General features: G+C 63.6%; 113 protein-coding genes and 1 tRNA gene (1 of these 114 only partly in view). 44 read left to right on the forward strand and 70 right to left on the reverse strand.

Features of this window, described 5'->3' with window-relative positions; all coding sequences use genetic code 11:
• Nucleotides 1-341: 341 nt before the first annotated feature.
• Both DPM33_RS15790 and DPM33_RS15795 read right to left on the reverse strand, forming a co-directional pair.
• Nucleotides 342-620, reverse strand: a complete 279-nt coding sequence (locus DPM33_RS15790) for a DUF4031 domain-containing protein (protein WP_112098382.1) — start codon at nt 618-620, stop codon at nt 342-344.
• Nucleotides 621-702: 82 nt separating this feature from the next.
• Complete coding sequence (locus DPM33_RS15795; protein WP_112098383.1) at nt 703-1,533, reverse strand: cell envelope integrity EipB family protein; 831 nt, start codon at nt 1,531-1,533, stop codon at nt 703-705.
• Nucleotides 1,534-1,670: 137 nt separating this feature from the next.
• Here DPM33_RS15795 and DPM33_RS15800 point away from each other — a divergent pair, with 137 nt between their 5' ends.
• The 4 genes from DPM33_RS15800 (at nt 1,671) to DPM33_RS15815 (ending at nt 4,685) form a co-directional block, all read left to right on the forward strand.
• Nucleotides 1,671-2,135 carry a RidA family protein gene (locus DPM33_RS15800; protein WP_112098384.1) on the forward strand — a complete coding sequence of 155 codons (465 nt, stop codon included), beginning with the start codon at nt 1,671-1,673 and terminating at the stop codon, nt 2,133-2,135.
• Nucleotides 2,136-2,143: 8 nt separating this feature from the next.
• On the forward strand, nt 2,144-2,872 hold the full coding sequence (locus DPM33_RS15805; protein WP_112098652.1) for a glycerophosphodiester phosphodiesterase: 729 nt from the start codon (nt 2,144-2,146) through the stop codon (nt 2,870-2,872).
• A gap of 55 nt (nt 2,873-2,927) precedes the next feature.
• Nucleotides 2,928-4,142: a GNAT family N-acetyltransferase gene (locus DPM33_RS15810; RefSeq protein ID WP_112098385.1), complete on the forward strand. Its 1,215-nt coding sequence runs from the start codon at nt 2,928-2,930 to the stop codon at nt 4,140-4,142.
• 114 nt (nt 4,143-4,256) lie between these two features.
• Nucleotides 4,257-4,685, forward strand: a complete 429-nt coding sequence (locus DPM33_RS15815; RefSeq protein ID WP_112098386.1) for an HIT family protein — start codon at nt 4,257-4,259, stop codon at nt 4,683-4,685.
• A 16-nt stretch (nt 4,686-4,701) separates the two neighbouring features.
• On the opposite strand, the gene DPM33_RS15820 is transcribed toward DPM33_RS15815, so the two are convergent.
• The 4 genes from DPM33_RS15820 to DPM33_RS15835 all read right to left on the reverse strand — a co-directional run bounded on the left by DPM33_RS15820 (nt 4,702) and on the right by DPM33_RS15835 (nt 8,798).
• Entirely contained in the window at nt 4,702-5,328 is a 627-nt protein-coding gene (locus DPM33_RS15820; protein ID WP_112098387.1) for a chloramphenicol phosphotransferase CPT family protein, read from the reverse strand.
• Nucleotides 5,329-5,392: 64 nt separating this feature from the next.
• Nucleotides 5,393-7,858 carry an ATP-dependent Clp protease ATP-binding subunit ClpA gene (gene clpA, locus DPM33_RS15825; RefSeq protein WP_112098388.1) on the reverse strand — a complete coding sequence of 822 codons (2,466 nt, stop codon included), beginning with the start codon at nt 7,856-7,858 and terminating at the stop codon, nt 5,393-5,395.
• 6 nt (nt 7,859-7,864) lie between these two features.
• Nucleotides 7,865-8,191, reverse strand: coding sequence for an ATP-dependent Clp protease adapter ClpS (gene clpS, locus DPM33_RS15830; protein ID WP_036258315.1), 327 nt, complete (start codon nt 8,189-8,191; stop codon nt 7,865-7,867).
• Nucleotides 8,192-8,468: 277 nt separating this feature from the next.
• Nucleotides 8,469-8,798, reverse strand: a complete 330-nt coding sequence (locus DPM33_RS15835; protein ID WP_095818678.1) for a phasin family protein — start codon at nt 8,796-8,798, stop codon at nt 8,469-8,471.
• 288 nt (nt 8,799-9,086) lie between these two features.
• Here DPM33_RS15835 and DPM33_RS15840 point away from each other — a divergent pair, with 288 nt between their 5' ends.
• Complete coding sequence (locus tag DPM33_RS15840; protein ID WP_112098389.1) at nt 9,087-10,508, forward strand: D-alanyl-D-alanine carboxypeptidase; 1,422 nt, start codon at nt 9,087-9,089, stop codon at nt 10,506-10,508.
• Nucleotides 10,509-10,549: 41 nt separating this feature from the next.
• Here DPM33_RS15840 and DPM33_RS15845 read toward each other — a convergent pair whose 3' ends face one another.
• The 3 genes from DPM33_RS15845 to DPM33_RS15855 form a co-directional block, all read right to left on the reverse strand.
• Complete coding sequence (locus DPM33_RS15845) at nt 10,550-11,248, reverse strand: J domain-containing protein (protein ID WP_112098390.1); 699 nt, start codon at nt 11,246-11,248, stop codon at nt 10,550-10,552.
• 120 nt (nt 11,249-11,368) lie between these two features.
• Nucleotides 11,369-11,806, reverse strand: a complete 438-nt coding sequence (locus DPM33_RS15850; protein ID WP_112098391.1) for a DUF1489 family protein — start codon at nt 11,804-11,806, stop codon at nt 11,369-11,371.
• Nucleotides 11,807-11,890: 84 nt separating this feature from the next.
• Nucleotides 11,891-13,294, reverse strand: coding sequence for an L-serine ammonia-lyase (locus DPM33_RS15855; protein ID WP_112098392.1), 1,404 nt, complete (start codon nt 13,292-13,294; stop codon nt 11,891-11,893).
• Nucleotides 13,295-13,478: 184 nt separating this feature from the next.
• Here DPM33_RS15855 and DPM33_RS15860 point away from each other — a divergent pair, with 184 nt between their 5' ends.
• Both DPM33_RS15860 and DPM33_RS15865 read left to right on the forward strand, forming a co-directional pair.
• On the forward strand, nt 13,479-14,174 hold the full coding sequence (locus DPM33_RS15860) for a cysteine hydrolase family protein (RefSeq protein WP_112098393.1): 696 nt from the start codon (nt 13,479-13,481) through the stop codon (nt 14,172-14,174).
• A 42-nt stretch (nt 14,175-14,216) separates the two neighbouring features.
• Nucleotides 14,217-14,936, forward strand: a complete 720-nt coding sequence (locus tag DPM33_RS15865; RefSeq protein ID WP_112098394.1) for a DUF599 domain-containing protein — start codon at nt 14,217-14,219, stop codon at nt 14,934-14,936.
• Here DPM33_RS15865 and DPM33_RS15870 read toward each other — a convergent pair.
• From DPM33_RS15870 to DPM33_RS15890, 5 genes are all read right to left on the reverse strand, one after another.
• The gene (locus tag DPM33_RS15870) at nt 14,909-15,706 is read right to left on the reverse strand and encodes a YdcF family protein (RefSeq protein WP_112098395.1); all 798 of its coding nucleotides are present in this window, start codon (nt 15,704-15,706) and stop codon (nt 14,909-14,911) included. The two genes, DPM33_RS15865 and DPM33_RS15870, sit on opposite strands and share 28 nt — an antisense overlap.
• A gap of 27 nt (nt 15,707-15,733) precedes the next feature.
• Nucleotides 15,734-17,299 carry an amidase gene (locus DPM33_RS15875; RefSeq protein ID WP_112098396.1) on the reverse strand — a complete coding sequence of 522 codons (1,566 nt, stop codon included), beginning with the start codon at nt 17,297-17,299 and terminating at the stop codon, nt 15,734-15,736.
• On the reverse strand, nt 17,299-17,757 hold the full coding sequence (locus DPM33_RS15880; protein ID WP_112098397.1) for a GNAT family N-acetyltransferase: 459 nt from the start codon (nt 17,755-17,757) through the stop codon (nt 17,299-17,301). Before DPM33_RS15880 ends, DPM33_RS15875 begins: the two co-directional genes overlap by 1 nt.
• 3 nt (nt 17,758-17,760) lie before the next feature.
• Complete coding sequence (gatC, locus tag DPM33_RS15885; RefSeq protein WP_112098398.1) at nt 17,761-18,048, reverse strand: Asp-tRNA(Asn)/Glu-tRNA(Gln) amidotransferase subunit GatC; 288 nt, start codon at nt 18,046-18,048, stop codon at nt 17,761-17,763.
• A gap of 250 nt (nt 18,049-18,298) precedes the next feature.
• Complete coding sequence (locus tag DPM33_RS15890; protein WP_112098399.1) at nt 18,299-19,006, reverse strand: metal-dependent hydrolase; 708 nt, start codon at nt 19,004-19,006, stop codon at nt 18,299-18,301.
• Between the two features lie 117 nt (nt 19,007-19,123).
• Between DPM33_RS15890 and ruvX the strand changes: the two genes are divergently transcribed.
• Nucleotides 19,124-19,591: a Holliday junction resolvase RuvX gene (gene ruvX, locus DPM33_RS15895; RefSeq protein ID WP_112098400.1), complete on the forward strand. Its 468-nt coding sequence runs from the start codon at nt 19,124-19,126 to the stop codon at nt 19,589-19,591.
• On the opposite strand, the gene DPM33_RS15900 is transcribed toward ruvX, so the two are convergent.
• The 3 genes from DPM33_RS15900 to DPM33_RS15910 form a co-directional block, all read right to left on the reverse strand.
• A complete protein-coding gene (locus DPM33_RS15900) occupies nt 19,548-19,889 on the reverse strand; it encodes a DUF6105 family protein (RefSeq protein ID WP_112098401.1) in 342 nt (113 codons plus the stop codon). The genes ruvX and DPM33_RS15900 overlap by 44 nt on opposite strands.
• Nucleotides 19,889-20,446, reverse strand: a complete 558-nt coding sequence (locus tag DPM33_RS15905) for a hypothetical protein (protein WP_112098653.1) — start codon at nt 20,444-20,446, stop codon at nt 19,889-19,891. The genes DPM33_RS15900 and DPM33_RS15905 overlap by 1 nt, the downstream gene beginning before the upstream one ends.
• Nucleotides 20,447-20,602: 156 nt before the next feature.
• Complete coding sequence (locus DPM33_RS15910) at nt 20,603-22,231, reverse strand: DNA alkylation response protein (protein WP_112098654.1); 1,629 nt, start codon at nt 22,229-22,231, stop codon at nt 20,603-20,605.
• A gap of 201 nt (nt 22,232-22,432) precedes the next feature.
• Here DPM33_RS15910 and DPM33_RS15915 point away from each other — a divergent pair, with 201 nt between their 5' ends.
• From DPM33_RS15915 to dprA, 5 genes are all read left to right on the forward strand, one after another.
• Nucleotides 22,433-23,398: an aspartate carbamoyltransferase catalytic subunit gene (locus tag DPM33_RS15915; protein ID WP_112098402.1), complete on the forward strand. Its 966-nt coding sequence runs from the start codon at nt 22,433-22,435 to the stop codon at nt 23,396-23,398.
• Entirely contained in the window at nt 23,395-24,681 is a 1,287-nt protein-coding gene (locus DPM33_RS15920; RefSeq protein WP_112098403.1) for a dihydroorotase, read from the forward strand. Before DPM33_RS15915 ends, DPM33_RS15920 begins: the two co-directional genes overlap by 4 nt.
• A gap of 196 nt (nt 24,682-24,877) precedes the next feature.
• Nucleotides 24,878-25,486 (forward strand): class I SAM-dependent methyltransferase, encoded by a 609-nt coding sequence (locus tag DPM33_RS15925; RefSeq protein ID WP_167449092.1) that lies wholly within the window; start codon nt 24,878-24,880, stop codon nt 25,484-25,486.
• Between the two features lie 244 nt (nt 25,487-25,730).
• Nucleotides 25,731-26,312: a glycerol-3-phosphate 1-O-acyltransferase PlsY gene (gene plsY / locus DPM33_RS15930; RefSeq protein WP_112098405.1), complete on the forward strand. Its 582-nt coding sequence runs from the start codon at nt 25,731-25,733 to the stop codon at nt 26,310-26,312.
• Entirely contained in the window at nt 26,309-27,436 is a 1,128-nt protein-coding gene (dprA, locus tag DPM33_RS15935) for a DNA-processing protein DprA (protein ID WP_112098406.1), read from the forward strand. Before plsY ends, dprA begins: the two co-directional genes overlap by 4 nt.
• A 31-nt stretch (nt 27,437-27,467) precedes the next feature.
• Here the strand turns inward: dprA and DPM33_RS15940 are convergent, their stop codons facing one another.
• The 3 genes from DPM33_RS15940 to DPM33_RS15955 form a co-directional block, all read right to left on the reverse strand.
• Nucleotides 27,468-28,613, reverse strand: a complete 1,146-nt coding sequence (locus DPM33_RS15940) for a hypothetical protein (protein WP_112098407.1) — start codon at nt 28,611-28,613, stop codon at nt 27,468-27,470.
• A 392-nt stretch (nt 28,614-29,005) separates the two neighbouring features.
• A complete protein-coding gene (locus DPM33_RS15950) occupies nt 29,006-29,959 on the reverse strand; it encodes a DUF535 family protein (RefSeq protein WP_112098409.1) in 954 nt (317 codons plus the stop codon).
• Between the two features lie 291 nt (nt 29,960-30,250).
• Nucleotides 30,251-30,547, reverse strand: coding sequence for an adenylate cyclase (locus DPM33_RS15955; RefSeq protein WP_112098410.1), 297 nt, complete (start codon nt 30,545-30,547; stop codon nt 30,251-30,253).
• A gap of 1,100 nt (nt 30,548-31,647) precedes the next feature.
• Between DPM33_RS15955 and DPM33_RS35850 the strand changes: the two genes are divergently transcribed.
• Nucleotides 31,648-31,950: a hypothetical protein gene (locus DPM33_RS35850; protein WP_146770267.1), complete on the forward strand. Its 303-nt coding sequence runs from the start codon at nt 31,648-31,650 to the stop codon at nt 31,948-31,950.
• Between the two features lie 940 nt (nt 31,951-32,890).
• On the opposite strand, the gene DPM33_RS15970 is transcribed toward DPM33_RS35850, so the two are convergent.
• A tRNA-Lys gene (locus tag DPM33_RS15970) sits at nt 32,891-32,966 on the reverse strand.
• Between the two features lie 295 nt (nt 32,967-33,261).
• On the opposite strand from DPM33_RS15970, the gene DPM33_RS15975 reads away from it, so the two are divergent.
• Nucleotides 33,262-33,723, forward strand: coding sequence for a BA14K family protein (locus DPM33_RS15975; protein ID WP_112098413.1), 462 nt, complete (start codon nt 33,262-33,264; stop codon nt 33,721-33,723).
• Nucleotides 33,724-33,812: 89 nt separating this feature from the next.
• Here DPM33_RS15975 and glpK read toward each other — a convergent pair whose 3' ends face one another.
• The 16 genes from glpK to DPM33_RS16055 all read right to left on the reverse strand — a co-directional run bounded on the left by glpK (nt 33,813) and on the right by DPM33_RS16055 (nt 50,399).
• The gene (glpK, locus tag DPM33_RS15980; protein WP_112098414.1) at nt 33,813-35,306 is read right to left on the reverse strand and encodes a glycerol kinase GlpK; all 1,494 of its coding nucleotides are present in this window, start codon (nt 35,304-35,306) and stop codon (nt 33,813-33,815) included.
• A gap of 90 nt (nt 35,307-35,396) precedes the next feature.
• The gene (locus DPM33_RS15985; protein ID WP_112098415.1) at nt 35,397-37,121 is read right to left on the reverse strand and encodes an ABC transporter substrate-binding protein; all 1,725 of its coding nucleotides are present in this window, start codon (nt 37,119-37,121) and stop codon (nt 35,397-35,399) included.
• A gap of 76 nt (nt 37,122-37,197) precedes the next feature.
• Nucleotides 37,198-37,485 (reverse strand): DUF2160 domain-containing protein, encoded by a 288-nt coding sequence (locus DPM33_RS15990; RefSeq protein ID WP_112098416.1) that lies wholly within the window; start codon nt 37,483-37,485, stop codon nt 37,198-37,200.
• Nucleotides 37,486-37,488: 3 nt separating this feature from the next.
• Nucleotides 37,489-38,397, reverse strand: coding sequence for a carbohydrate ABC transporter permease (locus DPM33_RS15995; RefSeq protein ID WP_112098417.1), 909 nt, complete (start codon nt 38,395-38,397; stop codon nt 37,489-37,491).
• Nucleotides 38,398-38,400: 3 nt separating this feature from the next.
• Nucleotides 38,401-39,267 carry a carbohydrate ABC transporter permease gene (locus tag DPM33_RS16000; RefSeq protein ID WP_112098418.1) on the reverse strand — a complete coding sequence of 289 codons (867 nt, stop codon included), beginning with the start codon at nt 39,265-39,267 and terminating at the stop codon, nt 38,401-38,403.
• Nucleotides 39,268-40,335, reverse strand: a complete 1,068-nt coding sequence (locus DPM33_RS16005) for an ABC transporter ATP-binding protein (protein WP_112098419.1) — start codon at nt 40,333-40,335, stop codon at nt 39,268-39,270.
• A 10-nt stretch (nt 40,336-40,345) separates the two neighbouring features.
• On the reverse strand, nt 40,346-41,425 hold the full coding sequence (locus DPM33_RS16010; RefSeq protein ID WP_112098420.1) for an ABC transporter ATP-binding protein: 1,080 nt from the start codon (nt 41,423-41,425) through the stop codon (nt 40,346-40,348).
• Between the two features lie 38 nt (nt 41,426-41,463).
• Nucleotides 41,464-42,990, reverse strand: coding sequence for a glycerol-3-phosphate dehydrogenase (gene glpD / locus DPM33_RS16015; RefSeq protein ID WP_112098421.1), 1,527 nt, complete (start codon nt 42,988-42,990; stop codon nt 41,464-41,466).
• Between the two features lie 125 nt (nt 42,991-43,115).
• Nucleotides 43,116-43,883: a DeoR/GlpR family DNA-binding transcription regulator gene (locus DPM33_RS16020; protein WP_112098422.1), complete on the reverse strand. Its 768-nt coding sequence runs from the start codon at nt 43,881-43,883 to the stop codon at nt 43,116-43,118.
• Nucleotides 43,884-43,986: 103 nt separating this feature from the next.
• Entirely contained in the window at nt 43,987-44,388 is a 402-nt protein-coding gene (locus DPM33_RS16025) for a hypothetical protein (protein WP_112098423.1), read from the reverse strand.
• Between the two features lie 32 nt (nt 44,389-44,420).
• Nucleotides 44,421-45,836 carry a pyridoxal phosphate-dependent decarboxylase family protein gene (locus DPM33_RS16030; protein ID WP_112098424.1) on the reverse strand — a complete coding sequence of 472 codons (1,416 nt, stop codon included), beginning with the start codon at nt 45,834-45,836 and terminating at the stop codon, nt 44,421-44,423.
• Nucleotides 45,837-45,938: 102 nt separating this feature from the next.
• Entirely contained in the window at nt 45,939-46,670 is a 732-nt protein-coding gene (locus tag DPM33_RS16035) for a proteasome-type protease (protein WP_112098425.1), read from the reverse strand.
• Nucleotides 46,671-46,704: 34 nt separating this feature from the next.
• A complete protein-coding gene (locus DPM33_RS16040) occupies nt 46,705-47,499 on the reverse strand; it encodes a transglutaminase family protein (RefSeq protein ID WP_112098426.1) in 795 nt (264 codons plus the stop codon).
• A gap of 21 nt (nt 47,500-47,520) precedes the next feature.
• Complete coding sequence (locus tag DPM33_RS16045) at nt 47,521-48,462, reverse strand: alpha-E domain-containing protein (RefSeq protein WP_112098427.1); 942 nt, start codon at nt 48,460-48,462, stop codon at nt 47,521-47,523.
• 119 nt (nt 48,463-48,581) lie between these two features.
• Complete coding sequence (locus DPM33_RS16050) at nt 48,582-49,994, reverse strand: circularly permuted type 2 ATP-grasp protein (protein WP_167449093.1); 1,413 nt, start codon at nt 49,992-49,994, stop codon at nt 48,582-48,584.
• A 168-nt stretch (nt 49,995-50,162) separates the two neighbouring features.
• On the reverse strand, nt 50,163-50,399 hold the full coding sequence (locus DPM33_RS16055) for an Lrp/AsnC ligand binding domain-containing protein (protein ID WP_112098429.1): 237 nt from the start codon (nt 50,397-50,399) through the stop codon (nt 50,163-50,165).
• Nucleotides 50,400-50,610: 211 nt separating this feature from the next.
• Between DPM33_RS16055 and DPM33_RS16060 the strand changes: the two genes are divergently transcribed.
• Nucleotides 50,611-51,030 carry a DUF4864 domain-containing protein gene (locus tag DPM33_RS16060; protein ID WP_112098430.1) on the forward strand — a complete coding sequence of 140 codons (420 nt, stop codon included), beginning with the start codon at nt 50,611-50,613 and terminating at the stop codon, nt 51,028-51,030.
• Between the two features lie 28 nt (nt 51,031-51,058).
• On the opposite strand, the gene DPM33_RS16065 is transcribed toward DPM33_RS16060, so the two are convergent.
• The 8 genes from DPM33_RS16065 to coaD all read right to left on the reverse strand — a co-directional run bounded on the left by DPM33_RS16065 (nt 51,059) and on the right by coaD (nt 57,198).
• The gene (locus DPM33_RS16065) at nt 51,059-52,411 is read right to left on the reverse strand and encodes a hypothetical protein (protein ID WP_112098431.1); all 1,353 of its coding nucleotides are present in this window, start codon (nt 52,409-52,411) and stop codon (nt 51,059-51,061) included.
• Between the two features lie 204 nt (nt 52,412-52,615).
• Nucleotides 52,616-53,746 carry a tRNA guanosine(34) transglycosylase Tgt gene (gene tgt / locus DPM33_RS16070; protein ID WP_112098432.1) on the reverse strand — a complete coding sequence of 377 codons (1,131 nt, stop codon included), beginning with the start codon at nt 53,744-53,746 and terminating at the stop codon, nt 52,616-52,618.
• The gene (locus DPM33_RS16075) at nt 53,739-54,008 is read right to left on the reverse strand and encodes a hypothetical protein (RefSeq protein WP_112098433.1); all 270 of its coding nucleotides are present in this window, start codon (nt 54,006-54,008) and stop codon (nt 53,739-53,741) included. The genes tgt and DPM33_RS16075 overlap by 8 nt, the downstream gene beginning before the upstream one ends.
• Nucleotides 53,998-55,086: a tRNA preQ1(34) S-adenosylmethionine ribosyltransferase-isomerase QueA gene (gene queA / locus DPM33_RS16080; protein WP_112098434.1), complete on the reverse strand. Its 1,089-nt coding sequence runs from the start codon at nt 55,084-55,086 to the stop codon at nt 53,998-54,000. The genes DPM33_RS16075 and queA overlap by 11 nt, the downstream gene beginning before the upstream one ends.
• The gene (locus tag DPM33_RS16085) at nt 55,086-55,535 is read right to left on the reverse strand and encodes a DMT family transporter (protein WP_112098435.1); all 450 of its coding nucleotides are present in this window, start codon (nt 55,533-55,535) and stop codon (nt 55,086-55,088) included. Before DPM33_RS16085 ends, queA begins: the two co-directional genes overlap by 1 nt.
• 9 nt (nt 55,536-55,544) lie before the next feature.
• Entirely contained in the window at nt 55,545-56,057 is a 513-nt protein-coding gene (locus DPM33_RS16090) for a peptidylprolyl isomerase (protein ID WP_112098436.1), read from the reverse strand.
• 31 nt (nt 56,058-56,088) lie between these two features.
• Nucleotides 56,089-56,679 (reverse strand): peptidylprolyl isomerase, encoded by a 591-nt coding sequence (locus DPM33_RS16095; RefSeq protein WP_112098437.1) that lies wholly within the window; start codon nt 56,677-56,679, stop codon nt 56,089-56,091.
• Between the two features lie 18 nt (nt 56,680-56,697).
• Entirely contained in the window at nt 56,698-57,198 is a 501-nt protein-coding gene (gene coaD, locus DPM33_RS16100) for a pantetheine-phosphate adenylyltransferase (RefSeq protein ID WP_112098438.1), read from the reverse strand.
• A gap of 207 nt (nt 57,199-57,405) precedes the next feature.
• Here coaD and DPM33_RS36270 point away from each other — a divergent pair, with 207 nt between their 5' ends.
• A complete protein-coding gene (locus tag DPM33_RS36270) occupies nt 57,406-57,558 on the forward strand; it encodes a hypothetical protein (RefSeq protein ID WP_167449094.1) in 153 nt (50 codons plus the stop codon).
• A gap of 50 nt (nt 57,559-57,608) precedes the next feature.
• On the opposite strand, the gene gyrA is transcribed toward DPM33_RS36270, so the two are convergent.
• Nucleotides 57,609-60,401 carry a DNA gyrase subunit A gene (gene gyrA / locus DPM33_RS16105; protein ID WP_112098439.1) on the reverse strand — a complete coding sequence of 931 codons (2,793 nt, stop codon included), beginning with the start codon at nt 60,399-60,401 and terminating at the stop codon, nt 57,609-57,611.
• 173 nt (nt 60,402-60,574) lie between these two features.
• On the opposite strand from gyrA, the gene DPM33_RS16110 reads away from it, so the two are divergent.
• Together DPM33_RS16110 and DPM33_RS16115 are read left to right on the forward strand one after the other, a co-directional pair.
• A complete protein-coding gene (locus tag DPM33_RS16110) occupies nt 60,575-62,305 on the forward strand; it encodes a SulP family inorganic anion transporter (protein ID WP_112098440.1) in 1,731 nt (576 codons plus the stop codon).
• Complete coding sequence (locus DPM33_RS16115) at nt 62,302-62,925, forward strand: ParB-like protein (protein ID WP_112098441.1); 624 nt, start codon at nt 62,302-62,304, stop codon at nt 62,923-62,925. The genes DPM33_RS16110 and DPM33_RS16115 overlap by 4 nt, the downstream gene beginning before the upstream one ends.
• 31 nt (nt 62,926-62,956) lie before the next feature.
• Here DPM33_RS16115 and DPM33_RS16120 read toward each other — a convergent pair whose 3' ends face one another.
• On the reverse strand, nt 62,957-63,775 hold the full coding sequence (locus DPM33_RS16120) for an AraC family transcriptional regulator (RefSeq protein ID WP_112098442.1): 819 nt from the start codon (nt 63,773-63,775) through the stop codon (nt 62,957-62,959).
• A gap of 86 nt (nt 63,776-63,861) precedes the next feature.
• On the opposite strand from DPM33_RS16120, the gene DPM33_RS16125 reads away from it, so the two are divergent.
• The 3 genes from DPM33_RS16125 (at nt 63,862) to DPM33_RS16135 (ending at nt 65,525) form a co-directional block, all read left to right on the forward strand.
• A complete protein-coding gene (locus DPM33_RS16125; protein ID WP_112098443.1) occupies nt 63,862-64,392 on the forward strand; it encodes a hypothetical protein in 531 nt (176 codons plus the stop codon).
• Between the two features lie 32 nt (nt 64,393-64,424).
• Complete coding sequence (locus DPM33_RS16130; RefSeq protein ID WP_112098444.1) at nt 64,425-64,802, forward strand: VOC family protein; 378 nt, start codon at nt 64,425-64,427, stop codon at nt 64,800-64,802.
• 93 nt (nt 64,803-64,895) lie between these two features.
• Nucleotides 64,896-65,525 carry a MarC family protein gene (locus DPM33_RS16135; protein WP_112098445.1) on the forward strand — a complete coding sequence of 210 codons (630 nt, stop codon included), beginning with the start codon at nt 64,896-64,898 and terminating at the stop codon, nt 65,523-65,525.
• 112 nt (nt 65,526-65,637) lie between these two features.
• Here DPM33_RS16135 and DPM33_RS16140 read toward each other — a convergent pair whose 3' ends face one another.
• From DPM33_RS16140 to DPM33_RS16155, 4 genes are all read right to left on the reverse strand, one after another.
• The gene (locus DPM33_RS16140) at nt 65,638-66,153 is read right to left on the reverse strand and encodes a hypothetical protein (protein ID WP_112098446.1); all 516 of its coding nucleotides are present in this window, start codon (nt 66,151-66,153) and stop codon (nt 65,638-65,640) included.
• 132 nt (nt 66,154-66,285) lie between these two features.
• A complete protein-coding gene (locus DPM33_RS16145; protein ID WP_112098447.1) occupies nt 66,286-66,711 on the reverse strand; it encodes an OsmC family protein in 426 nt (141 codons plus the stop codon).
• Nucleotides 66,712-66,951: 240 nt separating this feature from the next.
• Nucleotides 66,952-67,350, reverse strand: a complete 399-nt coding sequence (locus tag DPM33_RS16150; RefSeq protein WP_112098448.1) for a DUF2306 domain-containing protein — start codon at nt 67,348-67,350, stop codon at nt 66,952-66,954.
• Nucleotides 67,351-67,375: 25 nt separating this feature from the next.
• Entirely contained in the window at nt 67,376-67,900 is a 525-nt protein-coding gene (locus DPM33_RS16155; protein ID WP_112098449.1) for a single-stranded DNA-binding protein, read from the reverse strand.
• Between the two features lie 236 nt (nt 67,901-68,136).
• Between DPM33_RS16155 and DPM33_RS16160 the strand changes: the two genes are divergently transcribed.
• From DPM33_RS16160 to DPM33_RS16205, 10 genes are all read left to right on the forward strand, one after another.
• Nucleotides 68,137-68,451 carry an ArsR/SmtB family transcription factor gene (locus DPM33_RS16160; RefSeq protein ID WP_112098450.1) on the forward strand — a complete coding sequence of 105 codons (315 nt, stop codon included), beginning with the start codon at nt 68,137-68,139 and terminating at the stop codon, nt 68,449-68,451.
• Nucleotides 68,448-68,921, forward strand: a complete 474-nt coding sequence (locus tag DPM33_RS16165; RefSeq protein WP_112098451.1) for an SRPBCC family protein — start codon at nt 68,448-68,450, stop codon at nt 68,919-68,921. The genes DPM33_RS16160 and DPM33_RS16165 overlap by 4 nt, the downstream gene beginning before the upstream one ends.
• A gap of 24 nt (nt 68,922-68,945) precedes the next feature.
• Nucleotides 68,946-69,548 carry an ATP-dependent Clp protease proteolytic subunit gene (locus DPM33_RS16170; protein ID WP_112098452.1) on the forward strand — a complete coding sequence of 201 codons (603 nt, stop codon included), beginning with the start codon at nt 68,946-68,948 and terminating at the stop codon, nt 69,546-69,548.
• Nucleotides 69,549-69,624: 76 nt separating this feature from the next.
• Nucleotides 69,625-69,906: a hypothetical protein gene (locus tag DPM33_RS16175; RefSeq protein WP_112098453.1), complete on the forward strand. Its 282-nt coding sequence runs from the start codon at nt 69,625-69,627 to the stop codon at nt 69,904-69,906.
• Nucleotides 69,907-70,716: 810 nt separating this feature from the next.
• A complete protein-coding gene (uvrA, locus tag DPM33_RS16180; protein WP_112098454.1) occupies nt 70,717-73,638 on the forward strand; it encodes an excinuclease ABC subunit UvrA in 2,922 nt (973 codons plus the stop codon).
• A 20-nt stretch (nt 73,639-73,658) separates the two neighbouring features.
• A complete protein-coding gene (locus DPM33_RS16185) occupies nt 73,659-74,075 on the forward strand; it encodes an Imm50 family immunity protein (protein WP_167449095.1) in 417 nt (138 codons plus the stop codon).
• The gene (locus tag DPM33_RS16190) at nt 74,072-74,485 is read left to right on the forward strand and encodes a DUF302 domain-containing protein (protein ID WP_112098456.1); all 414 of its coding nucleotides are present in this window, start codon (nt 74,072-74,074) and stop codon (nt 74,483-74,485) included. The genes DPM33_RS16185 and DPM33_RS16190 overlap by 4 nt, the downstream gene beginning before the upstream one ends.
• Nucleotides 74,482-74,940 (forward strand): GNAT family N-acetyltransferase, encoded by a 459-nt coding sequence (locus tag DPM33_RS16195; protein ID WP_112098457.1) that lies wholly within the window; start codon nt 74,482-74,484, stop codon nt 74,938-74,940. Before DPM33_RS16190 ends, DPM33_RS16195 begins: the two co-directional genes overlap by 4 nt.
• 30 nt (nt 74,941-74,970) lie before the next feature.
• Nucleotides 74,971-75,771 carry a DUF72 domain-containing protein gene (locus DPM33_RS16200; RefSeq protein ID WP_112098458.1) on the forward strand — a complete coding sequence of 267 codons (801 nt, stop codon included), beginning with the start codon at nt 74,971-74,973 and terminating at the stop codon, nt 75,769-75,771.
• Nucleotides 75,772-75,990: 219 nt separating this feature from the next.
• Nucleotides 75,991-77,136 carry a GGDEF domain-containing protein gene (locus DPM33_RS16205; protein ID WP_112098459.1) on the forward strand — a complete coding sequence of 382 codons (1,146 nt, stop codon included), beginning with the start codon at nt 75,991-75,993 and terminating at the stop codon, nt 77,134-77,136.
• A gap of 23 nt (nt 77,137-77,159) precedes the next feature.
• Here DPM33_RS16205 and DPM33_RS16210 read toward each other — a convergent pair whose 3' ends face one another.
• The 6 genes from DPM33_RS16210 to urtA all read right to left on the reverse strand — a co-directional run bounded on the left by DPM33_RS16210 (nt 77,160) and on the right by urtA (nt 83,438).
• On the reverse strand, nt 77,160-77,336 hold the full coding sequence (locus DPM33_RS16210; RefSeq protein WP_112098460.1) for a hypothetical protein: 177 nt from the start codon (nt 77,334-77,336) through the stop codon (nt 77,160-77,162).
• 264 nt (nt 77,337-77,600) lie between these two features.
• Nucleotides 77,601-78,296 (reverse strand): urea ABC transporter ATP-binding subunit UrtE, encoded by a 696-nt coding sequence (urtE, locus tag DPM33_RS16215; protein WP_112098461.1) that lies wholly within the window; start codon nt 78,294-78,296, stop codon nt 77,601-77,603.
• A gap of 70 nt (nt 78,297-78,366) precedes the next feature.
• Entirely contained in the window at nt 78,367-79,113 is a 747-nt protein-coding gene (gene urtD / locus DPM33_RS16220) for an urea ABC transporter ATP-binding protein UrtD (RefSeq protein WP_112098462.1), read from the reverse strand.
• Between the two features lie 4 nt (nt 79,114-79,117).
• The gene (urtC, locus tag DPM33_RS16225; protein ID WP_112098463.1) at nt 79,118-80,341 is read right to left on the reverse strand and encodes an urea ABC transporter permease subunit UrtC; all 1,224 of its coding nucleotides are present in this window, start codon (nt 80,339-80,341) and stop codon (nt 79,118-79,120) included.
• A complete protein-coding gene (urtB, locus tag DPM33_RS16230; protein WP_112098655.1) occupies nt 80,338-81,954 on the reverse strand; it encodes an urea ABC transporter permease subunit UrtB in 1,617 nt (538 codons plus the stop codon). Before urtB ends, urtC begins: the two co-directional genes overlap by 4 nt.
• 173 nt (nt 81,955-82,127) lie before the next feature.
• Complete coding sequence (gene urtA, locus DPM33_RS16235) at nt 82,128-83,438, reverse strand: urea ABC transporter substrate-binding protein (protein ID WP_112098464.1); 1,311 nt, start codon at nt 83,436-83,438, stop codon at nt 82,128-82,130.
• Nucleotides 83,439-83,745: 307 nt separating this feature from the next.
• Here urtA and DPM33_RS16240 point away from each other — a divergent pair, with 307 nt between their 5' ends.
• Complete coding sequence (locus DPM33_RS16240) at nt 83,746-84,135, forward strand: hypothetical protein (RefSeq protein ID WP_112098465.1); 390 nt, start codon at nt 83,746-83,748, stop codon at nt 84,133-84,135.
• Nucleotides 84,136-84,191: 56 nt separating this feature from the next.
• Here the strand turns inward: DPM33_RS16240 and DPM33_RS16245 are convergent, their stop codons facing one another.
• The 3 genes from DPM33_RS16245 to DPM33_RS16255 form a co-directional block, all read right to left on the reverse strand.
• A complete protein-coding gene (locus DPM33_RS16245; protein WP_112098466.1) occupies nt 84,192-85,763 on the reverse strand; it encodes a GMC family oxidoreductase in 1,572 nt (523 codons plus the stop codon).
• 48 nt (nt 85,764-85,811) lie between these two features.
• Entirely contained in the window at nt 85,812-86,360 is a 549-nt protein-coding gene (locus DPM33_RS16250; protein WP_112098467.1) for a gluconate 2-dehydrogenase subunit 3 family protein, read from the reverse strand.
• 76 nt (nt 86,361-86,436) lie between these two features.
• Nucleotides 86,437-86,832, reverse strand: coding sequence for a VOC family protein (locus DPM33_RS16255; protein ID WP_112098468.1), 396 nt, complete (start codon nt 86,830-86,832; stop codon nt 86,437-86,439).
• 338 nt (nt 86,833-87,170) lie between these two features.
• Between DPM33_RS16255 and DPM33_RS16260 the strand changes: the two genes are divergently transcribed.
• Entirely contained in the window at nt 87,171-87,476 is a 306-nt protein-coding gene (locus DPM33_RS16260) for a ribbon-helix-helix domain-containing protein (RefSeq protein WP_112098469.1), read from the forward strand.
• Here DPM33_RS16260 and DPM33_RS16265 read toward each other — a convergent pair.
• Together DPM33_RS16265 and cckA are read right to left on the reverse strand one after the other, a co-directional pair.
• Nucleotides 87,473-88,180: a purine-nucleoside phosphorylase gene (locus DPM33_RS16265; protein ID WP_112098470.1), complete on the reverse strand. Its 708-nt coding sequence runs from the start codon at nt 88,178-88,180 to the stop codon at nt 87,473-87,475. The genes DPM33_RS16260 and DPM33_RS16265 overlap by 4 nt on opposite strands.
• Before the next feature lie 116 nt (nt 88,181-88,296).
• A complete protein-coding gene (gene cckA, locus DPM33_RS16270; RefSeq protein WP_112098471.1) occupies nt 88,297-90,882 on the reverse strand; it encodes a cell cycle histidine kinase CckA in 2,586 nt (861 codons plus the stop codon).
• A 210-nt stretch (nt 90,883-91,092) separates the two neighbouring features.
• Here cckA and DPM33_RS16275 point away from each other — a divergent pair, with 210 nt between their 5' ends.
• The gene (locus tag DPM33_RS16275) at nt 91,093-91,818 is read left to right on the forward strand and encodes a flagellar biosynthetic protein FliO (RefSeq protein WP_112098472.1); all 726 of its coding nucleotides are present in this window, start codon (nt 91,093-91,095) and stop codon (nt 91,816-91,818) included.
• 109 nt (nt 91,819-91,927) lie between these two features.
• On the opposite strand, the gene dksA is transcribed toward DPM33_RS16275, so the two are convergent.
• Complete coding sequence (gene dksA / locus DPM33_RS16280) at nt 91,928-92,344, reverse strand: RNA polymerase-binding protein DksA (RefSeq protein WP_040972254.1); 417 nt, start codon at nt 92,342-92,344, stop codon at nt 91,928-91,930.
• 248 nt (nt 92,345-92,592) lie between these two features.
• Here dksA and DPM33_RS16285 point away from each other — a divergent pair, with 248 nt between their 5' ends.
• The 4 genes from DPM33_RS16285 to DPM33_RS16300 all read left to right on the forward strand — a co-directional run bounded on the left by DPM33_RS16285 (nt 92,593) and on the right by DPM33_RS16300 (nt 96,365).
• Nucleotides 92,593-93,096, forward strand: a complete 504-nt coding sequence (locus DPM33_RS16285; protein ID WP_112098473.1) for a SixA phosphatase family protein — start codon at nt 92,593-92,595, stop codon at nt 93,094-93,096.
• Between the two features lie 63 nt (nt 93,097-93,159).
• On the forward strand, nt 93,160-94,632 hold the full coding sequence (locus tag DPM33_RS16290; protein WP_112098474.1) for a YcjX family GTP-binding protein: 1,473 nt from the start codon (nt 93,160-93,162) through the stop codon (nt 94,630-94,632).
• Complete coding sequence (locus tag DPM33_RS16295; RefSeq protein ID WP_112098475.1) at nt 94,629-95,711, forward strand: YcjF family protein; 1,083 nt, start codon at nt 94,629-94,631, stop codon at nt 95,709-95,711. The genes DPM33_RS16290 and DPM33_RS16295 overlap by 4 nt, the downstream gene beginning before the upstream one ends.
• A 99-nt stretch (nt 95,712-95,810) precedes the next feature.
• Complete coding sequence (locus tag DPM33_RS16300) at nt 95,811-96,365, forward strand: hypothetical protein (RefSeq protein WP_112098476.1); 555 nt, start codon at nt 95,811-95,813, stop codon at nt 96,363-96,365.
• A gap of 72 nt (nt 96,366-96,437) precedes the next feature.
• Here the strand turns inward: DPM33_RS16300 and DPM33_RS16305 are convergent, their stop codons facing one another.
• Nucleotides 96,438-96,704: a hypothetical protein gene (locus tag DPM33_RS16305; RefSeq protein WP_112098656.1), complete on the reverse strand. Its 267-nt coding sequence runs from the start codon at nt 96,702-96,704 to the stop codon at nt 96,438-96,440.
• A gap of 262 nt (nt 96,705-96,966) precedes the next feature.
• On the opposite strand from DPM33_RS16305, the gene DPM33_RS16310 reads away from it, so the two are divergent.
• Nucleotides 96,967-98,802, forward strand: coding sequence for a monovalent cation:proton antiporter-2 (CPA2) family protein (locus tag DPM33_RS16310; RefSeq protein WP_112098477.1), 1,836 nt, complete (start codon nt 96,967-96,969; stop codon nt 98,800-98,802).
• Between the two features lie 10 nt (nt 98,803-98,812).
• Nucleotides 98,813-99,361: a DUF924 family protein gene (locus tag DPM33_RS16315; protein WP_112098478.1), complete on the forward strand. Its 549-nt coding sequence runs from the start codon at nt 98,813-98,815 to the stop codon at nt 99,359-99,361.
• 11 nt (nt 99,362-99,372) lie between these two features.
• On the opposite strand, the gene folK is transcribed toward DPM33_RS16315, so the two are convergent.
• Genes folK through folP form a run of 3 tightly spaced genes read right to left on the reverse strand, consistent with a single transcriptional unit; the run spans nt 99,373 to nt 101,085 of the window.
• On the reverse strand, nt 99,373-99,885 hold the full coding sequence (gene folK, locus DPM33_RS16320) for a 2-amino-4-hydroxy-6-hydroxymethyldihydropteridine diphosphokinase (protein ID WP_112098479.1): 513 nt from the start codon (nt 99,883-99,885) through the stop codon (nt 99,373-99,375).
• Entirely contained in the window at nt 99,869-100,228 is a 360-nt protein-coding gene (gene folB, locus DPM33_RS16325) for a dihydroneopterin aldolase (protein WP_112098480.1), read from the reverse strand. Before folB ends, folK begins: the two co-directional genes overlap by 17 nt.
• The gene (gene folP / locus DPM33_RS16330; RefSeq protein WP_112098481.1) at nt 100,228-101,085 is read right to left on the reverse strand and encodes a dihydropteroate synthase; all 858 of its coding nucleotides are present in this window, start codon (nt 101,083-101,085) and stop codon (nt 100,228-100,230) included. Before folP ends, folB begins: the two co-directional genes overlap by 1 nt.
• Nucleotides 101,086-101,169: 84 nt before the next feature.
• Between folP and DPM33_RS16335 the strand changes: the two genes are divergently transcribed.
• Nucleotides 101,170-101,790, forward strand: coding sequence for a DUF922 domain-containing Zn-dependent protease (locus DPM33_RS16335; RefSeq protein WP_112098482.1), 621 nt, complete (start codon nt 101,170-101,172; stop codon nt 101,788-101,790).
• Nucleotides 101,791-101,997: 207 nt separating this feature from the next.
• Nucleotides 101,998-103,473, forward strand: coding sequence for an MDR family MFS transporter (locus DPM33_RS16340; protein WP_112098483.1), 1,476 nt, complete (start codon nt 101,998-102,000; stop codon nt 103,471-103,473).
• Nucleotides 103,474-103,677: 204 nt separating this feature from the next.
• Here DPM33_RS16340 and DPM33_RS16345 read toward each other — a convergent pair whose 3' ends face one another.
• The 3 genes from DPM33_RS16345 to DPM33_RS16355 all read right to left on the reverse strand — a co-directional run bounded on the left by DPM33_RS16345 (nt 103,678) and on the right by DPM33_RS16355 (nt 105,749).
• Complete coding sequence (locus tag DPM33_RS16345) at nt 103,678-104,709, reverse strand: NAD(P)/FAD-dependent oxidoreductase (RefSeq protein ID WP_112098484.1); 1,032 nt, start codon at nt 104,707-104,709, stop codon at nt 103,678-103,680.
• 230 nt (nt 104,710-104,939) lie between these two features.
• A complete protein-coding gene (locus DPM33_RS16350) occupies nt 104,940-105,260 on the reverse strand; it encodes a 2Fe-2S iron-sulfur cluster-binding protein (protein ID WP_042647743.1) in 321 nt (106 codons plus the stop codon).
• 120 nt (nt 105,261-105,380) lie between these two features.
• Nucleotides 105,381-105,749, reverse strand: coding sequence for an Hpt domain-containing protein (locus tag DPM33_RS16355; RefSeq protein WP_112098485.1), 369 nt, complete (start codon nt 105,747-105,749; stop codon nt 105,381-105,383).
• Between the two features lie 301 nt (nt 105,750-106,050).
• Here DPM33_RS16355 and DPM33_RS16360 point away from each other — a divergent pair, with 301 nt between their 5' ends.
• A protein-coding gene (locus tag DPM33_RS16360; protein ID WP_112098486.1) for a kinesin crosses the window boundary here: on the forward strand, nt 106,051-111,243 show its 5' portion. Its footprint extends 1,215 nt past the window's final position; 5,193 of the gene's 6,408 nt are visible here — the first part of the coding sequence; its start codon is at nt 106,051-106,053; the stop codon falls past the right edge of the window.

Consider the following 111,243-nt stretch of genomic DNA (forward strand, 5'->3'; position numbering starts at 1 on the left):
AGAAGAGCGTGTCGTTGCCCGCGACAATACCGTCGCCTTCGCGCGGCTCAGATTGCAACTGCCGCAAAGCCCGATCCGACACCACTTCGTCAAAGCCACCGTCAAGGTCAGGCAATACACTGACGGAACACTCGCAATCTTCCACGGACCGCGCCGCATTGCCACATACACCTCAGATGGCGCACCAATCCTGGACGGATGCTCAATCGGCAGAGCTGCGTGAACCGCTTCGACGCAAAACTGAAGCGGACAAATGACGTGCTACCAAACCGGACAACTTGATTAGCTACCGACAGCCGGGCGCCGGAAAACACGCTTGCCTGCGGCGATCCGCGCAAATCTCAGCGTCTTACCTTCCCATTCGGCACCCGCACACGGCGGAAGATAGCCACGATTTGCTCCCGGCTGCATTCGATCGCGCCAAGCCGAACCGCCCGGTCGCGCTCGAAGCCGGTGATATCGTAGTGCGGCGCCGATGTCGTGGGCGGTCCCTGGTAGGACGAGAGCTTGATGCCGAGTTCGGCGGCGAAGCGATGCAATTCATCGACGTCGTCGGCGAGCAGATGGCACCAGCGATGGCCCGCCCATTTCCAGATCGCCGCATCGACATAGATCGCCATCAGGCCCGCCACACTTGGTGATCCCGATAGATGGCGTCCGCGGGCCAGGGCTGCAAGCCGGGTCTGCGGTCGGCGAAAATTGCTATTTCGACGCCGGACAAGGCTTGGTCTGGTCGAACAGCGACAGGTTCACCAGCTTGCCGGTCATCGAGAAGTCGCCATAGTCCATGACGAGATCGCGGGTGATGCCGTTCTCGTGCAGCTTGAAGCTGATCCGGTACTCCGGCACCTCCTCGCCGCCTTTGTCGGTATCGTCGAAATAGGCGATGTCGACCGGCCAATATTTGTCCGAGGCGAGCTTGGCCAGCGCCGGCGCTTCCGGATCCGTCTTGTCGGCATCCGTCTTCTTGCCGACGACGACGGTCGTAGCCATCACCTTGTTGGCGTCCTCGGAGCCGTCGAACAGATTGGTCTGATAGAAATTCTCGCCTTTTTCGGCCTTGCCGATCAGCTCGACCAGGTGCTGGGTCGGAAACTGCGTGGCAGCGAGTTCGAGGCTGCTCTTTTCCGGTTTGTCGATATCGACCTTGAGGCCCTTTGCTTCCCTGGTCGCCATGCCTTTGACCTCCTTGTCGAGGTTCTGGTCGACGAAGGATTTGGTCACGAAGGAAAAGGTCTTGCCTTCGGCGTCCTCGAAAGTCGTCGTCTGCTGGTCGGTCACCCTGGTGTTGTCGTTGGTGACGATCTGGGTGACGAAGCGGAACTTGACCGTATAACCTTCGCAGGCCGAGCCGTTGAATTCATAGACCATGCGGCCGGTGATGCCGGTGATGCCCGAACGGTCGGAGGCCTTGTTGAGCGTCAGATCGTAGACGGCGCGGTGCGCCTGCAACGCTGGCACCGCCAAGGCCGGCGCCATCGGGTACGCCGCCGAGATACAGGCGGCGGCGAGGAAAAGGCGCGTTGCGCGCATGCATTGCTCCGATCGTCGCGGCCGGGGCAGGCCGCAGGTAAAGATGGTCCAGCTTAAAAAAAGTCGTGGCGGAAGCGAGGCAAAAATAGCAATTTCGGCCCGGCCGACGCAGCGCCTTCCAGCAATAGGGAAAACCAATGAGCGAAACAATCGAAAAGCGGCTAAGCGATCTTGGCGTCACCATTCCGGTCGCCGCCGCGCCCGCCGCCAACTACGTGCCCTATTGCCGCACCGGCAACATGCTGTTCACCGCCGGCCAGTTGCCGCTGAAGGACGGCAAGCTGCAGGCAACCGGGCTGCTCGGCCGCGACATCGACACGGCAGCCGGCAAGGAAGGCGCGAAATGCTGCGCCATCAACATCCTGGCGCAGGCCAAGGCGGCCCTCGGCGATCTGGAAAAGATCCGCCGCCTGGTTAAGATCACCGTTTTCGTCGCCTCCGCGCCTGACTTCGTCGAACAGCATCTGGTCGCCAACGGCGCTTCCGACTTCCTGGTCGCGGCCCTCGGCGAGCGCGGCAAACACGCCCGCTCCGCCGTCGGCACCGCCTCGCTGCCGCTCAACGCTGCGGTCGAGATCGAAGCGATCTTCGAAGTCGAGTGAGGCTCAAGATGACCGACCTGTCCTGGCTGATTGCACGGCCTGTCGCGCATCGCGGCTTCCACGACATGAACAAGATGCGCTGGGAAAACACGCTGTCGGCATTCGCCGCGGCGGCCGAGCGCGGCTATGCCATCGAGTGCGACGTGCATATCTCGTCCGATGGCGTCCCTGTCATCATCCATGACGGCGACCTGAAGCGCTTGACCGGCCATGACGGATTCGTCTGGCAACGCACCGCGGCCGAGTTGGCGACGCTCAAGATCGGCGGCACCAGGGACCATGTGCCGACGCTGCAGGAAGCACTTGACCTGATCGACGGCCGCGTGCCGCTAGTGGTCGAGCTGAAAGGCGCTCCCGGCCACGACGCGGGCCTTGTGGCAAGCGTCGGCCGGCTGCTCAAGCGCTATAGGGGCAAGGTCGCGATCATGTCGTTCGATCACTGGCTGATCCGCGATTTCGCCAAGGACGCGCCGGGCATCCCCGGCGGGCTGACGGCTTACGGCAAGGACAACCAGCTCATCGAAGCGCATTTCGCCATGCTCGCGCATGACCTCGCCTTTACCTCCTATGCCGCCGGCGATCTGCCGAACCCCTTCGTCAGCTTCGTGCGCGGGAAGCTCAAGATGCCGGTCATCACCTGGACGGTGCATGACCAGCCGGCGGTCGACCTAACCTTCAAATATGCCGACCAGATGACCTTCGAGGGCTTTGAGCCCGATCTGGTCAAGGTTGCTTGAATGCGGTGCCTGGAACGTGACTTGTAGCGGCCCGGGCGAAGCTTAAATAAGCCCCATGGATCAGGGTGACGACGACGATGGACAGGCAGCGAACGCGGATTATGCGATCCGCGTCGCGGCGGGCATCGGCGCGTTCACCTGCGACGAGTGGAACGGCTTTGCCGGAACCACGCGCGACGACAAAGAAAACGGCTACAACCCACTGGTTTCATTTGCTTTTCTAAGCGCGTTGGAGGACTCCGGCTGCGCAGTGCGGCGTACCGGGTGGCAGGGTCATCATCTGAGACTCGAAACCGCGCGGGGCAGGCTTCTCGGCGCCGTTCCTTGCTATCTCAAATCGCATAGCCAGGGCGAATATGTCTTCGACCATGGCTGGTCGGACGCCTTCGAGCGCGCCGGCGGCCGTTATTATCCCAAGCTACAATGCTCGGTGCCGTTCACACCGGTCACCGGCCCTCGCCTGCTGGTCAGCAAGGGCGAGAATGAAGGCGCGGTGCGCGCCGGCCTGGCGGAGGGCCTGAAGCTCGTGACCGACCAGCTCGGCGTCTCGTCCGCGCATGTCACTTTCGCCAACGAGCCCGATGTCGCGACACTGGAAGCGGCCGGCTTCCTGCATCGCACCGATCAGCAGTTCCATTTCTTCAACGAAGGCTTTTCGACCTATGACGACTTCCTCGCCACGCTTGCCTCGCGCAAGCGCAAGGCGATGAAGAAGGAGCGCCGCGAAGCGCTGGCCGACGGCATCTCGATCGACTGGCTGACCGGCAAGGACATCACCGAACGCGCCTGGGACGATTTCTACGCCTTCTACATGGATACCGGCGGCCGCAAATGGGGTCGGCCCTACCTCAACCGCCAGTTCTTCTCGCTGATCGGCGAGCGCATGGCCGACGACATCCTGCTGGTGATGGCAAAGCGCAGCGGACGCTATATCGCCGGCGCCATCAACTTCATCGGTTCGGACGCGCTCTACGGCCGCAACTGGGGTTGCATCGAGGACCATCCCTTTCTGCATTTCGAGGTCTGTTACCATCAGGCGATCGACTTCGCCATTGAGCGCAAGCTGAAGGTGGTGGAGGCCGGCGCGCAGGGCGAGCACAAGCTGGCGCGCGGCTACAGGCCGGTAACCATGCACTCGGCGCACTACATTTCGCATCCCGGTCTGCGCAATGCCGTCGCCGACTATCTCAGGCGCGAGCGCCGCGAGGTCGAGCGCATGGGCGAATATCTCGAAGAGCACACGCCCTTCCGCAAGGATCTTCCCGAATAATCGTCGGCAGCGGAAAGGCTGCCGGCGCATTGTCGGCAGATCGCGCCAATCGCCTTGCCGCTGGGATGCGGCTTCGCTACACCGGACGGCGAATACAATTGGGAGCGTCCCGCCATGGCCCAAGCCTATGATCCCGGCAACATCTTCGCAAAAATCCTGCGCGGCGAGATCCCCTCGCATCGCGTCTATGAGGACGACGCGGTCGTCGCCTTCATGGACGTGATGCCGCAGGGCGCGGGCCACACGCTGGTGGTGCCCAAGGCGCCGTCGCGCAACATGCTCGACGCCGACCCGGCAACGTTCGGTCCGTTGTTCGCGGTCGTCCAGAAGGTGGCCGTTGCGGTGAAAAAGGCCTTCAACGCCGACGGCGTCACTCTCATGCAGTTCAACGAACCGGCATCCGGGCAGACTGTCTACCATCTCCACGTCCACGTCCTGCCGCGTTTCGAGGGCGTGCCGCTGAAGCCGCATTCCGGCCAGATGGAGAAGCCGGAAGTGCTGGCCGAGAACGCCGGAAAAATCCGGGTGGCGTTGGGAAGCTGAGCACCGGCTGTTGGGCTCAGCCGGCCCGCAGGCGCGCCAATGCCTGGAAGGCTGTCGGTTCCGGCCCGGCGACAAGCCGCTGCCGGATCGTCGCGGCGCAAGCTTCCGGGCTCAGCGCCGACGTATCGACCTCCAGGTCGTAGATACCCGGCCTGTGTACCTCTTCCTGCCAGCGGCGGACTGGCAACGGTACGGGATCGTCGTCCGTTCCGACCACATAGGTTGTGTCGGCCCCGCCCGCGGCGCGCCTTCGCAGGATCTCCTCGATCGGGCAGCGGACACCGACGAACAGGACGGGCAAGCCGGCCAGGCGGCGGGCACATTCGAGGAGGATGTTCAGCGGTCTCGAATACGCGTCATGGTGGCCGACGTCGGCAACGACGTTCAGTCCCAGCCGGCTGTGAGCAGCTACTGCGTCGTAAAGTCCCGCATAGAGCAGCGGCACGAAGGCCTCGAGGTCAGGCCTTTCACCGCCGGGACGCAGGCCAATCCCCGGGCGCAGCCGCGGCGGCGTGACATGCGCGTAGGCGTCGACACCGAGATTCATCCAGACGCCCTCGAGCGTCTCCTGGATCGCTACGGCAATACTCGACTTTCCCGAGCGCGGCGCGCCATTGAGGATGATGATTTGTCCAGGGCTCATGGGTGCTCCCTTCAACGAAAAAGGCCCCGTTGCCGGGGCCTTTTGTGTTTCAAGCGAGCTCCCTTCAGCTCTTGCGCGGCAGTTGCGGCACAAGGCTGCGCTTGTTGCCGTCTTTGCCCTTCGGCTCCGGCTTCTGCGCCACCGCCTTCTTGGCGGCCGGCTTCTTGGCGACCGCCTTTTTCGGCTTCGGCGCGTCTTCCGGCTCTTCCTTCTTCGGCTGCACGGGCGACTCGTCGGCGAGCGATTCGAGCTTCAGGCCGGACTCGCCGGTTTCCTTCTTCTCGACGGTGACGCGCACCGTGCCGCCCTTCTTGAGCTTACCGAACAGCACTTCGTCCGCCAGCGGCTTCTTGATGTGCTCCTGGATGACGCGGCCGAGCGGCCGCGCGCCCATGCGCTCGTCATACCCCTTGTCGGCCAGCCAGGCGATCGCCTCCTGCGACAGGTCGAAGGTGACGCCACGCTCCGAGAGCTGCGCCTCGAGCTGCATGACGAACTTCTGCACCACCTGATGGATCACCGGCACCGGCAGCGAGCCGAACGGGATGATCGCGTCAAGACGGTTGCGGAACTCAGGCGTGAACAGCCGGTTGATCGCCTCGACATCGTCGCCCTCGCGCTTGGTCGAACCGAAGCCGATCGCCGCGCGCTGCGCATCCGACGCACCCGCATTGGTCGTCATGATCAGGATCACGTTGCGGAAGTCGATCTGCTTGCCGTTATGGTCAGTCAGCTTGCCGTGGTCCATCACCTGCAACAGGATGTTGAACAGGTCGGGATGCGCCTTCTCGACTTCGTCGAGCAGCAGCACGCAATGCGGATGCTGGTCGACGCCGTCGGTCAGGAGACCGCCCTGGTCGAAGCCGACATAGCCGGGAGGCGCGCCGATCAGCCGCGAGACGGTGTGGCGTTCCATATATTCCGACATGTCGAAGCGGATCAGTTCGACGCCGAGCGAGGCGGCAAGCTGCTTGGCCACTTCCGTCTTGCCGACACCGGTCGGGCCTGAGAACAGGTAGGAGCCGATCGGCTTCTCCGGTTCGCGCAGGCCGGCGCGCGCCAGCTTGATCGCCGAAGTAAGCGCGGTGATCGCGGTATCCTGGCCGTAGACGACGCGCTTCAGCTCGATATCGAGCCCCTGCAGCACCTTCTCGTCATCCGCCGAGACCGTCTTCGGCGGGATGCGCGCCATGGTGGCGATCGTCGCCTCGATCTCCTTGATGCCGATCGTCTTCTTGCGCTTGGCCTCCGGCACCAGCATCTGCGAGGCACCGGTCTCGTCGATCACGTCGATCGCCTTGTCCGGCAGCTTGCGGTCGTTGATGTAGCGCGCCGACAGCTCGACCGAGGCCTTGATGGCTTCGCTCGTGTAACGGACCTTGTGGAATTCCTCGAAATAGGGCTTCAGGCCCTTCATGATCTCGATGGCGTCCTCGATGGTCGGCTCGTTGACGTCGATCTTCTGGAAGCGCCGCACCAGCGCGCGGTCCTTCTCGAAGAACTGCCGGAACTCCTTGTAGGTGGTCGAGCCGATGCAGCGGATTGCACCGGACGACAGCGCCGGCTTCAGGAGGTTCGATGCATCCATGGCGCCGCCGGACGTGGCGCCCGCACCGATCACGGTGTGGATCTCGTCGATGAACAGCACCGCGCCCGGATAGTCCTCGAGCTCCTTGACGACCTGCTTCAGCCGCTCCTCGAAGTCGCCGCGATAGCGAGTGCCGGCCAGCAGCGTGCCCATGTCGAGCGCGAAGATGGTGGCGTCCTGCAGCACTTCCGGCACATCGCCTTCGACGATGCGCTTGGCGAGGCCTTCGGCGATCGCCGTTTTGCCGACGCCAGGGTCACCGACATAGAGCGGATTGTTCTTGGAGCGGCGGCACAGCACCTGGATGGTGCGGTTGATCTCGCTGTCGCGGCCGATCAGCGGGTCGATCTTGCCGGCCCGCGCCTTGTTGTTGAGGTTGACGCAGTAGGCCGTCAGCGCGTCCTGCTGCTTCTTCTTGCCGTTTTCCTCCTGCGGCTCGGCGCCGTTCTGGCCGCCCTGCTCGTCCTCGGCGCCGCGCGGCGTGCGCGACTCCGAGGCGCCAGGACGCTTGGCGATGCCATGCGAGATGTAGTTGACCGCGTCGTAGCGGGTCATCTGCTGTTCCTGCAGGAAATAGGCGGCGTGGCTCTCGCGCTCGGCGAAGATGGCGACGAGCACGTTGGCGCCGGACACTTCCTCGCGGCCGGACGACTGCACATGAATCACGGCGCGCTGGATGACGCGCTGGAAGCCGGCGGTCGGCTTGGAATCCTCGTCGTAACCGGTGACGAGGTTGTCGAGCTCGGTGTCGATATAGGTGAGAACGGTATGCTTGAGCTCGTCGAGATCGACGTTGCAGGCGCGCATGACGGCAGCCGCCTCGGTGTCGTCGATCAACGCAAGCAGCAGGTGTTCGAGCGTCGCATACTCATGATGCCGCTCGTTGGCGAATGTCAGCGCCTGATGTAGCGCCTTTTCCAGGCCTTGGGAGAAAGCCGGCATGTTACCTCACTTCTTCTCCATCACGCATTGCAGCGGATGCTGATTCTGTCGGGCGAAATCCATGACCTGGGACACTTTGGTCTCGGCCACCTCGAATGTGTAGATACCGCACTCGCCCACTCCATGATTGTGAACATGAAGCATGATGCGTGTGGCAGCCTCGCGGTCCTTTTGGAAAAAACGTTCCAGGACGTGAACGACGAACTCCATCGGCGTGTAGTCGTCGTTCAGAATGAGGACCCGGTAGAGACTGGGCTTCTTGGTCTTGGTTTTGGTGCGCGTGATGACAGCCGTGCCGCGACCGGGATCGTTGCGGTCGCCGTCACTTTGCATTCGCACCACGCCTGCCGTGGCAGTCAAACCGATCGTCACGTAGTCCAGCCTTTTCGAATCCTCATGCGAGTTCAACATGTAGGTTCTCGATGAACGATTTTAAGCCCTTCTGTTTAGCTGACAATATGGCTAGGTGGGCAAACCTCAGCGAATTTCTCAATCGTGAATGCGGTAACGTGCGTAGGGTTGCGATCTTGTACGAAAAAACCCGGCCGCGTTTCCGCGACCGGGTCCTTTCCGCAGGCCGGTTGGCCGTATCGGGTGTGATCGGGCGAAATTACTTCGCCTTGGCGACCACCGATTCGAAGGGCTTGTAAGCTTCCTTGGCGAGCTCGGCATAGAGGTTGCCGATCTTGCTGGCCTCGGCCACGAAGCTCTCGTAGCTCTGCTTGGCATAGTCGGTCTGGATCTCGATGGCCTTCTCGATCGACTTGGCCGCGAACAGCTTCTCGACGGCGGCGCTGCCGGCCTCGAAGCTCTTCTTGGTATATTCACCGGCTTCGGTGGCGATCGCCTGCGCGCCCTTGGTGAGCGAGGCAAAGCTCTTCAGGCCGGTGTCGGCAAATTCCTTGCCGTATTTCGAGAAGTCCTCATAGGTCTGGGTCATTTCATTCTTCCCTTTGGTTGAAACGCCCTTTTGGCCCCGGGCGCCCTTGTGCAATGCACCTCAATATATTGTGCGATGCACAAAAGTCAAGAATCCCTTAGCTTGCAGGGGCTCCAGCGCCGCCCGCCGGTAAAATTCGATTAAAGTGAAGCTCGATTTGCCGAAAAATGGTGAACGCGGCGGTTACCATAAACGGATTGGTAACGCAGCCCGCGATAGCTTGGCCGGAAGCGAGGCAGGCACTCCCATAGCCGCCTCCGGGGCAACGAAAATTTCAGGGTAGTAGCGGTGCGTCAGGCGTTGTCGGGGCTGGTCTCCAAATCTTTCTCCCTCAAGGCAATCATTATCGCCGCGCTCGCGGTGACGGTTGTCGTCGCCGATGTGGCGTCGGCTATGGCTGCGAGGTCGTCCGCCATCGTCGTCGACGCCAAGACTGGCAAGGTGCTCTATTCGGCCGACGCCAATGGCCGGCGCTATCCGGCCTCGCTCACCAAGATGATGACGCTCTACCTCACCTTCGAGGCGCTGGCGAAGGGCAGGATCAGCAAGAACACGCCGGTTCCGTTCTCAGCGCATGCCTCGGCCGAGGCGCCGACCAAGCTCGGCGTGCGCGCCGGCGGCTCGGTTCCGGTCGAGACCGCGATCCTGTCGATCGTGACGAAATCCGCCAACGACTCGGCGACGGCGCTTGGCGAAATGCTTGGCGGCAGCGAAGATAATTTCGCCCGCATGATGACGGCCAAGGCGCGCCAGCTCGGCATGAACGGCACGGTCTTCCGCAACGCCAACGGCCTGCCCGATCCTGGTCAGTTCACCACGGCTCACGACATGGCGATGCTGGGCATCGCGCTGCGCGAGCACTACCCGCAATATTACGGCTATTTCTCGCAGCGCTCGTTCCTGTATGGCCGCCAGCGCATCAACGGCCACAACCGCCTGCTTGGCCGCATCAAGGGCGTCGACGGCATCAAGACCGGCTATACCCGCGCCTCGGGCTACAACCTCGTCTCCTCCGTTGCCGACGGCGACCGTCGCCTTGTCGCGGTGGTAATGGGCGGCGCCTCCGGCCGCAGCCGCGACAACCAGATGGCCGCGCTGATCAACACCTACATGCCGCGCACCTCGACGCGCGGCGGTGGCGATCTCATCGCCAAGGGCAACGACAATCCGATCAAGACGTTGGCCAAGGTCTTCCTGCCCAGGCAGGACGCGCCGACACCGGATGCCAAGCCGGCAGCGGATGACGCCGTCGTTGCTTCGGCCGATGACGTTGAGGACGACACCCAGCAGGTCGCCGAAGAGACGAAGCCCGTGATCAAGGCCAGGAAGGTGAAGACGGTTGCCGTGGCCGCCATGGCGCCGGCTCCCAAGTCCGAGGAAGTCTCGCCCCAGGTCGTCACCGCCTATGCCGAACCCGCGCCCGCAGCGCCGGCGATCGATCCGGTCAAGACGGCGTCGGTGCCGTCCGGTTGGGTGGTTCAGGTTGCCTCGTCGCCGACGAAATCGGGTGCCCAGAGCCTGCTCGACCAGACTGCCAAGCAGGCGCCGAAGGTGTTGGCGGACGCCTCTGGCTTCACCGTCGCCTTCGACAAGGGCGGCACCACCTACTACCGCGCCCGCTTTGGCGGTTTCGGTTCGAAGGACGCGGCCTGGAAGGCCTGCGATGCGCTCAAGCGCAAGAAAATCTCGTGCTACGCCGTCCAGCAGTAGTCGGTGTTCGAAGCTCCCGGAAAGTTCAGCGTCGAAGGAGACTAGTCGTGATTGGAGAGCAGGACGTCCTTGGCTTCATTGATCCGCGCCGCCAGGACAGACGTACCGCCGACATCGGCGTTCAGGCGCTGCATCAGGCGGCGGTGCGCCTTGCGGATATCCGCCGCGGCAGCCCCCGCTTCAAGACCAAGGACCTTGTAGGCCTCCTCCTTAGTCATGGCGCCCGCACCTGGCGCAACACCCAGCCCTTCGCCACCGTGCGGCTGCGCGTCCTTGCGCCAGACGGGAAAACGGCCGTCAAGATACGTCTCTAGAAGCTGGCGGCTCTCCGGATCCGGATTGAGTTCGCCATAAAGCTGGCGCAGGTCCGTCAGTCCCATCGCGCCCAGCATCTTGCCTTCATAACGCCCGGCCAGGACAAGCCCCTCGAGCTTGCCGCTATCGTGGTCGAGGTCCATTTCGAGAGCCGCAGTGCGCACCGTCGAATGTTTGGACGCGGCCGCGCGTGCAGGAGGCCGCCTCGTGCGTATCCAGCCGACCCAGGCCAGCGCCGCGAGCAGAAGCAGCCCGCCGATAAAGCTGCGGCCCAAGATCAGCATCGGCGCGCCGATAAGGCCCAGCAAGGCCGGCCCAAGCGATCTCAGGTTATCCGCCATCCTTGTCGGATCCGCGCGCACAAAGAGCACCGCGGCGCCGAAAAGCACCACAAGCACCGCCGCCAAAGGCAGAATGACGCTCATCGGTTGGCGCCATACGGATGACTGAGCATAGGAAATAGGATGGGACCAAGGTCCGGCGCTTGCAAGCCCCACACCGGGCGATCCGACGGGCCAGCGTCGCGGCCGAGACGCGGAGCCGCGCTACAGGAGGCCGAGTTCGGCGAGTTCCAACCTGAGCTTCGGCGGCATTTCCGCCAGTGCTGCCCTGCCCTTGCCGAGATCGGCCGGAGCATCGGCGGGCTTCAGATAGCGCCAGCCCTGGAAGGCGCGGCGCGGCTGCCAGTCGGTGCGCACGACCTCGGGATCGAGCACCAGGTGGCAGCGGCCGATGCCTTCGCCATCGGTGAAGGGCCGGATCTCGGTGATCAGTTGGCGGCACTGGACGCTGCCCTTGATCACCCAATAGAGCGAGCCGCCATCGGTGATCTCGCCTCGGCGCGTCGGCACCATGCGGGTGGTATGCCAGTGCTCGGCCGGCTCACCGGCGCGGCGCCGCTCGTCGAGGCGGAAGGCGATCCACTCTTCGAGGTCCTCGACGCTGTCGCAGCCGACGCAGAGTTTTAGGAGATTGAGTGACATGCCCCAAGATTTAGCCGCAAGGGTCGACGCGTCAACGCCTTGAGCGACTTCTCCACAGGGCCAGCCGGAGTCTTCGGTGAGACCTCAACACTCGACGACGTTGACCGCCAGACCGCCGAGACTGGTTTCCTTGTACTTCTCGTTCATGTCGAGACCGGTCTGGCGCATGGTCTCGATCGCGGCGTCGAGCGGCACGAAATGCGTGCCGTCGCCCTTGATGGCCAAAGAGGCGGCGGTGACTGCCTTGACCGCGCCGAGCGCATTGCGCTCGATGCAGGGCACCTGCACCAGGCCGCCGACGGGATCGCAAGTCATGCCCAGATGATGCTCGAGCGCGATCTCGGCGGCGTTCTCGACCTGCTCGGGCGTGCCGCCCATGACGGCGCACAGGCCGGCGGCGGCCATTGCCGATGCCGAACCCACCTCGCCCTGGCAGCCGACCTCGGCGCCTGAGATCGAGGCGTTCGATTTGATGATGCCGCCGACCCCGGCGGCCGTCAGCAGGAAATCACGGATGCTTGGCTGGTCGGCTTCGGGATGGAAATGCAGCCAGTAGCGCAACACCGCCGGCAGCGTGCCGGCAGCGCCATTGGTCGGTGCCGTGACCACGCGACCGCCGGCGGCGTTCTCCTCGTTGACCGCCATGGCGTAGATCGACAACCAGTCATTGGCGAGCAAGGGATTGGGCCGGTTCTGCTGCCACTGCTCCTGCAGCTTGTCGTGCAACTGGCGCGCGCGGCGGCGTACCTTCAGCCCGCCCGGCATGATGCCGTCCTGCGACAGGCCGCGGTCGATGCAACCTTTCATCGCGCCCCAGATCGCATCCAGGCCCGCATCGAGCTCCTCGCGCGACATGTGCTTCTCTTCATTTGCGCGCTTCATCTCGGCGATGGAAAGCCCGCTCTTTGCCGCCATCGCCAGCATCTCGACGGCATTCTTGAACGGGTATGGCACCTTCTTGCCCTCGGTCGTCACCGAGCCCTTGGACTTCATGCGCTGCAGCTCTTCCTCGGAAACGACGAAGCCGCCGCCGATCGAATAATAGATGCGCTTGAGCAGCAGCCGGTCGGAAGCGTCATAGGCATAGAAGGCCATGCCGTTGGCGTGGCCGGTCAGCGGCGTCTTGCGGTCGAGGACGAGGTCCTTGGCGGGGTCGAACCGATAAGTCGGATGCCCAGGTGGTGAAATGCGCTTATCCGCCCCGATTCGGGCGACGATGCCGTCGGCCTCGTCCGGATCGACCGTCTGCGGCGTCTGCCCGGCCAAGCCGAGGATCACGGCGCGGTCGGAGCCATGGCCGATGCCGGTATAGGCGAGCGACCCGTGCAGGCTGGCGCCGATGCGGTCGACCTTCACGCCTGCCGGACGCGGCCAGTCGCCGGCCAGGATCTCGTCGAGGAAACGGCGCGCCGCCGTCATCGGCCCCATCGTATGCGAGCTCGAAGGGCCGATGCCGATCTTGAACAGGTCGAAAACCGAAAGAAACACGGGCCGTTGTCTCCTGAGGGCCGGTCAGAACTTACATATAGGAATTCCCGGGATGTTTCCGCTGTTTTGCATGTCGCGGCTCGGCGGCTGCCGACCTTGTTTGCTCTGCCAGCGACATTGATTGCCGCGCCGCGCTGGCGCCGCTATTCTGCGAGGCGCCGCTGTCGCAGTGAGGGAGGAAGCAATGCTTGCATTGGATGCCAGGCCGGAACCGGTGTGCATCGTGCCTGCCCAAACGGCCGTCATCGTGGTGGATATGCAGAACGCCTTCGCCTCGCCTGGCGGCATGTTCGACCTGGCGGGTTTCGACATATCTGGTGCAGCGCCGGCCATCGAGGCCAACAAGCGGCTGCTTGCGGCCGCGCGCAAGGCTGGTATGACGGTGGTCTACCTGCAGATGTCGTACAGAGCCGACCTCAGCGATGGAGGAGATTCGTCCTCGCCGAACTTCCACAAGGAATTGGGGATGGTCATGATGCGCGATCGCCCCGAGCTTCGCGGCAAGCTGTTGATCGACAACAGCTGGGATTGGCAAATCGTCGATGCACTGAAGCCCGAGCGTGGCGACCATGTCATCCGCAAGTCCCGCTACAGCGGCTTCTGCAACACCGGCCTCGAAGCCTTTCTGCGAGGCCGGGTGATCCGCCACCTGTTGTTCACCGGGGTTGCCACCAACGTCTGCGTCGATGCCACCGCGCGTGACGCCTACATGCTGGAATTCTGGCCCGTACTGATCGAAGACGCGATGAACCATTCCGGCCCGGACTTCAACCGACAGTCAACGTTGTGGAATTTCGAAAACGCGTTCGGATGGGTCACCTTCACCGACATGGTCGTCGACGCCCTGGGTGTGAAAACTCCCGAAGCCTGGCCGGCATAGCCGATCATCGAAGCAGCAGCGCTGCCTGTGGTACAAACGAGCATGGGCGATTCACTGCATCTTTCGGCAGCCGATCTGGCGGCGCTTGGCTTCTTCCTGGTCGTCTGGGTGCTGCATACGCTCGCCTCCGACGGCAAGCTGATCAGTCGCGTGTCGCTGACGACCGCGATGAACGCCCAGCGCGAAGCCTGGATGCGCAATATGGCCGAGCGCGAAATCCGCATCGTCGACACGGCCATCATGGGCGGCCTGCAGCAAGGCACCGCCTTCTTCGCTTCCTCTTCCCTGATCGCGCTCGGCGGCTGCTTTGCCCTGCTGGGCGCTTCCGACCGCGTGCTGCAGGTTTTGGCCGACCTGCCGTTCGGCGCGGCTTCGTCGCGCGAGGCCTTCCAGACCAAGGTGTTCGGCCTAGTGCTGATCCTGGCCTTCGCCTTCTTCAAGTTCGGTTGGGCCTACCGGCTGTTCAATTATTGCTCGATCCTGATCGGGGCGGTGCCGACGCCGCATGGCCCTGCCTCGCGCAATCCGCTCAGCGAAACGGCGGTGTGGCGGGCGACGCGCATGAACGTGCTCGCCGGCAAGCACTTTAACTCCGGCCTGCGCGCCGTCTTCTTCTCGATCGGCTATCTCGGCTGGTTCGTCGATCCCATCGTCTTCGTGATGTCGACGCTGGTGCTTCTGGCTGTGCTGGTGCGCCGCCAGTTCTTCTCAGCGGCGCGGCAGGCGGTGCTCGGTCAGCCGCCCGGCCCGGGGAAGAATTGATCGATCTTGCCGGAAAGCCGATAGGCGAAAAGCCCGATCCATTCGCGGACCGCGATGGTGGTCGCCTGTATCGAGTCGACAGGATTGTTGCGGTAGAAGCCGACGCCTTCCTTGCCCGAGGTGCGATAATCGACCGGCCAGGGAATGGTCGCAAAACCCGCCTTGTCGAACAACCCCTTGGCGCGCGGCATGTGGAACGCCGAGGTTACCAACAGCCAGGTCTCGCCCGGTTTCGGCTCGACGAGCTTTCGCGAGAAGACAGCGTTCTCGTAAGTGTTGCGGGATTTGTCCTCGAGGATCAGGCGATCGGCCGAAATGCCCAGCGCGCCAAGCAGCCGCGGCGCCGTATCGGCATCGCCTTCCCCGTCGAGGAAAAGCGAGCCTCTACCGCCTGACACGACGATCTTGGCCTGCGGGAAGCGCCTGGCGAGAATTGCCGTCTCGACCATGCGGTCGCCGCTGGCGTTCAATTCATAGCCGCCGCGCACGAGATTGATGGCGCCCTCGAAGCCGCCGCCAAGCACGACGATGCCATCCACCTTTTCGGGCAGTGGCGGCTTGGGAAAGCGTTCTTCGAGAGGGGTCAGCATCATCGCGCCGACCGATGTCCAGGCTGATAGGACCAGGATCGCGAAGGCGAGCACGCTGCCGGTCGCGGCCAGCCGACGGCGCCCGAACAGCATCGCCAGCAGGCCGGCGAGCAGAAGAAAGATCGCCAGGTTGACCGGTTGGACGAAGAACCAGAAGATCTTGGAGAGGTCGTAGAACATCCCGCACCTGTCAGAAGAGGGGCGACGCTACCACCACTTTTCCGGCAGAAATTTGCCCGCCGCCTGTTCGATGACATGCGCCGTCTGGAACAGCGTCTCCTCGTCGAACGGACGGCCGATCAGCTGCAGGCCGAGCGGCAGGCCCTTGCCGTCGAGGCCGGCCGGCACCGAAATACCGGGAAGGCCCGCCATGTTCACCGTCACGGTGAAGATGTCGTTGAGGTACATCTTCACCGGATCGGAGGCCATGTCCTCGTCGGCGATGCCGAACGCGGCCGATGGGGTTGCAGGCGTCAAGATGACGTCGACCCCGGCGGCAAAGACGTTCTCGAAGTCGCGCTTGATCAGTGTGCGCACCTTCTGCGCCTGCAGATAGTAGGCGTCGTAGTAGCCGGCCGACAGCACGTAGGTGCCGATCATGATACGGCGCTTGACCTCGCGGCCGAAACCGGCGGCGCGCGTCTTCTCATACATGTCGATGATGTCCTTGCCGGGCACGCGCAGGCCGTAGCGCACGCCGTCGTAGCGGGCGAGGTTGGACGAGGCCTCGGCCGGCGCCACGATATAATAGGCCGGCAAAGCATATCTGGTGTGCGGCAGCGAGATGTCGACGATCTCGGCACCGGCATCCTTCAGCCAGGCGATGCCCTTCTGCCACAGCGCCTCGATGTCCTGCGGCATGCCGTCGACGCGGTACTCCTTCGGAATACCGACCTTCATGCCCTTGATCGGCTTGCCGATCGCCGCTTCATAGTCCGGCACCGGGCGGTCGACCGAGGTGGTGTCCTTCGGATCGACCGAGGCCATCGACTTCAACAGGATCGCGGCGTCGCGCACGTCGCGCGCGATCGGACCGGCCTGGTCGAGCGAGGAAGCGAAGGCGACCACGCCCCAGCGCGAACAGCGGCCATAGGTCGGCTTGATGCCGACCGTGCCGGTGAAGGCGGCGGGCTGACGGATCGAGCCGCCGGTGTCGGTGGCGGTGGCGCCGGCGCACAGGAAGGCTGCGACGGCCGACGCCGAACCGCCGGACGAGCCGCCCGGCACCAGCTGGGCGTTGTCCAGGGAGCGCTGCGTCTTCGTTCCGCCGGCGGAGACAAAGCCGCCATCGCCCTGATGCGTCGTCGGCATGACGACCGTATCGACACGCGAGCGGCGCCACGGGTTGATGACCGGGCCGTAATAGGAGGTTTCGTTGGACGAGCCCATGGCGAACTCGTCCATGTTGAGCTTGCCGAGCATGACTGCGCCGTCGGCCCACAGATTGGTGGTGACGGTCGATTCATAGCGCGGCTTGAAGCCGTCCAGCACATGGCTGCAGGCCTGGGTGTGGATGCCCTCGGTGGCGAACAGGTCCTTGATGCCGAGCGGAATGCCTTCCAGCGCCCCGCCCTCGCCCTTGGCAAGCTTGGCGTCCGACGCCTTGGCCATGTCGCGCGCCTTGTCCCCGGTCACCACGATATAGGCGTTCAGCACCGGATTGGCGCGCTCGATCGCCGCGAGATAGGCCTCGGTGATCTCGGCCGCGGAAATCTCCTTGCCGCGCAGCTTGGCGCGGGCCTCGGAAATGGTGAGATGTGTGAGATCGCTCATCAGGCAAGGCTCTTTTCGTAAAACACCGACCAATCTGAGTCGGGATAATCCAGCACCGGTCCGCAACGCGAAAAACCGGCGCGCTCGTAAACGGTCCATGCGGCGGGGTGTCGATCGCCGGTCTCGAGCACCAGCCGCGTCAGCCCTTCTTGGCGGGCCAGCGCCTCGACCCGTCCGACGATCTCGGCGCCGATCTTCTGGCCGCGATGCGACGGCCGCGTATACATGCGCTTGACCTCGCCGGTGGCTTCGTCGTGGCGCTTGAGCGCGCCGCAGCCGACGGCCAGGCCGTTGTCGCGGGCGATGAACAGGGTCGTATCCGAGCCGGCCATCTGCTCGACGGTGAGGTGATAGCAATGCTCGGGCGGCGTCAGTTCGAGCAACGCGGCGTCGAGTTCAGCGACCAGCGCGCGCACGTCGTCCTGCAAAGGCGTCTCGACGGCGATCTCGACAGCCACGGCCTACTCCACCACCTTTGGAACGAGGAAGAAGTTCTCGTCCGTTGCCGGCGCGTTGGCGACGATGTCGGCGGCCTTGTTGCCGTCGGTGACGGCATCCTGGCGCTTCTTCATCTCCATCGGCGTGACCGAGGTCATCGGCTCGACGCCCGCGACATCGACCTCGTTCAGTTGCTCGACGAAGCCAAGAATGGCGTTCAATTCGCCGGTCATGCGCTCGGCGTCCTCCTCGCTCACCGCGATACGGGCAAGGTGCGCGACGCGCTTCACGGTCTGAAGATCAACGGACATGTTCTATCGCCTCGGGAAAACCAGTGCGGGCTATAGCGGCGCGGCGCTTGCCGCGCAACATGGATGATACTGGACGATCGCATGCGGTGCCCGATCGCCATCGAGGCGACGTCACGCCGTCGCAGCGCTGATAGCGGCCACTGTTGCCGGTTAACGGCTCGCCAGCGCTGTGCGTTGCCGCGGTCAGCGTCGAAACGGGAAGATTCTACCGCAATGCTATGACTTTGTTCCAGATTCCTGAACAGAATCCCTAGATCGTGATCGCCTTGCCGATCTTCGGCAGCGCCACCTTGGCGCCCGAGCCTTCCATGCCGGCGACGAACTTGTCGGCGGTCTGGTCGATCATCGAGAAGGTGCCGAAATGGCAGGGAACGACTGTATCGAAGTCGAAAAAGCGGCGGCAGGCAAGGGCCGCCACCGCGCCGCCCATGGTGAAGCGGTCACCGATCGGCACGATGCCGATCTTCGGTTCATGCAGCTCGTTGATCAGCGCCATGTCGGAGAAGATGTCGGTGTCGCCCATGTGGTAGAGCGTCTTGTCTTCCGGAAAATGCAGGACGAGGCCGCCCGGGTTGCCGAGATAGGTGTTGGTGCCGCCTTCGCCGCCGAAAGAGGACGAATGCAGTGCCTGGACGAAGGTCGTGGTGAATGGCCCGCAGTCGACGGTGCCACCGATATTGCCCGGATTGATCTTGTCGCCGCCGACACCCTGGCCGACGAGATACATGCAGATCTCGAAGTTGGCGACCAGCATGGCGCCGCTTTTTTTCAGCACTTCGACCGCGCCGCTGACATGGTCGTTATGGCCGTGGGTCAGGAGCACATGGGTCACGCCTTCCGCCGGCCCTTCCCAGCCGCCTGTCCAGGACGGATTGCCGACCAGATAGGGGTCGATCAGGATGGTGGCATCCTTGGTCTCGACGCGAAATGCCGAATGTCCGTACCAGGTCAGTTTCATGAATGCTTTCCTCGATTTTTCCGTTGCCGGAGGATAGAACGCTAGCGACAAATTGAAAGTAGCGCGGCGCTGCCCACCGTCAAAGGTCGTGTGACGCCCCGACGTCAGAGGAAGCTGGTGGCCGTCATTTCAATCGAGGAGTTGCCGGAACGACTTGCCGGCGGCCGCGCGCTCGCTGGCCTCGATCTCGGCGACAAGACGATCGGCGTGGCGGTTTCCGATCGCGGGCTGTCCTTCGCCCACCCGCGCCCGGTCATCCTGCGCAAGAAGTTTTCGCTCGATGCCGCCCAGTTGCTCGCCCAGCTCCAGAAGGACAATGTCGGCGCCATCGTGCTCGGCCTTCCCGTCAACATGGACGGCTCGGAAGGACCGCGTGCCCAGAAATCGCGCGCCTTCGCACGCAACATGGCGACGCTGTCCGACCTGCCCTTTGTGTTGTGGGACGAGCGGCTGTCGACTGTGGCCGCGGAACGCACGCTGATCGAGATGGACTTCTCGCGCAAGAAGCGAGCCGGCAAGATCGATTCGGCGGCCGCCGCCTTTATTCTGCAGGGAGCGTTGGACCGGCTTCAGTCACTCGGCTGAGGCGATCTTCGCTGATCGCGCCTTGCCGGCGCTGCCTGATCCATTCGGCGATTTCGCGCCGACGGCGGAACGCCCATAGGCCCATCAGCAGGAAAAAGTCGAAGATGCAGGTCCGCGCCACCATGCCCGGGATGATTGCCGGATCGACGCCGAGCATGTTGCCGTAAAGCTGGAAAGCGAAATCGTGTACCTGTCGGCTCAGCATCGCGTAGCCGAAATTCATGTCGTTGGCCGACAGGAAGAACCATCCCCAGAAGATGGCCATCGGAGCAGCCCAGAGTGTGAATATCGTGCGCATCAGCGCCTGCCCCTCGGCTTGTTTTCCGGACGGCCGGATATGCGGGAAAGAAGCGAACTGTGCGCGGCGCCCATCGCCATGCGCGAGGCGGTGCGAACATCGCCCTCGGGCAAAGTCACTGCGGCAAAGGTGGAGCGACGTTCGGCCATCACCGCGACGTAGGACGCAAGCAGCGCCGTCATCTGGATGGCGACGATCATGAACAGGCCGTCGATGCCTTGCGTCACGCCGCCGACGAGGATCAGCGAAAGCAGGAAAGAGGCGCAGATGAAGGCAATCCGCGCCACGCCCTCGCCCGCGTCCGGTCTTGCCGCCGCGTTCAGCAGCGTTTCGACGAAGGCCCAGCAGAACAACACCGCGACGGTCAGAAGCGCGATTGCAAGCGGCGCGACCACTGCGGCATTATCAAGCCCGGGAAACCGGCTGCCCTGGATCGAGAGACCAAGCACACCAAGCGCCGCCGCTATGCCGCGGCTGCCATCCATGCAGATAAAGGCGAGCAGGGCGAAAACCGCCGCCCAATGCAAGGCCAGAACTGAGCTCAACACGTGCCGCATGCGATTCCCGCTTGGCGGAGCCCGGGAGATCATGGTTAACCTTTCCCTACTCCAGTTGGCCGAGATTGGGCTTTGCGAAGGCCGGCTGCAACGGAAACCATTTGTTAAGGTTAACAGCCATCCACAGGCCGTCAATCCAGTCTTGGTGAGGCCGGATCAGGTCACCGGCGGATAGAGCGTGTCGATGATCATGCGTGCGTCGTGGCGCGAATCGAGCATGCCGTAGGTGGTGCGCCACTGGCCGCCGAGGCGTGTCTCGACGAAGGCGTCGGCGATCCGTCCCGCCCCCAGCCTGCGTAGTTCCGCGGCGGCCGCCGACAGCGCGAGTTGTTCGGTGAGCAGCCGCGCCGAACCCTGGTCGGTCGTCGCCACCTGCATGGCCGCCTTGAGCACGCCGATCGTGCCGCGCCCGCCAGTGCCGAGATCGCGGTCGATGCCGGTCAGCACTTCCTCGAACAGGCCGGGCGCGCGGCCGAGCACCCGCAGCACGTCGAGCGCCATGACATTGCCCGAGCCTTCCCAGATCGCGTTGACCGGCGCCTCGCGATAGTAGCGCGCAAGCGGCGCCTCCTCGACATAGCCGTTGCCGCCGAGGCTTTCCATTGCCTCGTAGAGCAGCGCCGGCGCGATCTTGCAGACCCAGTATTTGACCACAGGCGTCATGGCGCGGGCAAAGGCCGCCTCGCCGCGATCGCTTGCCGCCTCGTCGAAAGAGCGCGCCAGCCGGAACGACAGCGCCGTGGCCGCGGCGACGTCGAGCGCCATGTCGGCCAGGACCCGCTGCATCAGCGGCTGGTCGATCAGGTTCGAGCCGAACACCTGGCGATGGCGCGTGTGATGGACGGCCTCGGCCAGCCCCGCCCGCATCAACGCCGATGAAGCGATCGCGCAATCGAGCCTGGTCAGCGTCACCATATCCATGATCGTCTTGACGCCGGCGCCCGGGTCGCCGACCATCTCGCCGATCGCGTTGACGAACTCCACCTCCGACGAGGCGTTCGAGCGGTTGCCGAGCTTGTCCTTCAGCCGCTGGAAGCGAAGACCGTTGCCGGAACCGTCGCCCAGGATGCGTGGAACGAGGAAGCAGGACAGTCCTTCCGGCGCCTGGCCGAGCACCAGGAAGGCATCCGACATCGGCGCCGACATGAACCATTTGTGGCCGCTCAACCGGTAAAAGCCGCTTCCCGTACGCTCGGCCCTGGTGGTGTTGGCGCGCACATCGGTGCCGCCCTGCTTCTCGGTCATGCCCATGCCGAGCGTCAGCCCGGCCTTCTGCACCGGCGGCTTCTGCGTCTGGTCGTATTTGCGCGTCGTCACGCGCGGCGCCCATTCGCGGAAAAGCTTCGGACTTGCCATCAGGGCCGCCAGCGAGGCGCTGGTCATGGTGATGGGACACAGATGCCCGGTCTCGAGCTCGGCGGTCAGATAGAAGCGCGCCGCCCGCACCTGGTGGCGGCGGCCGATCTCGGCATCGCCGTTTTCCCACACGGAAGAATGCAGGCCGCCGGCAACTGAGCGGCGCATCAAGGCGTGATAGGCCGGATGAAATTCGACCAGGTCGAGCCGCCGTCCCTGGCGGTCATGCGTGCGCAATTTCGGTGTGTCGGTGTTGGCGAGGCGAGCGAGCTCCTGCGCTTCCTGCGTCATGACGAATTTGCCGAGCCCGTCGAGATCCTTGCGCACGGGGTCGGAAAAACGTTCGGCGAGCTGGATGAGCAACGGATCGCCCCGCCACGCGTTGCCGCCCGTCAACGGCGGCGGCTGGTTGATCACCTCGTCGGTCACGCCCAATCCTTCAGTTGCCCAATCCCTCAGTTGGCCGGGAGGTCCTTACCATTTTCAAGGCCGCGGTCGCGAATCCGAAGGCCACTCGGCCTTATAGCCCAAGCCTGACAAGGCGCGCGACGAAAATACCGGGGAGAACGCCCGCAATCCAAAGCTGGCGCTTGCGGCAGGCCGGACCGCACCCTATAGCAGCGCCTTGAGATGACCGACGCTTCGTCCCTGCCGCTCTTTCCCCACCGCCATCTTCTGGGCATCCGCGATCTTTCCCCCGCCGATATCGAGCTGTTGCTCGATCGCGCCGACCGAGCCGTGGCGATCTCCCGCCAGTCGGAAAAGAAGACCTCGACGCTGCGCGGCCGCACCCAGATCAACCTGTTCTACGAGGCCTCGACGCGCACGCAGTCGTCCTTCGAGCTGGCCGGGAAAAGGCTTGGCGCCGACGTCATGAACATGTCGGTGGCGAGTTCATCGGTGAAGAAGGGCGAGACGCTGATCGATACGGCGATGACGCTCAACGCCATGCGCCCGGATATCCTGATCATCCGCCACCAGTCGGCGGGCGCGGCCGCTCTTCTGGCCCAGAAGGTCGGCTGCTCCGTGGTCAATGCCGGCGACGGCGCGCATGAGCACCCGACGCAGGCGCTGCTCGACGCGCTGACCATCCGCCGCGCCAAGGGGCCGCTGTCGAAACTGATCGTGGCGATCTGCGGCGACATCCTGCATTCGCGCGTCGCCCGCTCCAACATCATGCTTTTGAACGCGCTCGGCACGCAGGTGCGCGTGGTGGCGCCCTCGACGCTGTTGCCGTCCGGCATCGACAGGATGGGCGTGATCGTCGCGCGTTCGATGGCCGAAGGGCTGAAGGATGCCGACGTGGTGATGATGCTGCGGCTGCAGCGCGAGCGCATGGAAGGCGCCTTCGTGCCGTCGATCCGCGAATATTTCCGCTATTTCGGCCTCGACGCCGAAAAGCTGAAGGCCGCCAAGGGAGATGCCTTGGTCATGCATCCTGGGCCGATGAACCGCGGCGTCGAGATCGCCTCCGAAATCGCCGATGGACCGCAAAGCGTCATCCAGGAACAGGTGGAGATGGGGGTCGCCGTGCGCATGGCGGTCATGGAAGCGTTGCTCGACCCGCGCCGCAACCACGAGGGGCGCGGCGCATGAGCGTCACCGTCTTCAGCAAGGCGCACATTGTCGACCCGTCGCGCGGCGTCGACGAGATCGGCAGCGTCGTGGTCGACGGACGAAAGATCGCCGCGGCCGGAAAGGCCGCGCTGAACCAGGGCGTGCCGGAAGGCGCCACCGTCATCGACTGCGCCGGCAAGACGATCATTCCGGGCCTTGTCGACGCGCGCGTCTTCATCGGCGAACCCGGCGGCGAGCATCGCGAGACCATCGCCTCGGCAAGCGTGGCGGCCGCCGCCGGCGGCGTCACGTCCATCGTCATGATGCCGGACACCGATCCGGTCATCGACAATGTGGCGCTGGTCGAATTCGTGCTGCGCACCGCCAGGGATACTGCAAGCGTCAACATCTTCCCGGCGGCCGCGATCACCAAGGGGCTCGAAGGCCGCGAGATGACCGAATTCGGTCTGTTGCGCGAAGCCGGCGCCGTCGCCTACACCGACGGCCGCCACACGATTTCCAATGCGCTGGTGATGCGCCGGGCGCTGACCTACGCGCGCGACTTCGGCGGTGTCATCGCGCATGAAACGCAGGACGCGAACCTCGCCTCGTCCGGCGTGATGAACGAAGGCCTCTACGCAAGCTGGCTCGGCCTGTCGGGCATTCCACGCGAGGCCGAGCTCATCCCGCTCGAACGCGACCTGGCATTGGCCCGGCTGACCGGAGGCGCCTATCACGCCGCCAAAATCTCGTCCGCGATGGCGGCCGGCGCGGTGAACCGCGCAAAGACGGACGGCGCGAACGTCACGGCCGGCGTCGCCATCCACAATCTGTCGCTCAACGAAAACGATGTCGGCGAATACCGCACCTTCTTCCGGCTTACCCCACCGTTGCGCGCGGAGGACGACCGGCTGGCGATGATCGAAGCGATCAAGGATGGCACGATCGACATCATCGTCTCCTCGCACGACCCGCAGGATGTCGACACCAAGCGCTTGCCGTTCGCCGATGCCGCCGCCGGCGCGATCGGGCTGGAGACGCTGCTTGGCGCGGCGCTCCGCCTCTACCACAATGGCGACGTGCCGTTGCTGAGGCTGATCGAGACGCTCTCCACCGCGCCGGCAAGGCTGTTCGGTCTGCCGGGCGGCACGCTGAAGCCGGGCGCGCCCGCCGATCTCGCACTGATCGATCTCGACGAGCCATGGATCGTCAGCGAAAGCGGCCTGCGCTCGCGCTCGAAGAACACCTGTTTCGAAGGCGCGCGCCTGCAGGGCAAGGTCTTGCAGACCATGGTGGCGGGCCGCACAGTGTTTTCGGCCTGAGCACCGGCCGGCCTATGCGCTGTTGCGCCGCTCGAATTCGCAACCGTTCAGAGCCCGCGACCGGACCCCGGGAACCTTTGTCATGAAGCTGCATCGTCCTTCCTGGCTGTGGACGATGTGGTACCGCCTGCGCCCTTCGCCGGACCTCACTGTCCCGCCGAAATTCAACCGCAACTCTCACAAGATCAGCTCGCTGATGCCGGCGGAAGACAGCGGCGCATGGCTGCTGGAGAGGATGCGGCGTCAGATGGGTCTGAAGACGCTCGCGTCGAGCCGCCTGCTGGACTTCGGCTGCGGCGTCCGGTTCACGCAAGCCATCCTCAACCGGAAGATCCCGATTGGCTCCTACACCGGCGTCGACTGCTACCCGCAGATGATCGACTTTCTGCGCTCCAGCGTGCGGGACCGCCGGTTTTCTTTTGTCTTTCTGGACGCCCGTCACGCGCTCTATAACCCGAATGGCCGTCCCCTCACCCGCGAGACGCAGCTCCCGCTGCCCTTGCACGCCTTCGACATCGTCTCGCTGTTTTCGGTGATCACGCATCAGTATCCGGATGACGCCGCGTCGATCTTGACCATGTTGCGCCGTCATACGGCGACCAACGGCCGCCTGCTCTTCACCTGCTTCCTGGACGATGGAATCGCCGAATTCGAGGACAGGAGCCCGGAGCGGAACGGCGGCATGTGCTTCTACAATCCCGACTTTCTTGCCCGCCTGGTTGAAAGCTGCGGCTGGCGGATCGTCGACAGGCCGCCCGCGGACCCACCTTTGATCGCCCATTCTTTCATCTGCGCTCCGGCCTGATCGGCGCGGGATCGAAGCTCCGCAAGCATGCTCTGCCCACCAGGGATCCTGGTTGCTTGGCGAAGCGTCGCGACTCTACCAATATGATGTTGGCGCTCCGCAAGTCGGCCGGCGATATCGGCGGCGCCGAGCCGGGGCAAGGTCTTGCAAACGATGATTGCAGACCACACAGTATTCGGGGCCGGGCTATTCTGCGCGTCAGCGGCCACGCTGTCGTCCAGCAAACAAGAAACGGGGGAAGACAATGGGTTACGGGCTGGCACTGATCTTCGGCTATCTGCTCGGCTCAATTCCATTCGGGCTGCAGATCACCCGCGCGGCCGGCCTCGGCGATGTCCGCAAGATCGGTTCCGGCAATATCGGCGCGACCAATGTGCTGAGGACGGGCAACAAGGGCCTTGCCGCCGCGACGCTACTGCTCGACGCGCTGAAAGGCACGGTCGCCGCCCTAATCGCCGGGCATTTTTCGCCGGACTTCGGGCTTATGGCCGGCTTCGGCGCTTTCCTCGGCCATCTCTTCCCGATCTGGCTCGGCTTCAAGGGCGGCAAGGGCGTCGCAACCTATCTCGGCGTGCTGCTCGGGCTTGCCTGGCAAGGCGCGCTGGTTTTTGCCGTCGTCTGGCTGGCAATGGCCTTCCTGTTCCGCTACTCCTCGCTGGCCGCCCTGACCGCGGCGGTGGTCGTGCCGATCGCGCTTTATGTCATCGCCACGCCTCAGATCGCCGGCCTGTTCGCGGTGATGAGCCTGATCGTCATCGCCAAGCACCGCGCCAACATCTCGCGGCTGATGGCCGGCAGCGAAAGCAAGATCGGGGCGAAGGGATGAGCGCGCCGGCCGCCGGCCCGCGGCTCAGCGACCGGCAGCGGCTTGCCTGGCTTCGCCTGATCCGCACGCCGAATGTCGGCCCAGCCTCCTTTCGCGAGCTGATCAACCGCTTCGGCTCGGCCGAAGCCGCGCTCGAGATGCTGCCCGAGCTGATGATTTCCGGCGGTGCCAACCGCATCGTCCGCATCCCCTCCGTCGCCGAAGCCGAAGCCGAGCTGGACGCCGCCCGGCGCGCCGGCGCCCGCTTCGTCGGCATCGGCGAGGCCGACTATCCGCCGTTGTTGAAGACGCTGGACAACCCGCCGCCGCTGCTTGGCGTGAAGGGCGAAGGCACGGTGTTCCGCTTGCCGGCAGTGGCGATCGTCGGCGCCCGCAACGCTTCGCTTGCGGGCATCAAGATGGCGCGCATGCTGGCGGCGGATCTTGGCCGCGATGGCTACGCCATCATCTCCGGCCTGGCGCGCGGCATCGACACGGCCGCGCATAAGGGCAGCGTGTCGACCGGCACGGTCGGTGTGCTTGCCGGCGGGCTCGACGTCCCCTACCCGCCTGAAAATGCCAGCCTCTGCGACGAGATCGCCGATCGCGGCGGCGCCATCGTTTCGGAGATGCCGTTCGGCTGGCAGCCGCGCGCCCAGGATTTCCCCCGCCGCAACCGCCTGGTCGCCGGCATGGCGCTCGGCCTGGTGGTGGTCGAGGCCGCGCAGCGCTCCGGCTCGCTGATCAGCGCTCGCCTCGCCAACGAAATGGGCCGGCTGGTCTTCGCCGTGCCGGGTTCGCCGCTCGATCCGCGCGCGGCCGGCTGCAATGCGCTGCTCAAGGACGGCGTCACGCTCGTCACCGAAGCAGCCGACGTGCTCGGCGCGCTGGCGCCGCTTGCCGGCACCCGTAGCCTCAGAACCGCGCCGCTTGCCGAGGAGCCCGACATGTCGGCAATGCCGCCGCCCGGCGAAGGCGAGCGCGCCGATGTGCTGGAAGCGCTCGGGCCGACGCCCATAGGCGTTGACGAGATCATCCGCCACACGGGCATGAGCGCCGCGCAGATTGCGATGGTGCTTCTGGAGCTCGACCTTGCCGGACGGCTTGAGCGCCACGCCGGCGGAAACGTCTCGCTGGTCGCGTAAACTGCGGCATCCGCTAGGATTTCAGATTTCCCTATCGGAACAGATATTTAGACACTTCAGGATTGCCGCGGCGCCACATGACGTTGTCGAGGAAATAGTGGTGCACGTTGATGAAGATCAGCACGATGAAGAAGAACAGCGACGAGCCGAGGACTTGCTTGTCATACGGAATCACGGCGGTCAGCACGAACGGGATCAGCCAGAAGCCGAGATAGCCGAGCGCGCCGCCCCCGATGATGAATCCCAGCACCCGCAGCCTGTAGCGAGGCCCAAGCGCGGACAATATCTTCGGCTCCGGATCGCGCCCGGCATCCGAGACGTCACGCTCGACATTGGTCTGGTAGCGCCAGACCACGGCGAGATATTGCAGCGAATGGAGCGCCGGCACCACCAGCAGCCAGAGCGGGTTTATCCGGGCAATCAGGATCCAGAGATAGAGCGAGGCGACATAGGCCATGATGCCGTTGTAAGGCAGGCCGCCGCCATTCCTTCGCCAGCGATTGACCAGCATCAGAAGCGTCGCCGCCGTCGATCCGACGGCCGCCAGGACGGCAATGTCGGTGATCCAGGACGGCGCGGCGAAGGTATAATATTGAAACCCGTAATACTGCCCCTGCATCACCGCCGTATTCGTCTGCAGCCAGGCCAGTATCCACACCGCGTAGCTGTTGACCAGCAGCACCTTCTTGTCCCGGTTGTCGAAGAATTTGCGCTTCAGCACGGCGTCGACCATCAGCATGCCGTAGCCCTGCTTGACGTAGTGCCAGCCGACGAAGAAGAACATCGCGTTGGCCGCCAATCCGAGCAGCCGCGTGTTCGACGTCGCCGCGCCATAGACAAAGAACAAGGCCATGATCACCGGAACGATCACGCCGGCGAAGATGTAGCGAAGCTGCAGGCTCCTGTCGTATCCGTCGCCACGAGCCTTGCGGCCGAAATTGCGATAGAAAATCTGGTAGGAATGAGCGAAATGCGGGTAGTTCACCAGGTAGGCCACGACGACCATCGTCGCGGCTAACGGCCCTTCATAGTCGCGCGGCACGAAGAACAGCACCGGCAGGATGAGAAAGGCGCTGCCGCCGAGCATCAGGAAGTCGGCGACAGGACCGAAGAGATATTTGCCGGGCGGCGTCGCTGCCTTGCGGGCCTCAGCGTCTACCGAAAGGTCAAGTGCCATCCTGGAGCCTCCCTCGGAGGCCCGAGTGTAACCATGACCCTAGCCGGGGACAAGTTTGCCGGAGACCCGCGTCGGTCCTGCGAAGTCACCGTGTGCCTGGACCCGTGATTGCGATCTTCATCAACCGCTTTCTGGCCTCCGCCACTCGTCTTTGCTCCAACCTTATTCGGCTGCACAGCGCGAGGTTGATGCCCACGCCGCATCCCTCGTCCAGCATTTCCTTGGCATGATTGAGAGAAGTCTCTGCCCGCTTAACGCGCTGCCTGGCTCTGGCCAGTTCCAAGTTCAGTACGTCCACTTTCCGCATCCCGATTTGCGGTCCCTTCAACTGGGTAACAACAGCGCCGTGGTTTTGTTCCGATTGCCGGGGGGCATCGAGGCCGTCAGCGCGACTATCTCCGAAGCAGCGGCCGAACCGACTCCTTCACCTGCTCGGCGAGTTGCTCCTCCAGCCGCCATCGCCTGCGAACGCGTGCCCTCTTGTTGGGTTTGTACTCGGCAATCTCGCGCTGCACCTTGGCCATGGGCATGGCGAACATCGAGGGTCCTTTGCGAAGCCCGCCGGACTCCATCCAGAAGCCATCGTAGTCGGCCAGGACGCGGCGGCGCAAACTGTAGTCGGTTGCAAAAACGTGCCCCGCATTCGACACGGCAAGGAGATCGTAAAGGTTCAAAGACCGGGCAAGTGCCTGAGCCACCAGAAGGAGCACGCTTTTCGGTCGCAACCCCTCCATGGCGTTGGTCAAGATGCGAGCGTCTTGGAGGCATTGCGGTCCGGCCGAGCCCTTGAGGACGCCAATCCAAAGGACCTCGCCTGCCCCCTCGATGCAGAGCAGCGACCTGTTCATGATCGCCAATCCCATTTCAGCTATCGGCCGTCGGTCCAAGCGAACGACCAAGCGCCATTCCGCTTCCCTGTGGAGGCCGTTCTGGCCGCCCAGTTCCACCGTGACTTGCCCTGCCTGGGTCGCCAGGGCGAACAATTCCAGGCCGCCGGTGTGGCTTGCAATCAATGCCGCCTCGGTCAGCAGACGGGCCGCCGCCGTGTAGTGGCCGATCACAGCCGCGGCGCGGCGGCCGCGCTTCAACCCGACCGTCAGGTAGGGACGGACGACCTTGAGCGGGATCTCCGGATAGCGATCGAGGATCGGAGCGAAAGGGTGGGCGCGGAGTCTCAGCCCGACGTCGGCGATATGACGGCGATAGAACCATCGCAGGGCGGCCCATTTGACCGCGTGAACCCCCTCGTTCAGCCTGCGGCGCAGAACGGAAGGCGTGCGCCTGCATCGAGGTGATGACACCGCGCCCTCATGCTTGATCGGCGAGTAAGGATAGGCCCGGTCCATTCACCCGAACCACTTCTGTTTGCCTGGCGCTCAAACCGCGCCACGAGCCCGCCCTATCGCGAAGGGAATGCCCGGGCAATTTACAAAAATGTAAAGTATCGGCGGACCGGCAACGTCTCGACAGGACAGTCAGGCATCGCGGGCCTGTCGTCGCCGTTCCCGGCTGGCATGGCCGGTTGTCTCAGTCCGATTCCGAGAAGATGGACGCCGTGGCGCGCTTCTTGGCGACGAAGACTTCCAACGTCGACCAAGTTTGTGGCCCGGAGAGTTATGCTCCGGGCCATTTTTCATTCAGTGATTGTGAGACTGCTGAAACCCGGCCACGTCGTACTGAGACACGCTCTTGGGGTTCTTGGAGTTCTGCGGTTGGGTGCCGGCGTAGTGGGTGCCAGCGTTGCCATCCGGATTGAAGGCTGATCCCGGAGCGGCGGAGGCGTGGCCCGGGGTGATGCTTCCCGTTTCCAGCGTGCCGATGGTTTGGCTCGGCTGGCCTGTCGTTCCCGTCACCGTGTGGACGTTCATCGCGAAGGCCATGCTGGTGGAAGCTATGACAAGGCCAGCCATCATAGGTACGAGGAGATGTTTCATTGGTCTTCTCCTAAAAAGCTTGCGTTTCAGGAGGGCGCCGGGGTCTTTCAGAGCGCCCGGCATAAAGAACCAACGCTATCGAGGCTTCTGTTCGTCCCCAGGGACACAATTTGTGTCTTGAAACTCGGCCTTATGTCTCGGGCGTTTCCCCTGTTTCGGCTTCTATGGGGGGAGGCACAATGCCAAGGTCTTTCGCTGGGCGCTACGCGACCCGTGGCGGCTTGCAACGGCGTCGATTGGCGATGGTGAATAGGCAGCCTAGAAGATCGCCGGAAGAAGCTCAGGCCTTTACGCAGAGATCAGTGAAAGCTGAAAACATCGGCCAGGGCGATCGCTGCCGCGGTCAGCGTTGTCAGAGGCCCGGCCACCTTCATCAGCTTGTCGCCACCAGGGGCGCACAGATCAGCCCGTCGGCTTCGGTCGGCGAGCTTTTTCTTTAGTGATGTAAGAAAGAAGCGCCGGGCGAAGCCCCCAAAGCCTCAAGCTCGGCGAAGTTACTGTCTGATCCCCATCAGGCGGCCGTTGGAGAATTTCCGGTAATCTCTTCAGTGCAAATCAGATGCCAGGATTTTGGTCCCGAAACGAGACGGGCGAAGCCGATAACCCGCCGGTGGGTGTGCCCCCACACCCGCACGGCGGGCTAAGGTGACCGGCGCCTTCTCGTCGGGAGAATTGCCTGAAAGCGGGTGCCGGCCTGGCGGTCATGGGGGTCCGCCGCATATGCAAAATAGCTAAAGCAGCTGCGGTCGACATGGTGTGATCGCGGAAGCCTGAGAGCCTTGACGGCGCCAGCTTCCATAAGTGATGATTAATATACGGTAAATGGTCGATCCTTCAGGGGTGTAGCCAATTGCTGGAGCCCGCCGTCGGACCCCCTGCGGCGGGCTTTGCATTTTAGAGGCTATTCATACGCCTGCGGTATGGCTAGAGCCGGATGGCTTCCTAGCTCACCTCGCAAGGCACTCCATCCCTAAACAAGCCCGCCGACCATCACTCTGGCGCGGCCGGCGGGTTCGTCAAACGACTGATAATATATGATTTGATTGCGTTGCCGCTTAGGGGCAATGTAAGGCCTTGGCGATCACAAGGAGCCTGCAGCGATGCGGCTCGTCTTACTCGCACTCCTCGTCGCTCATAGCTGGTACACCGGCTACCATGATCCGATCACCGGCTATGAATGCTGCGACGGCAAGAAGGATTGCGGGGTCATCAGCCCGCGCTTCGTCGAGCCCCTGCCTGGCGGCAACTTCAATGTCCGCACTGGGTCCGGGCTTAAGTCCCGATATTTCATCCCCAAAAACCGTGTCATAGAGAGCGAAGACAGCCAGTATCACATCTGCTTGTCCCCGCCGTTTTCGTATATCCGCTGCTTCTTTGCACCCCATACTGAGGCAAGGCGCTGAAAGCAGGGAAGTCCGCATTGAGGCCTATCTGGCGACTGTCTCGTATGCCGCCGGAGGGCTGTCCTCGATGTCGCGGCGTTGGCCACTCGGTTCGGCCAGATCAGCGCCGTCTCCACTGGGACTTGCTGAAAATCATCTTCTGCAGCGAACGCCGCGCCAGCCGTGACGATCGGAACCTGCAGTTCACAAACCACGCGCTGAAGCCGGAGCAGCGGAAAGACTGAACGCCGTGTCCGTAAGGCGAACGGCCCGGCAAGCCAGATCCCGGGAAGGAAGGCTGCCGGGCCGTTTTCGGCGGGGACTTGAAGCGGAGACTTGAAGTGATCCCGCCCTTTGGCAACGCTAGATTTCATATCAATGTTCGTGGCAGCGCTCCGTCGTGCGAACGAATGATCGCGACCTTACGGTTTCGTAAGCTCATGCCGTCGCCCGCAAGCTTTGGCGTCATTGTAGCCGCGCAAATACGCTTGCCGAACGTCAAGTTCAGGATGGAATTCGTACCATGAGTGTCGTGTGCCCGTGAGGTAGTCTGCCCTGCCAACGTCGTAGGCATTGGCGAGCATTTGCTCGTAGGCTTCTAACGTCGCTTTGCCGGTCATGGCCCGTATTTATATAAGCCATAGCTAAATTATCGCCGTGCGAACGGAGGACGATTGGCGGGGTTGGCTTGCGAATAAGTCTCCGCTTATGCAACATCCGCGCATGCTCGACCATGAACTGCCCCAGCGACCCGGCAAGTGATGGACACCTTGGCGCAACGGCACCGGGGAGGCCGACATCGAGGCCCTCGCCCCTGCCTCATTCACGCGCCATCGAATCCCGGCTAATCCTTGGAAAAGCCCGGAATTCTAGGGAATTCTGGTAAACCAGAATGGCGCACGAAACACGCAAATCCGCTTAGGTGGCCGGTATCTATATTGTTGATTTTATTTATGATCTTTGGTGAGCGCGATGGGATTCGAACCCATGACCTACTGATTAAAAGTCAGTTGCTCTACCGGCTGAGCTACGCGCTCCCGCGGGCTCGGAAATGCCGCCCTCGAAATTGCGCGGAACATAGGGAGAGTGCCGCGGCCGGTCAACCGGAAAAAGAGGGGCTCCCGGCCAGAGTTTTTCAGGGGTTTTGGCGAATTCGCCAGCCGGCCATGCGGCGTCCGATCCGTCGAAGCCAACGGTTGCCGCTCATCCGCCAGGATGTTTCAGAAACCCCTGAAATAACAATGGTTTGAGAGTCAAACGGGAACCGGCGCCGTCATTTTTCGTTTCTCCGGCACAGGGACGTCGAACCAACCCCTCTCAAGGAGAAGACCAATGAGAAACATCGTCTCGGGCTTGCTTGCCGCCACTTTGTCGGTTTCGTTCGCCGCCGCCGCGGCGGTGCCCGCCAATGCCGCTCAGGTGTTCGTGCCACAGGCTTCGCCGGTCTCGTCCAATATCCAGACGGTCGCGGAGCGCGATTTCCGCTGGCGGCATAACCATTGGCGCGGCGGTCAGCGTTTCTCGCGCAATGACGGCATGTATTGGAACGGCCATCGCGGCTTTCGCGAATACCGTCACGGCTATCGCCGCCGTGGTGACTATTGGTTCCCGCTGGCAGCCTTCGCCACCGGCGCGCTGATCACCGGCGCCATCGTCAACAGCGAGAACAACCGCGTCTATCGGGGCGACGCGCATGTGCAGTGGTGCTACGAACGTTACCGTTCGTATCGCGCCTCGGACAACACGTTCCAGCCCAACTACGGCCCGCGTCAGCAGTGCAGATCGCCCTACTGACGGCCTCCAGTCCCGTTGCGGAAAGCAAATATTCTGGTCGTTGACGGAGCCCGTGCCTCGAGAGGCACGGGCTCTCTCTTTGCCAAGACTCAATTCTTGCTCAGCGTCCGGCGCACCGCATCGCGCCATCCGGCCAGCTTCGCCGCGCGCGCTCTTGCATCCATCTCCGGCTTGAAGCGCCATTCGAGCGCCCAGCTCTTGGCGAATTCCTTTGCCTTCGGCCATACGCCCGCCTTCGAGCCCGCAAGCCAGGCCGCACCGAGGGCGGTCGTCTCGAGGATGTTCGGGCGGTCGACCGGCGCATCGAGGATGTCGGCAAGCCGCTGCATGGTCCAGTCGGAAGCCACCATGCCGCCGTCGACGCGAAGCACCGTCTTGGCCGAAGCGCCTTTCCAGTCCTTCCGCATGGCGTCGAGCAGGTCGCGCGTCTGGAAGGCGACCGACTCAAGGGCTGCGCGCGCAAATTCGGCCGGGCCTGAATTGCGCGTCAGGCCGAAGATCGCGCCGCGGGCGTCCGCGTCCCAATGCGGCGCGCCGAGCCCGACAAAGGCCGGCACCAGGTAGACTTGTTGAGCCGGGTCGGCGGCCGCCGCCAAGGCGCCGCTCTGGTCGGCCTTGCCGATGACCTTGATGCCGTCGCGCAGCCACTGCACGGCGGCGCCCGCGATGAAGATCGACCCTTCCAGCGCATAGGTGGTCTTGCCGTTCAGCCGGTAAGCGATGGTGGTGAGCAGCCGGTTCTTGGAGCGCACCAGGTCGGCGCCCGTGTTGAGCAGCGCGAAGCAGCCGGTGCCATAGGTCGATTTCATCATGCCAGGCTCGAAGCAAGCCTGGCCGATGGTCGCCGCATGCTGGTCGCCGGCGACGCCTAGGATCCGCATCTCGGCTCCGAAGAGGCTCTTTTCGGTGACGCCGAAATCATCGGCGCAGTCCTTCACCTGCGGCAGGATCGTGGCCGGTATGTTCAGGATCGAAAGCAGCTCGTCGTCCCAGACATTCTTCTCGATGTTGTAGACCAGCGTGCGCGAGGCATTGGTGGCGTCGGTCGCGTGCACTTGGCCGCCGGTCAACCGCCAGATCAGGAAGCTGTCGATCGTGCCGGCGAGCAACTCGCCCTTCTCGGCGCGCTTCCTCGCGCCTTTCACCTTGTCCAGCATCCAGGCGATCTTGGTGCCGGAGAAATAGGGATCGAGGAGCAGGCCGGTCTTCCTCGTGAATGTCTTCTCCAGTCCCTGCTTCTTGAGCTTCTGGCAGAGCGGCGCCGTGCGCCTGTCCTGCCAGACGATCGCATTGTGGATCGGCTTGCCGGTCGCCTTGTCCCAGATGACGACGGTCTCGCGCTGGTTGGTGATGCCGATCGCAGCCACGTCCGATGCCGTGCGGCCGCCAGCCTTCAGCGCCGCCTTCACCGTGGCGAGAACGCTGGCCCAGATGTCTTCCGGATCATGCTCGACCCAGCCGGAGGCCGGGTAATGCTGCGCGAATTCCTGCCGGCCGATGCCGGCGACCTTCATGTTGCCGTCGAACAGGATCGCCCTGGTCGATGTCGTTCCCTGGTCGATGGCCAGCACAAAACCGCTCATTCTGCGTCCTCCATCTTATGCAACAGGGGAGACGGCAAGCCGCCTCCCCTGCATTCCTTACGCGAGCTTTGCAGCTCGCGTCGGGTTTTGTTACTTCTGCCAGCTCTTGACCAGCTCGTCGTAGTTGATGGTGATCGGCTTGTCCTTCTCGTTCTCGATCTTCAGCTGCGGCGCAAGGTTGCCCTTCGAGACGGCGTCCTTGTTCCAGTAGTCGAGATCGTGCTCCTCGGCCATCTTCGGACCGATATCGCCCTGCACGCCCGACTTCTCGAGGCGCTCGAGCACCTTTTCCTGGTCGGCGCACAGCGAGTCCATCGCTTCCTGCGGGCTCTTCGCACCGGACGACGCGTCGCCGATGTTCTGCCACCAGAGCTGCGCCAGCTTCGGATAGTCCGGAACGTTGGTGCCGGTCGGGGTCCACTGCACGCGCGCCGGCGAGCGGTAGAACTCGATCAGACCGCCGAGCTTCGGCGCCCGTTCGGTGAAGCTCTTGTCGTGGATGGTGGAGTCGCGGATGAAGGTGAGACCGACCTGGCTCTTCTTGACGTCGACCGTCTTCGAGGTGACGAACTGCGCGTAGAGCCAGGCGGCCTTGGCGCGATCGGTCGGGGTCGACTTCAGCAGCGTCCACGAACCGGCGTCCTGGTAGCCGAGCTTCATGCCATCCTTCCAGTAGACGCCATGCGGCGACGGCGCGACGCGCCATTTCGGCGTGCCGTCATCGTTCACGACCGGCAGGCCGGGCTTGGCCATGTCGGCGGTGAAGGCCGTGTACCAGAAGATCTGCTGGGCGATGTTGCCCTGCGAGGGAACCGGACCCGATTCGGAGAAGGTCATGCCCTGCGCTTCCGGCGGCGCGTAGGCCTTCAGCCAGTCGAGATACTTCTGGATGGCGTAAACCGAGGCAGGAGCATTGGTGTCACCGCCACGCGCGGCGCAAGAGCCGACGGGACGCGAATTCTCATCGACCTTGATGCCCCATTCGTCGACCGGCTTGCCGTTCGGAATGCCCTTGTCGCCATTGCCGGCCATGGAGAGCCACGCATCGGTGAAGCGCCAGCCGAGCGACGGATCCTTTTTGCCGTAGTCCATGTGGCCATAGACCTTCTTGCCGTCGATCTCGCGGCCGGTGAAGAACTGGGCGATGTCCTCATAGGCCGACCAGTTGACCGGCACGCCGAGGTCGTAGCCGTACTTGGCCTTGAAGTCCGCTTTGTTCTTCTCGTCGTTGAACCAGTCGTAGCGGAACCAGTAGAGGTTCGCGAACTGCTGGTCGGGCAGCTGGTAGAGCTTGCCGTCCGGCGCGGTGGTGAACGACTTGCCGATGAAATCGTCGACGTCGAGCATCGGATCGGTGACGTCCTTGCCCTCGCCGGCCATCCAGTCGGTCAGGTTGCGGGCCTGCTGATAGCGCCAGTGCGTGCCGATCAGGTCGGAGTCGTTGACCCAGCCGTCATAGAGGTTCTGCCCGGTCTGCATCTGGGTCTGGATCTTCTCGACGACGTCGCCTTCCTGGATGACGTCATGCGTGACCTTGATGCCGGTGATGGCGGTAAACGCCGGCGCAAGGGTCTGGGACTCGTACTGGTGCGTGGTCAGGGTTTCCGACACGACCTTGATTTCCATGCCTGCAAACGGCTTGGCGGCGTCGATGAACCACTGCATTTCTTTTTCCTGATCGGCGCGCGAGAGCGTCGACAGGGGGCCTATCTCCTTGTCGAGAAAGGCTTTTGCCTCATCCATTCCGGCGTAGGCGTGGCCCGCGCCCAGCAACAGGACAAGGGCGGTCGTCGATGTTAAAAATTGCCGTCGCATGTGTCTCCTCCAGTTTTAGGTTGCAAGTGCGATCCGGGGCGGCCGCCAGCACGCGGCCGCTCCGACTATTCCCCCTCTATACGTATCGGAACACGCCAACGGCGTAGATCACGGAGAGAGCGAGAGCCCACCACAGGTTAGGCCCAACCAGGCCCAGCCAAGCGAGATGGATGAAGGCGCTGCCGAGCAGCGAAACGAAGAGGCGGTCGCCGCGCGTCGTCTCGAAGCGCAGCACGCCGACGCGCGGATTGCCGCCGGGCGAAACATATTCCCAAACGCCCATGCCGACGAGCATCAGCGCGATGACGATGAAGAAGGCGGCCGTCGGCCACGTCCAAGCCATCCATGAGAAGTTGAGGTTCATGGCTTAGACCCTCCCCAGGGCGAAGCCCTTGGCGATATAGTTGCGGACGAACCAGATCACGAGTGCGCCGGGGATCAGCGTCAACACGCCGGCGGCGGCGAGCAGTCCCCAGTCCATGCCGGCGGCCGACACGGTGCGGGTCATGGTGGCGGCGATCGGCTTAGCGTCTGTCGTGGTCAGCGTGCGCGCGATCAGCAGTTCCACCCACGAGAACATGAAGCAGAAGAAGCAGGCGACGCCGATGCCGCTCGCGATCAGCGGCATGAAGATCTTCACGAAGAAGCGCGGGAAGGAATAGCCGTCGATATAGGCGGTCTCGTCGATCTCCTTCGGCACGCCCGACATGAAGCCTTCGAGTATCCACACCGCCAGCGGCACGTTGAACAGGCAGTGCGCCAGCGCCACCGCGATATGCGTGTCGATGAGGCCAAAGGCCGAATAGAGCTGGAAGAACGGCAGCGCGAACACCGCCGGCGGCGCCATGCGGTTGGTGAGCAGCCAGAAGAACAGGTGCTTATCGCCGAGGAAGCGGTAGCGCGAGAAGGCATAGGCCGCCGGCAGCGCCACCGCCACCGAGATCACCATGTTCATCACCACATAGGTGATCGAGTTGATGTAGCCCGAATACCAGGACGCGTCGGTGAAGATGATCGTGTAATTGCGCAGCGTCGGCGCGTGCGGGTAGAGCGTCAGCGAGGAGATGATCTCCTGGTTGGTCTTGAAGCTCATGTTGATGAGCCAATAGATCGGTAAGAGAAGCACGATGATGTAGATCGTCGGCACGATCCACCACCAGCGCGATTCCTCGCCGCGGCGGCGCATCAGCTTCGCCACCTCGTCCTGCGACAGCGTGCTGCCCACTTCGGTGACCGCCGCCTCGCTCACGCGTGTCGTCTCGTTGGCGCCCGCCATCTCTCAGCGCTCCGCGTCGTAGTTGGTCATCACGGTGTAGAACACCCACGACAACAACAGGATGATCAGGAAATAGACCAGCGACATGGCCGCCGCCGGTCCGAGGTCGAACTGGCCGAGCGCCGTCTTGACGAGATCGATCGACAGGAAGGTCGTCGAATTGCCGGGGCCGCCGCCGGTGACGACGAAGGGCTCGGTGTAGATCATGAAACTGTCCATGAAGCGGAGCAGCACGGCAATCAGAAGCACGCGCTGCATCTTCGGCAGCTGGATGTAGCGGAACACCGCCCAGCGCGAGGCGCCGTCGATCTTGGCCGCCTGGTAGAAGGCGTCGGGAATCGAGACCAGGCCGGCATAGCAAAGCAGCACGACCAGGCTGGTCCAGTGCCAGACATCCATGATGATGACGGTGATCCAGGCGTCGAACGGGTCCTGGACGTAGTTGTAGTCGATGCCCAGCGCGTTGACGTAGTAGCCGAGCAGGCCGATGTCGTTGCGGCCGAAGACCTGCCAGATGGTGCCGACGACGTTCCATGGAACCAGCAGCGGCAGCGCCATCAGCACCAGGCAGACCGGCACGCCCCAGCCCTTTTTCGGCATGTTGAGCGCGATGAAGATGCCGAGCGGCACTTCGATCGCCAGGATGATGAAGGAGAAGATCAGGTTGCGCACCATCGCTTCCCAGAACCGGCTGGAATGCAGCAGGTCCTCGAACCACTCGGTTCCCGCCCAGAAGAAGACGTTGTTGCCGAACGTATCCTGCACCGAATAGTTGACGACGGTCATCAGCGGGATAACGGCCGAGAACGCCACCAGCACCAGCACCGGCAGGACAAGGAACCAGGCCTTGTTGTTCCAGGTCTTGTCCATCTATGCCCCCATCTCGACGCGCCAGGAATCGGCATAGATGTTGATGCCCGCTGGATCGAAGCGGACTTTCGGCTCGGCCGGGACTTCGTCGTCCTCGCCGATGACGGCCGCGATCTCCTTGCCCTCGAGATTGGCGCGCACGACCTTGTGGCGGCCGACGTCCTCGACCTTGCTGACCTGCACCGCCATGCCGTCGCGGCCAAGCCGCACATATTCGGGACGAATACCGAGTTCGAGGGCGCCTTTATCGGCCTTGGGCACGCCGGGCAGTTCGATGCGCTGCGCACCGAGCTTCGCAGTCTTGCCTTCGAGCGCAACCGGCAGCACGTTCATGCCCGGCGAGCCGATGAAATAGCCGACGAAAGTATGGCGCGGCCGCTCGAAGAGTTCAGCCGGCGTGCCGATCTGGACGATGCCGCCATCGAACATCACCACCACCTGGTCGGCGAAAGTCAGCGCCTCGGTCTGGTCGTGCGTGACATAGACCATGGTGTAGCCGAAGCGGCGATGCAGCTGCTTCAACTGCGAGCGCAGCACCCACTTCATATGCGGATCGATGACGGTGAGCGGCTCGTCGAACAGGATGGCGTTGACGTCCGAGCGCACCAGGCCGCGCCCGAGCGAAATCTTCTGCTTCTGGTCGGCGGTGAGACCGCGCGCCTTCTTCTTCGCCAGTCCGGCGAGATCGATCATGTCGAGCGTCTCGCGCACCTTGCGGTCGACATCGGTTTCCGGCACGCGGCGATTGCGCAGCGGAAAGGCCAGATTGTCGTAGACGGTCATCGTGTCGTAGATGACCGGGAACTGGAACACCTGCGCAATGTTGCGCTCCTGCGTCGACAGGTTGGTGACGTCGCGGCCGTTGAACAGCAACTGGCCATGCGAGGGATGCAGCAATCCCGAGATGATGTTGAGCAAGGTGGTCTTGCCGCAGCCAGACGGCCCGAGCAGCGCGTAGGCCCCGCCATCCTGGAAGGTGTGATGCACCTCCTTCAGCGCGAAATCGGAATCCTTCTGCGGGTTGGGCAGGTAGGAATGGCGGATGTGGTTGACGTCGATGCGCGCCATCGCTTGCTCCTCAGGCCGCCAGCTTCGACGCCGTCACGGCGCGGCCGTTCTGGTCGAAAACCATGATGTGGCGTGGGTCGATGAACACCTCGACCTCGTCGTCTGTCTCGAAGTCGAGGATGCCATGCGCAAGCATCACCCAGCGCGCATCGGCGAAGTCGAGATGGACGAAGCTTTCCGAGCCGGTGATCTCGGTGATGGTGACCTTGGCCCGCACCGGCACGGCGCTGGCATTCGGCCGTTCCAGCGACAGATGATGCGGCTGGAAGCCGATCGTGTAGCTCGCATCCGGGATGCCGTTGAGCTCCGGCGGCACCGGCAGCTTGACGCCACCTTCGAGCAGGAAATCCGAGCCCTTCTTGGAGAGCACGATTGTGTTGAGCGGCGGATCGGCAAACGTCCTTGCCGTAACCAGGTCGACCGGCTTGCGGAAGACCTCGACGGTCGGGCCGAATTGCGTGACGCGGCCTTGCGACAGCGTCGCCGTATTGCCACCCAAAAGCAGCGCTTCGTGCGGCTCCGTTGTGGCGTAGACGAAGATGGTGCCGGCGGCGGCAAAGATCTTCGGCAATTCGGCGCGCAATTCCTCGCGCAGCTTATAGTCGAGATTGGCTAAAGGCTCGTCGAGCAGCACCAGGCTGGCATTCTTGACGATGGCGCGGGCAAGCGCGGTGCGCTGCTGCTGGCCGCCGGACAAATTGAGTGGCGTGCGGTCGAGGTAGGGCGTCAGCTTCAAAAGCGCCGCCGCGTTGCGCACTTCCTTGTCGATCTTAGCCTGCTCGACGCCGGCCACCCGAAGCGGCGAGGCGATGTTCTCATAGACCGTCATCGCCGGGTAATTGATGAACTGCTGGTAGACCATGGCGACGTTGCGCTTCTGCACCTTCTGTCCGGTCACGTCCTTGCCGTCGAACCAGACCGAGCCGGAAGTCGGCGTATCGAGCCCCGCCATCAGCCGCATCAGGCTGGTTTTGCCGGAAAGCGTGGGTCCCAGCAGAACGTTTAGCGAGCCATGCTGAAGCGTCAGCGACACGTCGCGGATGTGCTCCTGCGCGCCGACCGTCTTCGTCACGTTCCTCAGTTCCAGCATCACGCCTCCTCCCAGGCCTTGCGCATCAGCGGTCTAACCTATTCCGCCGCCGCGACATGGCGGCTGCTCAGTCCGCGCATGAATTCCTCCAGCGCCGCCGTCTGCTCGCGGCTGAAATGCAGGCCGCGCTTGGTGCGGCGCCATAACACATCCTCGGCAGTGACCGCCCATTCGTTCTCGACCAGATAACGGACTTCCGCCTCGAAAAGATCGGCGCCGAAATTGCGGCCAAGATCGGCATTCGACTTGGCAAGCCCGAGCAGCTTTTCCGCGCGCGTGCCGTAAAGCCGGGTGAACCGGCGCGCCAGCCGCTGATCGAGGAACGGATAGGTTTTCTTTAGCCTGGCGACCTGGGCATCGAAGCCCGTCGCCGGAAAATCGCCGCCCGGCAGCGGCGCGTCATGCGTCCACGGCTTGCCGCGCTTGCCGAGAAAACCTTCGATCTTTTCCAGCATCGATTCCGCCAGCCGGCGAAAAGTCGTGATCTTGCCGCCGAAGGCGTTGACCAAGGGGGCTGTGCCCTCACCGCCATCGGCCTTCAGCACGTAGTCGCGCGTCGCCTCCTGCGCCTTCGAGGCGCCGTCGTCATAGAGCGGGCGCACCGCCGAATAGGTCCAGACGATGTCGGAGCGCTTGACGGGTTGCGCGAAATATTCGCTTGCGGCGGCGCACAAATAATCGATCTCCGTGTCGGAGATCTTCACCTGATGCGGATCGCCGGGATAGTCGCGGTCGGTGGTGCCGATCAGCGTGAATTCTTCCTCGTAGGGAATGGCGAAGATGATGCGGCCATCCTTGTTCTGGAAGAAATAGGCGCGCGGATCGTCGAACTTCTTGGCGATGACGATGTGACTGCCCTGCACGAGGCGGACATTGTGGACTTCGTTCTGGCCGACGGCGGTCTGCAGCACATGATCGACCCAAGGCCCCGCGGCGTTGACCAAAAGCCGGGCGCGAACCTCTTCGGTTTCGCCGGTGAGCACATTCTGCACCCTGACGGTCCAGGTCGAACCGTCGCGGCGCGCACTGACGACCTTGGTGCGGGTGCGGATAATGGCGCCCCGGTCGGCGGCGTCACGGGCGTTCAGCGCCACCAGGCGCGCGTCGTTGACCCAACCGTCGGAATATTCGAAAGCCTTGCGGAACAATGGCTTCAACGGCTTGCCGGCAGGATCGTTGGCCATGTCGAGCGTTTTCGTCGCCGGCAGCAGCTTTCGCCCGCCGATATGGTCGTAGAGGAACAGCCCGAGCCGGATCAGCCAGGCGGGTCTCAGGCCCTTGGCGTAGGGCAGCACGAAGCGCATCGGCCAGATGATGTGCGGCGCGTTCTTCCACAGAACCTCGCGCTCCATCAGCGCTTCGCGCACCAGCCGGAACTCGTAGAATTCGAGATAGCGCAGGCCGCCATGGATGAGCTTGGTCGAGCCAGACGAGGTTCCGCTGGCGAGATCATTCATCTCGGCCAGGAAAACCGAAAATCCGCGGCCAACGGCGTCGCGAGCTATGCCGCAGCCATTGATGCCGCCGCCGATGACGAAAATGTCATGGATCGGAGATGCGTCCAAAATTTCCTCCAACGATTTCGCATTGCACCATTTTTGTGTTTTACGAAACCGTGGTGGAATTATTTCGAACTAAAAGCGAATGTCAAACGAAATATCACGGCTGCGTGAAACAGCCATGATAGAGCCTATTCGAGCGCTGTCTCGATCAGCCGGACCTCGGTCTCCTCGCAAATCCGGCGGATCGACGGGATCTCGCAGCGATCGGTGATGAAGGTATTCACCTGCGAAAGATGGCCGATCCGGACCGGCGCCGTACGCTCGAACTTGGTCCGATCGGAGACCAGAATCACATGACGGGCATTGGCGATGATGGCCTGCGCCACCTTCACCTCGCGGAAATCGAAATCGAGCAGCGCGCCGTCATGGTCGATCGCCGAGGCGCCGATGACGGCGTAATCGACCTTGAACTGGCGGATGAAATCGACGGCCGCCTCGCCGACGATGCCGCCGTCGGAACCGCGCACGACGCCGCCGGCGATCACCACTTCTATCGAAGGATAGATGCGCATCCTGTTGGCAACATTGATATTATTGGTAATGACCATAAGCCCGTTGTGGTCGAGCAGCGACTTGCTGACGGCCTCGGTGGTGGTGCCGATATTGATGAACAGCGAGGCATTGTCCGGGATCAGCCGCGCCGCCGCGCTGCCGATCGCCTCCTTCTCGTCGGCGGCAATCTTGCGCCGCGCCTCATACTCCATGTTCTCGATGCCGGACGGAAACAGCGCGCCGCCATGGATGCGGGTGAGCAAGCGCTGATCGCATAGATCGTTGAGGTCCTTGCGGATGGTCTGCGGCGTCACATTGAAATGCGTCGCTAGGTCATCGACCAGAACCCTGCCATGGTCTTTCGCCATCTGGATGATTTCGGCATGGCGTGGCGAAAGAAACATCGCGCGTTCTCCCCGTTTTCGTTTTTCCCCTCTATACGGGAAAACGAAAGCAGTGAAAAGGCAAGCGGCCGGCTAATGAAATCAGGTCGGTCGCAAGCAAATATCAGACGCGCTCCGCCACCTTGCGTTCGACGGAAACAGCCTTGCCCGGTGAGCGGATCATCAGAAATTTGCCCGACCAGTTCCCGCGGATGCGCCAGATTCCTTCGATCTCGGTGGCGTCGCCGTTCAGGCGTCCGCTATAGTCGATCGGCTGCGCGTTCGATCCGGCATTGGTGTAGGTCTTGACGAAAACAACCATCCTGCCGTCGCGCTGTCCCTCCAAGCTCGCATAGCGCAAGGCGCTGGTAGCCGGCCCGGCCGGTTCATGCGTCGTTCCCGTCAAAGCGGATGCGGTCTCGAAAAGCGTCGCGACAAAAGACACCGGCGCCAGATCGCGCGGATAGAAATAGCGGCCATGCCAGACGCCGGTCAGGTTTTGCGCTATCACGCCGCGGTCGGTCACGATCTTCCCCCGGCCGCGTTTTGGCAGCTATCTCAGGATGCGAGCGATCTTGCACATTCGCAGATGACATTGAAGGCCGCGTCGACGTCCGCCGCCGTCGATTCGAACTGACCGGCCTGGAAACGGATGGCGACCCGTCCGTCGACCCGCGTCTGCGTCAGATAGATTCGCCCATCTGCATTGATGGCGTCGACCAGGCGCAGATTGTGCTCGTCCGGATCGATGCCCGACGGCGCCCGGTGCCGGAAGGAAAACAGCGACAGCATCGGTTCGCTGACGAGCTCGAAATCCGCTTCCTTGGCCAATCGCACGGCCAGTCCTTCGCTCCAGGCGACGTGGTTGCGGATCATGGCGCGCAGGCCCTCAAGCCCATGAGCGCGCAGCAGGAACCAGAGTTTCAGCGCGCGGAAGCGGCGGCCGAGCGGCACCGACCATTCCGAATAGTTGATGATGCCGTCATGGCCACGCGTCTTCAGATAGTCCGGCTTGATCGCCAGCGTGCGCACCAAGTCTTCCGGCTCGCGCACGAACTGGATCGAGCAATCGAATTGCGCGCCCAGCCACTTATGCGGGTTGAAGACGATGAAATCGGCGCCTTCGACGCCGGTCCAGAAATGCCGGTATTCCGGACAGATCATCGCCGACCCGGCCCAGGCGGCATCGACATGCAGGTAAAGCCCGTGCCGCTTCGCGACAGCGGCCACCGCCGCAATGTCGTCGGTCCCGCCTGTGCTGGTGCCGCCGACGCAAGCGATGATGCCGGCAGGCAGCAGGCCGGCTTCGCGATCGGCGATGATCACGGCTTCCAGTGCGACGGTGTCCATGGCGCGAAAACGTCCGCTGACCGGGATGCGGACGAGGTTTTCCTCGCCGATGCCCGAGACCCAGATGGCGCGGTCGATCGAGGTATGGACCTGGTCGGAGGAATAGACGCGCAGCTTGCCCTGCCCGGTCAGTCCCTTTTTGTTGCCTTGCCAGTCAAGCGCCCGCTCGCGCATGGTGAGCACCGCGGCAAGCGTCGCCGACGAAGCCGAATCCTGGATGACGCCCGAAAAATCTTCCGGCAGGCCGAGCGCCTGGCGCATCCAGTCGACGATGCGCATCTCGAGCTCGGTCGCCGCCGGCGAAGTCTGCCACAGCATGCATTGCGCGGCCATCGCCGAGACCAGATATTCCGCGACAACCGAGACTGGCGCCGCATTGGCCGGAAAGTAAGCGAAGAAACGCGGATGCTGCCAGTGCGTCATGCCCGGCACGATCTTGGCTTCGAAATCGGCGAAGATCTTTTCCATCGGCTCGGGCAATTCTGGCGGCGAGGCTTCGATGCTCCTGAAGATCTCACCCGGCGCGATGGCCGGCCGCACCGGACGGTCGCGCAGGCCGGCGCGGTAATCGACGCCCCAATCGGCCGCCCGCCTCGACCAGTCGCGGAATTCCTGATTGTCCATATTTTCCTCCCAGCAGCCGTCGAAGATACCGGCTGGTCGAACCGTTCTCAGTTTTTAATTAACATGTTAAATATGATGAGGCAACGGTGCAGCCGAAAAGTCCTACCCCGGAAAATCCGGCAGATTTGAAAAGGCGATTTTCAGCGCGCTGGACCAGCCGTCGGAAATCGTGCGGTAATAGGGATCGTCCTGGCCGATGCGCCGGTTCAGGCCGACTTTGAACGCATCCTGTTCCAGGAACAGCAGGTCGAGCGGCAGCCCGACCGAGAGGTTGGATTTCAGCGTCGAATCGAACGACACCAGAAGCAGCTTCACCGTCTCGGCCAGGCTCATCGCCCGGTCATAGGCGCGGATGATGATCGGCTTGCCGTATTTCGTCTCGCCGATCTGGAAGAACGGCGTGTCGTCGGTCGACTCGATGAAATTGCCTTCCGGGTAGATCATGAACAGCCTTGGCGGGCTGCCCTTGATCTGGCCGCCGAGAATGAAGGAGGCGTTGAAATAGGAATCCGCCTTCTCGCCGTCCGGCGAGGCATGCGCGATCACTTCCTTGACCGTGTCGCCGACCAGCCGCACCGTCTGATACATGGACGGCGTCTCGAGCAGCTTCTCATGGCGGTCGCCGACCGCCTTGTTGCGCTCGTCGAGCAGGCTGACCACGGCCTGTGTCGTGGCAAGGTTGCCCGCCGACATCAACACGATGACGCGTTCGCCCGGCTGTTCCCAGACATGCATCTTCTTGAAGGTCGAGATCGAATCCATGCCGGCATTGGTGCGAGTGTCCGACATGAACACGAGCCCGCGATCGATCTTGAGGCCGACGCAATAGGTCACATGGTTGCTCTCTTGCTAGCGATTCCGGCGTGGATTACTGCTCTACCGTGACGGTGACGGCAAGCCTCTCCTGCGCCTGCCCCAGCAGTATCCCCGACACCGGCGAGGCATCGCGATAGTCGCGCCCCATCGCCACCCGCACATAGCGTTCGTCGGGAGAGATACAATTCGCCGGGTCGAAGGCAACCCAGCCGAGCCCCACGACATAGGCTTCGGCCCAGGCATGGCTCGCCGCCTGCTCGACGGCCGCATCCATCATCAGATAGCCGCTGATATAGCGGGCGGGAAAGCCAAGCGCGCCGGCCGCGGCGATGAAGATGTGGCTGTGGTCCTGGCAGACGCCGGATTTCAGCGCCAGCGCTTCTTCCGCGGGCGTCACGACGCTGGTCGTGCCCGGCTTGTAGGCGACGCGTTCGCGGATCGCGCCCATCAATGTGTGCAGCCGCTCGATTTCTGTCCCCTGCCCGACCGTGCCGGCCAGTTCACGAATGCCCTCGCCGGCGGCGGTGAGCTGGGTCTGTTGGGCGAACAGCCAAAGCGGCGCAAAGCCCTGATGCGGCCCGGTTATGCCGGCCGTGTCATGCGTCGTCACCTCGCCCGCCGCCTCGACGACGATTGCGCTGTAGCCGCTCTCGGCGCTCAAGAGCCGCGTATCGTTGCCGAAATGGTCGGTAAAGCGCACCTCCTCGCGCGCGCCTTCCACCTTGATCGCCCATGAGCCGACGGTCTGCGTGCGCCCGCTGGAAGGCATCAGCCGCAGCCGCTGCAGCAGATACTGCACGGGCGTATCGTAGTGATATTCGGTGCGATGGGAGATCTTGAGCCGCATAACGCCCGCCCTCAGCTTTACTCAGTAGAACCGGTAATCCTGGGCGATCTCGTCGCCCAGCCTGGTGTTGTCGCGAATGAACTCGGCCAGGAACTCGTGCAAGCCGTGATCGAATATGTCCTTGATCGACCCCCGCTTGAGCAGCGCCTGGATCTTCTCGGCCGTGCCGTGGCAGGCATGGCGCGCGCCATAGTCGTCGGCGAGGAATTTCAGATGCTCGCCGAGGAAGCGGTAGCAGAAGGTCAGCGAGCGCGGCATGCGCACATTGAGGATCAGATAGTCGGCAATGTTCGTCGGCTTATAGTCGGCTTCATAAACCCATCGATAGGAGCGATGCGCCGACACCGAACGCAGGATCGACTCCCACTGGTAGTTGTCCAGCGTCGAGCCGACCCAGGACAGCGACGGCAGCAACACGTAATATTTCACGTCGAGGATGCGCGCCGTGTTGTCGGCGCGCTCGACATAGGTGCCGAGCTGCGAGAAATCGAAAATCTCGTTGCGCAGCATCGTGCCATAGAACGATCCGCGGATCAGCGCCGTCTCGCGCTTGATGGCGTCCAGCACCGTCGGCAGGTCGCGTTCGTCGATCGGCCTCGCCAGCATTCGCTTCAGCGACATCCAGGCTTCGTTGATGCTTTCCCAGGTCTCGCGCGTCAGCGCCGTGCGCACCATGCGCGCATTGTTGCGCGCCGTCTCGATCGACGACATCGTACTCGACGGGTTCGAGATGTCGCGCAGCAGGAAGTCGGAGACATTGGCGGCTGTATAGTCCTGGTATTTCTGGCTGAAGGCGATGTCCGAGCCGGCGCTGAGCAGCACCGAGTTCCATTCCTCCGACGCGCTTTGCGTGCGCGTCAGCGCCATGCGCAATCCGGCATCGACCAGGCGCGCCATGTTTTCGGCCCGCTCGATATAGCGGTTCATCCAGTAGAGACCGTTGGCGGTGCGGCCGAGAAGCATGTGAGGCCCTTCGGGCTAGTGAGTAGAGATTAGTGAGTTTGCAGTAGTAAATAGTTGAATCTCAATGGAATATGGCATTTCCTGTCCCTCTGCTTCTACTCGGTCTGCTGCCTACTCGCTCAGTCATCGAGTACCCAGGTGTCCTTCGTCCCACCGCCTTGCGAGGAGTTGACGACCAGCGAGCCCTGCTTGAGTGCGACACGCGTCAAGCCCCCCGGAACGATCTGGATGCGGTCCGAGACCAGCACGTAGGGTCTCAGATCGACGTGGCGCGGCGACAGGCCCTTCTCGGTCAGGATCGGACAGGTCGACAGCGCCAGCGTCGGTTGGGCGATGTAGTTCGAGGGCTTGGCCTGCAGCTTCTTGGCGAATTCCTGGCATTCCTTCTTGGTCGCCGCCGGGCCTACCAGCATGCCGTAGCCGCCGGAGCCGTGCACTTCCTTGATGACGAGTTCATGGATGTGCTCGAGCACGTATTTGAGGCTGTCCGGCTCCGAGCAGCGCCAGGTCGGGATGTTGCCGAGGATCGCCTTGCGGCCGGTGTAGAACTCGACGATCTCGGGCATGTAGGAATAGATCGCCTTGTCGTCGGCGATGCCGGTTCCCGGTGCGTTGGCGATGGTGATGTTGCCAGCGCGGTAGACATCCATGATGCCCGGCACGCCAAGCGCGGAATCCGGCCGGAAGGTCAGCGGATCGAGGAACGAGTCGTCGACGCGCCGGTAGAGCACATCGATCTGCTTGTAGCCTTCGGTCGTGCGCATCGCGACATGACCGTCGACGACACGCAGGTCCTGCCCTTCGACGAGTTGCACGCCCATCTGGTCGGCGAGGAAGGCGTGCTCGAAATAGGCCGAGTTGTAGGAACCGGGCGTCAGCACCGCGATTGTCGGCGTGCCCTTGGTGCTTTGCGGCCGCACCGCTGCCAGCGACTGGCGCAGAAGCTGCGGGTAGTTCTCCACCGGCCGCACCTTGATCTTCTGGAACAGCTCCGGAAAGAGCTGCATCATCGTCTCGCGGTTCTCCAGCATATAGGAGACGCCCGACGGCGTGCGGGCATTGTCCTCCAGCACGTAGAACTCGTTTTCCGAGATGCGGACGATGTCGACGCCGATGATATGGGTATAGACGCCGGCCGGCGGCCTGACACCGATCATCTCGGGCAGGAAGGCCTCGTTCTTGGCGACCAGATCCCTGGGCACGCGCCCGGCGCGCAGGATCTCCTGGCGGTGATAGATGTCGTCGAGAAAGGCGTTAAGCGCCTGCACGCGCTGCTCGATGCCCTGCGTCAGCCGGCGCCATTCCTGGCCGGAAAGGATGCGCGGCACGATGTCGAAAGGGATCAGCCGCTCGGAAGCTTCCTGCTCGCCATAGACGGCAAAGGTGATGCCGGTCTTGCGGAATACCCGCTCGGCATCCTGCATTTTCTCGGTAAGCCTGGCCGGGTCCTGCTCCTTCAGCCAGCGATCGTAAGCCTCATAAGGTGTTCTCAATCCGGAAATTTCCGGAAGCATTTCGTCGAACGCTGCCAATCGCGTACTCCCCTCTGAGACCATTTCACTGGCCCCGCCGGAGAAAATCAAGCGCAATCGGTGATTTAAAGCGCGATGCAGGCCACTCTACGCAAATTGCCTGAAATTAGGGCATAAGCGGCAAGGTCGGGTCAGTTCCTGCTTCCCGGCCAGGCAGCGCCGGGCCGGTCAGAACGCCCTGAAAGTCACGATGGTGAACGTGTCCTTGATTCCCGGCAGAATCTGCACCCGCTCGTTGACGAAGTGGCCGACGTCTTCCTCATCGTCGATATAGAACTTGGCGAGCAGGTCGAAATTGCCGGCGGTCGAATAGATCTCGGAGGCGATCTCGGCATCGGCGAGCGCGCTGGCGACCTCGTAGGACTTGCCCAGATCGCATTTAATCTGCACGAAAAATGCCTTCATTGCCCGGTCCTGCCAGCCTTCAACGCGAATAAGCGGCCCTTGTGGCAGACTGCCGCCCGGCTTTCAAGCATTACGCGGCACGCGCTTCAAAGAGAGCCTGATCACGCCCCTGGCGGCGAAATCGTGGAATCTTCGCTGGTTGGTGAAACCACGCCATGCCGCGATGCGTATGTTAGATTGCGTTCGCCAAGCGAATTCCGGGAGGCAGGCCATGCGCCGCTTATTGTTCGCATTAGCTCTAGTTCCAATGTTGATAGCCTCGCTTGCCTTCGCCGGCGACGCCGAGGTCAAGGCCGCGCAGACGGTCATCGACAGCCAGTTGAAGGCCTTCATCGCCGATGACGGCGCCGCCGCCTACAGTTTCGCCGCGCCGAATGTGAAGCAGATCTTTCCGACCGTCGACACCTTCATGAACATGGTCACGAACGGCTACGCGCCGGTGCGCAAGCCCCGGTCCTATTCCTTCGGCAAGGTCGAGCAGACCGGACCCGGTTCGATCATCCAGCAGGTGCTGATCGTCGGGCCTGACGGCAAGGACTATGAAGCGGTCTATACGCTGCAGCAGCAGGCGGACGGCAGTTTCAAGATCACCGGCTGCAGCTTGCGGGCCTCGGCGTCGGTCAGCACCTGAGCTCGCACAGCGGGGCCTGGTCGGCTGGTCAATCTCGGCGGCTATAGAGGGTCCAGCCCAAACCGGAGAGGCCCCAGAAGGCAGAGTCATCTGCTCGTTGGTAGGCAAGCGCACAATCGAAATCCACCCGTTCCGGCTGTTTTTGGGGATCACCTTCCAGAATCAGCCAGTCCGCGCGGCCGGCACAAATCTTGTCCTGGGTGATGAGCGATGCCTGGCGGCCCTTGCGCGCCGCGAAGTAGTCGACCACCATGCCGGTGCGGAAATCGACATTGGTGGCAAAGGTGGTGGCGCCGTTCTTTGTCATCTCGTCCACCATGCCGGAATAGGAACCGCGCCCATACTCATAGAAACGGGCCAGCGACGCCATGCTGCTGCCTGCCACGAGCAGGAGTATCCCGGTGGCGCAAATCCTTCTCGCCCCGCCGGCGTCGAAGCCGCGTCCGATCACGTCTCCGGCCCAAAGCAGCAACAAGGCTCCGCTGACGATGAAATAGCGCGGGAATTCGAGACTCGGCAGACGCGCCACCGCCATCAAGGCGGGTAGCCCGACGATGCCGATGACATAGAGACTGGTCCGGCGATCGCGCGAGACGACGGCATATGCCAAAACCAAGGCGTAGACGACCGCGATGCATGCCCAGTCGCTGATCCAGTTCGGCAGACCGAAAAGATAGCGGATCATTCCGCCATATCCGACGGCGAAATTCTCGAGCGAGAACGAGGAAACCCCGCCGATCCTGAAACTGAACAATCGAGCGCCCACGACCATTGCCGCGCCAAGCGGAAGCACGGCAAGGAAAGCCGGCAGGAAGACCTGGACAAGCTCGCTGTTGACGACATTCAGACTGCGGTTGCGTTGCCAGCTAAGCCACGCCGTCCAAGCCATGAGCACCACCACCGTTTCGATCATCGTCAGATGCCAGAGGAAGCCAAGCAGAATTGCCGCTGCCAGGGCGAGGCCGTACGAACCCTGCTTGTCGAGCCGGCGTTCTAGGAGAGCCACGGCAACGAGCGTGAACAGCACCAGGCCAGCATAGCCACGCGCCTCCGAGCCGTAGTGAACCATCGGATAGCTCACCGCGAACAGCAGCACCGACGCAGCCATTGCCGAGCGTCCGCGCGATATCGCCGCGGCTGCAATGATGGTGCACGCCCCGAGCGTTATCGACAGGCCGCGCTGGACGAGCGGCGCGGCATCGGGGCCGACGACATACTGATAGATCGAATTGAGGTAGTGGTTGTTGTCGTGGTTTATACGCCAGAATATCTGGTCGATCGACGTCAGGGGAGCCACCAGCGAGATGCTCCAGAGCTCGTCTTGCCAGAGATCCCCGCGCGCTCCGAGCAGACGCAAGGACAGGCCGGCAAGCACGATCACCGAAATCAGAAGTAATAGACCGACGCTCCGTTGCCGCGTTGCCACCAGTTCCAGTCGGTCAGCATATATATTAGTACTTGCTACATTACGAAATGCGGTTGACATGTCTAATTTCAGCAAATCTGCGCCGACCTTTACCAAAGCATGGCAAAGGATACTTACTCTTCATTTGATTTATGAAAAGTTTTCTGACGGCTTCGCTGATCAAACGGCCGGGATATCGCCCCTCGCCCAGCCTTCGGCGATCTCCGCGGCCCGCGCTTCGAAGGCCTGTGCCTCGATGGAAGCCCGGATGTCCTGCATCAGCTTCTGATAGTAGGACAGGTTGTTCCAGGTCAGCAGCATGGCGCCGAGCGACTCCTGCGAACGGACGAGGTGATGCAGATAAGCGCGCGAATAGTCGCGCGCGGCCGCGCAGTCGCTTTCCTCGTCGAGCGGCCGCGGATCGTCGGCGTGACGCGCGTTCCGGAGATTGACCTTGCCGCGGCGCGTGTAGGCGAGGCCATGACGGCCGGCGCGAGTCGGCATCACGCAGTCGAACATGTCGATGCCGCGCGCCACCGATTTCAGGATATCGTCCGGCGTGCCGACGCCCATCAGGTAGCGCGGTCTGTCGGCTGGCAATTCCGGGCAGGTGATGTCGAGCATCTCCAGCATCACCGATTGCGGCTCGCCGACCGCCAGCCCGCCGACGGCATAGCCTTTCAGATCCATCGCCTTCAGCGCTTGCGCCGAACGCACGCGCATCGGCGCACTGTCGCCGCCCTGGACGATGCCGAACATCGCCTTGCCCGGCTGGTCGCCGAAGGCCGTCTTGCAGCGCTCGGCCCAACGCAGCGACAGCTCCATGGCCCGCTCGATCTCCTTAGGCTTGGCCGGCAGCGCGGTGCATTCGTCGAGCTGCATCTGGATGTCGGAATCGAGCAGACCCTGGATCTCGATCGACCGCTCCGGCGACATTTCGTACGGCGCGCCGTCTATATGCGAGCGGAAGGTGACGCCTTGTTCGGTCAGCTTCCTGAGCTTCGACAACGACATGACCTGGAAGCCGCCGCTGTCGGTCAGGATCGGATGCGGCCAACGCGCGAACTCGTGCAGGCCGCCAAGCCTGGCCACGCGCTCGGCGCCAGGCCGCAGCATCAGATGGTAGGTGTTGCCCAAAATGACGTCGGCGCCGACGCCGCGCACCTGGTCCATATACATGGCCTTGACGGTGCCGCCGGTGCCGACCGGCATGAAGGCCGGCGTGCGGATTTCGCCGCGCGGCATCGAGACCAGGCCGCGCCTGGCCTTGCCGTCGCTGGCTAGCAGCTTGAAAGAAAAAGTCTCAGCCATTGAATTCCTTGTCGTGCACCGCAGCATTGGGCACCTGCTCGTCGAGCGACTGCCGGTAGCGGATGCAGCCGCGCATGAATTTCGGCCAAGGCGGCACGGCGATTTCCGGCTCGGTCTTTTCCGGCAGAAGCTCCCAGAGATCGGGGTGATGCCAGCACAGATCATGGCCGGTCGTGTCGCGATGCGCGCGGATGCCGGCGCGCAGCTTCTTCACTTCCGCGATCAGCAGATCGCGGTCCATGCCGTCGAGATCATCGTCCATCGCTCGTCTCCGCTCGGTAAAGCAGGCTGGCGTCGCCATAGGAGTAGAACCTGTAGCGGTTGTCGATGGCATGCGCATAGGCCAAACGCATCGTCTCCAGCCCGCTGAAGGCCGAGACCAGCATGAACAGCGTCGAGCGCGGCAGATGGAAATTGGTCATCAGCATGTCGGCCGTGCGGAAGCGATAGCCGGGCGTGATGAAGATGTCGGTCGGTCCGGACCAGGCTTCGACCGCGCCGGTCTCGCGCGCAGCGCTTTCCAAAAGGCGCAGTGACGTCGTGCCGACGCAGATGATCCGCCCTCCCCGCGCTTTGGCCGCATTGAGCGCCGCCGCCGTCTCGGCACTGACCGAGCCGGTCTCGGCATGCATCTTGTGGTCGGCGGTGTCGTCGACCTTCACCGGCAGGAAGGTGCCGGCGCCGACATGCAGCGTGACGAAACGGCGCTCGACACCCTTGGCGTCGAGCGCGGCGAACAGCTCCGGCGTGAAATGCAGGCCGGCGGTGGGTGCAGCGACAGCCCCCTCTTCCCTGGCATAGATGGTCTGGTAATCGGCGCGGTCGCGCTCGTCGTCGTCGCGCTTTGAAGCGATATAGGGCGGCAGCGGAATGTGGCCGACAGCGTGCAGCGCCTCGTCGAGGAACGGCCCGGAAAGGTCGAAGCCGAGCAGTGCCTCGCCCGCTTCGCCCTTCTCGAGCACCGTTGCGTCGAGCTGGCCGAGGAAACAGGAATTACCGTCATGGCCGAAATGGATGCGGTCGCCGGCGGCGATGCGTTTGCCTGGCCGCATGAAGGCTTGCCAGCGGTCCGGCGCCACGCGCATATGCAACGTCGCCTCGACCTGTGCCACCGCCTCGCCGCGCTTGCGGAAACCTTTCAGTTGCGCCGGGATGACCTTGGTGTCGTTGAACACCAAGACGTCGCCTTCGCGAAGCAGCGACGGCAGATCGCCGACAATGCGGTCTTCCAGCGTTTCGCCCGGTTTGACGACCAGCAGCCTGGCGCTGTCACGCGGCTCCGCCGGGCGAAGCGCGATGCGCTCTTCCGGCAGGTCGAAATCGAACAGGTCGACGCGCATCAGTAGAGCCGGATGAGCAGCGCCCCGGCAAGCAGCAGCACGGCGCCGGCGACGCGGCCAAGCGAGATTTCGCGCACCGCCACGCCAAGAAAGCCGGCGCGGTCGATCAGCATGCCGGCGATCAGCTGGCCAGCGACCAGGAAGGCCATGAGCGCGGCGGCGCCGATGCGCGGCGTCAGGATCGTCGACAGCGTCACGTAGAAGCCGCCGAGCATACCACCGGCGATGAACAGCCACGGCGCCGGCGCCTTCCAGTCGAGCGAGATACCCTGCAGCTTCACCGCCGAGATGGAGATGATACCGAGTACGATGGCGCCGGACAGGAAGGAGAACGCGGCGGCGGCCACGGGAAGGCCGAGGCCGCGCGCCAGCTGCGAATTGATCGGCGCCTGGATGGCGATGAAGGCACCGGACAGGATGCCAAGCAGGGACCAGACGGCGCCCATCATCGTTTGCCTTTACTTGACGTCGGCCGCGACCTTCAGCGACACGATCTTGTCGGGATCCTGCACCGGCTCGCCGCGCTTGATCTTGTCGACATTGTCCATGCCTTCGATGACCTGGCCCCAGACGGTGTACTGGCGGTTGAGGAAGGCAGCGTCGTCGAAGCAGATGAAGAACTGCGAGTTCGCCGAGTTCGGGTTCTGCGCGCGCGCCATCGAGCAGGCGCCGCGGCCGTGATTGGCGTTGGAGAACTCGGCCTTCAGGTCCGGCTTGTCGGAACCGCCCATGCCGGCGCGGGACGGAGCATAGGTCGGCTTCGACGAATTGCCGAACTTGACGTCGCCGGTCTGCGCCATGAAGCCGTCGATGACGCGGTGGAACACCACGCCGTCATAGGCGCCTTCCCGCGCCAGCTCCTTGATGCGGGCGACGTGGCCCGGCGCCAGTTCGGGATACATATCGATGACGACCTGGCCCTTGGTCGTTTCCATGATGAGCGCGTTCTCGCGATCCTTGATCTCAGCCATGTCAGAAATCCTTTTTGAGAATTGAGGGGTGTTATTTGCCGTCGGCGGCGATACGAACCTTGATCATGCTGTCAGGGTCGGTGACGGTCCCGTTGTCGGCCTCGTCGCCTTTCTTGATCTTGTCGACGAGGTCCATGCCGCCGACCACCTTGCCGACGATGGTATATTGGCCGTCGAGATTCGGCGCCGGCGCGAACATGATGAAGAACTGGGAGTTGGCCGAGTTCGGATCCTGCGAACGGGCCATGCCGACCACACCGCGGGTGAACTGCTCGCTCTGCGAGAATTCGGCCGGCAGGTCGGGCAGGTCGGAACCGCCGGTGCCGACGGCCTCGGGGTTGAAACCCTTCTTCGTGTTGCCGAACTTGACGTCGCCGGTCTGCGCCATGAAGCCGTCGATGACGCGGTGGAAGGCGACGTTGTCATAGGCGCCGTCACGCACCAGCTTCTTGATCTGCGCGACGTGCTTGGGCGCCAGATCGGGACGCAGCGCGATGGTCACGTCGCCATCCTTCAGCGTGATGATCATGGTGTTTTCCTTGTCGGCGGCGACCGCCGGCAGGGATGCCGCGAAAAGGCCGGCAAGCACGACAAGGAACGAAGCGAGCTTCTTCAGCTGCATGGGTATCTCCGGGAAAGCCTATTTGGTGAACTTGACGGTGAGCGCGCCGGCAACGGCCGCCGGCACGAATGGGCGGATGTCGCCGCCCATCGACGCAATCTGGCGCACGAGTGTGGCGGTAATGGTGCGCACCGAAGGGCTGGCGGGGAGAAAAACCGTCTGCAGTTCCGGAGCCATCGTCTCGTTCATGCCGGCCATCTGCATCTCGTAGTCGAGATCGGTGCCGTCGCGCAGGCCGCGGATGATGATCGAGGCGCCGTGTTTGCGGGCCGCGTCGATGACCAGCCCGTCGAAGGAAACGACCTTGATGCGGCCGGCGTCACGGCCAAACTCGGCCTTGGTCGCGGCCTCGATCAGCGTCACGCGTTCCTCGAAGGAAAACAATGGCTTCTTGCCCGGGTGAATGCCGATCGCCGCATAGACGGTATCGGCCACCGCCAGCGAGGCTTTCAGCACATCGAGATGGCCGTTGGTCAGCGGGTCGAAGGACCCGGCGTAAAGGGCGGTGCGTTCGGTCATGGCAGGCTTCTAGAGCAATTCCAGGAAAAGTGTGAGCGGTTTTCCGTGCACAACTGCGCAAAAAATCCGCGTTTGAACCTTTTCGGCGCCGTGAACGACAGATGAATGCAACGATCACGAACGCTTCACGCAGCGTTCACTAGGTTGCACTTCAAGGGATGAAACCAAATCCCCATGTTTTCGTTGTAAGCGCAGGAGAACACGCAAATGCTGATCTACATGCTTGCCACTGCAATGACCATCGTGATGCTGATCGCGACTGCATTCGGGTTGCATCAGGAAGCAGCAAAGGTTCGCGTCAAGGCCAACACCAGGCGGATCGATCCTTTCGTCGTCCGCAAACCTTACCGCCGATTCTGATCTCCAGTAACGAAGCACCGGCCCATAGGCCGGCGCTGGGCAGCGAGAGCCTATTCCTGGCTTTCCTGGGTTCCGTCTTCGGTTCCAGTCTCGCCTGACGATACTTCTTCGGTCTCCTCGTCCGACTGCGGTTCCGAAATCCGCTCGACAGACACGACCTTCTCGCCTTCAGCCGTGTTGAAGATCGTCACGCCCTTGGTGGCGCGGCTGGCGAAGCGTATGCCTTCGACCGGCACGCGGATGACCGTACCGCCGTCCGAAACCAGCATGATCTGATCATCATTGCCGACCGGGAAGGTCGCGACCAGCCGGCCGATCTCGGCCACTTTCGACACGTCGGTGGCCCGGATGCCCTTGCCGCCGCGTCCCGTCAGGCGGAAATCGTAGGACGACGAACGCTTGCCATAGCCATATTCGGTCACCGTCAGCACGAGCTGCTCATGCGCCTTGAGGAACTCGTAGCGTTCTTCGGAGAGTTCGGCTTCCTCGCCGACCTCTTCGTTGGTGAGCGCGATCTCCTCCTCGTCGCCGGTGGCGCCGGCGGCCATCCGGCGCTCGGCCGCGGCGCGCTTCAGATAGGCGGCGCGCTCGGCGGGCGACGCATCGACGTTCTCGATCACCGACATCGAGATGATGCGATCGGTCTCGGCCATGGTTATGCCGCGCACGCCGACGGAATTGCGGCTCTGGAAGACGCGCACGTCGGAGACCGGGAAGCGGATGCACTGGCCCGAATTCGCCGTCAGCAGCACGTCGTCATTGTCGGTGCAGGTCTCGACGCCGAGGATCTCGTCGCCCTCTTCCTCCAGCTTCATGGCGATCTTGCCGTTGCGGTTGACCTGGACGAAGTCGGACAGCTTGTTGCGACGCACGGTGCCGCGCGTGGTGGCGAACATGACGTCGAGCTCGCCCCAGTTGGTCTCGTCCTCGGGCAGCGGCATGATCGTGGTGATGCGCTCGCCTTGCTCGAGCGGCAGCATGTTGATCAGGGCCTTGCCGCGCGATTGCGGGTTGCCGATCGGCAGCCGCCAGACCTTTTCCTTGTATACGATGCCGCGCGAGGAGAAGAACAGCACTGGCGTGTGCGTGTTGGCGACGAACAGCCGAGTGACGAAATCCTCTTCCTTGGTCGACATGCCGGAGCGACCCTTGCCGCCGCGGCGCTGCGCCCGGTAGAGCGACAGCGGCACGCGCTTGATGTAACCGGAGTGGCTGACAGTGACGACCATGTCCTCGCGCTGGATCAGGTCCTCGTCTTCCATATCCGAGCCGCCGTCGGAGAGCTCGGTGCGGCGCGGCGTGCCGAACTCGTCGCGGACCGCGATCAGCTCGTCCTTGACGATCTGCTGGATGCGCGCACGCGACGACAAAATATCAAGATAATCAACGATTTCGGCGCCGATCTGATTCAGCTCGTCGGCGATCTCGTCGCGGCCGAGCGCGGTCAGGCGCTGCAGGCGCAGTTCAAGGATGGCGCGAGCCTGCTCCTCGGAGAGATTGTAGGTCCCGTCCTCGTTGATGCGATGACGCGGATCGTCGATCAGCTCGATCAGCGGCGCGACGTCGTGCGACGGCCAGCGCCGTTCCATCAACTGCTCGCGCGCCGTCTGCGGATCGGGCGCGGTGCGGATCAGCTTGATCACCTCGTCGATGTTGGCGACGGCGATCGCCAGACCGACCAAAACGTGGGCCCGCTCGCGCGCCTTGCGCAGCAGGTACTTCGTGCGGCGGCTGACGACTTCCTCACGGAAGCCGACAAAGGCCTTGAGCATGTCGATCAGCGTCAGCACTTCCGGCTTGCCGCCGTTGAGCGCTACCATGTTGGCGCCGAACGACGTCTGCAGCGGCGTGAAGCGATAGAGCTGGTTGAGGACGACGTCGGCCACGGCGTCCCGCTTCAACTCGATCACGACGCGGTAGCCCTGGCGGTCGCTCTCGTCGCGGATATCGGAAATGCCCTCGATGCGCTTGTCGCGCACCAGCTCGGCCATCTTCTCGATCATCGAGGCCTTGTTCACCTGATAGGGAATCTCGGTGACGACGATCGATTCACGGTCGTTGCCGCGCTGTTCGACGTCGACGCGTCCGCGCATGACGATAGACCCGCGGCCCGTCGAATAGGCGTTGTAGATGCCGGACCTGCCAAGCACGATGCCGCCAGTCGGGAAATCCGGGCCGGGCACGATCTCCATCAATGCCGTCAGGTCGATCGCCGGATTGTCGATGAGGGCGATGGCGCCGTTGCAGACTTCGCTGAGATTGTGCGGCGGGATGTTGGTCGCCATGCCGACGGCGATGCCGCCGGAGCCGTTGACCAGAAGGTTCGGGAAACGCGCCGGCAGCACCTTGGGCTCGCTGCCAGAAGCGTCGTAAGTGTCCTGGAAATCGACGGTTTCCTTGTCGATGTCCTCCAAGAGCTCATGCGCGACCTTGGTGAGCCTGGACTCGGTGTAGCGCATCGCCGCCGGCGGATCGCCGTCGATCGAGCCGAAATTGCCCTGACCGTCGATCAGCGGCACGCGCAGTGACCAGTCCTGCGCCATGCGCACCAAAGCGTCATAGATCGAGGCGTCGCCATGCGGATGGTATTTACCCATCACGTCGGCGACCGGGCGCGCCGACTTCACATATTTGCGGTTCCAGTGGTAGCCGCTCTCATGCGAGGCATAGAGGATGCGGCGATGCACTGGCTTCAGGCCGTCGCGCACATCGGGCAGCGCGCGACTGACGATCACGCTCATGGCGTAATCGAGATAGGAGCGCTGCATCTCCTCGATGATCGAAATCGGCTCGATGCCGGTGGGGCCGCCCTCCGGCCCGCGCGGTGTCTTCTGGTCGGTCAAATCAGGTCACAATCCAGTCGGGAATCACTGCATGCTTATATAGGAAGGCTCGCCGAAACTCCAATGTCGGCCGGACTTTTCCAGAGACAATTTTGGTGGTAATTTCAAATGGATACCGCTGATTGCGACGATATGGCCACGGTCGTTTTGCTCGCCATGCGGCAAGGTCGGTCATGGATCAGGCAAAAACCGCGGGCGCAACGAACCTGGCCTCATGGCTGCCTTTGCGGGCGCTAAGCGGTTGGAGCGCAAAGGACCTCAACGGCGACCTGGCGGCCGGCATCACGCTGGCGGCGATCGCCATTCCCGAACAGATGGCGACGGCGCGCCTCGGCGGCTTCGCCCCGGAGATCGGCTTCTTTGCCTTCGTCGCCGGATCGGTGGCCTTCGCGCTATTCGGCGCTAATCGCCATTTGTCGGCCGGCGCGGATTCGACGATCACGCCGCTGTTCGCCGGCAGTCTGGCGTTGATCGCCACCGCCGGCTCGCCGCATTATCTGGCGCTGGCGGCCATGCTGGCGCTGATGGTAGGCCTGCTGGTGGGGCTCAGCGGAATTTTCCGCCTCGGCTGGATTGCCGACCTCCTGTCCGTGCCGGTGACGACCGGTTTTCTCGCCGGCATCTCCGTCCATATCATCGTCTCGCAACTGCCTTCTTTGCTCGGCCTGCCGCCGGAAAGCGGTGAGACGGTGCGGCGCATCGGCGAGATCGCCGCCGATCTGCACCTTACCAATCCGTGGAGCCTGGCGCTCGGGTTCGGCGTCTTCGCCATCGTCTTCGTCTCGGAGCATATTAGCGCCCGAATCCCGGCGGCGCTGATCGGCATGGTTCTGGCGACGCTTGCAGTCATCGCCTTCGACTTGAAGAACCGGGGCGTCGAAGTGCTCGGCGCCCTGCCAAACGGCTTGCCGGCGCCCGGCATGCCGACCGCCGACTTCCGGGACGCGCAGGCCCTCGTCCCGCTCGCGTTGCTGATCGCCATCGTCGTCATGGTGCAGACGGCGGCCACCAGCCGCTCCTTTACGCCGCAGGACGCAGAAGCGCCCGACGTCAACCGCGATTTCGTCGGCGTCGGCGCGGGCAGCATCGTGGCCGGGCTGTTCGGCGCCTTTGCCGTGAATGCCAGCCCGCCGCGCACGGCCATCGTCGCCCAGACCGGCGGTCGCTCGCAGCTTTCGGGCCTGATCGCGGCGGCCATCGTGCTGGTGCTGGGTGTTTTCGGCGGCCGCTTGCTCGCCAACGTGCCGCAGGCCGCGCTTGCCGGCGTGCTGATGTTCGTGGCCCAGCATATTCTGCGCTGGCAGGTCTTCGCCAAGGTCTATCGCCAGGCGCCGGTCGAGTTCGCGCTGATCCTCATCACCATGATCGCGATCGTCGTCCTGCCGATCGAAACCGGCGTTGCGATCGGCATCGGCCTGTCGCTGCTCTACGGCATCTGGGGCTCGACACACACGGAGCCGATCGAGCTGGCGCAGGTGCCGGGCACGTCGGTCTGGTGGCCGCCGAGCAATTCCATCGCAGGCGAGCAGCATCCCGGCGTGCTGGTGGCGGCCTTCCAGGCACCGCTTTCCTTCGTCAATGCCGACCGTTTCAAGCGTGGTCTCACCGACCTGATCGACGCCAGGAGCGAGGATGTGAAACTGGTGGTGCTGGAGGCCAGCAACATCGTCGAGATCGACTATACCGCCGCCCAGACGCTGATCGACATCATCCGCCATTGTCGTGACAAAGGCGCGGTCTTTGCTATCGCGCGCATGGAATCGCTGCGCGCCCAGGCGGCGCTGCAGCGGTTCGGCATCGCCGAAATTGTTGGCACGCAGCGGATATTCCACAGCGTCGACGCGGCGATCAAAGCACTTGGTCCGGGGAAACCACAGCAGCAAGAACAGGATGGCGTGCCATGATCGATCCCCGAGAACCCATTGTGACCCCGGTCCCCGTCGAGGAATTGAGGCCGACCCAGATAACGGTCGGCATGCGGGAGGTTGCGTTGAAGCGCCAGATGATCCGGGCGCAGGACGCCAAGAAGAAGACCGGCACCTTTCTCGGCAAGCACATGGTGCCGGTGGTGCTCGGCCCCAAGAACCGCAACTACGTCACCGATCACCACCATCTCGCCCGCGCCCTGCTCGAGGAGGGCGTCAAGGACGTGCTCGTCACCGTGATCAGCGACCTGTCCGCGCTCGACAAGGACGCGTTTCTTTTCGTGCTCGACAATCGCGGCTGGATGCACCCGTTCGACGAGAACGGCCGGCGCCGCGATTACTCGGCGATCCCGAAGACCATCGGCGAATTGGTCGATGATCCGTACCGCAGCGTGGCGGGCGAACTGCGCCGGCTGGGCGGTTACGCCAAGGACACGACGCCGTTCAGCGAATTCATCTGGGCGGACTTCCTGCGCCGGCGCATCGATCGGAGCGCGGTTGAGAAGAATTTCGACAAGGCGATGAAAGATGCCCTGACGCTCGCCAGGAGCAAGGACGCGGACTATCTGCCCGGCTGGTGCGGGCCGACGGACGATTGACGACGCGTCCGACAGGCACCAGCGGACACTATTAGCCAGCGCGGCGGGCGCGGTAAGCGCCGGGAGCTTGCCCCATCTCGCGCCGGAACCGGCGGTTGAAGGTCGACAGGTCGTTGAAGCCGGCGTCGAAGGCGATCGTCGAGATCGCCGTGTCGGAACTGCGCAGTCGCACCGCCGCCCGGTGCAGCCTTGTCCTGAGCAGCAACTGGTAGGGCGTCATGCCGGCAACCTGCCGGAAAACGCGCAGGAAATGGTACGGACTGGTCGCCGTTCCGTCGGCAAGCTCGGTCAGTGATAGTGGCCGTTCGGCGTTGAGCTCGATCAGGCGCACCGCCTCCGCGACGCGTTTCTGGTCGCGGCGGCTGGGCGTCCGGACGACCGCGGAAGAACCGGCCGCGACCACCGCGCCGGCAATGCGCAGGCCGAGTTCCTCGAACGCCTCATTGTCGCCCCTTTCCCGCGCGGCCTCCACCTCGGCCAGCAGCGGCGCCAGCGCCGGCACGGGCGGCAGGCTCGGACCGGCGAAGCCGAGCCGCTTCGCACCCGGCAGCTCGATCACTACGCGTTCCAGATAGGCCGATGAAAAATGGAAGGAGAGGCAGCGGTCGCCGGCGCCGTGCTCATGCCCGCATTCGTAGCAGGCGCCGGGGTTGCCGAGCAAAATGGCGCCGGGCGTCAGCATTGCCGTGCCTTGCCGGGTGCGATAGCGGAACGTGCCTCTGGTCACGGCGGCAACGCAGAAGCCGCGATGCTCCTCCTCGAACGGCTTGTCGCCGTCGGCGGCCGTGCACACGACGTCGGACACATGCCAGCCAAGCCCGGACGCCAGAGTTTTCTGCGCGGTGGTCATGGCCCGAAAAATAGCAATTTTTCCCAAGCGATGAACCCTGCCATGTCCCTATTGCTCACCTTCTCCTGACAAACGAGGCAGCAGCAATGACCGATCCCTTCATCGAGGCCCTGAACAGCGATGGCCCCAATCCGGACCTTGCAGAAAGGCTGAAGCTCTATGGCCGCTTCATTGGCGCCTGGACATTCGACGCCACGCGCATTCTCGAAGATGGCACCAGGCTCGAGGGGCGTGGTGAGGTGCACTTCGGCTGGGTTCTCGAAGGCAGGGCCGTGCAGGATGTCTGGATCCTGCCCGCGCGCGACGCGGGTCCCTCCCCGTCGCTGGGGCCATGGACCTTCTACGGCACCACTTTGCGCGTCTACGATCCAGGTGAGGACGCCTGGCACATCTTCTGGAGCGATCCGCGCAACCAGTATTACAGCCGGCAACTCGGCCGCGCCGAGGACGACACGATCGTCCAGGTCGGCGCCGACGGCACCGGCGCGTCCGTGCGCTGGAGCTTTTCACGCATCACGGAAAACTCGTTCCGCTGGCTCGGCGAGCGCTCGCATGACGGCGGCGCGACCTGGCGCATGGAGGTCGAGTTCCTGGCCCGACGCGCTACACCAGCCTGATCGACCAACCAGTTGCAATCATGGAGAAAACAATGCTCGACCATGTCTCGATCGGTGTTCGTGATGCCGGCGCATCGCAACGCTTCTACGACGCGGCGCTGAAGCCGCTCGGCTATTCCTGCCTCAGCCAGTCGCCCGGCTCTCTCGGCTACGGCGCTCAAGCCGTCCAGCTTTGGGTTAATGACGCTGGCCGGCCGGTGCCCGCCGATGCGGACTCCGGCTTGCACTTCTGTTTCTCGGCACCGACGCGAGCCAGTGTCGACGCCTTCCATGCCGCGGCATTGCGTGAGGGCGGCAAAGACAACGGCCAGCCCGGCCTGCGCGCCGCCTATGGCGACAATTACTACGCCGCGTTCGTCATCGACCCGGATGGCTACCGGTTGGAAGCCTATTGCAGCAAAGCCCAATAGCCGGCTGATTTCCCTTCCCGCCTGTTTCCAGCGCCCGGGCTTTGCTCTACCAATTGCAGAACCTGGGCTTCGCCCGGCGGGAGGGGACCAGCGATGCCGAGCTTCGACAGCCTGTTCAATGCCTTCGTCACCATACTGGTGACCATCGACCCGCCCGGCCTGGCGCCGCTCTTCCTCGCCGTGACGCGCGGCATGAACCGCGAGGAGCGCCAGCAGGTCTCGGTGCGCGCTTCGATCATCGGTTTCCTGGTGATGGCGCTGTTCGCGGTTGCCGGCGCCTCGATCCTGTCGGTGTTCGGCATCACGCTGCCGGCCTTCCGCGTCGCTGGCGGCTTCCTGTTGTTCTTCATCGCCTTCGAAATGGTGTTCGAGCGCCGCCAGGACCGCAAGGAAAAGATCGGCGACGTCGCCATCACCAAGGACATGATCCACAACATCGCCGCCTTCCCGCTGGCGATCCCGCTGATCGCCGGCCCCGGCGCGATCTCGGCCACCGTGCTGCTCTCGGGACACTTCGAGGGTTTTGCCGCTCAGGCAGCCCTGGTCGGCATCATCTTCCTGTGCCTCGTCATCACCTATCTGGTGTTCGTGCTGTCGGAACGCATCGACCGTATCCTCGGCCAGACCGGCCGCTCGATCCTGACCCGATTGCTCGGTGTGATCCTTGCGGCGCTTGCGGTGCAATTCGTCGCCGACGGCGTCAGGGCGCTGATGGCCGCATAGGACGTAGACTCACCACTGCGTGTCCAAATGCGGACGGCTACAAGCTTGAGGACGGCTAGGTAGTTTTCCGCCCATGCCAACGGCGAAGCAGCTTGGGCGGCCGAAGGAAAGTCTAGTTGAATTCTAGCCTGTTGATTTTGGTGATCAAATCGCTGTCCAAATTCAGTATGGCCTCGGCGACATCGATATGACCTTTAGCGACGGCCTGCGCAGCCATTGCCGACAAAAGCATGGATTGATCCCAAGTATCATTTCGATGAAGGCTCACGGCCTCGCCAAGGCTCGCCAGAGCGCGGTGATAGTCGTCGGCGCATTCGGTAGGGATTTCGGGCCCTCGGCCCGTTCTCCGTGCGACTTCTATTGCTGCAGGTAGCTGAAAGAATGAAAAATCGATGGGGGTTCGCGTGTCGGCTGCGATTTTCACGATGCGCGGAACAGCTGCATAAGAGGCTGTATAAACGTCACCTTGGTGGCAAAGGCTCGACCAGAGGCTATACCACGGCTCGTCCTGATAGCCTTTCTTAGGGCTGGTGGCAGAGCGCAGCTCCCGCAGCAGCCCCGGAACGTTCGCTGCGCGGCCGTATGCATCCTGCAGTTGGTTCCATCGGCGGTCTTCAAGTGAGAGCATCGGGGTCTCCTACCTTCCAGAGCCTCACGATCAAACACTCCACTGCCATCGCTTCCGCTAGCGGTCCACAATTTATGAGTCTCGGCCTAGTTCAGCGGGCAGCGAGCAACCCACCCATACTGCCCCACTGCCCTATTTCACCGCCGTTTCGACCACCTCGAAATCATGCGTGAGCGTCGCCGTCTTCGCCATCATCGCCGACGCCGAGCAATATTTCTCGATCGACAGGTCGATCGCTCGTCTGACCTTGTCGTGCGACAGGGCACGGCCTTTGACGATGAAATGCATGTGGATGCGGGTGAACACTTTTGGGTCGGTTTCGGCCCGGTCGGCGTCGAGTTCGACCACGCAATCCTCGACCGCCTCGCGACCCTTCTCGAGGATGTGCACCACGTCATAGGCCGAGCAGCCGCCGGTGCCGATCAGCACCAGCTCCATCGGGCTCGGACCCGGTGTCTTGCCGTCCGGCCCATGCGCGGTGCCCAGCACGACCTTATGGCCACTGCCGGATTCACCGACGAAGGTGCGTTCCTCAACCCATTTGACGCGTGCTTTCACGATAATCTTCCTTGAGAAATTCCTGTCCGCGCCAAGGCGTGTTGAGATTCAGGTCAGGCCGCGCCGAAAATGATGGCTTCCGAGAACCGGCCTACGCCGGCCGTAGCCTTCATAGAGCGGACACGCTTATGAGGGCTTCGGCCGGCGAAGGCCGGAGCGGAGCGTACTTGAAGTACGTGAGCACCGGAAGCGCAGGAGGCCGCCATTTGCAGGCCGGCCTCACCTGAATATCAACACGCCTTACTGGCCGAACACCACGCCGTGCATGATCCGGCCGGGCAGCAGCGTGAAGATGCCGGCGCCGATCAGCGCGAACAGATAGAGTTTTATCATGACGCTGCGATGCGCCGCCACCTTGTGCATATGCGCATACCACGCCGCCAGCGGCGCCGTCACCAGCACCAGGATCGACAACAGATGGATCGGGCTGAACGGACCGACGAGCCGGATCTGCTGGATCCAGAAGCTCGAAATGGCGATGACCAGCATCAGCGCCACCCAGGCATAGCCCAGCACACGATGACGCATCGTGCCTTTCGGCAGCGCCAGCTGGGCGCCGCCGATGGCTAAAGCGGCAAAGGCCGCGAAGGCATGCCACGGAATGGGAGGAGGCGCCGACAGCAGCGGTCCGAGCGACACGGCGCCTTCCCCTCAAACGATCAGCTTAGAACGGGATCTCGTCGTCCAGCTCGCGCGACGAGCCGCCGCCACCGCCGCCCCTGGAACCACCCCCGCCGCCGCGGCTGAAACCTTCGTTCGGGCCGGACTGGCCGAAATCCGAGCCGCGGCTGCTGCCGCCGCCGGAATAATTGCCGACCTGGCCGCCGCCGCCCTCGCCGCGCGCGTCGAGCATCTGCAATTCGCCGCGGAATTTCTGCAGCACGACTTCCGTCGTGTATTTGTCGGCACCGGTCTGGTCCTGCCATTTACGGGTCTGCAGCTGGCCCTCGACATAGACCTTCATGCCCTTCTTCAGATACTGCTCCGCCACCTTGGCGAGCTGGTCGTTGAAGATGACGACATTGTGCCACTCGGTCTTTTCCTTGCGCTCGCCCGAGTTCTTGTCGCGCCAGCTTTCCGACGTGGCGATGCGGATGTTGACGACCGGATCACCGGAATTCAGGCGGCGGATTTCAGGATCCGCCCCGAGATTGCCGACCAGAATGACCTTGTTGACGCTACCCGCCATCGTACTTCTCCGCGCTCATCCGAAACAAATTCTAAGTCGCTCACCTTACAGCCTGCGGGCCTGCCATGCCTGCAAAGGCTGGCTTTTCCCACAAGGTTTTTGTTCTCTTTTCGTTCTAGGCATAACCGCCCTTTCTGTCAAGGAATGTCAGCAAAGGCCCCGCCTGAACGCATGTTTGGATATGGCGATCAAATAGCCGCTTGCCAAACCAATAAGTATCGACTTATGCTTTTACGATGATCGAAGCAGAGATTTTCCGCGCCCTCGCCGACCCGACACGTCGCGCCGTTTACGAGCGCCTGACCGCCAGCGAGATGACCGTGAGCGAGCTGCGCGCCGGCATCAGCGTGTCGCAGCCGGCGGTCTCGCAGCACCTTGCCGTGCTGCGCGGCGCCGGTCTGGTGGTCGAGCGGCGCGCCGGCCGCAACGCCTATTACCGCGCCGATCCGCAAGGGCTCGATCCGCTGCTCGGCTGGGTCGAACGCTACCGCGCCTTCTGGCCGGAACGCATCGAGAAGCTGAAGACCGTTCTGAAGGGAATGGACCAATGACCAGAGCAGAAAACCCGACGGCGCCCGAGGCGCTGAGCTTCGAATGCGACCTTGCCGATCCGCCGGAGAAAGTCTGGCGGGCGCTGACCGAGCCGGAGCTGCTCGCCGCCTGGCTGATGCCGAACGACATCAAGGCGAAAGCCGGCAGCCGCTTTGCCTTTGCCGGACCGGATGCGCCGATCGAATGCGAGGTGCTCGAGACCGAGCCCGGCAAGCTGTTGCGCTATTCCTGGCGTGAGCGGCCAGGCGCGACCGATGCGGACCGGCTTCCCGCTTTCGACAGCATCGTCACTTTCACGCTGGCACGCACCGCCTCGGGCGGCACCCATTTGCACATTGTCCATGACGGCTTCGTCCCGGTGGTGGAGCCCGTCTTCGCGGTGTCCGGAGCCGGCTGCGGACTCTCGCTTTATGCGCGTAAGACCACAATCGCGGCCAACGCGCCCTGCATGATGCTGCGCGCCGCCTGATTAGAAAAGACCGAGGAACCCGTCATGAGCATTGCCAATCTGGTGCCGATGGTCATCGAACAGTCGAGCCGCGGCGAACGCGCCTTCGACATCTTTTCGCGGCTGCTGCGCGAACGCATCGTCTTCATCAACGGGGAGATCAACGACAGCGTGTCGGCGCTGGTCTGCGCGCAGCTTCTGTCGCTGGAATCGGATCATCCGGACAAGGAGATCTCGCTCTACATCAACTCGCCGGGCGGCATGGTGACCAGCGGCTTCGCCATCTACGACACCATGCAATACATCTCCTGCCCGGTCTCGACGGTGTGCATGGGCTTCGCCGCGTCGATGGGATCTTTCCTGCTGATGGCCGGCACGCCGGGGCGGCGCATCGCGCTGCCCAACACACGGATCGTGCTGCACCAGCCGCTCGGCGGCTTCCAGGGGCAGGCTTCCGACATCCAACGCCACGCCGAGGACATCGTGCGCACCAAGCAGCACATGACCGAGCTCTATGCCCGGCATTGCGGCCGGACCTATGAAGAGGTCGAGCGCACACTCGACCGCGATTATTTCATGAGTGCCGCGGAAGCCAAGGAATGGGGTCTCGTCGACCACGTCTACGACACCCGCAAGAAGGCTGCCTGAGATCTCGGGCCGGACGCGCGGCAAGTTGATTGCCCCACGTCTGGCATCGCGGCGGCCGCGCCTTTATAGTTCGCGCATGACCAAGCCGCTGCAGACCAGACGTTGGTGTTTTGCCCTCGCCGCGCTTGCGGGGGCGCTGATGGCCGGCACCGCGCTTGCCGACGAAAGCTCGTCGCAGAAACTGCCCGGCGTCAGCGGCGACTACCGCATCGCCAAGCCCGCGCCGCAGCCCGAACCTGACGACGCGCTGGCCGCCGGCAGCGACGGCTCGTTCAAGATCGGCAATACCGATGTCAGGATCGGTGGCAGCATAACCATCGACATAGCGACGGGCGGAACTCGGATTCCGAACCACTGAGGGCGTTTCCGGCCCTGCCCATGAAGTGAAGCATGCCCCACAAAATGTAAGCCCCGTCCCTGCTTGGCAGATGGACGGGGCTTCATGGATCTGAAATCCAACTTTAGCCGGGAGTGGACTGCCGGCGTTCTGTTTCGGATGCACCGCGGCGTTCAGCCGACGATCCGACTACGGTCTCTGATTGTTGGGATTCGGCAAGTCACGGTTTGTCGGGCTGGCGTTTCAAGTCTGCCCTGGCACTTATGCCCGCCGCGGCTCCATCTCGGTGTGGAGCCTCAAGGGACTGTCCGGTGGCGTCATGCTCCGCTCCTGGGTCCGTTGCGACAATGTCGTTCGAAGCGCAAATCGCTATCACCTGCGGCGTCTCGCAGGCCGCCTGTTGGGCGGCGAGGCCATCGAAAGACGGCCGGCTTCGTTGACGTCTTCGAGACTGCTCCCCTGGGTCCGCGACGTCAACCGTTGAATAGCCGGTTACCGAAAAATGTGATCTTTCGGAGGTTACGTGCAGGTAAGTCCAGCGCCTCCGTGGATCAAAGCGGCCGGCATCGGTGGCATTTGTTTTCGCGGTGCTTGTGGCGATTGTTTCCACATCGCTCAACGCGATTGTTTCCACAGCGCTTTGTCAGGAGCGTGTTCGGCCTTTGTTCTTTCCGCTTGCCGGCTCGCGCGAAAGGCGGTTAAACCGATGATCGACTTCCTCCGTCGAGATTGTGGCGTCTCTCGACGTGGCGGCGAAAATACCTACATAGGGGATGGCCGGGACGAACCCGCCCAATCCAGCACATTCCAGATCTGAGGCGGCGACCGGCAATGGCCGACCATAAATACCTTTCCATTCGCGGGGCGCGCGAACACAATCTGAAAAATGTCGATCTCGACCTGCCGCGCGACAGCCTGATCGTGATGACGGGCCTGTCGGGATCCGGCAAATCGTCGCTGGCTTTCGACACCATCTATGCCGAGGGCCAGCGCCGCTATGTCGAGAGCCTTTCGGCCTATGCCCGCCAATTCCTCGAGATGATGCAGAAGCCGGACGTCGACCAGATCGACGGCCTGTCGCCCGCCATCTCGATCGAGCAGAAGACCACGTCGAAGAACCCGCGCTCGACGGTCGGCACGGTCACCGAGATCTACGACTACATGCGCCTCTTGTTCGCGCGCGTCGGCATTCCCTATTCGCCGGCCACCGGCCTGCCGATCGAGAGCCAGACGGTCAGCCAGATGGTCGACCGTGTCCTGGCGCTGGAGGAAGGCACGCGCCTGTTCCTGCTGGCGCCGATCGTGCGCGGTCGCAAGGGCGAGTACCGCAAGGAACTCCTGGAACTGCAGAAGAAGGGCTTTCAGCGCGTCAAGGTCGACGGCACCTTCTATGAGATCGCCGACGTGCCGGCGCTGGATAAGAAATACAAGCACGACATCGACGTCGTCGTGGACCGCATCGTCGTGCGCGGCGACCTGGCGACGCGGCTCGCGGACTCGATGGAGACTGCGCTGAAGCTTGCCGAAGGGCTGGCGGTGGCCGAGTTCGCCGACCGGCCGCTCGATGCCAGCCTGACCGGCGAGGACTCGGTCAACAAGTCTAAGAACGAGACGCACGAGCGTATCCTGTTCTCGGAGAAATTCGCCTGCCCGGTGTCCGGCTTCACCATTCCCGAGATCGAGCCCAGGCTGTTCTCGTTCAACAACCCGTTCGGTGCCTGCCCGACCTGCGATGGCCTCGGCAGCCAGCGCGCCATCGACCCCAATCTGGTGGTGCCGGACGAGAACCTGTCGCTGCGCGACGGCGCCATCAGCCCGTGGGCGAAGTCTACCTCGCCCTATTACGCGCAGACGCTGGAGGCGCTCGGCAAGGCCTATGGCTTCAAGCTCGGCGACAAGTTCAAGGATCTGAGCGCGGAGGCTAAGGAAGCCGTCCTGCGTGGCACCGGCGAACGCGAGATCACCTTTCAGTATGATGACGGCCTGCGCTCCTACAAAACCACCAAGACCTTCGAGGGCGTGATCCCCAATCTCGACCGGCGCTGGAAGGAAACGGAATCGGCCTGGATGCGCGAGGAGATCGAGCGCTTCATGTCGGCCACCCCCTGCCCCGTCTGCAACGGCTACCGGCTGAAGCCGGAAGCGCTGGCGGTGAAGATCGGCGGCAAACATATCGGCGAGGTCACCGAACAGTCGATCCGCAAGGCCGACCAGTGGTTCACTGATTTGCCGGCGCAGCTCAACGACAAGCAGAACGAGATCGCGGTGCGCGTGCTCAAGGAAATCCGCGAGCGGCTGCGCTTCCTCAACGATGTCGGCCTCGACTATCTGACGCTGTCGCGCAACTCCGGCACGCTGTCGGGCGGCGAGAGCCAGCGCATCCGTCTCGCCTCGCAGATCGGCTCCGGTCTCACCGGCGTGCTCTATGTGCTGGACGAGCCGTCGATCGGCCTGCACCAGCGCGACAATGCGCGCCTGCTCGACACGTTGAAGCACCTGCGTGACATCGGCAACACCGTCATCGTCGTCGAGCATGACGAGGACGCCATCCTGCATGCCGACTATGTCGTCGACATCGGCCCGGCCGCCGGCATCCATGGCGGCCAGATCATCGCCCAGGGCACTCCGCAGCAGATCATGGCGACGCCCGCCTCGATCACCGGCAAGTACCTGTCGGGCGAGCTCGAAGTGATGACGCCCGCGGTGCGCCGCGAGGCCAAGAAGAACCGGCGCATCAAGGTCGTCGGCGCGCGCGGCAATAATCTGAAGAACGTGACGGCGGAAATCCCGCTCGGCACCTTCACCGCAGTTACCGGCGTGTCCGGCGGCGGCAAGTCGACCTTCCTGATCGAGACGCTGTTCAAGGCCGCGTCGCGCCGCATCATGGGCTCGCGCGAGCATCCGGCCGAGCATGACCGCATCGAGGGACTGGAGTTCCTCGACAAGGTCATCGACATCGACCAGTCGCCCATTGGACGCACGCCGCGCTCCAATCCGGCGACCTATACCGGCGCCTTCACGCCGATCCGCGACTGGTTCGCCGGCCTGCCGGAGGCCAAGGCGCGCGGCTATCAGCCGGGCCGCTTCTCCTTCAACGTCAAGGGCGGCCGCTGCGAGGCCTGCCAGGGCGACGGCGTCATCAAGATCGAGATGCACTTCCTGCCCGACGTCTATGTCACCTGCGACGTCTGCCACGGCAAGCGCTACAACCGCGAGACGCTCGACGTGCTGTTCAAGGGCAAGTCGATCGCCGACGTGCTCGACATGACGGTCGAGGAAGGCGTCGACTTCTTCTCGGCGGTGCCGGGCGTGCGCGACAAGCTGGAAACGCTGAAGCAGGTCGGCCTCGGCTATATCCATATCGGCCAGCAGGCGACGACACTGTCCGGCGGCGAGGCGCAGCGCATCAAGCTTGCCAAGGAACTGTCGCGCAAGGCGACCGGCAAGACGCTCTACATCCTCGACGAGCCGACCACCGGCTTGCATTTCCACGACGTCGCCAAGCTTCTCGAAGTGCTGCACGAGCTGGTCGACCAGGGCAACACGGTGGTGGTCATCGAGCACAATCTCGAAGTCATCAAGACCGCCGACTGGGTGCTCGACCTCGGCCCCGAGGGCGGCGACGGCGGCGGCGAGTTGGTCGCCTCAGGCACCCCGGAAGCGATCGTGCGCGAGAAGCGCAGCTACACCGGCCAGTTCCTGAAGGAGCTTCTGGAGCGCCGCCCCGGAGGCAAGCGCGAAGCGGCGGAGTAGCCACGGAGGCTGATCGTATCGTGGAAGAGGTCGACGCTTTCGTTGAAATCGAAGGTGCCAAGGCGCTGATCGACTGGCTGGGATTCGTTCCAAGCTTTCACGATGCCAGATTGATCGACATCGAGCTGTCTTCAAATCGGTCCGGGCGGCTTCGGTTGGAGGCCTTTCGAATGACCGACAAAATCGACGAAGATGGATATTTCATCCTCGATCGGCGTGTGCTCGTGACCCTTACACTGGGAGAGATAAGGGCGGTCAACCTTGATCATTTCACGACGATCGGCATCGTCGGCCACATGCAGATTACGCGTACCGACAAGCGCTATCGTGTCACGTGGGATTCCTCATACGGGGTCGAAGGCTGCATAACGGCGAACAGCCTGCGGATCGACTTCGAGCCGTCGCATCCGGAGCGGGCAGTGAGTGAAGTCGCATGACGTCAAACAACGGCCTTGTCTCCGTCGAAAGCCGCTTTGGCGTCCCTGAAACCATCGACCGGCTGGTCGCGACCGTCACCGGCGCCGGACTGCGCGTCTTCGCCCGCATTGACCATGCCGCCGGCGCGCATGAAGTCGGCGCTGCGTTGCGCCCGACCGAATTGCTGATCTTCGGCCATCCGAAAGGCGGCACACCGTTGATGCAGGACCGGCAGCTGGCCGGCATCGACCTGCCGATCAAGGCGCTGGCCTGGGAGGACGAACAAGGCAAGGTCTGGCTGTCCTACAACGACGCGCACTGGCTGGCGGCGCGCCATGGTCTCGGCGATTCCAGCCGAGAAGCGGTCGCAGCGATTGCCGCGGGCATGCAGAAGGTCGTCGCAGCCGCCGCTGGAGCCGATCAAGCATGAGACTCGCCCGCCCCGACGATCTTGCCGCCATCGTCGCGCTGACCACCGACGCCTATGCTCCGTACACGGCTCTGTTCGGCGCACCGCCGATCCCCGTCACCGAAGACTATGCGCCGCGCATCGAGCGCGGCGAGGTCTGGCTGCTGGAAGAAGGCGCCGAGCTTGCGGGACTGGTCGTCCTCGAACGTCATCGCGATCACGCCATGATCTTCAGCGTCGCCGTCGCGCCGGCGTTCCAGGGTAAAAAACTCGGCATTGCGTTGCTCGATTTCGCCGACGAGCAGGCGCGGTTATGGGGCGTGCCGGAGGTGCGGCTCTACACCAATTCGCGCATGGAGCGGAACATCGCGCTCTACTCGGCCTATGGCTATCGCGAAACGGGTCGCCGGCCCAATCCGTACCGGCCAGGATGGACCGTGGTCGACATGGCCAAGCCGGTCGACAAAGCGGCCTGATCATATCTTGAAACTCGGAGGAGGAAGACGATGAGCCAAGGAACGATCCGCTCCGGCATGGGCGGCTGGACTTTCGAGCCCTGGGACACATCCTTCTATCCGGACAAACTCGCCAAGGCCAAGCAGTTGCACTACGCCAGCCGCCAGGTGCCGAGCATCGAGGTCAACGGCACCTATTATTCCAGCTTCAAGGAACCGACCTTCGTGAAGTGGGCCAACGACGCGCCGGAGGGCTTCGTCTTCTCGCTCAAGGGCAACCGCTTCGTCACCAACCGCCGCGTGCTCGGCGAAGCCGGCGAATCGATGATGCGCTTCCTCGGCTCCGGCGTTGCCGCGCTCGGCGAAAAGCTCGGCCCGATCCTGTGGCAGTTCGCGCCGACCAAGAAATTCGACGCCGACGATTTCGAAGCCTTCCTGAAACTTCTGCCCGAGAAGCAGGACGGCGTGGCCTTGCGCCATGCGCTGGAGGTGCGCCACGACAGCTTCATCGTGCCGGAATTCCCGGCATTGGCGCGCAAGTACAACGCGGCGATCGTCTATGCCGACCACGCCAAATATCCGGCGATCGCCGATGTCACCGGCGACTTCGTTTACGCGCGGCTGCAGACCGGCAGCGACGACAATCCCGACTGCTACACGCCGAAGGGCCTCGACGAATGGGCGGGGCGGACGAAAACCTGGGCCGAAGGCAAGCAACCCGCCGACCTGCCGCGCGCCGATCCCAAGACCGACGCGCCGGTGAAGCCGCGCGACGTGTTTGCCTACTTCATCACCGAAGGCAAGGTGCGCGCGCCCTTCGGCGCCATGGCGCTGATGAAGCGGGTCAGCTGACCGGCCGGCTCCGTCAAAGCCTCAGGTCGAGACCGATGCAGCTCAAAAACGCCGATGGTGTGCCGGTAGCGGCCGCCGTCAGGCCGCTGCCCGTCGGCCGCGCTCAATCGGACGAAACCCTCGCATCTTCGCGCCTATCGTAACGCAATCGATACTTCCATGCTGCACTAATGGACCTACGTCAGGTTGCAGAAGCCCGGCGCAGGCTGGGACGCGTGCATGCTGCTCGACTACAACTCACTGCTTCTGGCCGTCGGCTTCTCCGCCGCTTGCCTCAGCCTCACGCTGTTCGGAACCTGGCTGGCCGCCCGTTCCGACAGGTTCCTGCTGACCTGGGCGATCAGCGTGCTGGTCGTGGTGATCGAAGTCTTTGTCTATGACGCCTATATCAAGACGCCCGGAGCGGCCCTTGGCGTGCTGACGCTGGCGCTGCTCTTGTTCGGCTTCTCGGTCATGCTGGGCGCCGCCCATCAATACAGGACGAGGCGCTCGCCCGTGCCGCTGATCGCGCTTGGCGCCGGCCTGTCCTTTGCGCTCGCGCTGCCGCCGATGGCGCTCGGCTATGACGGACTGGGCTTCATGCTGGAGAACGCCCTGGCAGCGCTGCTTCTGTTCGGCACCGCGTATCAATATTGGCGGGGCCGCGCGGAGGCGCCCGTCCATCTCGTCGGCGTTGCACTGCTCTATTCGCTGACCGCCGCATCCTTCGTGCTGTGCGCGGCGGTGCTGGCGTGGGACGGCAGGCTGGTCCTCGGCCATGCGCCGAGCAACTGGGCTGAGGATCTGAACCTCGTCATCGTCATCGCCTCGATGACCGGTATCGGCGCCTTGTCGCTGGCGCTCAACCAGGGGCGGCTCGCCCGCCACCATCAGCGCGAAGCCCAGACCGACGCGCTGACCGGACTGCTCAACCGCCGCGCGCTGTTCCACCTGCATGGCAGGGTGCCTGTCAACGCTTTCACGGCGGTGGTGGTGTTTGATCTCGACGGCTTCAAGGCGATCAACGACCAGTTCGGCCACGCCGCCGGCGACGAGGTGCTCAAGGTCTTTGCCGAAGTGCTCTCGGCCGATCTGCGCCCCCACGACTCCGTCGCCCGCATGGGCGGCGAGGAATTTGCCATGGTGCTGAAGCGCACCTTGCCGGAGACTGCCGAGGCCACAGCCGAGCGCGTCAGGGCCGCGTTCGCCGCGCATACGGTCGAGACGGAGACCGGACCTTTGCGCTGCACGGTCAGCGCCGGCTTCGCCTTCGGCAGTCCAGAAGGCATGAGCTTCGACAAGGTGCTCAGCGCCGCCGACAAGGCGCTGTATGCCGCCAAGCGCGGCGGCCGCAACCGCGTCCTGGATTTCCGCCGCGCCGGTTGAATATTACCGGCGCGAGCAAGCTCTCAATGGTGTGAGATCACGTCGTTGAAGGCGTCGAGATCGACGTAGAAGACCTTGGTGATCTCATCGAGGAGATGATCCTCGTCAAAACCTTGCGACATCAGGATGTTGATCGCGGTCATGATGTCGACGCGCTCGGTGAGGCGCCGCTTCTGGTAGTCCTCGACAAAACGTTCCATCGCCGTCCCCTGGCAAGCTTCTTTTTGGACGCATTGACCGACAATCACTGCTGGGAAAGCTAGCCAGGCTTGCTTGCGTGGAACTTGCGGGCGGTGTCCGCGCCTTCCCCCTCATTTCGCGACTGGTACGGAAAGCGGCCGACTCACCAAGGCCAAGAAAAGACTAGCACGCAGCGTTGGCCGCGCCAGAGTTGGGCAGGGTAAGTGAGAGAAATATTGAGCTTGCTATCGGTTCGTGATGTCAGTCGAAGTTAAGCAGCTATTTTAGACTGTCAGGAACTTCCTCACATCCGCCCGATCGAGATCCTCGGCGGGGCCGGTATGCACGATCTGACCACGATCCATGATGTTCACCTCGTCGGCAAGTTCCCGGCAGAAATCGAGATATTGCTCCACAAGCAGCACCGCGATCCCGGCCTGGTCGCGCAGGTAGCGGATGGCGCGGCCGATATCCTTGATGATCGAAGGCTGGATGCCTTCGGTCGGCTCGTCGAGCACCAGGAGCTTCGGCCGCATCACCAGCGCGCGGCCGATGGCGAGCTGCTGCTGCTGTCCGCCGGAAAGGTCGCCGCCGCGGCGGCCGAGCATCTGCTTCAGCACCGGGAACAGCTCGAAGACATGCGCTGGAACATTCCGGTCGACGCGCCTGAGCGGCGCGAAGCCGGATTCCAGATTCTCGCGCACCGTCAGCAGCGGGAACACCTCCCTGCCCTGCGGCACGAATGCGATGCCCGACCGGGCGCGATCATACGCCGCGCTCCGGTCGAGCGCCTTCCCCTCGAAGGCAACGCTTCCGCTCGTCAGCCGGTGATGGCCGACGATCGATCTCATCAAACTGGTCTTGCCGACGCCGTTGCGGCCGAGCACGCAGGTGATCTTGCCGGCACCTGCCTTCAGCGAAACGCCACGCAGCGCCTGAGCGGCGCCGTAGTGGAGTGTGGCGTTGGAGACTTCGAGCATGGTCAGCCTCTTCTCCAGCGCCGGAGGAAAGAAAAATCGAAACGGTGGAACGGAACCCGCCAGACCATGCTCAGCGCCCCAGATAGACTTCGACGACGCGCTCGTCCGCCGAGACGAAATCGAGCGTGCCTTCCGACAGCACCGAACCCTCATGCAGGCAGGTGACCTTGACGCCCAGCTCGCGCACGAAATGCATGTCGTGCTCGACGACGACCACCGAATGGTCACGGGCGATGTCCTTGAGCAGACGAGCGGTCTCCTCGGTCTCGGCGTCGGTCATCCCGGCGACCGGCTCGTCGACCAGCAAAAGCTTTGGGTCCTGGGCGAGCAGCATGCCGATCTCCAGCCATTGCTTCTGGCCGTGGCTCAGGTTGGCGGCGGTTTCTTCGCGCTTGTCGCCGAGACGGACGACGCCGAGGATGTCGTCGATGCGCCGCGCCTCGTTGGCCGATGCGCGATGGAACAGCGCCGGGAAGATCGAGCGCGGGCCTTTCAGCGCCAGCATGAGATTGTCCTCGACGCTATGGCTCTCGAAGACGGTCGGCTTCTGGAATTTGCGGCCGATGCCCATCATGGCGATCTCGGCCTCATCGTGGCGGGTGAGATCCACCTGGCCGTCGAAGAACACCTCGCCCTCGTCCGGCCGCGTCTTGCCTGTGACGATGTCCATCATCGTGGTCTTGCCGGCGCCGTTGGGTCCGATGATGGCGCGCATCTCGCCCTTGTCGAGCACCAGCGACAGATTGTTGATGGCGCGAAAGCCGTCGAAGGAGACCGAGACGCCGTCGAGATAGAGGATGGTGTTCGACTTGTTCATGCTCTCACTCCGCCGGCTGCGGCTCAGGGCCGGCGGCCGACCAGGCGCCTGGCGTCCTTGCCGCCGAGCGAACGATCTTCGGCTGCGATGCCTCCGTTTCGGCGCTGGCTGCGGCGGCAAGCGAGGCTGCACGCAGCGCCTTTGCCTGGCTACGCCAGTTATCCCACATGCCGACGACGCCTTTGGGCAGCAGAAGCGTGACGGCGACGAACAGGCCGCCCAGCGCGAACAGCCAGAATTCCGGCAGCACGCCGGTGAACCAGGATTTGCCGGCATTGACGAGCAGCGCGCCGACGATCGGGCCGACGATGGTGCCGCGCCCGCCGACGGCGGTCCAGATCACCACTTCGATCGAATTGGCCGGCTCGAACTCGCCCGGATTGATGATGCCGACCTGCGGCACGTAGAGCGCCCCGGCAATGCCGGCCATGATTGCCGAGACCGTGAAGGCGAACAGCTTGACGTTCTCGGCCCGCCAGCCGAGGAAGCGCGTGCGGCTCTCGGCGTCGCGCACCGCCATCAGCAGCTTGCCGTATTTGGAGCGCACGATCGCCGCGGTGACGAAGACGGCGAGCGCCAGCGTGACGGCGCTTGCCGAAAACAGCGCCGACCGCGTCGCGTCGGCCTGCACGTTGAAGCCGAGAATATCCTTGAAGTCGGTCAGGCCGTTATTGCCGCCGAAACCCATGTCGTTGCGGAAGAAGGCGAGCAACAGCGCATAGGTCATCGCTTGGGTGATGATCGACAGATAGACCCCGGTGACGCGGCTGCGGAAAGCGAACCAGCCGAAGACGAAGGCAAGCAGGCCGGGCACGGCCAGCACCATCAGCGCCGCGAACCAGAAATGGTCGAAGCCGTACCAGAACCAGGGCAATTCCTTGTAGTTCAGGAACACCATGAAGTCGGGCAGGATCGGATTGCCGTAGACGCCGCGCGAACCGATCTGCCGCATCAGATACATGCCCATCGCATAGCCGCCGAGCGCGAAGAAGGCGCCGTGGCCGAGCGACAGGATGCCGCAATAGCCCCAGACCAGGTCGAGCGCGAGCGCCAGCAGCGCATAGCACAGATACTTGCCGACCAGCGCCACGATATAGGGCGGTATGTAGAAGGCGCTTTGCGGCGAAACCGCGAGATTGAGCAGCGGCACGATGACGGCCGCCGCGAGCAGGGCGAGGATCATGGCGGCGATACGGCGGTCGGCGCCGAGGAAGCGTTGCGTGATCATGCTTCCACCGCCCTGCCCTTCAGCGCGAACAGGCCGCGCGGGCGCTTTTGGATGAACAGGATGATCAGCACCAGCACGACGATCTTGCCGAGTACGGCGCCGGCATAGGGCTCGAGGACCTTGTTGACGATGCCGAGCGAGAAGGCGCCGACCAGCGTGCCCCACAGATTGCCGACGCCGCCGAAGACCACGACCATGAAACTGTCGATGATGTAGCCTCGGCCGAGATTGGGCGAGACGTTGTCGATCTGGCTGAGCGCCACGCCGGCGATCCCGGCAATGCCGGAGCCCAGCGCGAAGGTCAGCGCGTCGACCCACGGCGTCTTGATGCCCATGGAAGCGGCCATCCTCCGGTTGGCGGTGACGGCGCGCATCTGCAGGCCCCAGGGCGTGCGCTTCATGACGTAGAGCAGCACGCCGAACAAGAGCAGCGCGAACACCAGGATCCACAGCCGGTTCCAGGTGATGGCCAGTTGGCCGATATCGAAGGAACCCGACATCCAGGACGGGTTGCCCACCTCCTGGTTGGTCGGGCCGAAGATCGTGCGCACCGCCTGCTGCAGGATCAGCGAGACGCCCCAGGTCGCAAGTAGCGTCTCCAGCGGACGGCCATACAGGAAACGGATGATGCCGCGTTCGATGGCCAGCCCAACCAGCGCCGCGACCAGGAAGGCCAGCGGCAGCGCAATGACCAGCGACCAGTCGAACAGGCCGGGGAAGGAGGTGCGGATCACCTGCTGGACGACGAAAGTGGTGTAGGCGCCGAGCATCACCATCTCGCCATGCGCCATGTTGATGACGCCCATGACACCGAAGGTGATGGCAAGCCCGATCGCGGCAAGCAGCAGCACCGATCCGAGCGAGATGCCGTACCAGATGTTCTGGCCGGCGTCCCACAAGGCAAGCGTCGAATTGATCTGTCCGATCGCCGCGGTTGCCGCTTCCTTGACCGCGCCCTGCGCATTCGCCTCGGCGGAGGTCAGCAACGACAGTGCATCACGGTCGCCACGCACCGCGATGACCGAAATGGCGGTGAGCTTGTCGGCCTCCGGCTTGTCGGAGACCAGAACCGACGCTGCGCGCGCCTGTTCGAACATCGCCTTGACCGCAGTATCCGTCTCGGCCGCGATCGCGGCATCGAGCGGCTCCATATTCGCCGCATCCGGTGTCTTGAACATGGTCGCCGCGGCCGCGAGGCGTACGCTCGTGTCCTTGGCGCGCAGCGTCAGCGTGCCCAGCGCATCGCGGATGATACGGCGCAGGCCGTTGTTGACTTTGATCTTGGTGAGGTCGGCCTTGACGGCGTCGGCCACCTTCTCGCCGTTCAGCGGGTCGAGCAATTCGACACCCTCGCCGGCTTCCTTGCCGACGAAGACCTGGGTGTCGGCCTTGCGGATGTAGAGATTGCCGTCGGCCAAAGCGGAGAGTGGGCGCTCGACGGAGGGATCGCCACTGGCGGCAAGCTCGCGCACGACGGCTTCGGTGGCCGAAAAACCGGTGGCAGCCGCGAACTTGCCGACGGTGGCGCGCAGGTCGGCCTCGCCGGCTTGCGACGGCAAAAGGCTCGCCATCGTCAGAAGCAGCATCAGACCAATTGTGCGCAGCATCATCATCGTCGTGTTCAGGCGATTTTTCTCGAGCAATTCCAGGAAGAGTGTGAAGCGGTTTTCCGTCCGGAATTGCGTAAAACTAGGCTTTGAGGATCTTGCCCGGGCGGGCCGGGAAACCCGCCCGGGTAGGGTCCAGGGTCGCGAGGCCATTACGCGACCCATAGACTTGGGAGGATCTAGTTCGTGCCCTTGCCGCCGCACTTGCCGGTCTTGACGTTGAAGTTGCCGCAGCTCAGCGGCGCGCGCCAATCGGAGATCAGGTCCTTGGAATCGGGCAGGTAGTCGGACCATTCGTCGCCCATCACCAGGCCGGGCGTCTGTGAGACGGTCTCGAACTGGCCGTCGGCCTGGATTTCACCGATCAGCACCGGCTTGGTGATGTGGTGGTTGGGCATCATCGTCGAATAGCCGCCCGTCAGGTTCGGCACCGAGACGCCGACCATGGCGTCGATCACCTTGTCCGGATCGGTGGTGCCGGCCTTCTCCACCGCCTTCACCCACATGTTGAAGCCGATATAATGGGCTTCCATCGGGTCGTTGGTGGTGCGCTTGTCGTTCTTGATGAACTTGTGCCAGTTGTCGATGAACTTCTTGTTCTCCGGCGTGTCGACGCTTTCAAAGTAGTTCCAGGCGGCGAGATGGCCGACCAGCGGTCCGGTGTCGAGACCGGCCAGTTCTTCCTCGCCGACCGAGAAGGCCATGACAGGAATGTCCTCGGCCTTGATGCCCTGGTTGCCGAGCTCTTTGTAGAACGGCACGTTGGCGTCGCCATTGACCGTCGAGACGACCGCTGTCTTCTTGCCGGCCGAGCCGAACTTCTTGATCGCCGAGACCTCGGTCTGCCAGTCGGAGAAGCCGAACGGCGTGTAGTTGACCATGATGTCCTCGGCCGGCACGCCCTTTGCCTTGAGGTAGGCTTCGAGGATCTTGTTGGTGGTGCGCGGATAGACGTAGTCGGTGCCCTCGAGCACCCAGCGCTTCACCGAACCGCCATCGGCGCTCATCAGATAGTCGACGGCCGGAATGGCCTGCTGGTTCGGCGCGGCACCGGTGTAGAAGACGTTCCGCTCGCTTTCCTCGCCTTCATACTGGACGGGGTAGAATAGGATGTTGTCGAGTTCCGAGAACACCGGCAGCACCGACTTGCGCGACACCGACGTCCAGCAGCCGAAAACGGCCGCGACTTTGTCCTTCGAGATCAGCTCGCGCGCCTTTTCGGCGAACAGCGGCCAGTTGGACGCCGGGTCGACGACCACGGCTTCCAGTTTCTTGCCGAGCAGACCGCCCTTGGCGTTCTGCTCGTCGATCAGCATCAGCATGACGTCCTTCAGCGTCGTCTCTGAAATCGCCATGGTCCCCGACAGCGAATGGAGGATGCCGACCTTGATCGTGTCTTCAGCCGCCTTGGCGGAAGCCGATGCCAGCAGGCCGGCCGCGACGACGCCGGCGGACAGAATTTTTGTTATTTTCGCGAAGTTACCCCTCATATGACACACTCCCAAGCTGGTTGTTTTGCATCGCAACACAAGCTGTGCAAACGACGTGCCAGACAGAAATGAGCCAAGCAGAATCTTGAAGTAATAAAGCGATTACAGCCACTTAGAGAACCGCCACGGAGCTTTTTGCTTTCGCTGCGACGCGGCAGGATTGAGAAAAGTTTACGCAGTCATGCCTAGATTTTGCCCAAATGGTAAAAATGCCTAAACTTTCATCTGAGTTTAACAAAGCCAGCATCGGCACTGTTGCGGCGCGCAGGCGAAATGGGGCAAGGTCGCCGCGCAAACGAGAGACACCATGGCCTCACGCGTCATCCTGAGTTTCCTGCTTCTGCTCGCCGCCGCCGGCGGCGCGCGAGCCGATTTCACCGACGGCAAACTGCCCGACGGCGCCTATCACTGCGAGGTCTATCTGCTCGGCCTCTTCCTCGACCTCGGCGTGATCACCATCAAGGGCAGCCTCTATAGCGGCCCGGTGACCTTCGGCGCCGCGCCGCAGGCCTACGACTACCAGATGAACCCGAATGGCGAGATCACCTGGCTTGGTCCGCTCGGCGGCTACACCAGCGGCGGCAACTCGATCTCGATGACCCAAGCGACACTGGATGACCCGAGCGGCCCTTCCTTCGACATCATCATGAAACAGCAGGACGGCGCCTTCACCGCCTCGACCTGCACCAAGCATTGATCGAGAAAAAAGGCGCGGAACCCTCGCGGGTCCCGCGCCAGCAGGCAGTCGGGAGGTCAGATCGTTTTCGCCGACATCTGCGCGGCGATGTAGTCCGCCTGGCGGATCGCCAGCGTCACGATGGTCAGCGTCGGGTTTTCCGCCGCCCCGCTGGTGAACTGGCTGCCGTCGGACACGAACAGGTTCTTGATGTCGTGCGACTGGCCGTGCTTGTTGACGACACCGTCCTCCGCCTTCTCGCTCATCCGGTTGGTGCCGAGATTGTGGGTCGACGGATAAGGCGGCGTCGGAAAAGTCCTGGTCGCGCCAACGGCGGCGTAGAGCGCCTGGCCCTGCTTGTAGGCATGATTGCGCATCGCCTCGTCGTTGGGATGGTCGTCGAAATGGACGTCGGCGATCGGCATGCCGTGCTCGTCCTTCTCGTCCTTGTGCAGCGTGATGCGGTTCTCCTCGCGTGGCATGTCCTCGCCGACGATCCACAGGCCCGCCATATGGTCATAGTGGTCGAGCGCCGTGGTGAAGGAACGGCCCCAGCCGCCCGGGTTCAGGAATGCCGCCATGAACGGCAGTCCGAGCGACAGCGTCTCCATTTCGTAGCCACCGACGAAGCCGCGTGAGGGATCGTGGCGCGCCTCGTCGCGGATGATGCCGGCCATGGTGGTGCCGCGATACATGTGCACCGGCTTGTCGAAGATGGCGTAGACCGAGCCGGTGGTGTGGCGCATGTAGTTCTTGCCCACCTGCCCGGACGAGTTGGCGAGCCCATGCGGGAATTTGCTCGATTCCGAATTGAGCAGCAGCCGCGGGCTCTCGATCGAGTTGCCGGCCACCGCGACGATGCGGGCCTTCTGTTCCTGCAGCTTGCCGTCCTTGTCGCCATAGACGACGCCGGTCACCTTGCCCGAAGCATCATGGTTGATCTTGATCACCATCGAGTTCGGCCGAACCTCGAGATGCCCCGTCGCTTCGCCCTTGGGGATCTCCGTGTAGAGCGTCGACCATTTGGCGCCCCATTTGCAACCCTGGAAGCAGAAGCCGGTTTGCTGGCAGGAATTGCGGTCGTCGCGCTCGACCGAATTGATGGCCATGTTGCCGGTGTGGCACTCCTTGTAGCCGAGCTTGTCGGCGCCGGCTTTGAGCACTTTGAAGTTGTTGTTGCCCGGCAGGCGCGGCCAGTTGTTGGTGCCGGTGACACCCATCTTGGCTTCCGCCTTGGCGTAGTAGGGCTCCATCTCGGCCAGCGTCACCGGCCAGTCGACAAGGTTTGCGCCCTTGACCTTGCCGTAGGTCGTGGCCGCCTTGAACTCATGCTCCTGGAAGCGCAGCGAAGCGCCTGCCCAGTGCGTGGTCGAGCCGCCGACCGACTTGACGATCCATGCCGGCAAGTTCGGGAAATCCTTGGCGACGCGCCAGTCGCCCGAGGTGGTGCGCTTGTCCTTCCAGGCGAGCTGGGTAAAGGAATCCCACTCGTCGTTGATGAAGTCCTCAAGTTCGTGGCGGGCGCCTGCCTCGAGGATGACGACGTCGATGCCTTTCTGAGCGAGCTCGTTGCCGAGCGTGCCGCCGCCGGCGCCCGAGCCTATGATGACGACCACGCCGTCGTTCTTGAGATCAAATGATGCTGCCATGGTTTCCTCCCATGAAATCTATCGAAAAGCGGTTCAGGGCAGAGCGGCTCAGAGCCACTCGATGTCGTTGAAGCCGCGCGCGATGTAGCCGCCCTTGGAGTAGGACTCGCCCTCGTAACCGAAGATCGGCCATACCTCCTTCTGGTTGTAGAGGCTGACGACGAGGCCGCCGCGGACCGCCTGGAAGAACGGCGTCTTCTCGATGTCGGTGAGCAGCGCCACCCGCTGCTCTTCCCAGCCAAGCCCGCGATAGCCGCCCTTGCCGGCCTTCTTGTCGAGCTCGGCGATGCCTTTCTCGATCAGTTCCTTGTGGGCCGGGTCCTTGGCGGCCGTCTCGTCATGGCCCTTGACGGCGATGGCGTAATATTTGTCCGGCACCTGGTCGTGCGGGTAGATGTCGCGCGCCGCCTGGATGAGCGTCGCCATCGTCTCGGGCTTCAGCGCCGAGGTTTCGAGACCCCAGGCATGTTCGGGGCTGATGACGGCGCTGCCCGAGATGACGAGCAACGCACCGACGCCGCCGCGCTTGAGAAGCTCGCGCCGCGAAAGCCCAACTTTCTTTTCGTAGACCAGTTTCTTCTCGTAAACTGTGACCATGATTTCCTCCCTGCTTGCTGTTCGCACCCCTGAGAGTGCCGTTGCTGGCGCCGCGCCTCCGCGCGGCCAATATCCCCTATTGGAAGCGCCCCCCTCGCTGCAGGACCTCGATCTTGTAGCCGTCGGGATCCTCGATGAAGAAGAAGCGGGCGATCAGCGCCCCGTCATTGTTGAACTCGACGATCTTCTTCGGATTGAAGCCGAGCGCGCCGATCCGGTCGTGCTCGCTGTCGAGATCGGCGACCGAGACGGCGAGATGGCCGTAGCCGTCGCCGAGCACATAAGGATCGGTGCGCCCCTTGTTGACCGTCAGCTCGACCTCGAAGGGCGAGTCCGAATTGCTGAGATAAATCAGCGTGAAGGTCTCGAAATCGAGACGCTGCGCGACCTTGAGGCCGAAGGCCCTGCTATAGAAATCGACGGAGCGTGCCTCGTCGAGTACCCTGATCATGGAATGGATCGTCTTCGCCAAATCGGACTCCGCAGCTTTGGTGCTAACAGAGCCGATTATGCGCGCCGTCGAAAAAAGGTGGTGGCAGCCGATTACCACGCATAGGGTTGGAAAATGGCTAGTCTCGCGCCAGTTTAGCTGCGTGTCGCCCAAAAGTGCGATGCGGTTTTGGGAGAACGACACGCAACCAGACAAAGACTTGAGGCGCATCGCGCTGAAGTTTCGGCGCGGCGCGCTTCAAGGACGAAAGTCCGATTGCCGTCGCTGGCCATCGGATCGAAAATGACAAACGCAGGCAGTGTTCAAAAGGCGCAAGTCGGTTCAAATGGCGCCCAAGATAACAAGAACGGGAGGTAGCGATGTGCAGAGTCTTTGCCGGGCAGGACCCGGAGGGCTACCGGCAGATCAACCGGTCGATCCGTATAGACGGTCATTCGACCAGCATCCAGCTCGAAGCGACATTCTGGGATCTTCTTGACGAGATCGCCGACAGCCAGGGACTGACGACGCCGAAATTCATCTCGAAACTCTATGATGAGGCGATCGAAATCAACGGCCAGATCCCGAACTTCGCTTCCATGCTGCGCACGACCTGCGCGCTCTATCTGCGGGGCCACCGCCCCAGCACCGAGGAGCAGGCCGCGTTGAAGCAGGAAGCCGCCTAACTCGCCGCCGCGACTTCGAGCGCCAGCCGGGTCATGTCGGTGAAGAGCGCCTGGCGTTCCGAATAGTCTGTCAGCTCGCCGGTGACGATGTGATCGACGACGGTCAGCAGCGACAGCGCGCGCGCGCCGAACTGCGCCGCAATCCGATAGAGCGCGCTGGTCTCCATATCGACCGCCAGCGCTCCGAGCGCCCTCGGTTCGTCGAAGCGGGCGCGGCCATCGGGATGGTAGAACACGTCGCTGCAGATCGTCAGTCCCGCGCTGCAGGCGATGCCTAGATCGGCCGCGCGTTGCAGCGCCAGCGCGTGGAGCGCCTTGTCCGGGCCTGCCCGCTGGTAAAGTCCGAACACCTGCCCGCTGATTGCCCCTTCCGCCCGCACCTCACTGGAGACAACGACGCCGCGCAGCGCGACGTCTTCCGACAAGCCGCCGCATGTCCCGGTGCGGATCAGCGTCTTCACGCCATGATAGTCGAGCAATTCATGGGCATAGATCAGGAACGATGAAACGCCGATACCGGTCGCCTGGATGCTGACGGGCTTGCCGCGGAACCGGCCGGTAAATCCCAGCGCGCCCCTTCGGCGGTTGACGCAGCGCGGAGCCTCGAGAAAGGTCTGCGCCATCCATTGCGCGCGCTCGGGGTCGCCCGGCAACAGCACCGTTTCGGCATAGTCCCCCCGGCCCGCCTCGATATGCGGCGTCACGCGCTACCACCCCCATGATAGACCCATCCGATCGCCATCATGGCAGGGCTGCCGCAATGTGCAAGCGTCAGCTGATTTAAAAGCAATTCCAGAAGATTGCACCAAAAACAAAAGTGCTAGGATTCCAGCACGTCCTTGACGATCGTCGCCAGCTGCTTGAGCGAGAATGGTTTCGGCAGGAAGCCGAAATGCGCCTCGGCCGGCAGGTTCTTCGCAAAGGCGTCCTCGGCATAGCCCGAAACGAACACGAATTTGATGTCCGGCTGGCGCTTGCGCAGCTCGCCGAGCAGTGTCGGCCCATCCATCTCCGGCATCACCACGTCGGACACCACGATATCGACCTTGCCGCCGAGCGCCTCGAACACTTCCAGCGCCTCGACGCCGGACGACGCCTCGTGGACGGTGTAGCCGCGCGAGGTCAGCGCCCTGACGCCGCCCATGCGCACGGCGTCTTCGTCCTCGACCAGAAGCACCGTAGCCGAGCCGGAAAGGTCTTTGGCCGTATCGGCCGGCTTGGACGGAACCGAGGCCGCAGTCGCCGTCGCTTCGCCAGGCTCGGCCTGCTTCTTCGCCTCGGCGATGTGGCGCGGCAGGAAGATGCGGAACACCGTGCCCTTGCCGACTTCGGAATCGCAGAAGATGAAGCCGCCGGTCTGCTTGATGATGCCATAGACCATCGACAGGCCGAGGCCGGTGCCCTTGCCCACTTCCTTGGTGGTGAAGAACGGCTCGAAGATCTTCTTCAGCACATCGGGCGCGATGCCGCTGCCGGTGTCCTCGACATCGACGAGCACATAGTCGGCCGGCGTCAGTTCGCGATAGGCGAAGGATTTGCACTCGTCGGCGGTGACGTTGCGGGTGCGCACGGTGAGATCGCCGCCGCTCGGCATGGCGTCGCGCGCGTTGACGGCGAGGTTGACCACCACCTGCTCAAACTGGCCGATATCGACCTTGACCGGCCACAGGTCGCGGCCGTGGTCGATCTTCAGCTTGATGTCGTTGCCGACCAGGCGGGCGAGCAGCATCCTGAGGTCGGCCAGAACATCGGTCAGGTTGAGCACTTCCGGCCGCAGCGTCTGCTTGCGCGAGAAGGCCAGCAATTGCCGCACCAGCGAGGCTGCCCGGTTGGCGTTCTGCTTGATGTTCATGATGTCGGGGAAGGACGGGTCCGACGGCCGGTGGTTGGTCAACAGAAGATCGGACGCCATGATGATGGCGGTGAGCACGTTGTTGAAGTCATGCGCGATGCCGCCGGCGAGCTGGCCGACCGCCTGCATCTTCTGGCTCTGCGCCATCTGGCCCTCAAGCGCCTTCTGCTCGGTGGTCTCGACCGCGTAGACGATCGCCGATTCCTCGGCGCCCTCGCCTCCCGCGCTGTCGGCGACGGCGTTGACGTAGAAGCGGATGTGCCGCTCTTCATTGCCGGGCAGCACGGAATCGATCGGCTCGATGTTGGCCTGCCGCTGCCGGGCCTTCTCGAAGGCCGCCGCGAAACCCGGCCGGTCGCGTTCGTGGACGATGGTTTCGAACCGGACCCGCCGGTCGACGGCGTCGCGGTCGACCACGGACGAAAACAGCTGCAGGAACGGCGCGTTGGTGCGCAGGATGCGCCCGCTCGCATCGACGCCGGCAATGGCCATCGGCGTCGAGTTGAAGAAGCGGGTGAAGCGAACTTCGGAAGCCCTGAGTTCCGCGGACGCATCCTCGCCCTGGGTGCGGTTGAGCACGATCGTGCGGGTCGGGCCGTTCACGCCTTCGCGGCTTGCCGAAACCCGGTGCATGAAGCGCACCGGCAGCGCCTGGCCGCTCATGGTGGTGAGGTCGAGATCGATGACGGCATTGCGCGTGGTGCCGGGATCGGCCTTGACCGAGCGGACCAGCGCCATACCGTCGCCGGCGATGATTTCCGGCAGTGAGATGGCGCCCGGCGTGAAGGAGGCAAGGTCGATGCCGAGCCATTCGGCAAGCGTGGCGTTGATATAGGTGACGCGGCCTTCCTGGTCGGCCGAGAAGAATCCGGCCGGCGCATGGTCGAGATGGTCGATGGCTTTCTGCAGGTCGAGGAAGAAACGCTCCTGCTCCGCCCGTTCCTGCGAAATGTCGGCGAGCTGCCAGGCCAGCATCGGCAGCCTTTGCCCGGGCATGCTGAAAGCGCGGGCGCGGGCGCGATACCAGCGCGCGCCGGGTTCCGACCCGGGCTTGATCGACTGCGCCAGCCGGAACTCGCCGTCGCCCGCCTGCCCGTCGCGCAAGCCGGACGCCAGCCGGTAGATCGTCATCGAGGCCTCGGGAACATCCGACAACAGCCCCTCGACGGTCTTGAGATCGGCGGCCGAGGCAGCACCGGTCAAGTCGGCGTAAGCGCGGTTGGCATAGACGACCCGGCCCTTGGTGTCGGTGACCAGGAGGCCCTGCGACATGGAGTCGACAAAGGCTTTCGACAATTCGTCGCCGGTCGAGCGCGGCGCGATCTGCACGAAGCCGATCGCGGTGGCGAACAGGAAGCCGACGCCGATCATGGCGAGCACGCCGAGCATGCCGAGCAGGAAAGGATCGCCGAGGCGTTCGCGGAAAAGTCCGAAGACGATCGCCGCGCCGGTCAGCACGACGATGAAGACGATGAGCCTGGTAACGGCGCCCGGACGCGTGTTCTGGTCGACGATCGGTACCGGATAGAAATCGCCGCGCGCTTCCTTGGCCATGTTCCCCCTGCTTGTGATTCCGGTGTCCGACGGGCGCGGACGGCCGGTTGAATCACATTCTCCTGTAACGGAAAAGGCCCCGGCGGCAAATGTCCGGTAAAATCAAATGATTCATGTTTCAAACTGTTCACGATGGGTGATGTGAACTTGCGGCGGGCCGCCACCACGGTCTAGTGTCGCCCTCACCTCGAGAGGCGATTGGGTGCACCGATGCTGCAGTGGCTGGATAGCGTGGCGGGTCCGGGTTATGTCGCTGCGATCCTGTGGACGTTTGCAGCGCTCATTTTGCTTGTCGTCGTCCTGCTCGTCATCAAGGTGGTGCGCAACCTGACCTTCGGCACTTTCGTGGCCGGCGGCAGGAACCGCAAGACGCGCCTTGCGGTCATGGACGCCACCGCCGTCGACAGCCATCGCAGGCTGGTTCTGGTGCGCCGCGACGACATCGAGCACCTGATCCTGATCGGCGGACCGACCGACGTCGTGGTCGAGCGCGATATCAGGCTGGCCGCGCCGCGCCGGCCGGCGCTGACCGGCGACAGCAGCCAGCAGCAGGCAACCGCCGCCGCGCAACGCCCGCGCGCGCCGCAACCGGCTCCCGCATCCGCGCCCGTCAGGCAAGCGCCGGCGCCCGTCGCCCAGCCAGCGGCCGCCGCACGGCCGCGCGCGGCAGCGCCCGCCCCTGCGCCGAAGCCGGTGGCGCCGAGCCAGCCGACGGCGAAGGTCATGCCGCTGCCGAGTTACGGAACGACCAACGGCAGCGCCAGATACACGCCGCCCTCGAACGATTCCATTGACGACACGCTGATGCACGAGCTCGAGACCTCTCTCGACGACCAGCATTCCCAGTCAGCGGCGGCCAGCAAACCGGCGGCCAAACCTTCGCTCGACGACGAGATGACCAAGCTTCTTGGCGAGCTGGGCAGCCACAAGCGCTGACCCAACGGCAGCTTGCCGGCGGAGGCGAACCTTTCCGTCCCTGAGCACCAAAACGAAAATGGCCGGAAAACCGGCCATTTTCGACGTTTTCTTGCCTATCCGGTTCGCGTCAGTCGTCGCGATAGACCTTCTCGCGGCGCTCGTGACGCTCCTGAGCCTCGATCGACAGCGTCGCGATCGGGCGCGCGTCGAGCCGCTTCAGCGCGATCGGCTCGCCGGTTTCCTCGCAATAGCCGTAGGTGCCTTCGTCGATGCGCTGGAGCGCGGAGTCGATTTTGGAGATGAGCTTGCGTTGGCGGTCGCGGGCGCGCAATTCGATGGCGCGGTCGGTTTCTGAGGAGGCGCGATCTGCAAGGTCGGGGTGGTTGGCGTTTTCCTGCTGCAGGATTTCTAGAGTTTCACGTGCTTCGCGGAGAATGTCGTTCTTCCAAGTGATTAGCTTCTGGCGGAAGTACGATTTTTGCCGTTCATTCATGAACGGCTCGTCTTCGGAGGGTACGTAATCGGCGGTAACGATGTCGTTCATTCGACTCACCCAACAACCCCAAATTTGGCGCCTATATATTCGGGGACAAGAGCCTGCACAAGCGCTATCGGCGAGAGTTTCACGCAATTGTTAGTCTCGCATCGGCAACCCGCGCGACAACGTTGTTTCAACGGCTGAAAACGAATTCGCACATGATTCGTTGCAGTTGCTGGCATCGGCCATTGTGCATGACCTAGTTCTCGTGACTAATCGCGCTTTGCCGGAAAGGCAGCACCATGGGGGCCCGGTTGAGCAGACTTTATCTGTTGCGGCATGCCAAAGCCGGCTGGGCGATGCCCGGCGTGCGCGATTTCGACCGTCCGCTCGACGAATCGGGCATCGCCGACGCCGAAGCGATCGGAGAAGCCATGCGGGCCCGCAATTACGTGCCGGACGTCACGCTTTGCTCCAACGCCAAGCGGGCCCGGCAGACGCTGGAAGGCCTGGCGGGGCGCACCGACACCGGCCGGGTGCTGTTCTTCGACACGCTCTACAGCGAGGATGCGGCCGGCTATCTCGACATCATCCGAAAAAATGGCGGCGCGGACTCACTCCTGGTGATCGGCCACAACCCCATGACCGAAGACCTGGCCATGGCGGTGTCGGGCGATGGGGAGGAGGCGGCGCGCGGTATGATGAACTACGGTTTTCCGACCTCCGGCCTCGCCGTGGTGCGCTTTCCCGGCAACCTTGCCGAGGCGGCGCAGGGCAACGGCTATCTGGAGGCTTTTCTCACACCCGCCGACCTCTGAGGCCATTTCAAACCCCCGGCCCAACGCCTATATCGGGCGCTGACGCGCAACCAGAGGCCTGATTTGGCATCATCGCTGACCAGTTTCACCGACGAGGCAAGGATTGCGCTCGACACATTGTCGGGCCGCGCCGCCGGGCTCTTCTCACCGTCATTGCGCCTTGGCGTCACCGGCCTCTCCCGTGCCGGCAAGACGGTTTTCATCTCAGCTCTCGTCCACAACCTCATCCATGGCGGACGCCTGCCCCTGTTCGAAGCGCAGAAATCCGGCCGCATCGCCCGCGCCTTCCTCGAGGAGCAGCCGGACGATGCCGTGCCGCGCTTTCAATACGAAGACCATGTCGCGGCTTTGGTGAACGACCGCGTCTGGCCGGACTCCACGCGCGCCATCTCCGAGCTCCGGCTCACCATCGAATATGAGTCGGCTTCCGGCTGGAACCGGATGTTTTCAGCCGGAAAACTATCTCTCGACATCGTCGACTATCCCGGCGAATGGCTGCTCGACCTGCCGCTGCTCGGCAAATCCTTCGCCGATTTTTCGCGCGAGGCGGTCGAGCTGGCCGCCCTGCCCGTCCGCTCCGACCTGTCGCAGGCCTGGCGCGAGCTGGCTGCCGCCGTCAATCCCGATGCCGACGCCGACGAGATGGCGGCCCGGCGTCTGGCCGAAAGCTTCGCCGCCTATCTCAAGGCCTGCAAGCTCGATGAGCGGGCACTGTCGACCTTGCCGCCCGGCCGTTTTCTCATGCCGGGCGATCTCGAAGGTTCGCCGGCGCTGACCTTTGCACCGCTGACGACGCTGTCGCAGGGCCGGCCGCGCCCCGGATCGCTGCAGGCTATGATGGAGCGCCGCTACGAGGCCTATAAGACGCATGTCGTCAAACCGTTCTTTCGCGAGCACATCACCCGCCTCGACCGGCAGATCGTGCTGATCGACGCCATGCAGGCGCTCAATGCCGGCCCGGCCGCCATGGCCGATCTGGAGCGCGCCGTCACCGAGATCCTGTCCTGTTTCCGGCCCGGACGCGGCAATTTCCTCACCGACTTCTTCTCGCGCCGCATCGATCGCATCCTGGTGGCCGCGACCAAGGCGGACCATTTGCACCACGAAAGCCATGACCGGCTGCAGGCGATCGTGCGCCGGCTGACCGACCACGCCGTTGCCCGGGCGAATTTCAGCGGCGCCGCCGTCGATGTCGTCGCCATGGCCGCCGTCCGCTCGACCCGCGAAGGCACGGTGAAACAGGGACGCGAGACGCTGCCGGTCATCATCGGCACCCCGCTTAGGGGCGAGAGGATCAACGGCGAGACATTCGACGGAAAGACCGAAACCGCCATATTCCCGGGCGATTTGCCGGAAAAGGTGGATGCGGTGTTCGACGTGTCCGGATCGCCGCCGGACAATGCCGAACCGGCGATCCGCTTCGTGCGCTTCCGCCCGCCGAAGCTCGAACGCACCGCCGAAGGCGTCACGCTGTCCCTGCCGCATATCCGGCTCGACCGCGCGCTGCAGTTCCTGATCGGAGATCATCTGGCATGACCGCGCCCCGCAGACCGGCGGCCTTCCGCATCAAACCGGAGGCGGAGCCGAGGCAGCAAGCAGAGCGAAGCCGCGTCGCCGAGGAACAGCCGGCGCGCAGGCCGCGCGCCGCGCGAGGCGAAGTGGCGGTCGTGATCCCCTCGGAGGTCGACGTTTTCGACGAGCCGGACATCGAGGCCGCGATCCCGCCGCCGGCGACGGCGCCGAGGAAGCGCTCGTTGCTGGCCCGGCTGTTTTTCGGCGCCCTCAGCGTGCTCGTCTCACTCGCCGTCGGCCTCTGGGCCGACCAGTTGATCCGCAATCTCTTCGCGCGCGCCGAGTGGCTCGGCTGGCTGGCGGCCGGCATGGCGGCGATCGCGCTGCTTTCGCTGCTCGTCATCCTCATCCGCGAATTCCTTGCCATCGCCCGCCTTGCCGAGGTCGAGAAGATGCAGAAGCAGGCCCTGGATGCCGTGGCGCGTGACGATCCCAAGGCGGCGCGCGCTTTGGTCGACGAACTGTCGGCCTTTGTCGCGGCAAAACCCGAGACCGCCGCCGGCCGGCGCTCGCTTGCCGGACTGCGTGGCGAGATCATCGACGGCGCCAACCTGGTGCGGCTTGCCGAGGTCGAGATCCTGTCGCCTCTCGATGCCCGCGCCAAGGTCATGATCCTGGAGGCCGCCAAGCGCGTCTCGTTGATCACCGCGGTCAGTCCTCGCGCGCTGGTCGACATCGCCTATGTCGTGTTCGAGGCCGGGCGGTTGATCCGGCGCCTCTCCGAGCTTTACGGCGGCCGTCCCGGCACGCTCGGCTTCTTCCGGCTGGCGCGCGGCGTGCTCGCGCATCTGGCCGTCACCGGCTCCATCGCCGTCGGCGACAGTTTCGTGCAGCAAATCGTCGGCCATGGCCTTGCCGCGAAACTCTCGGCCAAGCTCGGCGAAGGCGTGGTCAACGGCATGATGACGGCGCGCATCGGTATCGCCGCGATGGAAACCGCCCGCCCCTTCCCGTTCATCGCCGTGAAGCGCCCAGGCCTCGGCGATTTTCTGTCCGCGCTGACTTCTTTCGCGTCGCGCAAGGACGATCAGGCAGACCAGTAGGGTAAACGCGAAAACCACCGCCAGTGACGAAGCATTAACCAATCTTCTCCATGGTCACTCAGGTCCCAAGTAGAGACTCTGTCGTGCCGGGTGTCGTCCATGAGAAGCGTAATCCTGTCCTGCGTGCTGCCAATGACGGTCGCGGTTGCCGCGCCGCTCAGCCTCGCCGAAAAGGCGTTAGGCGCGGAACCGGACAAGCAGTTCTTCCACTCGGTTGAAGGCAGATGGGTCGGCCCGGGCGAAATCATCGCCGGCAAGTACAAAAACACGAAATTCACCTGCGATTTCATTGGCTCGACGCCAGACGGCAAGGTCGGCATGACACTGGACGGCGGTTGCCGGGTCGGCGTGTTCACGCAGAAGATGTCGGCCACCGTCGAGCGCAAGGGTCGCGATGGTTACCATGGCAGTTTCATGGGCGGTTCGACCGGCAACGGAATGGACATCGTCGGCGGCAATGTCGTCGACCCCCAGAAGGTCGTTTTCACCATCAACCGCAAGCAGTTGAACGGCGTCATGCAGGCGCGTGTCCCCGACGACAATTCGATGACCGTGACCGTCGCTGTTCGTGTCAACGATCAGTTGGTCCCCGTCATCGGCATGAGCCTCAAGCGCGTCGACTCGGTCGAGGTCGGCGCCATCGCCAAGAACTGAGGCTGTACCCAAGCGCAAACAAAAAGGCGGCGGCCGCGTGGCCACCGCCTTCGCATGTCTCGAGGGTTGAACTCAACCCTTGATGGTGGCGGTCAGCTCATCATAGGCCTTGCAGGCTTCGTCGAGCGTCGTCGCGCCCTGATACTTCGTCGTCACGGCCTGCACCTTGGCGGTCAGATCGGCCGCCTTGCTCGGATCCTTGGTGATCGCTGCCTGGAGAGCGGCAGCCATGTCCTGCGCCTTCTTGGTGGCCATCTCCTGCGTGCATTCCGGCCCCTTGGAGCAAGCCGAGCCGGCCAGCGCCGCAACACCGACGGCAACGAGCAAAAACTTCTTCATGTCAATCATCTCCTCAAAAAGACAGCAGCCCATCGCCGCTGCCTCCAATGGCCGAAGCCGAACGTGCCATAACCGCTGATTGTGGCGACACGCAACAACCGGTCCGCGTAAACTTGTGTAACGCGGTTGCAACAGGCGTTTGCCGCTGGATCCGCTGTTTCGTATCCGGCAGCGTGGTCCCTGCTCTTCCAGTCAGTCTGCCCGCCCTTGCCTCCCGCTCCCGGTGCATGCAAGGAGTGCTTCGAGCAACGGGATGACAGGCATGGCGGTTGAAGCGTCGAGCAGCGATCTGGTGCAGGTGGTGGCGCTGCTCGCCGCGGGCGTGGTTGCCGTACCTATCTTCAAGCGCATGGGGCTGGGCTCCATCCTCGGCTACCTCGCCGCAGGCGTGGTGATCGGCCCGTTCGGTCTGCGCATCTTTTCCGAATCGGAATCGATCCTCCATGTCGCCGAGCTCGGCGTCGTCATGTTCCTGTTCATCATCGGTCTCGAAATGCAGCCGTCGCGGCTCTGGAGCCTGCGGCGCGAGATCTTCGGACTGGGCGCCCTCCAGGTCGGCGTCTGCGCGGTCCTGCTCACGCTCGTCGGGTTGGCCGGAGGCTTTCCCATCGCGCAATCCTTCGTCGCCGGCGCCGGCTTCGTGTTGACCTCGACGGCGATCGTCATGCAATTGCTGGAAGAACGCGGCGAGATCGCCACGCCAAAAGGCCAGCGCATCGTCTCCATCCTGCTGCTCGAAGACCTGATGATCGTGCCGCTCTTGGCGCTGGTCGCGTTCCTCGCGCCCGGCGGCGCCGAGACCAGCCTGTCGGAGCGGCTGACCGAAGTCGGCATCGGCATCGCGGCGATCGTCGGGCTGGTCGTGGCCGGCCGTTATTTGCTCAATCCGCTCTTCCGTATCCTGGCGGACGCCCGCGCACGCGAAGTCATGACCGCCGCTGCTTTGCTGGTGGTGCTGGGATCGGCCCTGGCCATGCAACTCTCCGGCCTGTCGATGGCGATGGGCGCCTTCCTCGCCGGCGTGCTGCTGTCGGAATCGACCTTCCGCCATCAGCTCGAAGCCGACATCGAACCGTTCCGCGGCATCCTGCTCGGCCTGTTCTTCCTCGCCGTCGGCATGTCGCTCGACCTTGGCGTCGTCGCCCAGAACTGGCGGCTCGTCGCCATCTACGTCGTCGCCTACATGGCCATGAAGGCGCTCGGCATCTACATCGTCGCACGCATTTTGAAGAGCGGCCATCGCGAGGCGCTCGAACGCGCCGTCTTCATGGCGCAGGGCGGTGAGTTCGCCTTCGTGCTGTATTCATCCGCCGCCGCGGTCGGCATCATCGACGGCCAGGCCAACGCCACGCTGACCGCCATCATCATCATCTCGATGGTGCTGACGCCGCTGGCGATCGTGGCGCTGCGTTACCTGACGCCGCGCGACGAGCAGTCCCTCGACGGCGTCGACATCGCCGAAGGCCTCACCGGCAGCGTGCTGATCATCGGCTTCGGCCGCTTCGGCCAGATCGCCAGCCAGCCGCTTTTGCTGCGCGGGATGGACGTCTCGATCATCGACAACGAGGTGGAGATGATCCAGGCTGCGGCCGATTTCGGCTTCAAGGTCTATTATGGCGACGGCACCAGGCTGGACATCCTGCACGCGGCCGGCGCCGGGCGCGCCCGCGCGGTGCTGATCTGCGTCGACAAGCCGGACGCCGCCGTGCGCATCGCGCAGCTGATCAAGGCCGAATTCCCACTGGTCACCATCCTGGCGCGCGCCTTCGACCGCGGCACGGCGCTGCAACTGGTGCGCGCCGGTGTCGACTATCAGCTGCGCGAGACCTTCGAATCGGCGTTGGTCTTCGGCGGCTCCGCGCTGGAGTCGCTCGGCGTCGATCCGGAAGAGGTCGCCGAGGTCATCGAGGATGTCCGGCGCCGCGACGAAGCGCGCTTCGAGACGCAATTGGCCGAGGGCGTGCGCGCCGGCCAGCGCTTCCTCAAGGGCAATATCGGCACGCCGATCCCTACGCCGCTGACGCAACCGCGCCGCGCCGGCCGGGCGCTGAACCAGGAAACCGCCGTCGTGCTGAACAAGGCAGAGACCAACAACTGAGGGGCAAGGCATGGCAGAGCTCGATCCGCGGGCGCTTTCCGTCACCAAATTCTGGCGCGATGCCGGCGAGGACGCCTGGTTTGAGAAGAACGACGCCTTCGACACGGATTTCCGCAACCGCTTCCTGGAGCTGCATTATGCCGCCGCGCGGCGCGAGTGCGACGGATGGAATGCGCATGCCCAAGGATCGTTGGCGCTGATGATTCTGCTCGACCAGTTTCCCCGCAATTGCTTCCGCGGCACTGGACATATGTATGCGACGGATGCGCTCGCCCGGCATCTTGCCGGCAAGGCGATCACCGCCGGGCAGGATCTGGAACTCGAAGAGGCTCTGCGCGTCTTCCTCTACCTTCCTTTCGAGCATTCGGAACTGCTCGCCGATCAGGAACGAGCAGTGCAGCTCATCGCCGCCAGAGCTCCGGGCGATCTCAAATATGCGGAAGAGCACCGCGACATCATCCAGCGTTTCGGCCGTTTTCCGCACCGCAACAGGATGCTTGGCCGCCAGACGACGTCGGAGGAGCAAGCTTTCCTGGACGGCGGCGGCTTCTCCGGCTGATCGGCTCGAAATCAACCGAGCCACCACTCCCGGCCCGACGGCAGCCGCTCGATACCAGACGTGTCGACCGCGCCGAGCCGCTCCGACACGCTCCGACCGCCGACCGAAAGCCCGGGCGCGATCTCGGCCAGCGGCGCCAGCACGAAGGCGCGCTCCAGCATGCGCGGATGCGGCACTTCGAGACCCGTCTCGTGGATCACCCGGTCGCCGAACACCAGTATGTCGATGTCGATCAGGCGCGGCCCCCAGCGCTCCTCGCGCACGCGCTTCAACCGCCGCTCGACGTCGAGGCAAAGGTCGAGCAGCGCGCGCGGCGCCAGAGCCGTCTCGATCGCGGCGGCGGCATTGAGGAAATCGGGCTGGTTGAGCTTGCCCCAGGGCGGCGTGCGGTAGAGCGAGGAGACGGCGGTGACGCGCGTCGCGTCGTCGCCGTCCAGTATGCGCAATGCCGCGCCCATCGACTTCGCCGGGTCGCCGAGATTGCCGCCGAGGCTGAGGTAGACGGCGCTATTCTGGCCAGACAACGGTCACCTCGACGTAATCGAGCACGCCCGGCACCGGGGCGTTCGGTTTGCGCACGGTGATTTGGGCCTTCCTGATCTGCGAGAACCGTGCGGTCAGCGCCTTCGCTACCTCCAGCGCCAGCGCCTCGATCAGGAAGCGGCGATGTCCGGTTACGATCTTCTCGATGACCGCGAAGGCGACGCCATAATTGACGGTATCCTCGATGGAATCTTCCGTCAGCGGACGGCTGGGCTCGACGGTCAGCTCGGCATCGACATAGAAACGCTGGCCAAGCGTCTCCTCCTCGTCCAGCACGCCGTGGCGGGCGAAAAAGGCGCAGTTCTTCATGCGTATGACGTACATCATCGGTGCCCGCGAGGAAGCTCGGTTTCGCGCGCAAGCATAGCATCGGTCAGCGCCAGCGCGTCCACGTTGATTGCGACATCGTGGACGCGAAACAGGTCGGCCCCCTTCAAGCGCAGGATGACGCTGGTGGCCGCCGTGCCGGCCGCCCGCTCGCCAGGCTTGCGCCCGGTGGCGTTGCCGATGAAGCGCTTGCGGGAGGTCCCCGCCATCAGCGGATAGCCGAGCGCCTGAAGCTCGGAAAACCGCGCCATCAGGTCGAGGTTCTCCTCCGCCGTTTCCTTGGCGAAACCGAAGCCGGCATCGAGCACGATCTGGCCGTCGGCGACCTTGCCGGCGCGCGCGATCTCCAGGGATTTGCGCAGGAACAGCAACTGGTCCTCGATCACGTCGGGTAGCTTCTGCCGTTCGCGCCCGGTATGCATGATGACCAGCCCGGCGCCGGTCTCGGCGGCGACGCGCGCTATGCCCGGCTCGCGCTGCAGGCCCCAGACGTCGTTGACGATATGCGCGCCTGCGGCGACCGCGCGCCGCGCCGTATCCTCGCGGTAGGTGTCGACCGAGATCAGCGCCGCGCCGGAAGCGGCGAGCGCCGCGATGACCGGCAGCACGCGGCCCTGTTCTTCTTCGGCGGTGATCGGAGCAAAACCCGGCCGCGTCGATTCCCCGCCGACGTCGATGATCGCGGCGCCCTCTTGCACCATGCGGCGTGCCTGTTCCAGGGCCTTTTCAGGCGCGATGAAAAGGCCGCCGTCCGAAAAACTGTCGGGCGTCACGTTGAGGATACCGACGACGACTGCCTTCGGACCGAGGTCGACATAGCGCCCATGCGCCAGCTGCCATCGCCTTGTCGTCATTGTCCATCAACCATGCGTGAGCCGCGCGAAATCATTTCCGTTGCGCCGGCGACGGCCCTAAAGCAAGCTGCGTGAAGAGGCAATATGATGAACTGGTCCCCGCTCTGCGCCCTGATGCTCGCGTTGACCGCCATGCCGGCGGGCGCGGCGAATCTGGTCAAGACCTACAGCTATTTCAGCGTCGGCGGCCGCACGCTCGACGATATCCAGAATCAGCTGTCGAGAAACGGTCCCGAGGTAAAGAGCACGGGTTCGCGGCACCCCGGCGCCACGCAGATGGCGTTTACGACCCGCATCAGCTACGCGCAGAGCGCGCAGTCCTGCCGCATCGCCGACGCAGCCGTCACCGTGAAGGTCAAGGTGATCCTCCCCGAATGGCGCCGCCCGCGCAAATCCGATCCCGACGTCAGGCTGTTCTGGGACACGCTCTCGGCCGACATCAAGCGGCATGAGGAACGCCATGTCGAGATAGCCAAGAACCACGCGCGCCTGCTCGAGGACGCGCTGAAGGCACTCCCGCCGCAAAAGACTTGCGAGCAAGCGAAGGTCAAGGCCGCCGCGATCCAGGCCACCGAGCTCGCCAGGCACGATCAGGACCAGGTTCGCTTCGACCGCGTCGAGGGCGCCAATTTCGAAAGCCGGATCTTGCGGCTGATGCGCTACCGGATGGAGCGCGTCGAAGCCGGCCGGTTGCCGCCGCCTTGACCTCAGGCAAGCCGGATCCGAGGCCAATTCCGCCCTAACATGGTGCCAGATCGCAAAAACTTTCGAGCGGCGGTCGAAATCGGCCTATATCGAACGACATATAGCGGTTCGAAACGCCCAGAACCCTTATCCGCGATGGGAAATGACAGGCGCGACCGGCCAGAGCCGCCTCGGCGCATCGAGCACCAGCCTTTGAAAGAATGACGCATGGACCAGACCGTCGAGACGATGGCGCCGAAAGCCGCGCCGATGAGCGAGAGCGAGAAGAACGCCATCATCGGCGGCGTGCTGCTGTCGATGCTGCTGGCGGCCCTTGACCAAACCATCGTCGCCCCGGCGCTGCCGACGATCGCGCGGGCGCTCGGCCATGCCGAATATCTGCCGTGGATCGTCACCGGCTATCTTCTGACCGCGACCGCGATGGCGCCGCTCTACGGCAAGATTTCCGATGTCCATGGACGCCGTCCCGTCATTTACGCCGCGATCCTGATCTTCCTGCTCGGGTCGCTGGTCAGCGCGCTCGCGCCCAACATGCTGGTGCTGGTCATCGGCCGCGCCATCCAGGGCGCCGGCGGCGGCGGTCTCTTCGCGCTGGCCCAGACGGTCATCGGTGATCTCGTGCCGCCGCGCGAGCGTGCGCGTTACGCGGCCTGGATCTCCGGCACCTGGGCGGTCGCCAGCGTTGCCGGCCCGCTGCTCGGCGGTGTGTTCGCCGAGCATCTGCACTGGTCGCTGATCTTCTGGATCAACCTGCCGATCGGCTTCCTGGCCATGGCCATCATCAACAATCCGCTGAGGAAGCTGCCGATCGCGGCCAAGAACCACCGCATCGACGGGCTGGGCGCCGTGCTGCTGGTTGTCGCCACGTCGCTGCTGCTCTTGGCGCTCAACTGGGGCGGCAGCGCCTATCCCTGGTTCTCCCGCGAAATCCTTGGGCTGGTGGCCTGCTCGGCCATGTTCTGGGCCTTCTTCGCGCTGAGGCTGCTCAAGGCCGCCGAGCCCTTGATCTCGCTCGACGTCTTGAGCAATCCGATCGTGCTCGCCGGCACGCTCTCGATGTTCCTGCTGCAGGCCGCAAACATCGGCGCCTCGGTTTACCTGCCGGTCTATCTGCAGTCGATCGTCGGGCTTTCGGTCAGCCAATCCGGCATGGCCATGCTCGGCCTCCTGCTCGGCACGGTCGCCGGCGCCACCTTCAGCGGCAGCATGATCCCGCGCTTCGTCCATTACAAGCGCATCGCCATGATCGGCGTCAGCCTGGCGATCGTCTGCATTGGCGCGCTCAGTGCGATTGCGGAACACGCCTCGCTGCTCGAGGTCCTGATCCTGACCACGCTGACTGGCCTGGGCAGCGGAACGACCTTTCCGGTCGCCACGGTCTCGGTCCAGAACGCCGTCGACCGCGCTCACCTGGGTGTGGCCACCGGCGTGCTGACCTTCCTGCGCACGCTGGGCGGCGCGCTCGGCGTGGCAATCCTTGGCGCCGTGGCGCTTGGCTACGGCTTGCCACTGTCGTCCGAGGGTTCCGCTACGCACATCGAACTGTCATCGGCGCTGCCGTTCGTGATGATTTTCCTCACCACCGGGATCACGCTCGTCCTTGCGTTGATCGTTCTGGCGCTCATGCCGGAAAAGGAACTGCGCGGCCGCGACGAGCACGCCGCGCCGGTGCTTGCGGAGTAACCTCTCTAATCTGTGTTGAGATTCAGGTCAGGCCGAGCCGAGAATGGCAGCTTCCGAGAACCGGCCTACGCCGGCCGTAGCCTTCATAGAGCCGAAACGCTTATGAGGGCGAAGGCCGGAGCGGAGCGTACTTTAAGTACGTGAGCACCGGAAGCGCAGGAAGCTGCCGTTCGCAGGCCGGCATCACCTGAATATCAACACAGATCAGTCGTGGACGCCGAGCTTCTTTTGCAAGCTGGTCGACGAGGTCGTGTACTGGAAGACGATGCGTTCGCCGGGGCTGATGATGCGCTTGGCAGCCTGCGACATCAGCGCCACCTCATGGAAGCCCGACAGGATCAGCTTGAGCTTGCCCGGATACCAGTTGATATCGCCGACGGCAAAGATGCCCGGGATCGACGTCTGAAACTTCTCGGTGTCGACCGGGATCAGGTTCTCATGCAGGTTGAGCCCCCATTCGGCGATCGGCCCGAGCTTCATGGTGAGGCCGAAGAAGGGCAGCATGCGCGTGCACGCCACCTCGACGTCGCCAGCCGGGCCGCCCTTGATGGTCGCCGACGACAGCTGGCCTTCGGCGCCCGCAAGGCCGCTGACCTGGCCGACCAGGAATTTGAGCTGCTTCATCTCCTGCATGGCATACATCTTGTTGACGCTGTCGGGCGCGGCCCGGAATTCCGGGCGGCGATGGACCAGCGTCACACTTTTGGCGATCGGCTGCAGGTTGAGCGTCCAGTCGAGCGCCGAATCCCCACCACCGACGATGACCAGGTCGTGGCCGCGGAATTCCTCCATGCGCCGGACGGAGTAAAAGACGCTCTTGCCTTCATAATCCTCGATGCCCGGAATGGGCGGCCGCTTGGGCTGGAACGAGCCGCCGCCGGCGGCGATCACCACCACCTTGGCCTCGAATATCTCGCCTTCGTCGGTGGCGACGCGGAAACTGCCGTCCTCCAGCTTTTCAAGGCTCGCGACCATGCGGTTGAAGGTGAACTCCGGCTTGAACGGATGGATCTGCTCCATAAGCTTGTCGACCAGCCCCTGCGCCGAGATCATGGGCCAGCCGGGAATGTCGTAGATCGGCTTTTCCGGATAGAGCTCGGCGCACTGGCCGCCGGGACGGTCGAGGATGTCGATCAGGTGGCATTTCATGTCGAGCAGGCCGAGTTCGAACACGGCAAAGAGGCCGATCGGCCCTGCCCCGACAATGAGAACGTCCGTCTTGATTGTTTCGGTCATGCGCTGCGCCCCATTGGGAAATGGTGCGAGACTGCATGAGCGCCGGCCTGCTGCCAAGCAGCCACGAAGAAAGAAATTGAGCGTCCGCCCAAGGCGCGCCGAGATTCAGGTCAGGCCGAGCCGAAAATGGTGGCTTCCGAACCGGAGCGGAGCGTACTTAAGGTGCGTGAGCACCGGAAGCGCAGGAAGCCGCCATTTGCAGGCCGGCCTCACTTGAATATCGGCGCGACTTATCCCTGGCGCTCGGGAACGCGGACGACCAAGCCGTCCAGTGCGTCGCGCACCTTGATCTGGCATGAGAGGCGCGAGTTCGGCTGGACGTCATAGGCGAAGTCCAGCATGTCCTCCTCCATCGCCTCCGGCTCGCCGACCTCGGCCGTCCATGCCTCGTCGACATAGACATGGCAGGTCGCGCAGGCGCAGGCGCCGCCGCATTCGGCTTCGATGCCCGGCACCGCGTTGCGGATCGCGTTTTCCATGACGGTCGAGCCGTTTTCGGCTTCCACGTCAAATCGGGTCCCGTCATGGGCGATGTAAGTCAGCTTGGTCATCAAAGTCACCTGAGGAGTCGCAGCCGAGATAATCACTCCACCGGACAAGTCAACTGCGGCGCGAAAGCGCCACGAAATGACGTTTTTCAAAAAGGTGGCGCCGACGCCAAGAAGTCGGCTCTAGCGACTGATGCCGGCGATGAAGTCGCGCACTTCCTCGATCAGCGTGCCGAGCCGCTTGAGCGCCCGAACGTCTTCCGGTTGCTTTTCGATGACCGCCGCGCAGTCGGCGACCGCAAAGGCGCCGATGCCGCGCGCCGAGCCCTTCAGACCGTGTGCCAGAAGCACCCTTTGCCTGGCGTCGGCATCCGCGATCTGGTCGCGAACCGACAGCGACTGGTGCACGAAAAGCGCCAGCACTTCCCGTTCGAGGTCGCGGTCACCCATTGTTTGACGTGCCAGATGGCCGAGATCCACAGGCCGGGCTCCGGCCGTTCCGGAGGCATCGCCCCCCGGCATCGAAAACGCAATACCACTTTCGCCACGCATACGCACTGCAACTCCATAAAGCGGGCAGACGGGCCCATGAAAATAGGCGACTCCGGTCGCCAACGGGTTAACGGTTGCAGGGGAAAAATGTTGTCACAGAGGCGCCCGGATCACGCTTGCGTTAACCTTATATTTAAAGTTTTACGTATCGCCCGGATTGCATGTTTTCTTTACCCCCGTGTGTCATTACGATACGGACGTCCATTTTTCAGCCTCCTGCTCGGGGCATACAAGCCAGAATCGGGCCAGAATCAGGCCACAATCATAAGTCCCGCGGCAGCTAGTACAGGGTAGCGAAGGCATGGCTAAGAAACCAACGACGACGAAGTCTCTCGACAGCGACGTGGCCGCGGAACTGGAAAAGGCGCTCGACCTTGACCTTAGTGGCGACGACGGCGGCCTCGACATGGCGGCGTCGATGGAGGACCTCGAAGCGCAGATCTCGGCGGCGGCCGACGAGCTGGCGCGCGAAGGCCGCAGCCAGAGGACGGAGCCGGCAAACGCCTCCCAGCCCGCCGCCGCCCAGCCCGCCAAAGCGCCCGCGGCCAAGCCTGCCGAATTGCGTCCTGTCGAGCCGCGCAATGCGCAGCCGGCTGGCTTCACGCCTCCCGCGGGCTTCACGCCCGCCAATGACGATCGCCAGAAGGATTACAAGACGCTGCTGCACGGCCTCAACCGCCGTGCATCGAGCACCGTCTATTGGGTGATCGCCTTCATCTCGCTGGCCTGGATTGCCGGCGCCGGCGGCCTGGCCAACCTGTTGTTCGGTTCGGGCATCTGGAAGATCCGCACCGTCGACCAGTTCTTCGCCCGTCCCGAGCTGATCGGCCTGGCGGTTGCCGCGATCATCCCGGTCATCCTGTTCTGGGCTTTCGCCGCCATGATCCGGCGCGCGCAGGAAATGCGCATCGCCGCGCAATCGATGACCGAGGTCGCCTTCCGCCTGGCGGAGCCCGAAAACCTCGCCCAGGACCGCGTCATGATGATCGGCCAGGCGGTTCGCCGCGAAGTGGCGGCGATGGGTGAAGGCATCGAGCGCACCCTGGCCCGCGCGGTCGAGCTCGAAACGCTCGTGCATGGCGAAGTCAACCAGATCGAACGTTCCTATTCCGAAAACGAGGCCCGCATCCGCTCGCTGGTCGACGGCCTCGGCAGCGAGCGCGAAGCGGTCGTCACGCATGCCGAGCGCGTGCGCGCCTCTATCGCCAGCGCCCACGAGACGCTGCGCGACGAGATCGGCGCGGCCAGCGACATCATCCGGGACTCCATCCTCAACGCGTCGACCAAGCTGTCGATGACGATCAACAATTCCGGCGACACGCTGATCGATCGCATCAATGAAAGCTCGACGTCGATCTTCGATTCCGTAGAATCGCGCCTGGACAACATCACCGACCGGCTTTCGACCTCCGGCGAGGCTTTTGCCAGCCTGCTCGACACCCGTATCGCCAAGCTGACCGACACCACGGACGGCCTTACCCGCTCGCTGACCGACCTGCTCGACGATCGCACGAATGGCATGGTCTCGCTGCTCGGCGGCGCTGCGCGCACGCTGAACTCCGAATTCGAGGCGAGCCTGAGCGGCATCGAACGCACGCTGGCCGAACGCGGCCAGGCCCTCATCAGCGAATTCCAGACCCGCGCCGAGGCGCTCGACACCGGCACGCAGAAGCTCAACGCCGCTCTCGAGGCGCGTGCCCGCCAGATCAACGAGACGATGGTGGAGCGCGCGAAGGAAATCGCGCACGCCTTCGCGGAGAGCAAGGACACGCTGTCGGCGATGATCGATCAGGGCAAGACCCAGATCGGCGCCGATATGGCCGACATCATCTCATCGACCTCCTCCATGCTCGAAGCCCGCGCCACCGACTTCGCCGGGCGCATGGAAGCGGCCCGGCATGTCGTGTCGCGCTCCTTCGATTCCGACATCCAGCGGCTCGCCAATGCCCGTGTCGGCATCGAGGAAGCCGTCGAGAGCCACAGCCGCGCGCTTTCCGACAGCCGCGAGCGCATGGCCGCCGCCATGCAGGCGGACCTGGCGAAATTCGCCGAAGGCCGCGCTGAAATCGATGCCGCCGTCACCAACCAGGTGCAGAAGCTGGCGGAAGGCCGCGGCCTGATCTCGCGCGCGCTGGAAGAAGACCTGCGCAAGGTGAACGAGTCGCGGGCCGCCATCGATGCGTCGCTGGGCAGCCATCTGGAGCAGCTCGAGGACGGCCGCAATCGACTGTCCCAGGCCTTGAACGAAGACTCCGGCAGGCTCGTCCAAGCCCGTACGATGATTGATGAAATGGTCGCCGGCCATGTCGGCAAGCTGGCCGAGGGCCGCAACATTCTGGCGCGCGCCCTGGAAGCCGATCTCGGCAAGCTTGCCAACAGCCGCACTGCGGTCGACGGCCTCGTCGCCGGTCAGGTCGAGAAGATCGCCGAAGGCCGTGCCGTGCTCGCCAAGGCGCTCGAAACCGACATCATCGGCATCAGGAACCTGATCGAGACCCACTCGACCAAGCTCGCGGAGGACCGTGGCGAACTCAGCCGCGCGCTCGAAAGCGATCTGGGCGGCATCCGCAGCCTGATCGACAGCCATGCCGGCAGGCTCGCCGACGACCGCAGCCTGCTGTCGCAGACGCTGGAGGCCGATCTTAACAAGCTGGCCGAAAGCCGCGCCTCGATCGACGGCCTCGTCGCCGGTCAGGTCGAGAAGCTCGCCGAAGGCCGCGATATTCTCAAGCGCGCCCTGGAAGCCGATCTCAACACCGTCAGGGGTGCCATTGCGGGACACTCGGACAGGGTGCTGGAGGATCGCGCCCAGCTGTCGAAGGCTCTGGACGCCGACCTGCAGGCGGTCAGTGGTGCCGTTGCCGATCATCAGAACAAGCTGGCGCAGGACCGCTCGGCGCTCTCGAGAGCTCTTGAGGATGACCTTCAGAATGTCAGCGGCGCCGTTGCCGAGCATCAGAGCCGGCTCGTTCAGGACCGTTCGGTGCTGTCCAAGTCGCTCGAAGACGATCTCGCCAAGCTCGCCGAAAGCCGTTCCAGCATCGACGGGCTGGTCGCCGGTCAGGTTGAGAAGCTCGCCGAAGGCCGCGACATCCTGAAGCGTGCGCTGGAAGCCGACCTCAACACCATCCAGGGCGCGATCGTCGATCATTCGCAGAAGATCACCGGCCACCGCGCCGACCTTTCGCGTGCGCTCGATGCCGATATGGCCAATGCCAGCGGCCTCATGCAGACCCATGCCGACCAGCTGTCGCAGAACCGCGCCACACTCTCCAAGGCGCTCGAAGACGACCTCGCCAAGCTCGCCGAAAGCCGTTCCAGCATCGACGGGCTGGTTGCCGGCCAGGTCGAAAAGCTCGCCGAGGGCCGCGACATCCTCAGGCGCGCGCTGGAAGCCGACCTTGCGAAGCTCGCCGAAAGCCGCGCCTCGATCGATGGCCTTGTCGCCGGCCAGGTCGAGAAGCTTTCGGAGGGCCGTGACATCCTCACGCGCGCTCTTGAAGCGGACATCGCCAAGCTGGCCGAAAGCCGCGCGGGCATTGACGGGCTCGTCGCCGGCCAGGTCGAGAAGCTCGCCGAAGGCCGCGACGTGCTCACGCGTGCCCTGGAGGCCGACCTGGCCAAGCTCGCCGAAAGCCGGTCCGGCATCGACGGGCTCGTCGCGGGCCAGGTCGAAAAGCTCGCCGAAGGCCGCGATATCCTCCGGCGCGCCCTCGAAGCGGACCTGCAGAAGCTGACGGAGAGCCGCTCCGAGATCGACGGCGTCATCGCCGGCCATGTCGGCAAGCTGTCCGAGGGCCGCAACATGCTGGCTCGCGCCCTGGAGGACGATCTCGTCAAGCTCGCAGATGCGCGCAAGGACGTCGACCGTTCGGTCTCCGGCCATATCGACCAGATCGCCGCGAGGAGCAGCGACATTTCGGCGGCCATCGCCGCCGACGTCGAGAAGATCGAGCAGGCCTTCAGCCGGCAGACCGGTGTCATCGAGGAGCGCGCCGGCACCATGGAGCGTGCGCTGTCGACAGGTGTCGACAATGTCCGCGGCGTGCTGGAAAAGACCGCCGTCTTCGTCGCGGGGGCGTTGCGCGACAGGGTCATGGAAATCACCAGCACCTTGCATGAGCAGGCCGGCGCTGCCTTCAGCGACGCCGATCGCAAGATCGCCGAGCGCGCCGAGCAGACGTCCGCCGCGCTGCTTGCCAGGGCCGAGGACATCGCCCAGGCCTTCGAGGCGGCGGACCGCCGCCTGCACGAGCGTGCCCAGGATACGTCCAACATGCTGATGGCGCGCGCCGACGACGCGTCGAACTCGCTCATGGCCCGCGCCGAGGAAACCGCCGACAAGCTGGCCACGCGCGCCGGCGAGATCGCCAACACCTTCGACGCGGCCGACCAGAAGCTGGTTGCCCGCGCCGTGGAGACCGCCCAGTCGCTAGCCTCGCGCGCCGGCGACATCCTGCGCAACTTCGAGGGCGCGGACGAGCGGCTGTCGATGCGCATCACAGAATCGGCCGAAGCGCTGGCCGCCCGTGCCTCCGATCTCGGCCGTATCTTCGACGGCGCCGACCAGCAGCTCATCGCGCGGATTGCCGAAGGTTCGGAAGCACTTTCCGCCCGGGCAGGCGAAATCGGCCGCATCTTCGACGACGCCGACAACCGCCTGGTGTCGCGCATCGCTTCGACCAGCTCGACCATCGGCGAGCATGCCGACACGATCGTCGGCGCCTTCGCCGCTACCGAGCAGCGCGTCGCCGACCGCGCCCGCCAGACCGGCCAGGAGCTCGCCGTGCATGCTCGCGAGATCGAGCAGGCGCTGGCCGGCGCCGACGAGCGGCTTGCGGCAAGCGCCGCCGCCGCCGCCGCCCGCGTCGAGGATCAGGTCGCGAGCGTCGAAAACCGCCTCGCCTACACCGCCGACACGATGGGCCAGAAGCTCAACGAGCAAGTCTCCAGCGCCGAGGCGCAGCTCATCTCGCGCGCCAATGTCATCGCCGAGACCTTCACGGCGGTCGGCCAGCATATCGGCCAGAGCACCAACGAAGCGGCGCGGACGATTGGCGCCAATACCCGCGAGCTCAACACAATGCTTGCGGCGCGCTCGGCAGAAATGGCGAAGATCCTCGACGAGACGGCCAAGCCGCTGGTCGAGCGCTTCGCCCAGGGCGGTTCGGAGCTGCAGCGCAGCATGGAAGCGGTTACCGAACGGGCGACCGAGAAGCTGCGCAGCGAAAACACCAACCTCGTCAACGCGCTTGCCAGCCGCACCGCCGAGACGCTTTCCGCCGTCGAGGGCGCGCGTTCCTCGCTGGCCGACAGCGTGGCCGACCTCATCGGCCGCATGACGACCTCCAGCGCGCAGCTCGGTCAGCTCATCGAGCAGGCCGCCGTCAACCTCGGCCAGGTCGAGGACAGGCTTACCGGCAGCACCCAGAGCTTCGCCTCCACCACGGAGAAGGCCGCCCAGACCTTCGCCAGCTCGGCGCGTTTGGTCGAT

This window comes from Mesorhizobium hawassense (genome assembly GCF_003289945.1).
GTDB lineage: Bacteria > Pseudomonadota > Alphaproteobacteria > Rhizobiales > Rhizobiaceae > Mesorhizobium > Mesorhizobium hawassense.

Excerpts from the sequence above, each read along its gene's own strand:
- DPM33_RS16115 (WP_112098441.1), top strand. The coding sequence starts at position 62,302 with ATGATCGATCCCCGAGAACCCATTGTGACCCCGGTCCCCGTCGAGGAA.
- DPM33_RS16000 (WP_112098418.1), bottom strand. The coding sequence starts at position 39,267 with ATGGACAAGACCTGGAACAACAAGGCCTGGTTCCTTGTCCTGCCGGTG.
- DPM33_RS16350 (WP_042647743.1), bottom strand. The coding sequence starts at position 105,260 with ATGACCAAGCTGACTTACATCGCCCATGACGGGACCCGATTTGACGTG.
- DPM33_RS16240 (WP_112098465.1), top strand. The coding sequence starts at position 83,746 with ATGGCCTCACGCGTCATCCTGAGTTTCCTGCTTCTGCTCGCCGCCGCC.
- DPM33_RS15865 (WP_112098394.1), top strand. The coding sequence starts at position 14,217 with ATGGGCGATTCACTGCATCTTTCGGCAGCCGATCTGGCGGCGCTTGGC.
- DPM33_RS36270 (WP_167449094.1), top strand. The coding sequence starts at position 57,406 with ATGCTGATCTACATGCTTGCCACTGCAATGACCATCGTGATGCTGATC.
- DPM33_RS16005 (WP_112098419.1), bottom strand. The coding sequence starts at position 40,335 with ATGGCGCGCATCGACGTCAACCACATCCGCCATTCCTACCTGCCCAAC.
- DPM33_RS15920 (WP_112098403.1), top strand. The coding sequence starts at position 23,395 with ATGAGCGTCACCGTCTTCAGCAAGGCGCACATTGTCGACCCGTCGCGC.
- dksA (WP_040972254.1), bottom strand. The coding sequence starts at position 92,344 with ATGAACGACATCGTTACCGCCGATTACGTACCCTCCGAAGACGAGCCG.
- tgt (WP_112098432.1), bottom strand. The coding sequence starts at position 53,746 with ATGGCTGAGACTTTTTCTTTCAAGCTGCTAGCCAGCGACGGCAAGGCC.
- DPM33_RS16250 (WP_112098467.1), bottom strand. The coding sequence starts at position 86,360 with ATGGTCACAGTTTACGAGAAGAAACTGGTCTACGAAAAGAAAGTTGGG.
- DPM33_RS16055 (WP_112098429.1), bottom strand. The coding sequence starts at position 50,399 with ATGAAGGCATTTTTCGTGCAGATTAAATGCGATCTGGGCAAGTCCTAC.
- DPM33_RS16315 (WP_112098478.1), top strand. The coding sequence starts at position 98,813 with ATGGCAGAGCTCGATCCGCGGGCGCTTTCCGTCACCAAATTCTGGCGC.
- DPM33_RS16340 (WP_112098483.1), top strand. The coding sequence starts at position 101,998 with ATGGACCAGACCGTCGAGACGATGGCGCCGAAAGCCGCGCCGATGAGC.
- DPM33_RS15805 (WP_112098652.1), top strand. The coding sequence starts at position 2,144 with ATGACCGACCTGTCCTGGCTGATTGCACGGCCTGTCGCGCATCGCGGC.
- DPM33_RS16020 (WP_112098422.1), bottom strand. The coding sequence starts at position 43,883 with ATGTTTCTTTCGCCACGCCATGCCGAAATCATCCAGATGGCGAAAGAC.
- DPM33_RS15950 (WP_112098409.1), bottom strand. The coding sequence starts at position 29,959 with ATGGACCGGGCCTATCCTTACTCGCCGATCAAGCATGAGGGCGCGGTG.
- DPM33_RS16170 (WP_112098452.1), top strand. The coding sequence starts at position 68,946 with ATGAGCATTGCCAATCTGGTGCCGATGGTCATCGAACAGTCGAGCCGC.
- DPM33_RS16260 (WP_112098469.1), top strand. The coding sequence starts at position 87,171 with ATGTGCAGAGTCTTTGCCGGGCAGGACCCGGAGGGCTACCGGCAGATC.
- DPM33_RS15810 (WP_112098385.1), top strand. The coding sequence starts at position 2,928 with ATGGATCAGGGTGACGACGACGATGGACAGGCAGCGAACGCGGATTAT.
- DPM33_RS15940 (WP_112098407.1), bottom strand. The coding sequence starts at position 28,613 with ATGGCACTTGACCTTTCGGTAGACGCTGAGGCCCGCAAGGCAGCGACG.
- DPM33_RS15990 (WP_112098416.1), bottom strand. The coding sequence starts at position 37,485 with ATGAACCTCAACTTCTCATGGATGGCTTGGACGTGGCCGACGGCCGCC.
- coaD (WP_112098438.1), bottom strand. The coding sequence starts at position 57,198 with ATGACCGAACGCACCGCCCTTTACGCCGGGTCCTTCGACCCGCTGACC.
- DPM33_RS16305 (WP_112098656.1), bottom strand. The coding sequence starts at position 96,704 with ATGAAGAAGTTTTTGCTCGTTGCCGTCGGTGTTGCGGCGCTGGCCGGC.
- DPM33_RS16310 (WP_112098477.1), top strand. The coding sequence starts at position 96,967 with ATGGCGGTTGAAGCGTCGAGCAGCGATCTGGTGCAGGTGGTGGCGCTG.
- glpK (WP_112098414.1), bottom strand. The coding sequence starts at position 35,306 with ATGAGCGGTTTTGTGCTGGCCATCGACCAGGGAACGACATCGACCAGG.
- DPM33_RS15795 (WP_112098383.1), bottom strand. The coding sequence starts at position 1,533 with ATGCGCGCAACGCGCCTTTTCCTCGCCGCCGCCTGTATCTCGGCGGCG.
- clpS (WP_036258315.1), bottom strand. The coding sequence starts at position 8,191 with ATGCAAAGTGACGGCGACCGCAACGATCCCGGTCGCGGCACGGCTGTC.
- DPM33_RS15985 (WP_112098415.1), bottom strand. The coding sequence starts at position 37,121 with ATGCGACGGCAATTTTTAACATCGACGACCGCCCTTGTCCTGTTGCTG.
- urtC (WP_112098463.1), bottom strand. The coding sequence starts at position 80,341 with ATGATCACGCAACGCTTCCTCGGCGCCGACCGCCGTATCGCCGCCATG.
- DPM33_RS15820 (WP_112098387.1), bottom strand. The coding sequence starts at position 5,328 with ATGAGCCCTGGACAAATCATCATCCTCAATGGCGCGCCGCGCTCGGGA.
- DPM33_RS15925 (WP_167449092.1), top strand. The coding sequence starts at position 24,878 with ATGCCGGCGGAAGACAGCGGCGCATGGCTGCTGGAGAGGATGCGGCGT.
- DPM33_RS16130 (WP_112098444.1), top strand. The coding sequence starts at position 64,425 with ATGCTCGACCATGTCTCGATCGGTGTTCGTGATGCCGGCGCATCGCAA.
- DPM33_RS16195 (WP_112098457.1), top strand. The coding sequence starts at position 74,482 with ATGAGACTCGCCCGCCCCGACGATCTTGCCGCCATCGTCGCGCTGACC.
- DPM33_RS16355 (WP_112098485.1), bottom strand. The coding sequence starts at position 105,749 with ATGCGTGGCGAAAGTGGTATTGCGTTTTCGATGCCGGGGGGCGATGCC.
- DPM33_RS15995 (WP_112098417.1), bottom strand. The coding sequence starts at position 38,397 with ATGGCGGGCGCCAACGAGACGACACGCGTGAGCGAGGCGGCGGTCACC.
- DPM33_RS16095 (WP_112098437.1), bottom strand. The coding sequence starts at position 56,679 with ATGCAGCTGAAGAAGCTCGCTTCGTTCCTTGTCGTGCTTGCCGGCCTT.
- plsY (WP_112098405.1), top strand. The coding sequence starts at position 25,731 with ATGGGTTACGGGCTGGCACTGATCTTCGGCTATCTGCTCGGCTCAATT.
- DPM33_RS16040 (WP_112098426.1), bottom strand. The coding sequence starts at position 47,499 with ATGCGGCTCAAGATCTCCCATCGCACCGAATATCACTACGATACGCCC.
- urtA (WP_112098464.1), bottom strand. The coding sequence starts at position 83,438 with ATGAGGGGTAACTTCGCGAAAATAACAAAAATTCTGTCCGCCGGCGTC.
- DPM33_RS15975 (WP_112098413.1), top strand. The coding sequence starts at position 33,262 with ATGAGAAACATCGTCTCGGGCTTGCTTGCCGCCACTTTGTCGGTTTCG.
- DPM33_RS15875 (WP_112098396.1), bottom strand. The coding sequence starts at position 17,299 with ATGAGCGATCTCACACATCTCACCATTTCCGAGGCCCGCGCCAAGCTG.
- uvrA (WP_112098454.1), top strand. The coding sequence starts at position 70,717 with ATGGCCGACCATAAATACCTTTCCATTCGCGGGGCGCGCGAACACAAT.
- DPM33_RS35850 (WP_146770267.1), top strand. The coding sequence starts at position 31,648 with ATGCGGCTCGTCTTACTCGCACTCCTCGTCGCTCATAGCTGGTACACC.
- DPM33_RS16245 (WP_112098466.1), bottom strand. The coding sequence starts at position 85,763 with ATGGCAGCATCATTTGATCTCAAGAACGACGGCGTGGTCGTCATCATA.
- DPM33_RS15955 (WP_112098410.1), bottom strand. The coding sequence starts at position 30,547 with ATGAAACATCTCCTCGTACCTATGATGGCTGGCCTTGTCATAGCTTCC.
- cckA (WP_112098471.1), bottom strand. The coding sequence starts at position 90,882 with ATGGCCAAGGAAGCGCGCGGCGATTTCTATCCGGTACCGATCGTCGAC.
- DPM33_RS15900 (WP_112098401.1), bottom strand. The coding sequence starts at position 19,889 with ATGCGCACGATATTCACACTCTGGGCTGCTCCGATGGCCATCTTCTGG.
- DPM33_RS15850 (WP_112098391.1), bottom strand. The coding sequence starts at position 11,806 with ATGTCACTCAATCTCCTAAAACTCTGCGTCGGCTGCGACAGCGTCGAG.
- DPM33_RS16010 (WP_112098420.1), bottom strand. The coding sequence starts at position 41,425 with ATGCTGGAACTGAGGAACGTGACGAAGACGGTCGGCGCGCAGGAGCAC.
- clpA (WP_112098388.1), bottom strand. The coding sequence starts at position 7,858 with ATGCCGGCTTTCTCCCAAGGCCTGGAAAAGGCGCTACATCAGGCGCTG.
- DPM33_RS16345 (WP_112098484.1), bottom strand. The coding sequence starts at position 104,709 with ATGACCGAAACAATCAAGACGGACGTTCTCATTGTCGGGGCAGGGCCG.
- DPM33_RS16175 (WP_112098453.1), top strand. The coding sequence starts at position 69,625 with ATGACCAAGCCGCTGCAGACCAGACGTTGGTGTTTTGCCCTCGCCGCG.
- DPM33_RS16135 (WP_112098445.1), top strand. The coding sequence starts at position 64,896 with ATGCCGAGCTTCGACAGCCTGTTCAATGCCTTCGTCACCATACTGGTG.
- DPM33_RS16300 (WP_112098476.1), top strand. The coding sequence starts at position 95,811 with ATGAGAAGCGTAATCCTGTCCTGCGTGCTGCCAATGACGGTCGCGGTT.
- DPM33_RS15905 (WP_112098653.1), bottom strand. The coding sequence starts at position 20,446 with ATGCGGCACGTGTTGAGCTCAGTTCTGGCCTTGCATTGGGCGGCGGTT.
- DPM33_RS15860 (WP_112098393.1), top strand. The coding sequence starts at position 13,479 with ATGCTTGCATTGGATGCCAGGCCGGAACCGGTGTGCATCGTGCCTGCC.
- DPM33_RS16165 (WP_112098451.1), top strand. The coding sequence starts at position 68,448 with ATGACCAGAGCAGAAAACCCGACGGCGCCCGAGGCGCTGAGCTTCGAA.
- DPM33_RS15800 (WP_112098384.1), top strand. The coding sequence starts at position 1,671 with ATGAGCGAAACAATCGAAAAGCGGCTAAGCGATCTTGGCGTCACCATT.
- DPM33_RS16045 (WP_112098427.1), bottom strand. The coding sequence starts at position 48,462 with ATGCTTCTCGGCCGCACCGCCAACGGTCTCTACTGGATGAACCGCTAT.
- DPM33_RS16030 (WP_112098424.1), bottom strand. The coding sequence starts at position 45,836 with ATGGACAATCAGGAATTCCGCGACTGGTCGAGGCGGGCGGCCGATTGG.
- DPM33_RS16210 (WP_112098460.1), bottom strand. The coding sequence starts at position 77,336 with ATGGAACGTTTTGTCGAGGACTACCAGAAGCGGCGCCTCACCGAGCGC.
- DPM33_RS15835 (WP_095818678.1), bottom strand. The coding sequence starts at position 8,798 with ATGACCCAGACCTATGAGGACTTCTCGAAATACGGCAAGGAATTTGCC.
- DPM33_RS15815 (WP_112098386.1), top strand. The coding sequence starts at position 4,257 with ATGGCCCAAGCCTATGATCCCGGCAACATCTTCGCAAAAATCCTGCGC.
- queA (WP_112098434.1), bottom strand. The coding sequence starts at position 55,086 with ATGCGCGTCGACCTGTTCGATTTCGACCTGCCGGAAGAGCGCATCGCG.
- DPM33_RS16335 (WP_112098482.1), top strand. The coding sequence starts at position 101,170 with ATGATGAACTGGTCCCCGCTCTGCGCCCTGATGCTCGCGTTGACCGCC.
- DPM33_RS16125 (WP_112098443.1), top strand. The coding sequence starts at position 63,862 with ATGACCGATCCCTTCATCGAGGCCCTGAACAGCGATGGCCCCAATCCG.
- urtB (WP_112098655.1), bottom strand. The coding sequence starts at position 81,954 with ATGATGATGCTGCGCACAATTGGTCTGATGCTGCTTCTGACGATGGCG.
- DPM33_RS16140 (WP_112098446.1), bottom strand. The coding sequence starts at position 66,153 with ATGCTCTCACTTGAAGACCGCCGATGGAACCAACTGCAGGATGCATAC.
- DPM33_RS15790 (WP_112098382.1), bottom strand. The coding sequence starts at position 620 with ATGGCGATCTATGTCGATGCGGCGATCTGGAAATGGGCGGGCCATCGC.
- DPM33_RS16200 (WP_112098458.1), top strand. The coding sequence starts at position 74,971 with ATGAGCCAAGGAACGATCCGCTCCGGCATGGGCGGCTGGACTTTCGAG.
- DPM33_RS16060 (WP_112098430.1), top strand. The coding sequence starts at position 50,611 with ATGCGCCGCTTATTGTTCGCATTAGCTCTAGTTCCAATGTTGATAGCC.
- DPM33_RS16085 (WP_112098435.1), bottom strand. The coding sequence starts at position 55,535 with ATGATGGGCGCCGTCTGGTCCCTGCTTGGCATCCTGTCCGGTGCCTTC.
- DPM33_RS16075 (WP_112098433.1), bottom strand. The coding sequence starts at position 54,008 with ATGGACGATGATCTCGACGGCATGGACCGCGATCTGCTGATCGCGGAA.
- DPM33_RS16160 (WP_112098450.1), top strand. The coding sequence starts at position 68,137 with ATGATCGAAGCAGAGATTTTCCGCGCCCTCGCCGACCCGACACGTCGC.
- dprA (WP_112098406.1), top strand. The coding sequence starts at position 26,309 with ATGAGCGCGCCGGCCGCCGGCCCGCGGCTCAGCGACCGGCAGCGGCTT.
- DPM33_RS16090 (WP_112098436.1), bottom strand. The coding sequence starts at position 56,057 with ATGGCTGAGATCAAGGATCGCGAGAACGCGCTCATCATGGAAACGACC.
- DPM33_RS16205 (WP_112098459.1), top strand. The coding sequence starts at position 75,991 with ATGCTGCTCGACTACAACTCACTGCTTCTGGCCGTCGGCTTCTCCGCC.
- DPM33_RS15890 (WP_112098399.1), bottom strand. The coding sequence starts at position 19,006 with ATGAAACTGACCTGGTACGGACATTCGGCATTTCGCGTCGAGACCAAG.
- urtE (WP_112098461.1), bottom strand. The coding sequence starts at position 78,296 with ATGCTCGAAGTCTCCAACGCCACACTCCACTACGGCGCCGCTCAGGCG.
- gatC (WP_112098398.1), bottom strand. The coding sequence starts at position 18,048 with ATGTCCGTTGATCTTCAGACCGTGAAGCGCGTCGCGCACCTTGCCCGT.
- DPM33_RS16295 (WP_112098475.1), top strand. The coding sequence starts at position 94,629 with ATGACCGCGCCCCGCAGACCGGCGGCCTTCCGCATCAAACCGGAGGCG.
- DPM33_RS15870 (WP_112098395.1), bottom strand. The coding sequence starts at position 15,706 with ATGTTCTACGACCTCTCCAAGATCTTCTGGTTCTTCGTCCAACCGGTC.
- folB (WP_112098480.1), bottom strand. The coding sequence starts at position 100,228 with ATGTACGTCATACGCATGAAGAACTGCGCCTTTTTCGCCCGCCACGGC.
- urtD (WP_112098462.1), bottom strand. The coding sequence starts at position 79,113 with ATGAACAAGTCGAACACCATCCTCTATCTCGACGGCGTCTCGGTCTCC.
- DPM33_RS16110 (WP_112098440.1), top strand. The coding sequence starts at position 60,575 with ATGGATCAGGCAAAAACCGCGGGCGCAACGAACCTGGCCTCATGGCTG.
- DPM33_RS16275 (WP_112098472.1), top strand. The coding sequence starts at position 91,093 with ATGCTGCAGTGGCTGGATAGCGTGGCGGGTCCGGGTTATGTCGCTGCG.
- DPM33_RS15845 (WP_112098390.1), bottom strand. The coding sequence starts at position 11,248 with ATGAGCGTCATTCTGCCTTTGGCGGCGGTGCTTGTGGTGCTTTTCGGC.
- DPM33_RS16120 (WP_112098442.1), bottom strand. The coding sequence starts at position 63,775 with ATGACCACCGCGCAGAAAACTCTGGCGTCCGGGCTTGGCTGGCATGTG.
- DPM33_RS16190 (WP_112098456.1), top strand. The coding sequence starts at position 74,072 with ATGACGTCAAACAACGGCCTTGTCTCCGTCGAAAGCCGCTTTGGCGTC.
- DPM33_RS15915 (WP_112098402.1), top strand. The coding sequence starts at position 22,433 with ATGACCGACGCTTCGTCCCTGCCGCTCTTTCCCCACCGCCATCTTCTG.
- DPM33_RS16155 (WP_112098449.1), bottom strand. The coding sequence starts at position 67,900 with ATGGCGGGTAGCGTCAACAAGGTCATTCTGGTCGGCAATCTCGGGGCG.
- folP (WP_112098481.1), bottom strand. The coding sequence starts at position 101,085 with ATGACGACAAGGCGATGGCAGCTGGCGCATGGGCGCTATGTCGACCTC.